Origin of the sequence: Streptomyces sp. DH24 (genome assembly GCF_029813775.1) — a bacterium.
GTDB lineage: Bacteria > Actinomycetota > Actinomycetes > Streptomycetales > Streptomycetaceae > Streptomyces.
The window spans coordinates 226,704-312,558 of the sequence record NZ_JARVKW010000003.1; the positions used below are offsets into that span (position 1 = coordinate 226,704).

The window sequence follows — 85,855 nt, forward strand, 5'->3', positions numbered from 1 at the left end:
CCGCGCCGTCTCCATGTCCCCGAGCGCGGTCACCGAACGGGTGCGCCGCATGGAGGAGGCGGGCGTCATCCAGGGGTACGCGGCCGTGGTCGACCCCGACCGGCTGGGTCTGCCAATCCTGGCGTTCGTGCGGCTGCGCTATCCGACCGGCAACTACAAGCCGTTCCACGACCTGGTCGAGGCGACGCCGGAGATCCTGGAGGCGCACCACGTCACCGGCGACGACTGCTTCGTCATCAAGGTCGCCGCCCGCTCCATGCGGCACCTGGAGGAGGTCTCGGGCCGTATCGGCGCCCTGGGTTCGGTGACCACGAGCATCGTGTACTCCTCCCCGCTGCCCCGGCGTCCGTTGGGCCGTTGAATCGCTGAACCGCTGGGCCGCTGGGCTGCTGGGCTGCTGGGCCCTTGGGCCGCTGGGGTCAGCGCACCCCGCGCCGGCGCAGCACCGAGCCGGACCTGCCCTTGACGACCTCCAGCTGCGCGTGGATGCGGCGCCGCAGGTCGGCGACGTGGCTGACGATGCCGACGCTGCGGTCCCGTTCGCGCAGCGAGTCGAGCACGTCGAGGACCTCGTCGAGGGTCTGGTCGTCGAGGCTGCCGAAGCCCTCGTCGATGAAGAGGGTGTCCAGGCGCACCCCGCCCGCCTCGTCGGTGACGACGTCCGCGAGGCCGAGGGCGAGCGCGAGGGACGCGAAGAACGTCTCGCCGCCGGACAGCGTCGCCGTGTCCCGCTCCCGGCCCGTCCAGGCGTCCACGACGTGCAGCCCGAGGCCGCTGCGGCCGCGGCCGGTGCGGTCGTCGGAGTGGACGAGGGTGTAGCGGCCGGACGACATGCGTTGCAGGCGTGCGGTCGCGGCGGCGGCGACCTGTTCCAGCCGGGCCGCCAGCACGTAGGACTCCAGGCGCATCCTCCGCTCATTGTCCGCGGACGTCCCGGCGGCGAGGCCCGCCATCCGGGCGATGCGGTCGTGCTCCTCGCGCAGCGGCCCGAGGCGCCGTACGGACGCCGCGGCCCGGGCGGAGAGCCGGTCGAGTTCGGCGCAGCGGCGGGCTGCGGCGTCCCGCGCGGACACGGCGTCGCGCAGTCGGCGGTCCGCCTCGGCCAGCGCCTGTTCGGCGGCCGTGACGTCGGCGGGCGGGGCCTGGGCGGCGGCCGCGGTGTCGGCCTCGGCGAGGACGGCGCGCACGGCGGCCTCCTCCGCCTGCCAGGCATCGAGCCGGTGCTGGAGTTCGCGGTGGGCGGCGTCGTCGAGCAGGGCCGCCGCGGCGTCCTGCGGGGTGTCGAAGCCGGCGCGGAACGCGGCGTCGGCGAGCCGGGAGTCGGCCTCTTTGAGCCGCTGGGCGGTGTCCTCGGCGGCACGGGCGCGGTCGGCGGCGTCGGTGAGCAGCGCGACCTGCCGCTCCAGCTGGGCGGCGCGGGCGGCGACGCTGTCCAGGGAACCGCGCGCCCGCGCCAACTCCTCTTCCAGGGAGGCCTTTTCGCGGTCCAGCCGCTCGCGGTGTCCCACCCTGGACGCGGCGCGGACGGCGGCCTCCTGCTGGACGGCGACGCGCCGCTCCCGCTCGTGCCCGGCCCGGCGCAGCTCCTCCTGCGCGGCGTGCAGCCCGGAGGCGGCCTCGCGGGCCCGCGTGTACTCCCGTTCCAGTTGGTCGGCCTCGGCGGCCAGGCGCGCGGTCGGCGCGTCACCGGCCTCGGCGGTCGCGGCGGCCAGCGCCTCCCGCACGACGCCGAGGCGGCGCTCGTCCTCGGCGCGGCGCTCCTCGGCCCGCTGGTGGGCGGCGAGGGCGCGTTCCTCGGCGTCCCGGTCGACGTGGCCCGCGACCTTGCGGGCGGGCGCGGGGTGTTCGGTGGCTCCGCAGACGGCGCAGGGTTCGCCGTCGGTGAGGTTCGCGGCGAGTTCGGCGGCGATGCCGGTCAGCCGCTGTTCCTTGAGGTCGAGCCAGTGCGCGCGCGCCTCGACGGCCCGTTCGGCCGAGGCGAGGGCCTGCCGCTGGGCGGCGTCGGTGTCCAGTGCGAGCCGGTCGCGCTGCCGGGCCGCGGTCAGCCGCCGCCGGGCCGGTTCGCGCTGCACTGCGAGTTGTTCGGCCCGGGTCGCGGCCTCCTGGGCGGCGTCGATGCGGGCCTGGAGCCCGGCGCGCAGCGCCTCCCAGTCGGCGAGCCAGGCCTCCGCCTCCTGCCGGACGTCCTCGTCGACGCGCTCCTGCCGGTCCAGGTCGGCGCGTTCCGCGACGAGCCCGGCCAGTCGCTGCTCGGCGCGGCGGGCCGCGTCCAGGCCGCCCAGTTCCTCGGCGGCGCGGCGTGCGGCGGCGGCCAGCCCGGCCGCGCCGGCGTCGGCGAGGCGGTCCGGCAGCAGGGCACGCGCGCGCACTTCCTCGGCGGTGGCCCGCCGGTGCTCGGCGTCGGCGGACTCCCTGAGGTCCAGGGCGGGCGCCACCGTCTCGGCCTTGCGGCCCCGCGCCATGCGCCGCTCGGTCTGCCGGTGGGCGTCGGCCCGCTCCTCCAGCCGCCGGGCACGCTCGCTCGCCTCCCCGAACCGGCGCTGCAACCGGGCGAGTTCGCGTACGTCGTGCAGCGCGCGGTCGGCCGCGGCGCGGGCGGACTCGGCGGCCGTGAGGCGGCTGTGCGCGACGGCGAGCTGTTCACGGGCGGTGCTGCGGGCGACGGCCGCGGCGCTCAGGACGGCGTCGGCCAGGCCGGGGTCGCCGGGGGCCAGCTCGGGCAGTTCCATGGCGTCGCCCGCGGCCTGTTGCATGCGGTGTGCGTCGGCGAGCAGTTCGGTGTCCCCGTCGCGCACCCGGGCCTCGGTGGCGCGGCGGCGTTCGGCGAGGCGCTTTTCCACCTCGGCGAACCGGCGCGTGTCGAAGAGGCGGCCGAGCAGCTTGCCGCGGGCCTCGGCGTCGGCGCGCAGGAACCGCGCGAAGTCGCCCTGGGGCAGCAGCACGACCTGGCAGAACTGCTCCCGGCTCATGCCGAGCAGCTGGGTGATCTCCTCGCCGATCTCCTGGTGGGAGCGGCTGAGGTCCTTCCAGGTCCCGGCGACGGCGTCGTACTCGCGCAGCCACGTCTGGGCCTTGTCGAGGGTGGTGCCCGAGCCGCGCTTCTTGGGGCGCTCCCAGGGTGGCTGCCGGGTGATCTCCAACCGGCGTCCGGCGACGGTCAGTTCGAGGGTGACCTCGCTGCGGGTGGCCGGCGCGGCGTGGTCGCTGCGCAGGTTCATGCCCTGTCCGGCGCTCTGCCGGGCGCCGGGCACCGAGCCGTAGAGCGCGTAGCAGACGGCGTCGAGGACGGACGTCTTGCCCGCGCCGGTGGGACCGTGCAGCAGGAAGAGGCCGGCCGCCGACAGCGCGTCGAAGTCGACGGTCTGGGTGCCGCCGAAGGGGCCGAAGGCGGTGATGTCCAGCCGGTGCAGTCTCACCGCGCGACCTCCCGTACCGCGTCGTCCGCGCGGGCCGCGTCGAGCGCGTCGCGCAGGACCGCCCGCTCGTGCTCGTCGGGGGCCGCGCCGCGCACGTGGGCGACGAAGTCCTCCGCGATCTGCTGGTCGTCGCGGCCCGCGAGGCGCCGGGCGTAGGACACGTCGGGGTCGTCGGGCCGGCGTTCGGGGTCGAAGGCGAGGGTGAGGGTGTGCGGGAAGCGCTCGGTGAGCCGGGCCATGGGATCTGCGGGGCGGACCGCGTCCGTCAGGGTGGCCTCGACCCACGCCTCCTCGTACCGGGCGAGGCCGGGGTCGGCGAGCAGGTCCTCCAGGGTGCCCCGGATGCGGGCGAGCGGGCGGGGCACCGGGCAGTCGACGCGCTCGGCGGTGACGGCCCCGTCGGCCGCCAGGTCGACGAGCCACATGCTCTTGCGGTGGTCGGCCTCGGAGAAGGAGTAGGGCAGCGGGGAGCCGGAGTAGCGGACGCGGTCGGTGATGGTCTGGCAGCCGTGCAGATGTCCGAGCGCCACGTAGTCGACGCCGTCGAAGACCCCGGCGGGCACGGCCGCGACCCCGCCGACGGTGATGTCCCGTTCGCTGTCGCTGCCCCGGCCGCCGGTGACGAAGGCGTGGGCGAGGACGACGGACCGGGTGCCGGGCGCGCGTGCGGCGAGGTCGGCGCGGACGCGGTCCATGGCGGCGGCGAGCACGGCCTCGTGGCCCGCCCTCTCGACGCGGAACTCGTCCTTGACCAGGGCGGGTTCGAGATACGGAAGCCCGTAGAAGGCCACGTCGCCGTGGGCGTCGGACAGCACCACCGGCGTGCCGCAGGCAGCCGGATCGGTGCGCAGGTGGATGCCGGCGCGGCCGATGAGCCCGGCGCCGACGCCGAGCCGCCGGGCCGAGTCGTGGTTGCCGGAGATCATCACCGTGGGCACGCCGAGGGCGGCGAGGCGGTGCAGCGCGTCGTCGAACAGCTCGACGGCGGCGAGCGGCGGCACCGCCCGGTCGTACACGTCCCCCGACACGACCACCACGTCGGCCTCGCGCTGCCGCACGGTGGTGACGAGGTGACCGATGAACTCGGCCTGCGCCCCGAGCATGTTCACCCGGTGGAACGCCCGGCCGAGATGCCAGTCGGAAGTGTGCAGAATTCTCAAGACACCGCTCCGACCTGCACGTGTCCCCCTACTCCGCTCTCGTGGTCAGCACCGGACCAACACAGCCCTCGTGGTCGGCACCGACCCGTCGGCGCCCCCGGCACCTGATCCGTCACGGACCTCAGTCTGCCATCAGCGTCCGGGGCGGATGACCACATATGGCTTGCTCCACCGGCGACGGCGCTGAGCGCGGAGAGGTGGCGCGGCGTGTGCGCGGTCCGCGGCTCGCCGCGCCGGCACCGGGACATCGCGCCACTCGCCCTCCTCGTGAGCCTCGGTGGCGCCGATTCGGCGACTTCCGCGTGAGGTGGGGCTGTTCCGCGGTGCTCGTCAGCGGCCGGCCCCGCCGCCCCGTGCCGCGAACCCTCCGCTGCTGATGCGCCGGCCCACTGGTGCGGAGGCGGCGAACGGCTTGTGGGACGCCACATGGCCGGCAGTCGGATACGCCGCCTGCGCCGCGCGCGCCAACGGCTCCTTCCCGCTGCCACCGAGGAGGTGAGAGCCGCGTCGGCGGACCCTCCTGCCCGGGGAGGGTCCGGTACGGCGGCCTCAGACCGGGAGGGTCACCAGGGCGATCGGGGCCGAGGTCGGCCGGGCGGAGCCTCCGGCGGGCTCCACGGTGATGCCCAGGCCCGACGCCTTCTCGACCGGGCCGCGCAGCAACACGGCCTGGCCGGGGCGGTCCGGGTCCATCAGGCCGGCGGAACGCATGGTGCCGTGGTCGTCCAGCCAGAGCTGGTACACCTTGCCGCTCGGTGGCCGCCCCATCCCCGCCGGGACGAAGACCCCCTGGTTGAGGCTGCGGGAGACGACGACCGTGGCACTGGCACCGTCGGCGAGGCGGGCTGTCGTGGTGCGCGCGTCGGGGGCGGCCAGCACCGCGGTGATGCCCTCGGCCCTCGCCTCCGCCCGCTCGGCCCGGGTGCGTGCCTGATCGGCCTGGTCCTGCTGCCACGCCGCGAGACCGCCGAAGGCGGCGACCGCGGCGACGCACGCGGCGAGTGCCCACTGGGAGGCCCGCCGAGCGCGCACCGCCACCGTCCACCGGGACCGCACCGGTTCGTCCGTACGCGGTGGCTCCTGCCGCACCCCGGAAATGCGCCGCAGCACCTGCTCGCGCGATGCGAGACGGGGCGCGTCCGACACCGCCAGGCCAAGCCGGGTCGCCGTGGCGGAGAACTCGGCGACCTCCTGTGCGCAGGGCGGGCAGTTCTTCATGTGCCGCTGGAAGGCGGCGCGCTCGTCCTCGCCGAGCGCGTGCAGCGCGTACGCTCCGGTCAGCGTGTGCAGATCCTCGGTGGTCCTCACGCCGTCACCCCCAGGCAGTCACGCAGCCGGATCAGTCCGTCCCGCAGACGTGTCTTCACCGTCCCCAGGGGCAATGCCAGGGCCTCCGCGACCTGCGGGTAGGTCAGCCCGCGGTAGTAGGCCATGGTCACAGCCTGCCGCTGCAGCTCGGTCAAGGTGCGCAGACAGCGCCGCACCTGCTCCCGCTCAAGACGGGTCTGGACCTGCTCGGTGACCTCGTCGTATTCCGGCAGCTGATCCAGCAGCGCCGCCTTGTGGTCGCGTGCGGCCGAGGCCTCCACGGAGCGGACGCGATCCACCGCCCGCCGGTGAGCCAGAGTGAGGATCCAGTTGATCGCGGTACCCCGGTCCGGCCGGTAGCGCGCGGCGGTACGCCACACCTCGGTCAGAACCTCCTGCATGACCTCCTCCGACTGTGCCCGATCCCGCAACACGCTGCGCACGACGCCCAGCACAGGGCCCGCCACCGCGTCGTACACGGCGGCGAAGGCCTCCTGATCACCGAGGGCCACGCTGCTGACCAGCTGTTGCAGGTCCGGTTCGGCGGAGGGTTTTCTGCCGATGTGGACCGGTTCTTTCACGAGGCTCCTCCCGCGGTGTGCACTGTCCCGGGTGGAATCCGAGGCTGCTCGGCCGGCGGATTGGTCCGACTACCCCTTTTCCGCGGCTGATCCCGCGCCATCGCAGTCACACCGACCAGCACGTTGGCACAGCGCCTGTCCGCACGTGCGCTCCGCGGCACGCGCGCCACACTCGCACGCCCGCAATCAGGTACCCGCGGCGACCCATCCGCAGGCGGGCGGGCGACGGATTACCCGGGAGAGCCCATGAGGGAGCGGCCATGAACGGTACCCACGACCAGGTGGGGCGGGCATCCCACCTGTCGGAGCTTCGAGCCGGCGTGCGGAGGCAACTGACCGAGTGGGGGGTGGACGAGCTGGCCGACGAGGCCGGCCTGGTCCTCAGCGAACTGGTGGCCAACGCCTACTGCCACGGCAGGCCGCCCGTCCGCATCGCCCTGACCCTGCAATGGACCCCTGGGCGAGCGAGGTCCGTGCGGATCGAGGTGTCCGACAGCGGCACGGTGATCGACGTCGACGCCGTCCGCGCCCGGTGGCGGCACCCGTCGTTCGCCCTGTCGGAGGGCGGCCGGGGGCTGTATGTCGTCGACGCCGTCTGCCGCGCCTGGGGAGACCGCCCGGCGAGCCGGGGACACACCGTGTGGGCGGAACTGCCCTGCCCGGGATGAGGCGAAGCGCCCGTAGCGTCGGCCGAACCATGGTCGGGTGCTCGTCCGGTGAACTCCACCGGACGAGCACCCGATTTCGTCTGTCCACCCCGTACATCCGTAGCCGGTGGGCGGTGGGACTGGTGCGGAAAAAAGACGCACCAGATCGGTGGAACGACCAATCCGCACGCTCATGGAAACCGGATTCCCGGTGTGAAGGACGACAAGAGGAATCCACGGCAGGCCGGCATCCGGCCTCGGCCGGTACGCGGCGCGCTGGGCGCGCTCAGTGGTGCTCTGGCCGGGTGTGCCGCGCTGGCGGTGGCCGAGCTGGTGTCCGCGTGGGTGCGTCCGCAGGCCGGGCCCGTCGTCGCTGTCGGGGGCGCGGCCATCGATCGCACACCGGCGGCGGTGAAGGACTGGGCCATCCGGCACTTCGGCACCAACGACAAGCTGGTGCTCCAGCTCGGCATCCTTGCCGTGCTGACGCTGTTCGCGCTGGCGCTCGGGGTGCTCGCGCTCCGGTACCGGCGCGCGGGTGCCGGGGGTGTCCTCGTCATCGGCGTCGTCGGTGCGATCGCCGCTGTCGGCAGGCCGGACTCTTCCGGGCCGGCTGATGCGGTGCCCTCCCTGGCGGGTGCTCTTGCCGGAGCGCTGCTGCTGTACTTCCTCATCGGACGCCTGCGGCCGTCGGCGGACCGTCCGGAAGCCACGGCCGGCCACGAATCGGCGGACCGTCCGGAAGCCACGGCCGGCACCGGACCCGATCCTGACGAGGCGGCCGGCTGGGACCGCCGTGGGTTCGTGATCGCGGCCACCGCCGCAGCCGCCGCATCGGCGGGGGCGGGCGCTCTGGGACGCGCCCTCGGCGCGGCAAGCGGCCGGGACGCTGCCGCGTCCCGCGAGGACGTCGTGCTGCCCGTCCCCGCCTCACCGGCCGCCCCGCTGCCCAAGGGCACCCAGGTGAGGGTCGCGGGCGTCAGCCCTTTCACGACCCCGAACAGCGCCTTCTACCGGGTGGACACCGCCTTGGTGGTGCCCAGGGTCGACGCGAACACCTGGCGTCTGCGCATCCACGGCACGGGAGTCACCCGCCCGGTCACCCTCTCCTTCGCGGACCTGCTCCGCCGCGAGGCGGTCGAACGGGACATCACCCTGACCTGCGTCTCCAACGAGGTGGGCGGCCCCTACGTCGGCAACGCCCGCTGGATCGGCGTGCGCCTTGCCGACCTGCTGGCCGAGTGCGGAGTGAAGCCGCCCTCCAGGGGTGGCCCGGCCGACCAGTTGGTGGCCCGCTCGGTGGACGGGATGACGATCGGCAGCCCCGTGGAGGACGTGATGGACGGCCGCGACGCGCTGCTCGCCCTCGGTATGAACGGCGCACCGCTGCCGTTCGAGCACGGCTTCCCCGTCCGGATGGTGGTGCCCGGCCTTTACGGTTACGTCTCCGCCTGCAAGTGGATCAAGGACATCGAACTGACCACGTTCGACGCCTACGACCCCTACTGGGTGAGACGCGGCTGGGCCCGCAAGGCTCCGGTCAAGACCCAGTCCCGCATCGACACCCCCAAGCCGTTCGCCCGGCCCGAGGCCGGCACCGTCATGGTCGCCGGCGTCGCCTGGGCCCAGCACCGCGGCATCGACAAGGTCGAGGTGCGCGTCGACGACGGCCCCTGGCAGGGGGCCACCCTGGCCGCCGAGGACACCCGCGACACCTGGCGCCAGTGGTCCTTCCCCTGGAAGGCCACCAAGGGGGGTCACACCCTCACCGTCCGCGCCACCGACCGCACCGGTGCGCTGCAGACCGAACGCCGCACGCGAACCGTCCCGGACGGCGCCAGCGGCCGGCACTCCGTCGTGGTCACCGTCGGCTGACCCCCAGAAACCACACCCCTGCCCCCGTCAACGTCGCGGCATCCGCCGCGTCAACCACAGGAGAAACACACCATGAACACCCGTATCCGCCGTATCCCCGTCGCCGTGGCCGCCGTCGCCATCCTGCCCATCGCGCTCAGCGCCTGCTCCGACAACGGAAGCGACTCCTCCGACTCCTCCGCCAAGGCGTCGTCCTCGGCCCCGGCGTCGACGTCCGCCTCCGACGACGACATGACCGGCTCCGGTGACGCGTCCACGGCCGACCAGCCCTTCGGCCCGGCCTGTTCGGCGGTGCCGGAGAACGGTGCGGGCTCCTTCGACGGCATGGCCAAGGACCCGGTGGCCACCGCCGCCTCCAACAACCCGGCGCTGTCCACCCTCGTCACCGCCGTCAAGAAGGCCGGACTGGTCGACACCCTGAACAGCGCGCAGAACATCACCGTCTTCGCCCCCACCAACGACGCCTTCGACAAGATCCCCAAGGCGACCCTGGACAAGGTCCTCAACGACAAGGCCCAGCTGACGAAGATCCTCACCTACCACGTCGTCGGCGAGAAGCTCACGCCGGGCGACCTGTCCAACGGCACCTTCGACACCCTGGAAAAGGGCAGGATCACGACCAGCGGCTCCGCCGAGTCGTACACCGTCAACGACTCCGCCGAGGTGGTCTGCGGCGGCGTCAAGACCGCCAATGCCAACGTGTACGTCATCGACGCCGTCCTGATGCCCGCCAACTGACGACCGGTCCGAGCCGGGCGCCCGTCAAGGCGCCCGGCGAGCCCTTGCCCGAGGCGGGCGACGGGCCCGTAGGCAGGCGACCCGGCAACCACGGACTGGCATGCTGACACTCAGGGCGGCGGGCCGCCACCGCCATCACGCCGTTCGTCCGCGCCGACCGGCGGCAGGGCTGAATCAGCTTCCCCGCGTAGGTCAGGCGGTCCTGCGTACCGCGTGGGCGGCCGGGTTTTCCCGGGTGGTGTCCGCCTTCCGCGCGGGGGCGTCCGCCTCGGACTTCGCGATCCACGCGTCCAGTTGCTGCTGGGTGGTGCCGGGGTCGGCGACCAGCACGCCCAGGTCGTCACCCGCCACGACGGTTGTCGCCAGGGCCGGGCACCGGCGGCAGCCGTCCACACCGATTTGTGCCCACCACTTGCAGTGAGCGCGCAGATGGCACCGCGGTACGCTCCGGCTCTCGTCCGCCGGCGTCACCGCCACCCGCTCCACCAGGGTGCAGTCATTGCCCCTGCGGTGCAGACAGTCGCTGACGCAGTGCGACGCGAAGCGCAGCACCCGGGTCGGCTCGACGTCCTTCGGGACGACCGGGAGGACGTCCCTGGCCGGCACGGGGTCGGCGAGGTACACGACCTCCGCGTTCTGCCCTGAGCGCACGCCGAGTACCACCGACTCCGGTGCGTCGGCCCTGCCGCTCGGACACCACAGTCCGTCTGTTCCGGAGCGTTCCGCGGTGCTCATCTCGACCTCCTCACGAATCCGGTGGGCCTGCTACACGATCTGACCGGCGCAGCCCGCGGGGCAGGCGGTGACCGTGCGCTCCAGCTCGACGGCCATGGTGAGGTGCGTCTGCAGCTGAGCCGACGCGATCCGCTGGGGCCCGGGCGACGGCTGTGCCGCGGACGCGGTGCCCGCTCCCCCGAGAACGAGCGCGGCAGCCGCGACGGTGGCCGCGGCACCCCCGGCGGTGGGACGAACGGTGTACTTCATGTCGAACCTCCTGAACTGGCCTACGACAAAAGTGCGTACGGGCACGCTAGGACGTGACCTGGGCCACCACCGGCAGTTCGAGCGGCTGTTCGCAGACGCTCCGGACCGCTTCCGGCAGTTCGGCCGGCTGGTGCGCGTCAGGGGGTGAGAGTGGGGCGGTCTTCGTCACGGAGGCGTTCAGTCGAGGTCGCCGACGATGCCGAGTACCTGGGCCAGTCGTCTTTTGGGTACCGAGCCGAACTTCCGGCGGACGTTCATGACGTAGTTGCGCGCGGTTCCGACCGTGATGCCCAGATGGCCTGCGATCTCCACCGCGGTGAACCCCTGCGCGGCGAGCACCGCGACGTCGCGCTCGCGGGGGGTGAGTCCGGCGTTCACCTGGTGGCGCTGGTTGTGCGGTACGTGGAGCAGGCCGCGGTGCAGGGAGCGGTCGCGGGCGAGCGTGGCCAGTGACCTGTCGGCTCCGGCCGCGGTGAGGAGCTCGGCGGCGCGGTCGCGGGCGTGGGCCAGTCCGGCCGGGGAGGGGGCGACTCTGGCGGCGGCGTGGTACGCACGGCCGGCGGTGATGGGTTCGCCCATGCCGGCGAGGGCGTCCGCGCCCTCGATGAGGGAGGCCCAGCCGCGCTTGCCGGCGAGGTGCCCCTCGACGACCGCGCGGATCGCGACGGCGCGCGGATGGGGCGACCAGAACCGCGACATGGCGGCGGCCTCGTCCCGGGCCGCGTCCGGTGCGATCTCGGTCAACGCGAGCAGGGCGTCCTCCCAGCCGAAGTGGTGTCCGGCATCGCGCGCCTTCCGCAGGAGCTGCGGCAGCCCGCGCGCCGGGCGCGGCTCGCGGCGGGCGTGCCGTATGTACGCGAGGGTCGCCGCCGCGCTCGCGCCGCACGGGGGCGAGGTGGCGTACGCCATCGTGACGACCGCTTCGAGGTTGTCGTGCCGCAGGCGGCGGGCCGTCTCGAACGTCACCGCGGCGGCGACGGCGCTGCCGAGTTCGCGGATGCCCGGTGCGGTGCCCGTCATCGCGACCTCGGCCTGCCGCCGCGCGGCGTCCAGGTCTCCCGTGCGGTGACGCACGAGCGCCTCGACCGCGGCGAACTTGTTGACCCAGGGCCCTCGGCCCACCACCCGGCCCCGGGCCACGGCCTCCAGGGCGGTCGGGTAGTCCCCGCAGTACGCACAGGTCAGCGCCCAGTTCAGGTAGTTCAATGAGGCGACCTCGCCGGTGACCGCGTCGAGGTCGGCCGACAGCAGCGAGGCGGCCCTGCGCCAGCGCTTGGGTGCGCGCTTGTGCCCCTGGTAGGTCTCGCACGCGGCGTGCATGCCGGCGACGAGGGCGATGATCCACGGCTCGCCGGAACGTTTCGCCAGGGCCAGCGCCCGGCGGGCGAGTTCCCACCGGTAGGAGGGGCTGAGGCCGGCGTCGGCGGGGAAGGACATGCGGCTCAGGGCGAGGGCCTGTCCCCCGATGTCGCCTGCCGCGGTGAACTCGAAGAGGGCACGGGTGCCGTACTCGGCCATCGCCTTGCCCCGCGCGGCCCGGGCCTGGGCGAGGAACACCGCGCCTCGTGCGCGGGGGCTGTGGCACGCGGCGGCCAACTCGTCGAGGAACGCCCAGGGAGCGGGGCCGGGCGCGCCCCACCGGGTGAGCATGGAGGTCATCTCGGCGAGGGCGATCCGGTCGTCGTCGGCGAGCCGCGTCACATCCGCAAGGGCGTTGCGCAGCGTTGCGAAACCGAGGTCGGACCGGCCCCGGAGCGCGGCCGACTCGGCTTCGCGGAGCTGTTCCCGGACGGCGGTGGACACGTTCTCGGCCAGGGACGCATGGGACGTTTCCGGTAGGAACGAGCGTGCCCCGGAAGCGGTTTCGTTCATGGTTCGAGCAAGAATAGGTGCAGTTCTTGGATTGTCCAGGGGGCCGGAACGGGGGCTTTCATTTCCGTGGACGGGCCACGGCCGTCGCCCTGTTTCCAGCCCGAGGACTGCCCATGAACGCATCCCGCAAGGTGGTCGTGTCCGCGCTCACCGCCGCGCCGACAGGGGCACCGACGGCCGCGAGTTCCGCGACCGGCGACGAACCGGCCGGCCCGGCGGTCGCCGTCGCCGGTGACGTCCCGCGGGAAGCCACCGCCGTACCGCACGGCCTGCCCACCCCGGCGCGCACCGAGGAGCAACTCGCGGCCGATGCGGCGCTGCTGAAGTCCGCACCGGAGGGTGCGTCGCCCAAAGCCCCCTGGAACACCGGATACGGGACCCCTCGGACGGTGCGGGCGCCCGGCGGACATCTGACCGGTCCGCAGGCCGGCGAGCCGCGCGCGACCGCGAGGAGCCGGCTCCGGGCGCACCGCGCGCTGTTCGGCCTGTCCGTCGCGGACGTCGAGGCGCTCGCGGTGCGGCGCGAGCACGAACTGCCGGGCACCGAGCCCTACCGTCCCGGCGCGACCGTGGCCTCCTGGCGGGCCGACTGCGGCACACCACCGGCCGCTCAGGGAACAGACGCGTGGACCACGAAGCCGCCGGCCGGCCGGGGCGACGGACGGCACGTCGCGTCGTACACCGGGCCGGAGAGCCGACTCGGTGACATGCGGACGTTCTTCCACGACTCGGCGTGCAGGCCGATCACCGGCGACTTCGTGACTCCTGGTCAGAAGGCCGTGATCGCCCCGGGCGCCGACTACGTCGGGCTGCTGTACCGGTACGGCGCCGACTACGAGTTCACCCTCACCGCGCGGCAGACCGGCTGACCATCGGTGCTCCCGTCCGTCACCCAGGAGAGGAACACATGTCCCACAACCGCAGATTCACTCTCGCCGCGTCGCTCCTCGGCGCCGCCGCACTGTTGAGCACCTCGGCCGGCCTCGCGCACGCAGGCACCGACGACCCGCTGCGCGGCGACCAGTGGGGCCTGGACCAGGTCCGCGCCGAACAGGCGTGGTCCGCCAGCACCGGCACGGGTGCCGTCGTGGCCGTGGTGGACACCGGGGTGGATCTGACCCACCCCGACCTCAAGGGCAACCTGGTGTCCGGCGCCACGTTCACCGGCTGCGGCAAGCAGGCCCAGCCGTGCGGGAACGGCGACTTCCGCGGCCCCGACGGCCAGAACAACGGCGACGAGCACGGCACCCATGTCGCGGGCATCGTGGCCGCCGTCGCGAACAACGGCACGGGGGTCGCCGGGGTCGCGCCGAACGCCAGGATCATGCCGGTCAAGGTGCTGGAGGAGGGCAGCGGCACCTTCGAGGACATAGCCGCCGGCATACGGTGGTCGGCCGACCACGGCGCCGATGTGATCAACATGAGTCTCGGCGGCCTTGCGGGAACGCAGGCCCTCACCATCACCGGCCTGGAGTCGTCGGTGACCGACGCGATCGCGTACGCCAACGCGAAGGGCACGGCGGTCGTCGCCGCCGCCGGCAACTCGGCCACCCCCGTGTGCAGCACCCCCGCGTGGGAGGCCGGCGCCATCTGCGTGGCGTCGACCGACCGCAACGAGCTGAAAAGCTGGTTCTCCGAGCTGCCGAACAAGCCCGACCTGAAGGCCGTCGCCGCTCCCGGCGGCGCGGGACTGATTTCGTGCAAGGACGACATCGTGTCCACCGTGCCGGCCGGCACCGGGTCCGCGTCCTGCGGCCAGAGGGACTACGACTACTACGCCGGCACGTCCATGGCCACGCCGCATGTCGCGGGTGTCGCCGCCCTGCTCTTCGCGCAGGGCCGGACGCTGGCCAACGTCGAGGACGCGCTGCTCGACACGGCCCGCCAGCCGGGCACCGGACTGAGGGGGGTCTACTCACCGGTCTACGGCTGGGGCATCGCGGACGCCGGCGCCGCCGTCCAGTACGCCGGGGCGGCCCCCGCCAAGGGCCGCAAGGGCGGTACGGACAAGCGCTGACCCGGTCGTCATCCACCGGTCGACGGGGTCGGCCACCTGGGCGTACCGGGTGGCCGGCCCCGTCCTGCGGACCACCTTCCGCGCCGAGGACGGAACATGCCGAAGACGGAACGTGCAGCTCCTTGACCGCCGCCGCTTGCTGTCCGCAACCGCTGCACGGTCGCCGGAGTCGCCTCCTCCCTTGACCGCCCTGCGCGCCGCCAAGGCCCCGAGTCCGACGGGGTCTTCCGCCACGGGGTGCCGTCGGCGCGCTTTGTCCGGCGTGTCAGGCGTCCCCGTAGGCCTCGCCGCCGAGTTCGAACCGGGCCGTGCCCGCCGTCACGTCGGCGAGCCACGCCTCGAAGGCGGTCACGTCCGCGTCGGGCAGTCCGATCTCGATCGTGACGGCCTCGCTGTAGCGCACGTCGCGCACCTCGCGCCCGGTGGAGCGCAGTTCGTTCTGCAGTTTGCCCGCGCGCTGGTGGTCGACGGTGACGGTGGCGAGCCGGAAGCGGCGCCGGGTGATCGTGCCGAGCGCGTCGAGTGCCTCGCCGACCGCGCCGCCGTACGCCCGGATCAGTCCGCCCGCGCCGAGCTTGACCCCGCCGAAGTAGCGGGTGACGACGGCGACGACGTACCGCATGTCGCGGCGCAGCAGCATCTGGAGCATCGGGACGCCGGCGGTGCCGCCGGGTTCGCCGTCGTCGCTCGCCTTCTGGATGCCGGCGTCGGCGCCGACGACGTAGGCCCAGCAGTTGTGGTTGGCGTCGGCGTGCCGCTTGCGGACCGCCGCGACGAATTCCTGCGCCTGCTGTTCGGTGGCCGCCGGGGCGAGCGCGCACAGGAAGCGGGAGCGGTTGACCTCGGTCTCGTGCACGCCCGCGTGGGCCACTGTGCGGTACTCGTCCTGCATCCGGCCAGCCTATGCGCCGGCCACGCCCGGCGGCCGACCGGCTACTTCTTGCCGCCGCGCGGCACTGTCACCGAGGTCAGGAGGGCGGTGCCGGGGGCCAGGGCCGACCAGGCGGTGCCGTGCCAGGCGAGGACGGCGACGGCGGAGGTCGGGAACTTCGTGCGGACCTGCTCCAGGGTGTCGCCGAGCCCGTCCCCGGCCAGGCCGAGAACCAGGTCCTCCAGGCCGGGGTTGTGTCCGACGAGCAGCAGGGTCGCGATCCCGGCGGGCACCTCGTGCACGACGGCCAGCAGTTCGTCGGCGCCGGCGGCGTACAGCCGGGGGTCGTGGCGCACGGGCGGCGGCGTGCCCCACTGCCCGGCGGCCAGCTCCCAGGTCTCGCGGGCGCGGACGGCGGTGGAGCACAGGGCGAGGTCCGGCAGCAGGTCGGCCTCGGCGAGGGCGTGTCCGGCGGCGGGGGCGTCGCGTCGGCCGCGCGGGGCGAGCGGGCGCTCGTGGTCGGGGGTGCCCTCGGGCCGGGCGGACTTGGCGTGCCGCAGGACGACGAGGCGGCGCAGCGGGCCCGCCCCGGAGCGCGCGATCACGCCGGGCTGCCGAGGTCGCGGGCGAGGTCGAGGCCGAGGATCCGGTCGGCGTGCACGTACGTCTCGAACCGGGCGCCGTCCGGCAGCTCCGGGTCGCTCCCGACGTCCCGCAGGACGCGGAGCACGCCGGGCAGGTCCAGGTCGTCCTCCCAGGCGGCACGCACGCGTGCGCGCACCTCGTCGGGGACGGGCCGCGAGGGCAGGCGCGCCCAGCCGGCGACCGCGCGGCGCCAGCGGACGAGGGTGTCGTGGGCGTCGTGCAGCGCGGCCGGGTCCAGGTGACAGGTCACGCTTCTCGGCCGGGTGAGCAGCGCGAGCCGCAGGGCGGCGGGGTCGGGCTCCTCCGCCGCGTCGGGCACCACCTGCTCGACGGGCGCGACGGCGACACGGATACCGCCGGCCACGGCGCCACCCCGCCCCGCGCCGCGACCGGCACGGGAAGCGGGACCGCCCTCGGAACCGCCCTCCCTTCCGTCCCCGCCCGGGACGTGGCCGCCACCGGGTGCGTGCCCCTCGCCCGCAACACCTTGGCCGCCACCGGGTGCGTGCCCCTCCCCCGCGACACCTTGGCCGCCGTCGGGGGCGGGACCGCCCTCGGCGCCGACCTGGCGGCCGTCGGATGCAGGTCTGACCTCGGCGATGATCCGGGCCCCGTCGGATGCGGGCCCCTCCTCGGCAACGGCCTCGGTCCCGTCGGTCCCAGGGCCCCTCTCGGCCGCGAGCCGCGTGCCCTCGGCGCCGGGGCTCCCCTCGGCCACGACATGGATGACCCGGGCCTCGCCGAGTCCTCCCGTGTCGTCCGTGCGCTCCTCGAAGGGGCGGATGCCGAGGGCGGCGGCCCCGGCCCGCAGCTCGGCACGTTCCCGCTCGCCGGACAGCAGCGCCCAGACGGGCGTGCCGCCGAGTTCCAGGGCGCGGACGAGGGTGTCCGCGACGAGCAGCACACGGAGGTTCGTGATGTCGAACCCCGAGGTGTGGGCCTCGACCCGGGTCAGGCCGCGGCGGGGCCGGGCGGCGTCGACGAGTTCGCCGCTACGGGCGTCGGTGATGCGCAACACGAGGCGAGCGTAGGCGCCCGGAGGGCAGAACGCAGTCCGGCGGGACACACCGCTGTGCGCACCCCGCGCCCGGCGTGCGCGCCCTCGCCGTCCGCCGTCACCCCGCCGTCCCCGGAAACCGCACTTCCGGGCGCCGGTCCGGCCGTCCGGCGTGATCTCCGCGCGGCCCGCGCAGGCGACGGCGAGCCGGTCGAAGCGGGCCTTGGTCGCCCGGGGAATCATCGGGCGCCGCGGCCCGTTGTGCCGGACGACAGCGACAGCCCACCCCAAGGAGGCCGTGTGTACGGCGACGACGCAACGGTCCGCAGGATCCTCACCGGCCTCGGCGACACCTGGGCCGTGGTGGGCCTGTCGAACAACCGCTCCCGTGCCGCGTACGGCGTCGCCGAGGTGCTGCGGCGCTTCGGCAAGCGCGTCGTGCCGGTGCACCCGAAGGCGGAGCCGGTGGACGGCGAGCAGGGCTACGCCTCCCTCGGGGACATTCCCTTCGACGTGGACGTGGTCGACGTGTTCGTCAACGGCGACCTGGCGGGCGCGGTCGCCGACGAGGCGGTCGCGAAGGGCGCCAAGGCGGTCTGGTTCCAGCTCGGTGTGGTCGACGAGGCTGCGTACGGGCGGACCCGGGAGGCGGGTCTGGAGATGGTGATGGACCGCTGCCCGGCGATCGAGATACCGCGCCTGGGATGAGCGGCGTCCGTCCGGGGCCTGGACGGCTACTCGGAGGCGAGTCTGCGCGGGTGTGGCAGTACCAGGAGTTCTCGCAGTGGCTGTCGGGCGTCTTCCACGGGGCGTCGTCCGGCGACCCGTTCCGCGCGGGCACCACGCCGGTCCGGCTGCGCCGCGTCCTCGGCTCCCCGTCGGCAGCGGCGGCCTTCGCCGAGATGTACGTCGGCAAGGACGCCGACCCCTGACCCGCGGGCGTGACGTGGGCCCGGCCCGCCCACCGGTGCCTCAGTCGTGCGACGGCCGGTCGCTGAGCCGGTGGTCCGCCACGTTCAGCGCCTCGTCGACCAGCCGACGCAGATGGCCGTCCCGCAGCGCGTAGACGACGCGCCGCCCCTCCTTGCGCGTCGAGACCAGCCCCGCGAGCCGCAGCCGCGCCAGATGCTGGCTGACCGCCGGGCGGGCCGCCCCGCACACCTCGGTGAGTGTCGTGACGTCGGCCTCTCCCCCGGTCAGCGCGTGCAGCAGGGTGAGGCGGGTGCGGTCGCCGAGCAGGGCGAGGAGTTCCGCGGCGAGGGCGAACTGTTCCTCGCCGGGGTTGCGCGGGTGCGCATCCTGCGCAGGTGACAGGTGCATGCGTGCGCTCATACGCACATAATGGCGTCGTGGGCGGCCCGCGTCCACCTCCGCGCACCGGAAGGGGAGCCTCGTGAGCCACCGTCACCAGGGAAATGCCGGGCACGCGCACGACCACCGGCACGACCACGACCACGCGCACGGCCATCAGCACCGGCACCACCCCTCCCCCACGGGCCTGCGCCGCCTGACGCACTTCCTCACCCCGCACTCCCACGAGACCGCCGGCAAGCTGGACTCCGCCCTGGAATCCTCGGCCCGTGGCATGCGCGCCCTGTGGGTGTCGCTCGCGGTGCTCGGCGTCACCGCGCTCGCGCAGGCGGTGGTGGTGGCCTTCTCCGGTTCGGTGGCGCTGCTCGGCGACACGGTGCACAACGCGGCGGACGCGCTGACGGCCGTACCGCTCGCCATCGCCTTCGTACTGGGCCGGCGTGCGGCGACGCGGCGGTTCACGTACGGCTACGGGCGCGCCGAGGACCTGGCGGGCATCGCGATCGTGCTGACGATCGCGGCGTCGGCGGCGTTCGCCGGGTGGACGGCGGTGGACCGGCTGCTGGACCCGCGCCCGGTCGCGCACGTGCCGGCGGTGGCGGTGGCGGCGCTCGTCGGTTTCGCGGGAAACGAGTGGGTGGCCCGGTACCGGATGAGGGTCGGGCGCGCGATCGGTTCGGCCGCGCTGGTCGCGGACGGGCTGCACGCCCGCACCGACGGCTTCACCTCCCTGGCCGTGCTGCTGGGCGCGGGCGGTTCCGCCCTGGGGCTGCAACTCGCCGACCCCGTCGTCGGGTTGGCGATCACGGCCGCGATCCTGCTGGTGCTGCGGGACGCGGCGCGCGAGGTGTTCCGGCGTGTGATGGACGCCGTGGACCCGGCGCTGGTGGACCGGGCGGAGCGGGCGCTCGAAGGGGTCGCGGGGGTGCGCGGCGTGGGCGAACTGCGGCTGCGCTGGATCGGACACCGGCTGCGCGCGGAGGTCGCGGTCGTCGTCCGCGGGGACGTGTCGGTGCGGGAGGCGCACCGCGTCGCCGTCCACGCCGAACACGCCCTGCTGCACGCGGTCCCGCGCCTCACGGCCGTCCTGGTGCACGCCGACCCCGAGCCCGTACCGGGCGAGACGGACCCGCACCTGCCGCTCGCGCACCACGCGACGGCATAGTCCTGTCCCGCCCGGACGCGGAAGTGCAGCGCCGCGGTCAGGCGACCCCGAGGCCTTCCAGGACCACCGCGCCCGGCAGGTCGGCGAACGCCTTGCCCGGGACCAGCAGCTTGCCGCGCCGGCGCCCGCTGCCGACCAGCACGTACGGCAGGTCGACGACCGCCGGGTCGACCAGCACCGGCCATCCGTCGGGCAGGCCGAGCGGGGTGATGCCGCCGTACTCCATGCCGGTCTCCCCGGTCGCGACGTCCATGGCGGCGAAGGACGCCTTGCGCACGCCGAGTTGGCGGCGCACGGCGCCGTTCACGTCGACCCGCGCGGTGGACAGCACGACGCACGCGGCGAGTGTGGTCTCCCCGGCGCGCCTGCCCGCGACGACGACGCAGTTGGCGGACTGTTCGAGCAGGTCCCGGCCGTAGTGCTCCACGAAGACGGCGGTGTCGGCCCACTGCGGGTCGGTGTCGACGTAGACGATCCGGTCGGCCGGGACGCCGCCGCTCCAGTGGCGTACGGCGTCGGCGACCGGGCGGGTCAGCTCGTCGAGGCAGTCGGGGGCGGGCCGGGCGTTGTCGAAGTGTCCGATCGGTGCGTGCATGAGCGCAGGCTACCGCCGCACCGGGGGCACCCGAGGGGGCGTCTCAGCGGACCGGCGGCACCGACACCGCGAGCACCATCTCGGTGGGTTCGTCGCCCCGGTTGCCGTACATGTGCGGGGTGTTGGCCTCGAAGGTGACGCTGGCGCCGGCCGGTACGAGGTGGTCGGCGCCGTCGACGGTGAGGGTGAGCTCGCCGGCGGTGACGTGGACGATCTCGACGGTGCCGGCCGGGTGCGGGTCGGAGTCGCTGCTGTCGCCGGGCATCAGGCGCCAGTCCCACATCTCCAGCGGGCCGGGTGCCTCGGCGCCCGCGAGCAGTCTGCTGTAGCTGCCCGCCTCGGTGTGCCACAGCCGCATGGCCTGGTCCGCCGGGACGATCCGGACCTTCGGCCCCTGCTCGTAGTCGAGCAGGGTGGTGATGCTGATGCCGAGCGCGTCACCGATCTTGACGACCGTGCCGAGGCTCGGGTTGGTGCGGGCCTGCTCGATCTGGATGAGCATGCCGCGGCTGACACCGGCACGGGCGGCGAGCACGTCGAGGGTGAAGCCGCGCTCGGTGCGCCAGCGCTTGACGTTGCGCGCCAGGGACTGGGTCAGCAGGTCGAGGTCCGACACGTTCCATCCACACTTCTTGACAATATTTTGCACGTTGCAGTGCAACACAGTGAACTATGCTGTGATGCACCCGATCGTTCACTGAACTGTACTGCGAGGCAACCGTCCCATGACAGCACTCTTCGCCCTCGCCACCAGCCTCCTGTGGGGACTGGCCGACTTCGGCGGCGGGCTGCTCACCCGGCGCACACCCGCGCTAACGGTGGTCGTCGTCTCGCAGTCCGTCGCGGTCGCCGTGCTCGGCGCGGTCGTCGCCGCCACGGGTGCCTGGAGCGAGGCGGGTCCGCGCCTGTGGTTCGCGGTGGCCGCCGGACTGGTGGGCCCGGTGGCGATGCTGGCCTTCTACAAGGCGCTCGCCCTCGGCCCGATGGGCGTCGTCTCCCCGCTCGGCTCGCTCGGCGTCGCCGTCCCGGTCACGGTGGGCCTGGTCCTGGGCGAGCGCCCGGGCCCGCTGCAACTCGCCGGCATCCTGGTCGCCGTCGCCGGGGTGTGCCTCGCGGGCGGCCCGCAGTTCCGCGGCGGCGCCCCGGTGCAGCGGCGGGCCGTCCTGCTCACGCTGCTCGCGGCGTTCGGGTTCGGCGCGGTGATGGCCCTGATCGCCGAGGCGTCGACCACGCTCACCGGACTCTTCCTCGCCCTGTTCGTGCAGCGCGTGACCAACGTGGCCGCGGGCGGCCTCGCCCTGTACGTCTCCGTGCGGCGCGGCGCGCCCGCGCTGTCCCCGGCCGGCTTCCCCTGGGGTTCGCTGCCCGCGCTGGCGTTCGTCGGTCTGGCGGACGTGGCCGCCAACGGCACCTACGCGATCGCCGCCCGGCACGGCCCGGTCACGGTCGCCGCCGTACTCGCCTCGCTCTACCCGGTGGTGACGGCGCTCGCCGCGCGGGGCGTGCTGCACGAGCGGCTGCGCGCCGTGCAGGCGGCGGGCGCGGGCCTCGCGCTGATGGGCACGGTGCTGCTGGCCGGCGGCTGAGCGCGGGGCCGGCCGGCCCGGGGTGTCAGGCGCCGGGCTCCCATTCGGCGAGCCGGGCCGCCGACGCCTCGTCCAGCTCCGACAGGGCGAGCAGCTGGTCCGGCGTGACCCCTTCGGGTATCGGCACGGGCGCCGGCGTCCGCAGCGGCGGCTGCCAGCCCTCGGCGGCCGTCCACCGCCGTACGACCCGGGCCGGGGCCCCCGCCACGACGGCGTGGTCGGGCACCGTGCCGCGCACCACGGCACCGGCCGCGACGACGACGTTCCGCCCGATGCGCGCGCCCGGCAGGATCACCGCTCCGGTGCCGATCCAGCAGCCCGGCCCGATCTCCACCGGCTCCATCCGGGGCCACTGCTTGCCGATGGGCTGGTGCGGATCGTCGTAGGAGTGGTTCGTGGACGTGACGTACACGTAGGGCCCGAAGTAGCAGTCGCTGCCGATGGTGACCGTCGTGTCGGCGATGACGTGGCTGCCGCGGCCGAGGACGACGCCGTCGCCGATCCGCAGGATGGGCTCCGGTCCGAGGTCGAGGTCGGGCATCAGGCCGGCGGTGAGGGTGACCTGCTCCCCGACGATGCAGTGGGAGCCCAGGTGGATCCACGGTTCGCCGAAGACCGTGCCGAGCGGGAAGGCCAGTCTGGTACCGGTTCCCATCGCCCCGAAGCGGAGCCGTCCGGGGTGCTCGGCGGTCACGGAGCCGGTCCGCTGCGCCCACGCCCAGGCCGCGTGGACGGCGCGCTGCCCGAGGCGGCGCCGCCACGACGAGAACGTGTTCTTGCGGTTGGGCACCCGCTCACCGTACTCAGCGGCCGGCCGCGCCGGACGCCGAAGGCCTGTGATCTTCACCCCAACCGGTGGCGTACGGTGCCGGAGAACACCTGAGCAGGGAGGCGATGATGACGCACAAGGCGCTGATCAAGGGCATCGGCGGCAAGGACCCGAAGGTGGCGCCGGAGGCGTTCGTGGCACCGACGTCCTCGGTGATCGGGGACGTGACGCTGCACACCGGCGCGAGCGTCTGGTACGGGGCGGTGCTGCGCGGCGACGTCGAGCGGATCACCGTCGGCGCGAACAGCAACGTCCAGGACAACTGCACGCTGCACGCCGACCCCGGCTTCCCGGTCACGGTGGGCGAGCGCGTGTCCGTCGGGCACAACGCCGTGGTGCACGGCGCGACCGTGGAGGACGACTGCCTGATCGGCATGGGCGCGACGGTGCTCAACGGGGCGGTGATCGGCACCGGTTCGCTGGTCGCCGCGCAGGCGCTGGTGCCGCAGGGGATGCGGGTTCCGCCGGGGTCGCTGGTGGCCGGCGTTCCCGCCAAGGTGAAGCGGGAGCTGACGGCGGAGGAGCGGGAGGGGATCGCCCTCAACGGCGACATGTACGCGGGGCTGGCGCGGTCCCACCGGGACGCGTACGAGGGCTGACGAGCGCACGCCGGATGCGGGTGGGGCGCGGGTGAGTGCCGGGCGCGCCCCCGCAGGGCGTCTCAGTCGCCGGTCGTGACCAGTTCCGGCTCCGGCGTCGCGGCCGGCCGGACCTTCTTCGCCTTGCGCTTCAGCACCAGCATCGACGTGACGCCGATCAGGACCGCCAGGACCAGGCCCACCCACGAGAAGCGCTTCAGCCAGGCCTCGGCGACGACGCCCACGTAGTAGATGACGGCCGTCGTGCCGCCCGCCCAGAGGATACCGCCGAGGACGTTGGCCGTCAGGAACTTCCAGTACGGCATGCGCAGGACGCCCGCGAGGGGGCCGGCGAAGATGCGGAGCAGGGCGACGAAGCGGCCGAAGAACACCGCCCACATGCCCCACTTCTCGAAGGACCGCTCGGCCGTCGCGATGTGCCCCTCGCTGAAGTGGCTCGGGAACTTCCTGCCGAGCCAGGCCAGCAGCGGACGGCCGCCGCGGCGTCCGATGGCGTAGCCGATGGAGTCGCCGACGACCGCGCCGACCGTGGCGCAGATGCCGAGGACGAGCGGGTCGACGCCGCCGTGCTGGGAGGACAGCAGGGCCGCCGAGACCAGGATGATCTCGCCGGGCAGCGGGATGCCGAGGCTCTCCAGACCGATGACGATGCCGACGACTGCGTAGACGGCCGCCGCGGGCACGGTGTCGAGCCATTCCTGGACGTGCAACGCCGGTTCCTCCCCGTCTCGGAATTTCCGCATTCCCGGACGTACGCCGCGATCACGGCGCACGTCCGGGAAGCCTACCGGGCCACCGGGACACCCCCCGCGTCCACGTGACGGCCCTCTCCCCCCTCGGTTCTCCGGGCGTGCCGAACCGTGACACGGTCACCGGGCCGTCCCCTCCTCGGCCCGGCCGTCCCCGGCATCCCGGAGCACACCCCGCCCGGACGCCGGCCCGCGACGCGAAGGCCCATACGCGGATCAGCCGTTGGGGCGCAGCGTCCAGACGACCGTCATCTCGCTCGTCACGGCGCCGTCCTCACGCTGGATGGCGACGCTCACCGGGAACTCGGGGCGCCGGCCCGCGTCGAGTTCGGCGACGACGTCGTCGATCGGGCGGCCCAGCGTCGCGGTGGCCCGGACCGGCCCCAGGGCGATCTTCTTGAACGCGATCTGCGCGGTGACGGGGAGCGGAACGGCACGCGAGAGCTGGTCCCCGAAGGCGGCCAGGACGATCGCGCCGCTGGCGGACTCGCCGAGCGTGAACATCGCGCCGGCGTGCGGCCCCCCGACGTGGTTGCGGTACTCGCTCTGGTCCGGCAGGGCCAGCACGGCCTGCTCCGGGGTGGTCTCCAGGTACTCCAGGTTCAGGGTCCGAACCATCGGCACCGTGGCGGCGAGGAGCTCGCCGATCGACATGTGGTCTGCGGTCATGTCCCGCAGGTTACCCACGAGTAGCCTTCGGTGGCCAGGGCCGTGGGGCCATCGCCGTTCCGGCGGGGCGCGCTTCCCCGCGCCGTCCGCGTCGCGAGTTGCTACGTGCCCGTCAAAGGGCGGTGACCCAATCGTGTCCTGGCCGCCGCTAGGGTGGCTGCCCATGTGGCCAGGACAGCAGCAGCCCGGGGGCGAGCAGAACCCGCAGGCGAACAATCCGTACCAGCAGCCGGGATACCAGCAGCCGAATCCGTATCAGCAGCCCGGTTACCAGCAGACCGGGCCCCAGGGCCAGCCGCAGTGGGGGCAGCCCACCATGCCGCTGACTCCGCAGCCGCCCGGCGGAGGGGGCGGCAACCGGACGAAGCTGGTCGCGATCGTGGCGGCCACGGCCGTCGTCGTGGCCGCGGGCGTCACCGGATTCCTGGTGCTCGGCGGCGACGAGGACGACACGGCGGACGGCGGCACCAAGGGCGGCGGCGCGACGGTGTCCGCGTCCCCCTCGAAGCCGGCCGAACCGACCGAGTCCGCCCCGGGCACCGACGACAACCCGCGCGGCACCGAGACCGAGAAGCCGACCGTTGACGGCTGGAAGGTCGTCATCAACCCGAAGTGGGGCACGGCCTTCGACGTCCCCGCCGACTGGGAGGTCGAGTCCCCCGGTCTGACCATCGGCTTCGAGGACGACAAGTCCGAGGACGGCAAGCCGCTCATCGTGATGTCGGCCCCGGCGATCTACAAGTCCAAGTGGTGCACGACCGACGAGAACAAGGACGGCCGCACCGAGGACACCTCGCTCGCCGCCACCGGCACGAAGGGGGCCAACGGCGCCAAGAGCACCGACGAGGTCGCCGTGAACACGGTCGCCTGGTGGGTGTACGGCGGCTACACGCAGCCCGACAAGAAGAGCATCGCCTTCGACAAGAAGGCCAAGGCCTACACGACCAAGGCCGGCATCAAGGGCAGCATCGCCACGGCCAAGTCGAACGGCACGCCGCAGAAGGGCAAGTGCGCGAGCGACGGCAAGGCGATCACGTTCGGCTTCAAGAACTCGGCCGGCGACTTCGTCTCGTGGAACTTCTACGGCGCCCGGGGCGTCAAGGACGAGGTGCCCGACGAGACCATCATGAAGATCCTGAGCACGGTGCGGACGCACGGGGAGCCGACGGGCGGCTGATCCGCGGGCACCGGACCGGAGTTCCCGCGGGCTCCGGACCGGTGTTCTCACCGACCCCGGACCGGAGTTGTCACGGACCCCGGACCGGTGTCCTCGCGGGCCCGGCCCCGGCATGTGACGTATCGGTTTGGCAAGTCGGGGCGGCTGCGGCGATAGTCGGCCGGTGACCTCCGCCGACTCCTCCCGCCGCGCCCGCATGCCCGCGTGGGCGGGCCGCAACTACTCGTTGCTGACCGCCGCCGCGTTCGTCACCAACCTCGGCAGCCACGGCGCGCTGGTCGCCGCCGCGTTCGCCGTCCTGGAAACGGGCGGCGACGGCGGCGACGTGGGCCTGGTGGCCGCCGCGCGCACCCTGCCGCTGGTGCTGTTCCTGCTGATCGGCGGAGCCGTCGCGGACCGCCTGCCGCGCCACCGCGTCATGGTCGCGGCCAACGCCCTCAACTGCCTGTCGCAGGGCGCCTTCGCGGTGCTCGTGCTGGCCGGGGAGCCGCTGCTGTGGCAGATGATGCTGCTGAGCGCCCTCGGCGGCACCGGCCAGGCGTTCTTCAGCCCGGCCGCCGAGGGCATGCTGCTGTCCTCGGTGCAGGGCGAGCAGGCCGGCCGGGCCTTCGCGGTGTTCCGGATGGCGATGCAGGGCGCGGCGGTCGGCGGTGCCGCGCTCGGCGGCGCGATGGTCGCCGCGATCGGGCCGGGCTGGGTGCTCGCCGCCGACGCCGCCGCGTTCGCGCTGGCCGGGGCGCTGCGCGGGCTCCTCGACGTGAGTCACATCCCGGCGCGCGCCCCCGGCGGCGGGATGCTCGCCGACCTCCGCGAGGGCTGGCGGGAGGTCGCGGGCCGGCCCTGGCTGTGGGGCATCGTCGTCCAGTTCTCCATCGCCAACGCGGTCGTCGCAGCAGCCGACGCGGTCTACGGGCCGCTCGTCGCCCGGGACCACCTGGGCGGCGCCGGGCCCTGGGGTCTCGCGCTCGGCTTCTTCGGCGCGGGCACGGTCGTCGGCGCCCTGCTGATGACCCGCTGGAAACCACGCCGTCTGCTGTTCGTCGGCACCCTGTGCGTCTTCCCGCTGGCCCTGCCGTCCGCGGCGCTCGCCGTGCCCGTGCCGGCCGGGGCGCTGTGCGGGGTGATGTTCGTGACCGGCGTGACCCTTGAGGTGTTCGGGGTCTCCTGGATGACCGCGCTGCACCAGGAGATACCCGAGGACAAGCTGTCCCGGGTCTCGGCGTACGACTGGTTCGGCTCGGTCGCGCTCGTGCCGCTCGCGACGGCGCTGGCGGGCCCCGCGGAGACGGCGTTCGGACGGCCGGCGGCGCTGTGGGGCTGCGCCGCGCTGGTCGTGGTGATGACCGCGGCGGTGCTGTGCCTGCCGGACGTGAGGAATCTGCGGCGGACCACCAGGAAGGTCACGGGAGCCGCCGAGGGCGGTCAGCCGACGCCGAACGACCCGTCGGGCGGCTCGGGCGACGGCACGGCGTCCGCGTCCCGGACGGGCTGAGCGCCGCCGGTGAAGTCCCGTAGCGCTCGCCCGTGTTCGACGCGTGCGGGGAACGCGTCGGCGGCCGTGCGCCGGGCCACGGCGGCGGTGTCGACGGGGTGGTGCGCGGCGACGAGCACCGCGTTGCCGAAGCGGCGCCCGCGCAGCACACCCGGCTCGGCGATCAGCGCCAGGTGCTCGAACACCGCGGCGAAGGTGGCGAGCTGGGAACGCAGGAACGCGAACGGCGCCCCGTCGGCGAGGTTCGCCAGGTAGACGCCGCCCTCCCGCAGCACCCGCGCCGCCTCCTCGGCGTAGCCGAGGGACGTGAGGTGCGCGGGCACGCGGGAGCCGCCGAAGACGTCGGCGACGAGGATGTCCGCCGAGTCCGCCGGCGCGGACGCCAGCCAGGCGCGCGCGTCCGCCGGGTGCAGCGTGACGCCCGCGCCGTCCGGCAGCGGCAGATGCTCGGCGACCAGTTCCAGCAGTCCCCGGTCGGCCTCCACGACGTCCTGCCGGGAGCCGGGCCGGGTCGCGGCCACGTACCGGGGCAGGGTGAGCGCGCCGCCGCCGAGATGCAGCACGTCCAGCGGGCGCCCCGGCTCCGCGACGACGTCCAGGACGTGCCCGAGCCGCCGGGCGTACTCGAACTCCAGGTGGGTCGGCGCGTCGAGGTCGACGTACGACTGCGGCGCCCCGTCCACGGTCAGCAGCCAGGCCCGTGCCCGGTCGACGTCCGGCATCAGCTTCGCGGTGCCGTGATCGACGACACGGGTCACGGGTATGGCTTCGTTCACGCCTCCATTCTCACGGAACGGCGGTCACGCCTCACTGAACGGCGGTCACGGTCCCCGCCCCCACGGTCCGTCCGCCCTCACGGATGGCGAACCCGAGCCCGGGCTCCAGCGGAACCTCCCGCCCCAGCTCGACCGTCATCGACACCGTGTCGCCGGGCCGCGCGACGGCCACCTCGCCGAGGTCGACGTCGCCGACCACGTCCGCGGTCCGGATGTAGAACTGCGGCCGGTACCCGGTGGCGACGGGCGTCGTACGCCCGCCCTCGCGCGCCGACAACACGTACACCCGCGCCGAGAACCGCCGTCGCGGCACGACACTGCCGGGCGCCGCCACCACGTGCCCGCGTCGCACGGCGTCCCGGGGCACGCCGCGCAGCAGCACCGCCACGTTGTCCCCGGCCTGCGCCTCCTCCATGGGCCTGCCGAAGGTCTCCAGACCGGTGACGACGGTGTCGACGCCGGCGCCGAGCACCTCCACCCGGTCGCCCGGGCGGAGCGTGCCGCGCTCGACGGCACCGGTGACGACCGTGCCCCGGCCGGTGATGGTGAGCACGTTCTCCACCGGCAGCAGGAACGGGGCGTCCAGATACCGCTCCGGCATCGGCACGTACGTGTCCACCGCGTCGAGCAGCGCCTCGATCGACGCCGTCCAGCGCGGGTCGCCCTCCAGCGCCCCGAGCCCGGAGACCCGTACGACGGGCACGGCGTCGCCGCCGTAGCCGTGCGCGGTGAGCAGGTCCCTGACCTCCAGCTCGACCAGGTCGGTGAGTTCCTCGTCGCCCGCGTCGGCCTTGTTGAGGGCGACGACGATGTGGTCGACGCCCACCTGCCGGGCGAGCAGCACGTGTTCGGCGGTCTGCGGCATGATCCCGTCCAGCGCGGAGACGACGAGGATCGCCCCGTCGAGCTGTGCGGCGCCGGTCACCATGTTCTTGACGTAGTCGGCGTGGCCGGGCATGTCGACGTGTGCGTAGTGCCGGGTGTCGGTCTCGTACTCGACGTGCGCGATGTTGATGGTGATGCCGCGCGCCGCCTCCTCCGGGGCCCGGTCGATGCGGTCGAAGGAAACGTACCGGGTGGTGCCGCCGGCGCCGCGCTCGGCGAGGACCTTGGTGATGGCGGCGGTCAGGGTGGTCTTGCCGTGGTCGACGTGACCCATCGTGCCGATGTTCAGATGCGGTTTCGTGCGGACGTACGCCGTCTTGGGCATGGCGACACCTCGAAGTCTCTCGGTGCAGAACGGTGACGGCCCCGGCGCGGCACTACGGGCACGCGGCCGGGACGGGGACCCCGGGGAACTCGCCGACCCTCCCCCTGCGGGGTCCGCCGGACGTTCCGGGGAGGGTCAGCTTCGGGCGCCGTCGACAGCGGCCGCGAGAACGGGAACGGCAGCCTTCGGGGCATCCGCGACGGCGGATGCTGCGAGGTGGAAGGCGTACCGGAACATGGCGTCGATCATCGCCGACGCCGTGACCCGCGTCGAATGGTTTTCGGTGCCCGGGAGTTCGGGCCGGGGGGTCGGCAGCGGCGGATCAGGAGGCGCCGGTGTTCTTCAGCGCCTCGCGCACCGACAGCGGCGCGAACCTGTCCCGTTCCCGCGCGAGGAAGTCCCGTACGGCGTCCGGGTCGGTCTTGGCGTACTCACGCAGGCACCAGCCGATCGCCTTGCGGACGAAGAAGTCCTCGTGCCCGGCCTGCCGCAGGCAGTAGCCGAAGAGGCGTGCGGTGTCGGTGCGTTCCCGGTACCGCAGCTGGTGGAGCAGGGCGGCGCGGGCGAGCCACAGGTTCTCGTCCTCGATCCAGGCGTCCATGTCCGCGGTGAGGTCCGGGTCGGCGGCGACGAGCCCGCCGACCACGTGCGCGGCGAGCAGGTCGACGGTGTCCCACCACGGGACGGTGGTGAGCAGGTGCCGGACGACGGGCAGGAAGGCGGAGGAGCAGCGCCCCACGTGGCGGCGGAGGTAGTCGACGGCGAAGTAGTGGTACTCGCGTTCCGGCAGCCGCCAGCAGCGCAGCGCGATCGCGGCGCAGTCGCTCTCGGCGGGCCGCGGCGTGCCCTCCAGGACGGTGTGGGACAGGGCGCGCCGGACGGGCGTGGTGAGGCCGAGGAAGGGGGCGGCGTCCTTCATGTACGCGCGCATGGCCGGGGCACGCCCGGGGTCGGCCGCGGCGCCGTAGGTGGCGGTGAGCCGCCCGAGCACGTCGTCGGCGAGCGCGCTGCTCGGGATCTTCGGCGCGGTCCCGGCTGCTTCGCCTGCTGTTTCTCCGGCTGTGACGCCCATGAGACAGACCATACGGCGATCACACACCTTCGTCGGTTAGTGTCGCCGGATGCCCGATGCCACCACCCGCTCTGGGGGCACCGTCACGGCCCCGCCCCGGGCCGCCACCACGGAGCTCGCCGCCGCCGTCCCCGCGGTCGCGCCCGTCCCGTCCGTCCCGCCAGTCGTCGCGGCGGGCTTCGCCGGGCGCTGTTCGAGAGCCCTGCGGTCGCCGTGGACGCGGCTCGCGCTGCTCGTCGTGCTGCTGGCGGCGGGGGCGTCCGCGGTGCTGCTGTTCGAGCCGCACAAGCTGCTCACGGACGGCTGGCCGCCGCAGCTCGGCGGTGCCGCCGCGGCCCTGGTGTTCGCGGTGGCGTACGGGCTGTGCACGGTGGCCTTCGTGCCCCGTCCGCTGCTGAACCTGGCGGCAGGGGCGCTGTTCGGCACCGCGGCGGGGCTCGGCGCGGCCCTCGCGGGCACGGTGCTGGGCGCCGGGATCGCGTTCTGTCTCGGCCGGCTGCTGGGCCAGGAGGCGCTGCGCCCGCTGCTGCGCGGCCGGGTGCTCCGGGCCGCCGACGGGCAGCTCAGCCGGCACGGCTTCCGCTCGATGCTGGCGGCCCGGCTGTTCCCGGGGGTGCCGTTCTGGGCGGCGAACTACTGCGCCGCCGTCTCCCGCATGGGCCTGCTGCCGTTCCTGCTCGCGACGGGGCTCGGCTCGATCCCGAACACCGCCGCGTACGTCGTCGCCGGCGCCCGCGCGTCGTCGCCGACGTCCCCCGTGTTCCTGATCGCGCTGGCCTGCATCGCCGTACCCGCCCTGGTGGGTGTGGTGGTGGCCTGGCGCAAGCGGCACCACCTGCGCGCGCGCTGACGCGCGGGCGGCGTCGTCACAGCGCTTCCAGGATCATCGCGTTGGCGAGTCCGCCCGCCTCGCACATCGTCTGGAGCCCGTAGCGGGCGCCGCGCTGCGCCATGGCGTGGACGAGGGTCGTCGTCAGGCGGGTGCCGCTGGCGCCGAGCGGGTGGCCGAGGGCGATGGCGCCGCCGTTGACGTTGACCTTGGCGAGGTCGGCGCCGGTCTCCTGCCGCCAGGCGAGGACGACGCTGGAGAAGGCCTCGTTGACCTCGAAGAGGTCGATGTCGTCCAGGGTCAGGCGGGCCCGGCGCAGGACCTTCTCGGTGGCCGGGACGACGCCGGTGAGCATCAGGAGCGGGTCGGAGCCGGTGACGGCGAAGCTGTGCAGCCGGGCGAGCGGGCGCAGGCCGAGGCGGGCCGCGGTGTCGCCGGAGGTGATCAGCACGGCGGAGGCGCCGTCGTTGACCGGGCTGGCGTTGCCCGCGGTGACGTTCCACTCGATCTGCGGGAAGCGCTCGGCGAAGGCCGGGTCGTAGTAGGCGGGTTTGAGGCCGGCGAGGATCTCGGGGGTGCTGCCGGGGCGTACGCACTCGTCGCGCGAGACGCCGTCGAGCGGCGCGACCTCCGCGTCGAACAGGCCGCTCGCCCAGGCTTCGGCGGCCCGCCGGTGCGAGGACACCGCGAAGGCGTCCATCTGCTCGCGCGTGATCGACCACTTCGCGGCGATCAGCTCGGCGCTGATGCCCTGCGGGACGAGGCCCTCCGGGTAGCGCTCGGCGATGCCGGGGCCGAAGGGGTCCTTGCCGGCCGGCACGTTCGACCACATCGGCACGCGGCTCATCGACTCCACACCGCAGGCCACGGCGATGTCGTAGGCGCCCGCCATGACGCCCTGCGCCGCGAAGTGCACGGCCTGCTGGGAGGAGCCGCACTGGCGGTCCACGGTGGTGGCGGGCACCGACTCCGGGAAGCCTGCCGACAGGGCGGCGTACCGGGTGGTGTTCATGGCCTGCTCGCCGACCTGGTCGACGGTGCCGCCGATGACGTCGTCGATCAGCGCCGGGTCGACGCCGGAGCGCTCGACGAGGGTGCGCAGGGTGTGGGCGAGGAGTGCGACGGGGTGGACGTCCGCGAGGGAGCCGTTCGGCTTGCCCCTGCCGATCGGGGTGCGTACGGCTTCGACGACGACTGCGTCACGCATGGTGCGGGCCTCCTGGGGCGGCTGGCGACTACCTGCGAGTAGGAAATTCAAACTCACCATAGCCTGGTAGGTTGGAAAAACAAACCCTCTATGGTGCCGGGCGCACCGCTCCCCGCGCGGCCCGAGCCGCCGCCCCGCCCTCACCTAAGCTGCTGCCATGCCCGCCACGCCCCCACGCCCCTGCTCCATCGCCGACACCCTGGCGCTCGTCGGCGAGAAGTACTCCCTGCTGGTGCTGCGGGAGGTGTGCCTCGGCAACGGCCGCTTCGACCAGCTGGTGCGCAACATCGGCGCCCCGCGCGACATCCTCGCCACCCGGCTGCGGCGCCTGGTCGACGCCGGCGTCCTCACCAAGCGCGCCTACAGCGAGCGCCCGCGGCGCTTCGAGTACCGGCCGACACAGGCGGGGCTCGAACTGGAGCCGGTCCTGATCACCCTGATGGAGTGGGGCGACCGCCACCTGCGCGGGGACGACGACCGCCCCATGGTCGTCGAGCACATCTGCGGCAACGAGCTGGTCCCGGTGGTCACCTGCCGGGCGTGCGGCGACGCCGTACGGCACGAGGACCTGACCGCCCACCCGCAGGCGCCCGGCTGGACCGTGGCGGGACCGGCCGCGCCCCGCGACGAGCGGCGTCCGACCCGCCCCTGACCGCGCACCCTGCCAAACCCCTGTGTCGGGAGCTTCACCGGGGGACGCTACGCTGCCCCTCGGCACGCACCTGATCCCTGATCACCCCTCCGGGCGGCTCGGTGTGCCCGTCGCCCTTTCCACGATCGGCACTTGGACTCCGTAACCTCATGTCTTGGTTTGAATCCCTCATCCTCGGACTCGTCCAGGGGCTGACCGAGTTCCTCCCCGTCTCCTCCAGCGCGCATCTGCGGCTGACGGCGGCCTTCTCCGGCTGGGAGGACCCGGGCGCGGCCTTCACCGCGATCACGCAGATCGGCACCGAGACCGCGGTCCTGATCTACTTCCGCAAGGACATCGGGCGGATCATCTCGGCGTGGGTGCGCTCGCTGGGCAACAAGGCGATGCGCGGCGACCAGGACGCGCGCATGGGCTGGCTGGTGATCGTCGGCTCGATCCCGATCGGCGTGCTCGGCGTGACGCTGAAGGACCAGATCGAGGGGCCGTTCCGTGATCTGCGCCTCACGGCGACCATGCTGATCGGGATGGGCATCGTCCTCGGCTTCGCGGACCGGCTCGCGGCGCGCGACGAGTCCGGCGGGCGGCACCGCGCCCCGATGCAGCGCAAGGGCCTGCAGGACCTCGGCGTGCGGGACGGCCTGATCTACGGCGTGTGCCAGGCGATGGCCCTGATCCCCGGCGTCTCCCGCTCCGGCGCGACGATCAGCGGCGGCCTGTTCATGGGCTACACGCGCGAGTCGGCGGCCCGCTACTCGTTCCTGCTCGCCATCCCGGCGGTGCTCGCGTCCGGCCTGTTCGAGCTCAAGGACGCGATGGAGAACGACCACGTCTCCTGGGGTCCGACGATCTTCGCGACGATCATCGCTTTCGTGGTGGGTTACGCCGTCATCGCCTGGTTCATGAAGTTCATCAGCACGAAGTCCTTCATGCCGTTCGTCTGGTACCGCATCGCCCTGGGCATCGTCATCATCGTGCTGGTCACGATGGGTGTGCTGAGCCCGCACGCGGCGGAGTCGGCGGGCTGACCGGACGGCGTGCGTAGCCGCTCGGTAGCGCAGCGTCAGTCCTTGCCCCTAGGCTTGGCGCATGTCCCCCGATTCCGTGACACCGGATTCGCCGACACCGGAGTCCGTGCGGTCCGCCGCCGAGGTGAACGAGCAGATCCGCGCCCTGTGGCTGCGCACCGGTGGGTCCCTGTCGGCCCAGGAGCGCGTGGAGTACGAGCAGTTGGTCGTCGAGTGGGCGGCCGCGATCCGCAGCACGGTCATCGAGGCCGCCTGACTCCGGTACGCCCGGGGGGGGCCGACTCCGGGTACGGCCGGGGGGCGTCGCGGGCCGGTGCCCCCCGTCCCTGTCCCCGTCCCCGTCCCCGGCAGGCGCCGGACCGCCTCAGCGTCCGCCCGCCACCCGCAGCACCGCCCCCGTCGTGTACGACGCGTCCGGTGACATCAGCCAGGACACGGCCGCCGCGATCTCCTCGACGCGGCCGGGCCGGCGCAGCGGGATCGCGGGCGCCAGCCGCCACGGACGGTCCGGGTCGCCCATCGCCGCGTGGATGTCGGTCTCCACGGTGCCCGGCGCCACCGCGTTGACGCGCACGCCGTCCGGGCCGAGTTCCTTGGCCAGGCCGACGGTCAGGGCGTCCACGGCGGCCTTCGTCGCCGCGTAGTGCACGTACTCGTCCGGGCTGCCGAGCGTCGCGGCGGCCGACGACACGTTCACGATCACGCCGCTGCCTCGCGGCACCATCAGCTGCGCCGCCCGCCGCGCACACAGCAGCGCCCCGAGCAGGTTGACGTCGACGACCCGGCGCAGGTCGGCGGGGTCCGCGTCCACGAGCCGCCCCAGCGTGCCGGCCACACCGGCGTTGTTCACCAGCCCCGTCACCGGCCCGAGTTGACGCTCGGCCGTGTCGAAGAGGCGCGCCACGTCGGCCTCGACCGACGTGTCCACCGGCACGGTCACACCGCGCGCCCCCGCCGCGCGCACCCCGTCCGCCACCGCCTCGGCGGCCTCGGCGTCCCGGACGTACCCCACGACCACGTCGTGACCGTCCGCCGCGAGCCGCAGGCAGACCGCGGCACCGATCCCCCGGCTGCCACCGGTCACCACCGTCACGGGACGGGACATGAGACACCTCCACGAACGCGAACGATCAAGAGCCCTCAGCCTCTCAGACGGGCGGGCGGGCCGTGCTCCGGGGAGCGCGAGAGGCGTCACCACCTCACCGCTCCGGCCCGTCGCGCCCGCGGTGGACGACGACCGGGGTCCGCGTGTGCCCCGTGGATGTGCGAGGGGCGCTCGCTGGATAGGGTCAACCGGCGCGTTCCCGTCGGCGACCGGCCGCCCTGGCGAACGCGGCATCAGGTGCCTCGACACGCAACACACCAATGCGCGGGCGCGCGAGGCCCGTTGGCCACCCAGAAAGGGCACCGTGTGCGGAAATCGCGGCCACCGCGAAACCTTCGCCGCGATCGCCCGGAATCCCGCCGCGCCGGCCGACGTGCTGAGGAGGCTGTTGTGCGAGGAGGCACGTGCGGCCTGGGACGCGGTCGCCTGGCGTGAGATGCCGCAGGAGGTGGTCGACGCCGTCGTCGCGCATCCCGACCGCCGGCTGCGGACGGCGTTCGCCGACAACGTCGCGGTGCCCGCGGAGCAGCGCGCCCGGCTCGTGGACGACCCCGATCCGCGCGTCCGGCAGGCACTGGCTCTCGGGCCGGACCGGTTCCGCGTGACCGCGCCCGCCGCTGGCCGTGCCGGTGCAGCAACGGCTGCTCGCCGACCCCGACGCCCGGGTGCCTGCGACGGCCGCCGCCCACCCCGCGCTGCCCGTCGAGCTCGTCCTGCGCGCCTGCGAGGACCCCGAGCTGTCCTCCCACGCCCTCGGCAACCCGAGTCTGCCCGCGCAGGCCATGCACCGGTACCTGGACGAGGCGGGCGTTCCCCGCTGAGCGGGCCGTCGGGAACGGCGGGCGGCCCGGTCGCGGCGCGGCTCTTGGCGTGGCACGCCCCGTGCCCAAGACTGTGGCGATGACGCAGCGCGTGGAACTCGCCACTGTCCGGGACCGGCTCGCCGTGGACGACGTGATCACCGACTACGCCGTGGCCGTCGGGGACGGCGACTGGACGGCGTACCGGTGCCTGTTCGCGCCGGGCGGCCGTGCCGACTACCGGTCGGCCGGCGGCATCGCGGGCGAGGCCGGGGAGGTCGCGGCGTGGCTCGCCGAGCGCCGGGGCGAGTTCCCGGTGCGGCAGCACCTGGTCGTCAACCGGCAGGTGCGCTTCGGCGTCTGGGACCAGGACACCGGCGACACGGTCCACGTCCGCGCCGACTACGTCAGCCCGGCGCTCCCGGCCGGCGACGACGCGCCCGTCCACGTGTCCGGGGGCCGGTACGCCTTCGCGCTGCTGCGCACGCCGGACGGCTGGCGGCTGAGCGACGTGGTCGCCGAGGAACTGTGGCGCCGCGCTCCCGGGCCGTCCGGCGCGCCTGTGATCAACTGAACCGGGGCCCTCTGTTCCGGATCTTCCGCGGGGCGCACACTGGAGGCACCGCGGGGTAGGAGGCGCGCATGAAGACGCTCGGCCACTGGCTCTCCTCCCCGTGGCGGCGCTCGACCGCCGCGGCACTGGCGGGCGCCCTGCCCGTCCTGGCCTTCCCCGCCCCGTCCCTGTGGTGGTTGGCCTACGTCGCCCTGGTGCCGTGGCTGCTGCTGGCCCGGGGTGCGCCGACCGGGCGGCGGGCGGCGTACGACGGCTGGTGGGGCGGGTTCGGCTTCATGCTGGCGATGCACCACTGGCTGCTGCCGAACCTGCACGTGTTCACGTTCGTCATCGCCGCGCTGCTCGGGGCGCTGTGGGCGCCCTGGGGCCTGCTGGTGCGCCGCCTGCTGGGCGGGACGCCGTCCCGGCGGCGGGTCGGCGCGGCCCTGCTCGTGCTGCCGTCGGGCTGGCTGCTGGCCGAACTGGTCCGTTCCTGGGAGGGTCTCGGCGGGCCCTGGGGCATGCTCGGTGCGAGCCAGTGGCAGGTCGAGCAGGCGCTGCGGCTGGCGTCGGTCGGCGGAGTGTGGCTGCTGAGCTTCCTGGTGGTCGCCGTGAACGTCGCGGTGGCCGTCCTCGTCGCGGTCCGGCGGGCCCGCGTGCCCGCCCTGGCGGGATTTGTCGCCACCGCCGCCGCCACCTCCGCCGCGTGGGTGTGGTCGCCCCGCCCCGACGTGGACGGCCTGGCCAGGATCGCCGTCGTGCAGCCCGGCGTCGTCGCCGGCGCGAACAGTCCCGACCGGCGCTTCGACCGCGAGGAGCAGCTCACCCGGCGGCTGGCCGGCCAGGACGTCGATCTGGTCGTGTGGGGCGAGAGCAGCGTCGGCTTCGACCTGCGCGACCGGCCGGACCTGACGGACCGTCTCGCGTCGATGTCCCGCGCCACGGGTGCCGAGATCCTGGTCAACGTGGACGCCCGGCGCTCCGACAAGCCCGGCATCTACAAGAGTTCGGTGCTCGTCGGCCCGGACGGCCCGACCGGCGACCGCTACGACAAGATGCGCCTGGTGCCGTTCGGCGAGTACGTCCCGGCCCGCTCCCTGCTCGGCTGGGCGACGTCCGTCGGCGAGGCGGCGGGCGAGGACCGCAGGCGCGGCAGCGGGCAGGTCGTGATGGACGCGGGCGACGGGCTGCGGGTCGGCCCCATGGTGTGCTTCGAGTCGGCGTTCCCCGACATGAGCCGGCACCTCGCCGAGGACGGCGCGGACGTGCTGATCGCCCAGTCGTCGACGTCGACGTTCCAGCAGAGCTGGGCCCCCGGGCAGCATGCCTCGCTCGCGGCGCTGCGGGCCGCCGAGACCGGCCGCCCGATGGTGCACGCGACCCTGACCGGCGTCTCCGCGGTGCACGGCCCGGACGGCGCCCGCGTCGGCCCCCGGCTCGGCACGGACACCGCCGGGGCGCGGGTGTACGACGTTCCGCTGGCGCACGGCAGCACGCCGTACGTCCGCCTCGGCGACTGGCCGGCGCACGCCGCGCTGCTGGTCCTGGCCGCCTGGTGCGTGGCGGAGGGCGCGCGGGCCGTGCGGCTCAGGCGGCCCGCTCCTGAACCGCCCGCACCACCCGCTCGCACAGTTCGTGAGTCTCCAGCGCGTCCCGGGCGCTGAGCACCTTTCCCGCGCGCACCGCGTCCAGGAAGGCGAGCACGGCCTGTTCGATGCCGCGCTGCCGGGCCACCGGCACCCAGTCGCCGCGCCGCCGCACGGTCGGCTGGCCCTTGTGGTCGATCACCTCGGCGAGGTTGACCACCTGGCGCTTGGTGTCCTGCCCGGAGACCTCCAGGATCTCCTCGGCGGAGCCGCTGAGCCGGTTCATCACGCCGAGCGCGGTGAAGCCGTCCCCGGCGAGCTGGAGCACGACGTGGTGCAGCAGGCCGTCCCGGACGCGGGCGCGCACGGTCACGTCGTCGACGGGGCCGGGCGCCAGGAAGCGGAGCGTGTCGACGACGTGGATGAAGTCGTCGAGGATCATCGTGCGGGGTTCCTCCGGCAGCCCGACCCGGTTCTTCTGCATGAGGATCAGCTCGCGCGGATGGCCGGCGCACTGCGCGTACCCGGGGGCGAAGCGCCGGTTGAACCCGACGGCGAGGCTCACCCCCCGCTCCTCGGCGAGCGTCACCAGCCGCGTGGAGTCGGCGAGCTCGTAGGCGAGCGGCTTGTCGACGTACGTCGGTACGCCCGCCGCCAGGAGCCGGGTCACGATCTGCGGGTGGACGGCGGTCGGCGCGTGCACGAACGCGGCGTCGAGTCCCGCCGCGAGGAGCGAGTCGAGGTCCGTGTGCCGCTGTCCGGGCGGCAGGTGGAGGCCGTCGGCGACCCGGACGAGCGTCGCGGGCGTGCGGGTCTGCAGGTGCAGTTCGACGCCGGGCAGGAAGGCGAGGACGGGAAGGTAGGCCTTCTGCGCGATGTCGCCGAGTCCGATGCAGCCGACCTTCACGGGGTGTTCTCCTCTGACGCTTGCCTGCCGGGGTGCTGCCGAAGCATAGGGCCTTCCTCGTTCCCGGCCGCGCTCGGTCCGGCGGCGTCGCCGGGTGGCCGCCAGTCGGCGATGCCGTCGAAGCCGCGCAGGAACAGCGCGGGTGCGGCGGCCGACAGCGCGGTCACGGCGGCGTCGCGGACGGCCATGACGGCGCGGCTGGTGGTCATGTTGAGCCGGGCGACCCTGACGGCCTGCGCGGCGACGCGGGTGGTGCGGGGCAGCCGGGCGGCCGTGTACGCGGTGAGGTCGTCCTGGTGGTGGGCGAGGACGATCGCGTCCTCGATGGCCTGGTTGCCGCCCTGTCCGAGGGTGGGCGGCATGGCGTGCGCGGCGTCGCCGACGAGGGCGGCCCGGCCGCGGTGGAAGGCGGGCAGCGGCCGGGCGAGGTGGTGGACGTCGTGCCGGAGCACATCCTCGGGGCGGGCGGCGGCGAGCACGGAGGGGACGGGTTCGTGCCAGTCGCCGAAGCGGCGCAGCAGTTCGGCCCTCTCGTCGTCGGGGGCGCGCCGCCCGGCGGGGCCGACGGCGGCGGCGTAGGCGTAGACCCGGCCGTCCTTGAGCGGATGCGTGCCCCAGATGCGGCCCCTGCCCCAGGTCTCGTGCGGGGCGAACTCCGGGCCGGGCACCGGAATCATGACGCGCCAGGTGGTGAAGCCGGCGTAGACGGCGCCGGGATGGTCCGGGAACAGGACGCGGCGCACGGCGGAGTGGACGCCGTCGGCGGCGACGACGAGGTCGGCCTCCAGTACGCCGCCGGGCACGCTCACGCGGGCCGGGCGGTCGGCGTCGCCCGGGTCGGCGAGGGTCGCGGCGGTGCCGGTGCGGACGGTGCCCGCCGGCAGCCGGGCGGCGAGCCGGTCGATGAGCGTGGCGCGGGGCAGCAGGACGAGAGGGCCGCCGAAGCGTTCCGTGACGGCGGTCGCGCTGATGCGGGAGAGCCGGCGCCCGCTCGGGGTGCGCAGTGCCCCGTCGCCCGGCCGGGCGTCGAGCGCCCGGATCTCGTCGCCGAGGCCGATGACGTCCAGCGCGCGCAGCGAGTTGGGGGCCAGGGAGATGGCGGCGCCGACCGGCTCCAGGGAGCGGGCCCGCTCCAGCACGGTGACCTGCCGGCCGCTGAGGTGCAGGGCCACCGCCGCGGTCAGGCCCCCGATCCCGCCGCCGATCACCACGGCCCGCCCGGACTGTGACATGGCTCCTCCTCGTGCCGCCCTGGAAGGCGCGACTACAGGTGTAGTGCGTCTCCCGCCGACGGTACTACACCTGTAGTCGGGCGGGTAGGTTGGGCTTCATGTCCGTACGCACCGCCGGCGCCCCACGCGCCGACCTAGTCGCCGACGCCGCCCTCGCCCTGCTCGCCGAGCGCGGCATGCGCGGGCTCACCCACCGGGCCGTCGACGAGGCGGCCGGACTCCCCCAGGGCGCCACGTCGAACGTGGCGCGCACCCGCCAGGCGCTGCTGGAACTGGCGGTGCGGCGTCTCGCCGAGCGGGAGGCGCGCGTGCTGGCGCTGGACGAGCTGCCCGACCCGCGGGCCGGACTCCCCGCCCTGGTGGACGCGCTGGCGCTGGCCGGGCACCGCGCTCTCACCCGCAACCGGGACCTGACCCTGGCCCGCTACGAACTTGCCCTGGAAGCCACGCGCCGCCCCGAACTGCGTGCCTACTACGACGCCACGGGCGCCCAGTTCCGCACGCGGCTGACGGCCCTGCTGACCGCGGCCGGTTCGGCCAGCCCGGAACGGCACGTGCTGTCCCTGGTGGCCTGGGCGGACGGGCTGATGTTCTCGTGCGTGGCCGGGTCGTTCAGCGGCGAGGTGCCGAGCGCTCAGGACGTACGGGCAAGTCTGCGGGAGTTGCTGTCCGGGATGCTCGGCGCCGGAAACCCGCTGGTGGCGCCGGACGCGCGTGAATGAACAGGCGGGCATGAGACCGATCCGGAGAGCGAGTTCCACCTCACCGGGGCGGACACCTGGCAGGAGGCCCGCGCCGCCTGGCAGGCGGAGATCGGCACCGCCCGGCGCAACGCGGCCGACTTCGGCCCGGACGACACGGGACGGGGCCGCAGCGGGCTCACGCGGAAGCCCATCAGCCTGCGCTGGATCTGCACCCACATGATCGAGGAGTACGCCCGCCACAACGGCCACGCCGACCTGCCGCGCGAGCGCATCGACGGCGTCACCGGCGACTGACGTCACCTCGCGCCGCCGCGCCGCCTCCGTACGGGGCGGGACATCACCCGTGCGGGGCATACCGCGCCGGTCTCACGCCCCGGGCGCCCGCCGACCCAGCAGAGTTGCGCCCGTGCATCGAACGACGACCACCGCAACGCTCCTGGTGACCGTGGCAGTCTCGGCCCTGACCGGCTGTGTGACGGTCCAGCGCCCGCCCTCACCGGGTCCGCCGACGGCTCCCGTCCACCCGCCGGTCCCCCGGACGGACGGGCGGGCGCAGCCGCGGATCGTGCAGGCCCCGGCCCGTGAGGCCCTGGAGCGCATCTCCCCCTCCCGCGAGGCGGCACCGGGCGTCCCGGCCACCCGCCGCCCGGCGGCACCGGTCCCGCGGCGGGCCGGGCAGCAGCCCGAGCGGTCCCGGCAGGCCCCGCGCACCCGGTCGCCGCACGCCGAGCCGCGCCCACCCCGCGCCGGCCTCCCCGCCCTGCCGGACCGGGTCCGCGAGGGCGTCCCCGGCGACACCGACGTGTGCGCGCTGGGCAGGACGTACGGCGGCTGGCGGCCGGACAGCCCCGAGGCGGCCATCTGCCGCCGGACGTACGGGAACTGAGGGCAGGACCGCCGCCGCGTCCCCTACGGCCGCTGCCGCGGAGGGCGCCACCCGGGGCCGTCTCCGGGGCCGCCCTCCCGCAAGCGGGTCTCCAGGCGTCCGATGGCCGCCCGTACGCCGTTGCCGTAGCCGTCGTCGGCGAGGGACTCGGACGCGGCGCGGGCGCGGCCGAGATGGGTGCGAGCCGCGTCGCGGTGGCCGAGCTTGACGTAGTCGGCGGCGAGATTGAGATGCAGGGAGGGGTACAGGGCGCGGACCGCGAGGGTGCCCTCGTGGGCGGCGAGGCGGTCGTCGGTGAGTTCCTCGGCGGCCGTCAGCGCCCTCAGGTCCCAGGCCAGTTCGTCCGCCGGGTCGTCCTGTGCGTCGGCCATGTAGTGCGCCAGCGTGCACCGGTGCAGCGGGTCGCCGTCCTCGCCGATCTCGGCCCACAGGCTCAGGAAGCGCTGCCGGGCCTCCTCGCGGTCCCCGGCGTGATGCAGCATCACGACCTGGCCGATCCGCGTCATCACCGCGTCCGGTGCCGCCTGCTCCTGTCGCTCCGCCACCGTGTCCTCCGCGTTCGCCGACTGGTCGGTCCCGACGCTAACGGCAGGCACGGACAATCCCGGTCAGGGCGCTCCGTGCGGCACTGGACCGGCCCGGTGACGGACCGGCCCGGTGCCCCGCGGTCAGCCGAGGTTCGGGATGCGCCAGTCGACCGCCTCATGGCCCTGCAGCGCGATCGCCTCGTTGATCTGCGTGAACGGGCGGGAGCCGAAGAACTTCTTCGCCGACAGCGGCGAGGGGTGCGCCCCCTTCACCACCACGTGCCGTGTGGCGTCGATCAGCGGCAGCTTCTTCTGCGCGTAGTTGCCCCACAGCACGAACACGGCCGGGTCGGGCCGCTCGGCCACCGCGCGGATCACCGCGTCGGTGAACCTCTCCCAGCCGCGGCCCTTGTGCGAGTTGGCCTCGCCGGCGCGGACCGTGAGCACCGCGTTGAGCAGCAGGACGCCCTGCTCGGCCCACGGCATCAGATAGCCGTTGTCCGGGATCGGCGTGCCCAGCTCCTCGTGCATCTCCTTGTAGATGTTCCGCAGGGACGGCGGGACGCGCACGCCGGGGCGGACCGAGAAGCACAGCCCGTGGCCCTGGCCCTCGCCGTGGTAGGGGTCCTGACCCAGGATCAGGACCTTCACCTTGTCGTACGGCGTGGCGTCCAGGGCCGCGAAGACCTCCTCGCGCGGCGGGTAGACGGCACCCTTCGCCCGCTCCTCCTCGACGAACTCGGTCAGCTCCTTGAAGTAGGGCTGCTGCAGCTCGTCGCCCAGAACCCCGCGCCAGGACTCGGGCAGCATGGCGATGTCGGTCACGTCAACGTCCTTACGGTGTGCGGTCGCTTCAGACCTCAGAACCTACCGGCGCCCACTGACAACGGGTCCGGCGGACCGCACGGTCCGTGCGTTACCAGCTGGTCTTGCGGTGCAGCTCCCACATCATCATGATCGTCGACGGGTCCATGGCCCGCTCCGCGCCCGAGATGTCGTTGCTCGCGCCCACGTACTGCCTGCCCTGCCACAGCGGCAGCAGGCGCGCGTCCTTCACGAGGATCTCCTGGGCCTCCTCGAACTGCTTCACCACGTTGCCGCGGTCGCTCTCCCGGCGCGAGCTGGGCAGCAGATCACTGGTGATCCTGGTCGCCGGGTAGGGCGTGCCGAGGGCGTTCTGCTCGCCGACGAAGGGGGCGATGAAGTTGTCGGGGTCCGGGAAGTCCGGGGACCAGCCACGGCCGAACACCGGGTACTCGCCCTTCTGGTAGCCCGCGACGTAGGTCTTCCAGGGGCGGCTCTTGAGGGTGATCTCGAAGAGGCCCGACTCCTCCAGCTGGCGCTTGAGCTCCTTGAACTCCAGGGCGGTCTCGGAGCCGTACCGGTCCGTGGTGTACCAGAAGGTGAGCGGGACGGGCGTGGTGATGCCGGCCTCGGCGAGGATCTTGCGCGCCTTGCCGACGTCCGGCTCGCCGAAGTCGTCGAAGAACGGGGTGGTGTGGCCGGTGAGGCCCTTGGGGACCATCGAGTACAGCGGGACAACGGTGTCCTTGTAGACCTTGTGCGCGATGGCGGCGCGATCGACGATCTGGGCGACGGCCTGCCGCACGGGCTTCTTGTTCGCCATCGGGTCGTTCGGGTTGAACACCAGGTAGTTGATGTCGGTCCCCGAGCCCTCGACGATCTGGATCTCCTCCTGGGAGTTCTTGCTCTGGAGGGCCACGATGTCACCGGCGGCGAGACCGCGGTAGGTGAGGTCGATGCGCTTGCTCCGCAGGGCCTTGACCATGCTGGCGGAGTCCGCGAAGTAGCGCACGGTCACGGCGCTGTTCTTGTGCTCCGCGAAGCCCTTGTAGCGGTCGTTCTTGACGAGTTCGGCCTTCTTGCCGTCCTCGTACGACTCGAGGTTGTAGGGCCCGGAGCCGAGGATCTCGCCGTCCTTGCGCAGCTCGTCGGCCGGGTACTCCTCGGGGCTGACGATCGACATGGCGGGCGTGGCCAGGACGAACGGGAAGGTGGCGTCCGCCTTGTTGAGGTGGAACACCACCTCGCGGTCGCTCGGCGCCTGCACCCGGTCGAGGCTGCTGAGGAGACCGGCGGGGCCGCCGTTGACCTCGATGGTCCTGATCCGGTCGATCGAGTGCTTCACGGCGGCAGCGTCGAGCGGGTCGCCGTTGGAGAAGGTGAGGCCCTCGCGCAGCTCGCAGCGGTAGACCTGGTTGGAGCTGTCGGTGAAGCCGCACTCCTCGGCCGCGTCCGGCTCGGGCGTGGTCGCGCCGTCGGGGTAGGCGAGCAGCGTCTGGTAGATGTTGCGGAACAGCTCCCACGAGCTGTCCCACGAGGCGGCGGGGTCCAGCGTGCTGGGGGCGCTGGTGGTACCCAGCACGATTGGTCCTTCGTCGTCCGGGGTATCGGAAGACAGAACACCGCACCCGGCCACCAGCGATGATATGGACGCGATGGCCGCCATCCGCCGCAGGCCTCGGTTCCGGTTGAACACGCGCACGCTCCTCGATCTGCCGTACCAAGGGTCGGCAGACGATACCGCAGCACCGCGCCGACGGGACCTCCCCGGACGCCGTGACCTTGAACGACGCGCCCTTGACTACGTTGTCACCCTCCGCCGCGGCACCGCCGTGCCGGGACGGGCGCCCGTCGTCCGTCGTACGGGCGCCCCTACCACCGCTGTACGGGTCAGGCCACGCCGGCGTTCAGGAAGATGCCGCCGTCGACGACGAGCGTCTGCCCGGTGACCCAGTCCGACTGCTCCGACGTGAGGAACGCGGCGGCGCCGCCGATGTCGGAGGGCACGCCGAGCCGGCCGAGCGGGTAGGCCGCGGCGGCCTCCGCCTCCCGGCCCTCGTACAGGGCCTGCGCGAACTTGGTCTTGACGACGGCCGGGGCGATCGCGTTGACCCGCACGCCGGGCGCGAACTCGTGCGCCAGCTGCACGGTCAGGTTGATCATCGCGGCCTTGCTGACGCCGTACGCGCCGATGAACGGCGAGGGCGCCAGGCCCGCCACGGAGGCGATGTTGACGATCGCGCCGCCGTTGTCCTTCTGCCAGGCGTGCCAGGTGCGCTGGGCGAAGCCGAGCGCCGAGACCACGTTGGTCTCGAAGACCTTGCGCGCGACGTTCAGGTCGAGGTCGGCGATCGGCCCGAACACCGGGTTCGTGCCGGCGTTGTTGACCAGGTAGTCGACGCGGCCGAAGGCCTCCATCGTGCGCTCGACGGCGACGGCCTGGTGGGCCTCGTCGTGCGCCTTGCCGGCGACACCGATGACCCGGTCGGCGCCGAGCTTGTCGACGGCCTCCTTCAGGGCGTCCTCGTTGCGGCCGGTGATGCAGACCCGGTCGCCGCGCGCGACGAGCGCCTCGGCGACGCCGTAGCCGATGCCGCGGCTGGCGCCGGTGACGAGGGCGACCTTGCCGGAGAGTTCCACGGAAGTCATGTGCGTGTTCCCTTAGTTGAGCGGTCCGCCGGCGACGTACAGCACCTGGCCGGAGACGAAGCCGGCCGCGTCGCCCGTGAAGAAGGCGATGGCGTTGGCGATGTCGTCCGGACGCCCGACGCGCTGCACCGGGATCTGCGAGGCGGCGGCGGCCTGGAACTCCTCGAAGCCCATGCCGACGCGTTCGGCGGTGGACTTGGTCATCTCGGTGACGATGAAGCCGGGCGCGACCGAGTTCGCGGTGACGCCGAACTTGCCGAGCTCCTTGGCGAGGGTCTTGGTGAAGCCCTGGAGGCCGGCCTTGGCGGCGGCGTAGTTGGCCTGGCCGCGGTTGCCGAGCGCGGAGGACGAGGACAGGTTGACGATGCGGCCGAAGCCGGCGTCGACCATGTGCTTCTGGCAGGCCTTGGACATCAGGAAGGCGCCGCGCAGGTGCACGTTCATGACCGTGTCCCAGTCGGAGGCGCTCATCTTGAACAGCAGGTTGTCGCGCAGCACGCCCGCGTTGTTGACGAGGATCGTCGGCGCGCCGAGCTCCTCGGCGATGCGCGCGACGGCCGCCTCGACCTGTGCCTCGTCGGAGACGTCGCAGCCGACGGCGATCGCCCGGCCGCCCGCGGCGGTGATCTTCTCGACGGTGTCCTTGCAGGCGGCCTCGTCGAGGTCGATCACGGCGACCGCGCGGCCCTCTTCGGCCAGTCGTACGGCGGTGGCGGCGCCGATACCGCGCGCGGCACCGGTGACGACCGCGACCCGCTGCTCAGTGGTGGACATTGCTGCTTCTCCTCGCCCTAGGGATGCGGCTCTCGTGCGGCGCGTCACGATGGGTGAGCGACCGCTTAGTACCTTCAGCAGACGTGACGCTAGAAGCCCTGGCACCCGGTGTCAACGGCACACCGTGCGCGTGTGATCCATTCCCCGTCCGTCCGGCCCCGGAGCGTTCCCCTCCCGGCCCGCGCCGGCCCCGCCGGGCCGGGCGAAAAGCACCCGATCGGCCCTCGGCCGCGCGCGCGGGCGCCGCGCTGTCCCTAGCGTCGACGCCCGAGCCACTCGTGGCCGGAAAGGAGGCGCATCATGCGCCGTCGCACCGGTGCCATAGGCACGCTGATCGCGCTCGCCGCGGCCGTTCCGCTGGCCCACCCCGCCCACGCCCAGGACCTGGACTGCCGCGACTTCACGTACCAGGAAGAGGCGCAGGCCGTGTTCGATCTGGATCGGAGCGATCCTCACCGCCTCGACGAGGACCAGGGCCCGGACGACGAGAGGGCCTGTGAGGCGCTCCCCCGGCGCGGCACCGGCCTCACGTCGTCCACCAGCTCGCCCAGGACCATGACTCCCACCACGGCGCCCACCGGGACCGCGACGCCCACCACCGCGCCGGTGACCCCGACCGCGGCGCCCACCACCGCGCCGGTGACCCCGACCGCGCCGGTGACCCCGACCGTGGCGCCGACCGCGACCGCGGTGCCCACCGTCCCCGCCACCACGCCGACCGGCACCGCCCCGGCGACCCGTGGCGTGCAGGGCGGTGTCGGCGGCTCGTCGGCGGGCGGGCCGACCGGCGGGGACATCGCGGTGGGCGCGGTGTTCGTGACGGTCGCCGCGCTGGCGACCGGCTACTGGGTGAGGCGCCGCCGGACCTGACGGCCGCGCCGCCGCGCACGCCCGGTCAGCGCCATGGCGATCGGACGGACAGCCGTGCCGCTGCGCACGCCGGGTTGGCCTCCGCCGTCCGTGCCCGTCCCCTCGCCGGGTCACCGCCATGGCGATCGGACCGACGGCCGTGCCGCCGCGCGCGCCGGGTCACCTTCGCCGCCCACACCGGTGCCCCGCCGGGGCGCCGCCACGGACACCGGACCTCACAGCCGGGCCGGCTGCCCGCGCCCGGTTACCTCCGCCGCCCGTGCCCGTGCCCCCGCAGGGTCACCGCACGAGCAGGTCGAGCAGGCGTTCCGCCTCGGCGGCCGGGTCGGTGGTGAGCCCGGTGTGCACGGGGCCGGGCTGGACGACCGTGGAGCGGGGCGCGACGAGCCAGCGGAAGCGCCGTCCGGCGTCGTCCCGCGCCGCCTGCCCGGCCGCCTCGCCGCCCGCGCACACGCCCTCGACGGCGCGCAGCGCGGCCCGGACGCCCGCCACGTCCGCGTCCGGGTCAAGGGCCAGCAGGCGGGCCTCGTCGAGGTGGGTGCGGGCGACGACGAAGGCCTTGGCGCGGCAGTACAGGAGCACACCGGCGTTGACGAACTCGCCGCGTTCCACGCGCGGTACGGCCCGCAGCACGGCGTACTCGAAGACGTCCCGGCCGCCGCCCTGACCCGCCCTGATGATGTGGCGCTCGGTCACTGTTCCCCCTCGATGCGCTGGTGGACGACGGCCGCGCGGGCGAGCAGGGGCCGCGCGTAGGCCCGGCGGAGGTCGTCCGGGGTGTCGAAGCCGGGCTCGCCGGTCAGCCAGACGTCCGGGATCTCCGCGGTGACCTCGGCGAGGAGGTCCTCGGTGACGAGCGGCGCGAGGTCGGCGGCGGCCGTGGCGACGTCCGGGCGGAAGGGCGCGAGGGCGTGTTCGGAGGCGTCGTAGGGGCGGGCCGCCGAGGCCTCGGCGCCGGGCCAGTTGTGGTGCCAGATCACGGTGGCGCCGTGGTCGATCAGCCACAACTCCCCCCGGTGCACGAGGAGGTTGGGGTTGCGCCAGGAGCGGTCGACGTTGTTGACGAGCGCGTCGAACCACACGATCCGCCCGGCCTCCTCGGGGCTCACCCGGAAGGCCAACGGGTCGAAGCCGAGCGCGCCGGACAGGAAGTCCATGCCGAGGTTGGTGCCGCCGCTGGACTTGAGGAGTTCCTGGACCTGCTGGTCGGGTTCGCCGAGCCCCAGCACCGGATCGACGTGGACCGTCACCAGGCGCGGCATCCGGAAGCCGAGCCGGCGGGCGAGTTCGCCGCAGAGGACCTCGGCGACCAGCGTCTTGCGGCCCTGCCCGGCGCCGGTGAACTTCAGGACGTACGTCCCGAAGTCGTCGGCCTCGACGAGTCCCGGCAGCGAACCGCCCTCCCGCAGGGGCGTGATGTAGCGGGTCGCGATGACTTCCTTGAGCATCGCCCCAGGTTACTGGGGCATCGGGGGCCGCAGGGGCACGCGGGGCGACGGCCGGCCGCGACGCGGGCGGATCTTCCGCGACGGGTGAACGAGTCGGGGCCGCGAGCCGTATGACTGGGTGGATCACGTGAGTCGGCAGCCGGAAGGAAACCCGCCATGACCAGCGCATCGTCTCAGCCCGCGGCCCACCGTCCCGCATCGGGACCCGCCCGTCGGACCGTCGTGGTGGCGGTGGGAGCGGCCGGGTTCGCCGCCGCGTTGACCGCGTGCGGCTCGGACGACGGATCGTCCTCGGTGTCCTCGGACGCCGGGGCGTCGTCGGGCGGGTCCGGCGCCGTGCTGGCGAGGACCACCGACATCCCGGAGGGCGGCGGGAAGATCTTCAAGGAACAGGGCGTGGTGGTCACGCAGCCGACCGCGGGCACCTTCAAGGCCTTCTCGGCGAAGTGCACGCATCAGGGCTGCGCGGTGTCGGGCGTCGCCGACGGTGTGATCATCTGCCCCTGCCACAACAGCACGTTCTCCGTCGCCGACGGCAGTGTGCAAAAGGGGCCCGCGACGAAACCGCTGCCCGCCGAGCAGATCACCGTGGAGGGCGACTCGATCTCGCTGGCCTGACCACCGGCCGGGCACATCCGCCCCGGGCGTTCGCGCCAGGTCCCCGTCCAGGTCGGTCGCCGGGGGCCTTCGCAGCGGCCCGGGTGCCTTCAGTCCAGTTGTTCCGCCGCCGTCCGCAGCGCCGCCACGGCCGCCCGGATCGACGGGCGGCGGTCGGCGTCCGCGCGCCAGACGACGTAGACGTGCCGCCGCACCCGCTGTCTGAGCGGGACCGTGACGACGCCGGGCGGGACGGGACGGCGGCCCAGCAGCGGTGCGATGCACACGCCGAGACCCGCGGCGACCAGCGCGAGCTGGGTGTGGGCCTCGGCTGCGCGGTGGCCGACGATCGGCTCGATGCCCTTGGAGCGGAGCGTGAACATCAGCCACTCGTGACAGAACTCGCCCTCGCCCCAGGTAATCCACTCGTCCTCGGCGAACTCGGCGAGGTCCACCTCGGCACGGTCCGCGAGCCGGTGCCCGGCCGGCATCGCCACGTCGGCCGGGTCGTCCAGGAGCTGTGCCTTGACCAGGCCGTCCGGCACCGGCATCGGCTTGTTGTACCAGTCGAGCACCACCGCCAGGTCGAGGTCACCGCGCACGACGCCGCGGATGCCGTACTCCGGTTCCAGCTCGCGGGAGCGCACCCGCAGGTCCGGATGCTCGGCGCGCAGGGCGGCTAGCGCCGACGGGAACAGGCCGCGCGCCGCCGTCGGGAACGCCGACAGCCGCAGCTCACCGGCGACCTGACCGCGGTGCGCCTCCAGGTCGGACTGCGCCAGCTCGACCTGGGACAGGATGCGGGCCGCGTGCTCGGCGAGCAGCCTGCCCGCGTCGGTGAGCCGGACGCCGCGCCCGTTCTTGGCGAGGAGCCGCTGCCCGACCTCGCGCTCCAGCTTCGACATCTGCTGGGAGACGGCCGACGTCGTGATGTGCAGCCCTTCGGCGGCACCGCTGACGGAGCCGTGCCGGGCGAGGGCGTCGAGGGTGCGCAGGCGCTCCAGGTTCAACATGTAAGTGATGCTACGAGATACCGCTTGCGAAATCTCGATTGTGCTACGAGATCCTGGGCGGCATCGTTGCCCGCATGAGCAGCGTCACCGCCTCCCCGGCCCCGGTCACCGCCCCGCCCCGCCGCGCCCTCGACTGGCGACTGCGTTTCGGCGTCCTGTCCCTGATCTGGGGATTCAGCTTCCTCCTGATCAAGGTGGGCACGGACGGCTACGCCCCGTTCCAGGTCACGCTCGGCCGTCTCGTGTTCGGTACGGCGGTGCTGGCCGCGGCGATGGCCGTGCAGCGGGAGCGGCTCCCGCGCGGGGCCCGCACCTGGGGTCATCTGGCGGTCGCCGGTTTCCTGCTCAACGCGCTGCCGTTCTCCCTCTTCGCCTACGCCGAACTGACCATCCCGTCCACTCTGGCCGGCATCTGCAACGCGACCTCGCCGCTGTGGGGCATGGCCCTGTCCCTGGTCGCGCTGTCGGAGGACCGGCCGACCCGGCTGCGGGTCGCGGGCCTCGGCATCGGTTTCCTCGGTGTGCTGACGGTGCTCGGAGCCTGGCAGGGCTTCGCGGGCCTGGACGCCTCGGGCACGGCGATGGCCCTGCTGGCCTCGCTGAGCTATCCGATCGGCTGGATCTACGTACGCCGCACGCTCGCCGGTTCCAGCCACTCCCACCTGTCCCTGACGGGCGCGCAGTTGATGCTGGCGACGGTCCAACTGGCGGTGGTCACCCCGCTGTTCACGGACGCTCCGGACCGCTTCCCGGTCGTGCCCCTGCTGGCGGTCGCCGCCCTGGGCACGCTGGGCACGGGCATCGCCGTGCTCCTCCAGTACGGCCTGGTCGCCGAGGTCGGCCCGACGACGGCCCAGATGGTCACGTACTTCATCCCGGTGATCGCCACCGCGGCGGGCGTCGCCGTCCTGGGCGAAGCCCTGACCTGGTCGACTCCGGTGGGCGCCCTGATCGTGCTGGCGGGGGCGGCCCTGACGCAGGGTCGGGGACCGGGGTCGCGCTCGGGGGCGGGACGGCGCCCGGAGGGTTCCGGGTCCGAGGGAGCGGCGAACCGCTCCGCGGATGCCGGTGCCGACGCCCATGCCGATGCCGATGCCCGGACCGGGGGTTCCCGGCCGGGCACGGACGCCCGCACGACCACGGCCCGGCCGAACACGGACGCCCGTATGGCCGGGGCCCGGCCGGACCTCGATGCCCGTACGTCCACCGCTCAACGGGACACCGGCACGCGCACGACCACGGCCGAGCCGGACACCGCCATCCGTACAACCACGGCCGAGCCGGACACCGCCACCCGTACGACCACGGGGCGACGGAGCACCGACACCGGCACCGGCACGCCCACGGCCCGGCCGGGCGCCGAAGCCCGTACGACCACCACGGCCCAGCCGGGCACCGACGCCCACGCAACCTCCGTCCGGCGAGACCCGGACGCCCGCAACGCCTGACCGCCCGCCACCCGGCCGCCCCACCGTCCCGCTGCCCCGCCACCCCTCACTGCCCCACTGCCCGGCCGCACGACGCCGCCGCCCGCCCCCTGCCGCGCCCCACCCTCCCGGCGAGGCCGACGACGGGGCCGGCGCTGGAGCCGGCGGCGGGGCCGGCGCTGGAGCCGGCGGCGGGGCCGGCCCTCCTACACGTAACCCCGCACCGGCGCAGGCCCCAACGCCGAGGCGATGGCGTCCGCCAGCTCCTCCATGTCGTCCTCCCGCAGCGTCGCGACGGTGACGCGGATGCCGGGTGGGGCGCTCATGCGGAAGCGGGCGCCGGGGGACACGGCCCAGCCGGCGTGCAGGAGGCGGGCGACGGCGCCGGTCTCGTCCGGCACGGGAATCCAGACGTTCAGGCCGCTGCGCCCGTGCGCCGTGATGCCGCGCCGGGCGAGCGCGTCGATCAGCGCGTCCCGGCGCCGCCCGTACGCCGCCGCCACGGCCCGCGCGTCCACCGCCCCGTCGGCCCACAGCCGCACGACGGCGCGTTGCAGCAGCCTGCTCACCCAGCCGGGCCCGAGCCGCTGCCGCCCCCGCAGCCGGTCGAGGGTGACGGCGTCGCCGGTGACCAGGGCGAGCCGCAGGTCGGGGCCGTAGGCCTTGGCGACCGAGCGCACGAAGGCCCAGTGCCGGGTGGTGCCGGCCAGGGGACGCAGCGGCAGATCCACGATGCCGTGGCCGTGGTCGTCCTCGATCAGCAGCGTTTCGGGGTGCTCGGCGAGGACGTCCCGCAGGGCACGCGCGCGTGGGGCACTCACGGCGGCGCCGGTCGGGTTCTGCGCCCGGTCGGTGACGATCAGGGCGCGCGCCCCGGCCGCGAGCGCGCTCCGCACGTCCTCGGCGCGCGGCCCTTCGTCGTCCACGCCGACCGGCACGGTGCGCAGCCCGAGGGCCGGGACTAGGTCGAGCGTGCGGCCCCAGCCGGGGTCCTCGACGGCGACGGTGTCGCCCGGCTTGAGGTGGGCGGCGAGGACCCGCTCGACGGCGTCTAGGGAGCCGGAGACGACGGCGAGCGGCCCGTCGGGCACGCCGTCGGCGGCGAGTTCGGCGCGTGCGATCCGCGCCAGCTCCGGCTCCACGGCGTCCTCTCCGTACAGCACGGGCGCCCGGTCGCCGTCGGCCGCCGCCGCCGCGAACGCCCGCTCCAGGTGCGGCAGCAGCGCGGGGTCCGGGTTGCCGCTCGACACGTCGCGCACGCCCTCGGGCACGTCCACCCGGATGTGGTCCCGCCCGGTGGTGGCCGGCGCGGGCCGCACCCTGCTGCCGCGCCGTCCGGCCGTCTCGATGACCCCTCGCTCGCGCAGCGTGCGGTACGCGGCCGCGACCGTGTTGGGGTTCACGCCCAGCTCCGCGGCCAACTCCCGCATGGGCGGCAGCAGTTGGCCGGGCCGCAGCTCACCCGCCCCCACCGCGCGCTCGATGCTCGCGGAAATGTCGGCTGCGCGCCGTCCGGTGATCCGATACTCTCCTAGCACAAACCCAATTATGCACTAGTACATTGGAGAGCGCCATGCAGGGGACCACGCGGACGCCGTCGCAGCCCGCCGCCTACTCGCCGACCGACCGCACCGTCCCCACCCGCTCCGCGGACCGGGCCAGGTACGACAAGGACTTGGTGCACGCGATACTCGACGAAGCGTACGTCTGCCATCTGGGCTTCGTCCGCGACGGCGCGCCGGTCGTGCTGCCCACGCTGTACGCCCGGGTCGGCGAGCGGCTGTACGTGCACGGCTCGACCGGCTCGCGCCCGCTGCGGGCGGCCGGCCAGGCCGACCCGGGGCTGCCGGTCTGTCTGACGGTCACGCACGTCGACGGGCTGGTCCTCGCCCGCTCGGCCTTCCACCACTCGATCAACTACCGCTCCGTGGTGGTCCACGGCGTCGCCCACGACGTGACGGACCCGGAGGAGAAGCGGCAGGCCCTGGACGCGCTGGTCGACCACGTCGTGCCGGGTCGCGCCGCCGACTCGCGGCCGGCCAACAAGAAGGAGCTGGCCGCCACCGCCGTGATCCGCCTCGACCTCGACGAGGTCTCCGCCAAGCTCCGCACCGGCGGCGTGAACGACGAGCCCGAGGACCTCTCCCTCCCGCACTGGGCGGGCATCGTCCCGCTCCGCAAGGGCTACGACACCCCCGTCGCCGACCCCGGCCTGGCGCCCGGCACCGACCTGCCCGACTATCTGGCGGCCTTGTGACGGCGCCGGGGCCGCGGAATCCGTACCGGTGCGGATTCCGCGGCCCCGGTCGTCATGCCGGCAGGGGCCGTTCGGCTCGCGTGCGGGCGTCCCTCGCCTCCGCCACCGCGAGCCCCATGACCGAGGCGAGCAGCAGGAGCGTCCCGGCCAGGGTGGCCGCCGTGAGGTGTTCGCCGAGCAGCACGACGGCCAGCACGGCCGCGCTCACCGGCTCCAGCAGCATGATCACGGACACGGTGGCCGACCGTACGACGGCCGCGCCCGCGAAGTAGAGGCCGTAGGCCAGTGCCGTGGGCACGGCGGCGATGTAGGCCAGCAGCCACACCAGCCGGGCGGGTTCGTCCGTGTGCGGGAACAGACCTTCGGCGAGGGCGAACGGCAGCAGGCACAGGCTCGTCACCGCGAAGGCACCGACGGAGGTGGCGGCGGCGTCCGCCCCGCCGTCGCGCCCCCACCGGCGCGTGACCAGCGTCATCGCGCTGTACCCGGCCGCCGACAGCAGCGCGAGCAGGACGCCCCACGGCCGGACGGTGGTGCCACCGCCGCCGAGCACGAGCACGGCCAGCCCGGCGAGCGCCCCGGCGACGGCGGCGAGCCCGCCGCGGCCGAGCCGCTCCCCCAGCGTCAGGCGCGCGCCGAGCGCGATGAGCACGGGGCCCGCGCCGAGCGTGACGACGGTGGCGACGGCGAGGCCGGTCGCCTCCACGGCCGCGAAGTAGGCCGTCTGGAACACGGCCAGCCCGACGCCCGTGATCCCGGCCCGGCGCGCCCTGCGGCCGAGCGTCCCGGCCGTGGCGGTGCGGGCGCGGCGGCGCGGCAGCCGGGCGGCGAGCAGCAGGACGAGTCCGGCGGCGCAGCGCCAGAACGACAGGGCGACGGGCCCCATGTCGCCGGTGCGGTAGACCAGCGAGGCGGCGGCGCCCGCGGTTCCCCAGGCGGCTCCGGCGACGATCAGGTACAGCAGGCCTCGCCCGACGGGCAGGCCGGAAACGGCATTCGACACGTTGTTCTCTCCGCAGATGCGCGCGACGCGCGGCAAGGCGCGTCGTCACGCGGAAGTGGGAAGGGACCACCGCCGAGCGGGGTCCGGTGACTTCGTCTGCGGGCAGCACCGTCCGGCCCGGCGGCTCGCCGGGCGCGGTGTCGGGAGGGCCCGCCTCAACCGGCCGGAGGCGGCAGGACGAGCGCGTTCGAATGCATGATCAGCACCTTAGGTGGCCGTTCCCCGGGCGGACAACTCCCTTTCGGCGCCGCCGCTCGCGACCGGCTCGCCGGAGCCCTTGGCGGGCGTCGAGGACTGCGCGATGAACGCGCCGACCAGCACGACCGCACCGCCCACGAGCTGCGGCGCCGACAGGTGCTCGCCGAGCAGCACCCAGGCCAGCACGGTCGCGATGACCGCCTCCAGGCAGGCGACGACGCCCGCGACCTGGGGCGAGAGCCGGCGCACGGAGACGACGCCGGTGACGTACGCGAGCACCGTGGCGACGAGGACGATCCAGGACAGCAGCAGCGCGGCCGCGACCGGCGTGCCGTCCATGGAGGCCGTGTCCGCGAGCACCGCCCAGTCCATGTTCCAGGGCCGGGCGACGACGGTCAGGACGGCGGCCCCGACGAGGAGGCCGTACGCGATGACACCGAGCGGGTCGGGCGCCTCGTCGCCGGCGTCGCTGCCCTGGTCGGACAGGACGAAGTAGCCGACCTGGCAGCAGGCCGCGCCGAGCGCGAGCAGCAGGCCGATGGCGTCGAAGCCGAGGCCCGCCCACACCTCGACGACGCAGGCGAGTCCGCCGACCGCGAGGACCACGCCGAGGGCGGCGGCGCGCGTCACCGGGCGGTGCTGCACGAACCGCACCCAGCCGAGCACGAGCGCGGGGGCCAGGTACTCGACGAGGAGGGCGACGCCGACCGGGATGCGGGATATCGCCGCGAAGTAGCAGGCCTGGACACCGGCCACGGCCAGCAGTCCGAACCCCGCGAGGAGTCCGGGGCGGCGGCGCAGCAGCGCGCGGTGGCGCACGGCGAGCGGCAGCATCACCAGGGCCGCGCCCGCGACCCGCAGCCACACCACGTGCAGCGGGTCCAGGCCCGCCTCGATCAGCGGCTTGGCCGCGACACCCGATCCCCCGAAGGCGACGGCGGACGCGAGCGCGAGGCCGAGCCCCATGCCCTTTCCGCCGCCCTGACTGCTCTCAGACGTATGCACCGGCACATGATGACAGGCGACGACAGGAGCGTCATCCCCTTAGACACCTGTCTCAGCGACTGGACGCGGCGCGCCGGTGCCGGGTGGCCGCCGAGCGCCCCGGGCACCGGCAGCGGGCGAGGGTTCAGCGGGCGGCTGTGTCGCCGCCCTTGGCGGGGTCCGCGGCGGGCCCGCCGACGTTCTGCGCGCCCTCGACGGGTCCCTCCGCGTACTTGTCGATCCGCGCGAACACCTGGACCGGGTCGATCCCGGCGCGCGCCAGCACCTCGACGGCCCGCGACTGCGGGTCCACGACGATCGCGGCGAGCAGGTCGACGCCGCGTGCGCGTGGGGCGCCCCGCTGAACGGCACGGTCCCGGGCGTAGTCCATGGCACCGGCCGCGAGCGGCGAGAGGCCCTCGGCGTCCGCGCCGCCGGGCACGGCGCCGGAGTCCTCGACGCCGCTCTGCCAGCGCAGGCCGTAGCCGATGCTGCGCTGCACGAGGTAGCCGAGGAGCCGCGCCATGTGCGGCCCGTCGCCGAAGACGGCCCGCACGTCGAAGTCGTACTCCAGGAGCGAGTGCAGCAGATGGGCCGTGTCGATCTGGCGGTCTCCGTCCCGGAGCGCCCTGCGGCGCGCGCCGCCGACCACCGCGGCCAGCTCGTCGCTGAGCTCGGCATCGTTGTCGGAAGGCGGCAGGCCCTGCTCGCGAGCGGGCTGCCTGGGGGTACCGGGTTGCACGTTCCCACCCCATCAGCCGACCCCGGCCCGGGGCATCCCCGGCGGGAAGCATCTTGGCGTCCCACGGGAAGTGGACACCCAGTGGCCGAATCTCCTCCCTGCGGAGGAGATCACGTCATTTTTCCCCAAGGGGGCGCGCGCCGCCTTGCGTCGCGCCCCGCAGGCAACTTTCGGCCCGCGTCGTTCGTCCAACACTGCGATGGACAGCTCTGGCTGGCTGGTGGCGTTACCGGCCGTCGACGGCAGGCAGTACGTGTACCGGGTGTACGCCCCGGAGGACGCACTGCTCGCCGACCTGTTCTGGGAGGCCTGGCACTGCCACGACGAGAGCCGGCTCCCGCGCGCGTGGGACGTCTTCGACGCGGCGGAGATACGCCGGGTCGGCTGAGCCAACCCGGCGCCCGTTCCCGCGCCCCCGGTGCGGCGCCTCCGCTCCCGCGGCCGTCAGTCCTCGTCGGCGAGGATCAGGTACAGCCTCTTGCGCGCGTCGTTGATGACGGCGAGCGCCTTGTCCCGCTGGTCCTTGCTGCCGGTCTTCCAGACCTGGCCGAAGGCCTCCATCAGACCGAAGCCGGCCTGGCGGATCTCGGTGAGGGCCTCCCAGTCGACGCCGCGCGAGGCCTCCTCCCAGGGCGCCTCGGGACCTTCTTCGGCCGCGGTGCGTCCCGCGTCGGTGAGCGCGAACAGCTTCTTGCCGCCGTCGCTCTCACTGGCGATCAGCCCCTCGTCCTCCAGCAACTGGAGGGTGGGGTACACCGATCCGGGGCTGGGCTTCCACGCCCCGCCGCTGCGCTCGGCGATCTCCTGGATCATCTCGTAGCCGTGCATCGGCCGCTCTTTGAGCAGGGCCAGGATCGACGCGCGTACGTCACCGCGCCGCGCCCTCCCCCTCGGCCCGCCGCGCCCTCGGCCGCCCCACGGCCCGGGACCGAAACCCGGCCCGAAGGGACCGAAGGCGGCACGCCGCCCGTCGAACCCACCGCGCCCGTGGTCGCCGTACCCGTGTCCACGCTCGAACCCGTGGCTGCGCATCGCCATCACTCCACTCCATCGTTGATCAGTCGCGATGCTTCAACGATATATCGGAACAGTTGGCACGGCAATGCCGGGACCGGACGGGAGGGCGTTCCCGCTCCCGGCGACCGGTACGAGCGTCAGACGACCGGTACGAGCGTCAGATACGCGATGCCGAGGACGTCGCGGTAGCCGTTCACCCAGGACGACCGCTGGCGGTCGACTCGTTCGCGGGTCTCGGCGGCGAGGGGGTGGTCCGGGTGGGCGGCGAGCCAGAGCTCTGTGTCATGGCGGTAGCCGGACTCGAACTCCTCCCACTCCTCACGGCTCGCCGACTCGATCCAGGCCGGCCGGAAGCCCGACTCGACAGCGAGGTCGACGAGCGGTCCGAGCCTCAGGTGGTCGCCCGCGTGCGCCCCGGGCCACATCGCCGCGAGTTCCGCGTCCGTCGGGGAACGCTCCCAGAAGCCCTCGCCGAGGACGACACGCCCGCCCGGGCGGACCAGCCTGCGCAGCTCGCGCAGGACGACACCGGGATCGTACGGCTGCCCGGGGTCGCACAGCGCCTGGCCGGCCCCCAGGCAGAGCACCGCGTCGACGGGTCCACGTGGCGTGCCGAGGGCCGACTCCTCGGCGAACTCGACCCGCCCGGCGAGTCCGCGCGCCTTCGCGAGGTCCCTGCCCCTGGCCAGGTCTTCGGCGTTGATGTCGAGGCCCACCCCGGTCGATCCCGGGACGGCCTCCAGGACGCGGAGCAGTAGTTCGCCCCAGCCGCAGCCGATGTCGAGGACGGTGGCGGGCGAGACACCGGCGAGCCGCGCGACGATGCGCCCGGCGCGGTCTTCGGAGAGCGGTCCGTGGAAGGTCAGACTGCCCAGAGGCGGGGGAAGATCGGAAACTCTCATGCGGCGGACGTTAGTTCGTCCCGTGTGAGGTGCCGAACGATTTGACCGCGGCTCGCCCGGCCCTGGCAGGGCGTCAATCGCGCTGCCCGATGTCCCACTGGATGTACGGCGGCACCGAGTGGCAGGACTGGGCCTCTCGGCGGTCCGCCCCCGGCCCGCCCCCGGCCCGCGCGGGGACGGGAAAGACCGGGCACCGGCGGCGGCCCCGCACGCGAAAACCGGGCCGGCGCTCCCGGATTGGCCTTGGCCCGCGGGTTCCCGCAGGCCCTAGCGTCGTGGCATGCGCATCCGAATCGTCGACGCCTTCACCGACCGTCCCTTCGCCGGCAACCCCGCCGGCGTCCTGCTGCTCGACGCCTTCCCCGCCGACGACTGGCTGCAGAAGGTGGCCCTGGAGGTCAACCACGCCGAGACGGCGTTCGCCCACCGCCTGCCGGCGGGCGGCGAGGCCGACTGGGCGCTGCGCTGGTTCACGCCCGCCACCGAGGTCGCGATGTGCGGGCACGCCACGCTCGCCACCGCCCACGTCCTGCACAGCACGGGCGCCCACGAGGGCCCGGTGCGGTTCGCCACCCGCAGCGGCGTCCTGGTCGCGACGCCCGCCGAGGACGGCTCGATCACCCTGGACTTCCCGACCGCCCCGCTCACCCCGGTCGACGTCCCGGCCGGCGTCGCCGAGGCCCTGGGCGCCGAGCCGCGCGCCGTCCTCGACACCGGCCCGAACGTCGGCGACCTGCTGATCGAGCTCGCCGACGAGAAGACGGTCCGCGGCCTGACCCCGGACCACCGGGCCCTCGGTGCCTTCTCCGAGCGCGGCGTCATCGCCACCGCCCGCGCGCAGGACCCGTCCCGGGGCTACGACTTCGTCTCCCGCTGCTTCTTCCCGAACGTCGGCATCGACGAGGACCCCGTCACCGGCAGCGCCCACACGGCCCTGGCCCCGTTCTGGTCGGAGCGCCTCGGCCGGCCCGCCCTCACCGGTCTCCAGGCCTCGCCCCGCGCCGGCCGCGTCCGCACGGAGCTGCGCGGCGACCGCACGCTGCTGACCGGGCACGCGGTCACGGTGATCGAGGGCGACCTGCTCGCGTAGGCCCCGCACCGCGTGTCGTGCCGCAGGGGGCGTACGGCGTCCGCGCGTCACGCCGCGGGGGGCGTACGACTCGCCGTACGCCCCCCGCTCGACGTCTCAGGCCGTCGGGAGCCAGTCCACCTTGCCCGCGAGCAGCGCGTAGCCGACGAACGCCCCGATGTCGAGCAGCGCGTGCGCCACCACCAGGGGACCCACGCGGCCCCAGCGCCGGTACAGGTACACGAAGACCAGGCCCATGACCAGGTTGCCGACGAAGCCGCCGATGCCCTGGTACAGGTGGTAGGAGCCGCGCAGCACGGAACTGGCCGCCAGCGCGGCGCCCGGCGTCCAGCCCAGCTGCCCGAGCCGGCGCAGCAGGTAGCCGACGACGATCACTTCCTCCAGGACCGAGTTCTGGATCGCGGACAGGATCAGGACCGGGTGCTTCCACCACACGTCGGGCAGCGCCTCGGGCACCACGGTGAGGTTGAAGCCGAGGCCGCGCGCGGCGAGGTAGAAGGCGATGCCGGTGCTGCCGACGACCGCCGCGACGGCGGCGCCGCGGCCCAGGTCGGGCCAGGGTCGGGTGCGGTCGAAGCCGATGACGCGCAGGCTGCGGTGCTCGCGCAGCAGGAAGTGCGCGACGAGCGCGACGGGCACCAGGGCGGTGGTGATGCCGAACAGCTGCCAGGCCAGGTCCAGCCAGGGGCGGCCCGGCGCGGCCGAGGCGTTCAGCGTGGCCGCCTGGTCCTTCAGCCCGCCCGGTTTGGTCGCCGACCCGACGAAGCTGATCAGCGCGGAGACCCCGCTGGCACCGAGCGAGAGAGCCAGCACGAGCAGTGTCTCGGAGCGGAGCGTCCGCCGGGACAGCTCCCCGGGATGTGATCCGGTCACCGGGTCGTCCTGCGCCTGCACGCCTGCCTCCACTCGACTGATCCGGCCCCGGCGCCGCCTCGACGTCGCAGGGGCACCGCGGCCCCGGGACGTCGCCGTCCTGGGACGTCCCAGCTTGCCGGATCAGTATGAAGCGGGCGCCGTCGGCCCTCGTGCCGCCGGCCGGCGCTCAGGCCGTCGGCACCGGCTCCGGCAGCCCCACGGGCCAGGTGTGCACGGGATCGCCGTGGTGCATCAGCTCGTAGTAGCGCCGCGTCGTGGCGGCCAGCGCGGCCTCCCTGGACAGGCCCGACGCCAGGGCCTTGTGGAAGGTGGCCGTCTGCCACGTCGCCCCGTTGACCCGGCGCCGGCAGCGCTCCTCGATCACGCCCAGGTACAGGTCGCGATCGGCGGGCTCGACGCCCCACGCCTCCAGGCCGGCCTCGGCGAGCGGCAGCAGTTCGTCGCGGACCAGGCTGACGGCGTCGACCTCCTGCGTACCGCCGTACCGGCCGCGCCGGGGCCAGGTCAGGCGCGCGTCGATGCCGTGCCGGCACGCGGCGTCGAAGTTGGCGGCGGCGGCCTCGAACGGCAGCCGGGTCCACACCGGCCGGGCGTCCTCGGCGAGGGCACGCACCAGGCCGTAGTAGAAGGCCGCGTTCGCGATGACGTCGGTGATGGTCGGGCCCGCGGGCAGGACGCGGTTCTCGACGCGCAGGTGCGGGACGCCGTCGGCGATGCCGTAGACCGGGCGGTTCCAGCGGTAGACGGTGCCGTTGTGCAGGACGAGCTCGGCGAGCCTGGGGACGCCGCCCGCGTCCAGGACCTCCAGCGGGTCCTCGTCGTCGCAGATCGGGAGCAGCGCCGGGAAGTAGCGCAGGTTCTCCTCGAAGAGTTCGTGGGCGGAGGAGATCCAGCGCTCCCCGAACCAGGTGCGCGGCCGGACTCCCTGGGCCTGGAGTTCGGGAGGCCGGGTGTCGGTGGACTGCTGGAACAGCGGCGGCCTGGACTCCCTCCACAGTTCGCGGCCGAAGAGGAAGGGCGAGTTGGCGCCGACGGCGATCTGGGCGGCGGCGACGGCCTGGGCCGCGTTCCACACATCGGCGAAACGGTTCGGCGTGACCTGAAGGTGCAGCTGCACGGAGGTGCAGGCGGCCTCGGGCGCGATGGACCGCGAGGTGCAGTTGAGATGCTCGACCCCGGATATGTCCAGCGTGAAGTCCTCGCCGCGGGCGGCCACGATCTGGTCGTTCAGCAGGGCGTAGCGGTCCACGTCCGAAAGGTTGGAGGACACCAGGTCGTCGCGGTCGAGCGTGGGCAGGATGCCGATCATCACGATTCCCGCGTCCACCTCCCCGGCCTTTCGGTGGGCATATGCCAGCGACGTGCGGAGTTCCTCGGCGAGCCGGTCGAATACGCGGCCGCCGAGCCGGTGCGGCGCGATGTTGACTTCCAGGTTGAACATGGCGAGTTCTGTTTGGAAATCGCGGCTCGCGATGCGCTCCAGGACTTGCGCATTCAACATTTTCGGCATGCCGTCGGCGCCCACGAGATTCAGCTCGATCTCCAGCCCCATGAGGTTCTTGGGGCGGTCGAACCGCTTCTCCTCCAGCAACCGCTCCAGGCCCGTCAGACACTGCCGGAGCTTGTCGCGGTAGCGCTGGCGATCGGACAGGTCGAACTGGCCTGCCGCGACCTTCTCCCCCATCGAACCGTCCTTCCTCGGATGGGCGGGCCGACGATCGGCCGCCGGCGTCCCGGGTCACGTGGGATGATGCCCAGACGACGCGATCGATAACGTCCCGCGCGGACCCGGCGACCGCTACTCTGGTCGACGATGGCCTGCGGCACATTCACGGGGCATGAAGGCCGTACACTTTCGGCACAGCGCGAACTCGTGAAAAACGCCGACGACAATTGGCCGACCGCTCGACGGTCATTCCCCGAGGTCATCGTCGAACGACCACCCGGGAATCGGGATCTTTTTCGCGTATCGTCGTCCGAATGTACCCTTGTTCAGAGGGCTCAAAACGGCTAGGCGAAACACTGGCTGAACAGGCGTCGTATAAACTCCGCGCACAAGGCAGAAGGTTGGCGCCCACGGTCGCGGGATCCTGCCGCCGAGGTGATGTGCGGCAGGCCTCACCCACCACCCCACGCACAGACCCGGCCCCTGCCTCTCTGGCTTCCTTGTGCTGACAGCGTCGTCCGCCCCCGCCCTCGCGCCACCGTGCCTTCTCATGAGAGGCGACCCATCATGCCGCTGCATGTGTCCCCGGCTCCCGCGCCCGCCCTGCGCACCGTCCTCACCGCGCTCGGTTCGCCCACCGCGCTCCGTGAGGCCCGCACCCCGTCCCTGCGCAACGCCCAGGGCCCGGCCACCCCCGAGCTGCCACTGCCGGTGCACGTCCTCGACCGGATCACCGCCGAGGGCGTCTCCGCCACCAGGCTGACCGGGTGGCGCTTCCTCATCCGCTGCGGCGACCATGCCGTGGCCGCCGCGGAGACCATGCTGACCCCCGACGGCTGGGCCTTCTCGCACTTCTTCGAGGGCCCCTACGTCACCTCGACCGAGCGGGCGCTGCGGCAGGCCGAGTCCGTGCCGCAGCCCTACCAGCCGCGCCTGCTGTCCCTGCCGAGCCTGTACATGCTCACGCTGTGGCTGCACGGCGACTGCACCGCGGACGCGGGCACCGGTCATCCGGCCCCGGGCGACCTGCTCGTCCCGCTGGCGCCCGCGCCGCCCGGCATCGCCGCCCACCGCCCGCACCGGGTCGCCGACCTGATCCCGGTGCTGACCAACCGCGCCACCCCGTCGCGGCTGCTCCGCCCGACGGCCTGACCGCCACGAGGGTTCCGGCCGCCGGCCGCCGACCGTCGGACCGTGTGACGCGGCAGGCACCGCGTACCCCGTCGCCGAAATCCGGGCGGCGGGGTACGTTTCTGTTTTCGGCGGGTTGCCGAGTCCGTTTCTCCGGCAGCCGCACGGCGCTCCGCCGAGCGCGTCATCACTCATGCGAGCACTTTTCCGCTCGCGCGAGCATCGCCTTGCACGTACGAGCGGTTTGAGGTCCGCCGTCCGACTGGACTAGCCCCAACCGACCACGGCGAACCACCCGAAGTGACAGGCCAGTTGGACTGAACCGTCCGGGCGGGTGATGCGTCATCAACCTGTGAGAAGCGGTGCCGCGAAATCCCTGCGGAATGGCGTCCGTGGGGCAACACTGGGATCCGACCGACTTGTCACAACGGGGGGCGGCCATGAACGAGTCTTCACGCCGCAGGACAGCGACAACAGCACACTCAACCGACACACGACGAGAGAACCCACCCATGTGCCAGCACCAGCCACCGTGTCCCTCAGCCCACTCCGCCGACCGGGAGTCCGCCCGTCTCGTGGCGCACCACCCGGAACAGGGATGGAGCCTGCTGTGCAACGGCGTCGTGCTCTTCGAGGACACCGGTGAGCTCCTGCCCGACGGCCGGATCATCGCCCCGCACCGTCCCGACGTCCGCCGGGTCGCGACCGCCGTCTGAGCGCACCACGGGCGGCGCGCGACACCGTCCGCAGACACGAGGGGCCGGTCCGCGATCTCACGGCGAACCGGCCCTGACGTATGTCCGGGCCCGGTCACCGACCGTAGCGCCCCGTGCGGAATCCGCGCCCGGCCGTCGGAGACGCCGACGCGGACGGTCGCCGGACACGCCTGTCACACACGAGCGTTGCGCCAGGCCGAACGCCTCCAGGAGCCGGAGTGCTCCTTCCACGGGCGCCCGTCTTCCGGAAGACTCCTGGAAGTTTCGCAGCCCCGCCGCACGGCGAGCGGCGGCCGCGGCACCCGTCGACGGAGGTGGGAAGTGGCAGCAGGCGAGGCCGGCGCCGAGGAGGCCGCGGAGGACCGTGGGAAGGTCACCATCACGGAGATCGCCCGCCGCGCCGGGGTCTCCGTCCCGACCGTCTCCCGGGTCGTCAACGGCCGGTCCGACGTGTCGCCGGGGACCCGCGCCCGGGTCGAGGACCTGCTCCGCAGGCACGGCTACCGCAGACGCCCCGCCACCTCGGCCACCCGCGCCACCCTGCTCGACCTGGTCTTCCACGACCTCGGCAGCCCCTGGGCCGTGGAGATCCTGCGCGGCGTGGAGGAGGCCGCCCACGCGTCCGGCGCCGGCACCGTCGTGTCGGCCATGAACGGCCGCTCCGGCGCCGCCCGCGAATGGCTGCGCAATCTGCGCGCCCGCGCCTGCGACGGCGTCGTCCTCGTCACCTCCGCGCTGGAGCCGGGCCTGCACGACGAACTTCGGGTGCTCGGCGTCCCGCTGGTGGTCGTCGACCCGGCGGGCTCCCCCGCCCTGGACGTGCCGACCATCGGCGCCGCCAACTGGTCCGGCGGCCTGGCCGCCACCACCCACCTGCTCTCCCTGGGCCACCGCAGGATCGGCCTCGTCGCCGGACCGCCCCGGCTGCTGTGCTCCCGCGCCCGGCTCGACGGCTACCGGGCCGCGCTGGAGGGCGCGGGCATCGCCGTCGACGACTCCCTGATCGTGCCCGGCGACTTCCGGCCCGAGTCCGGCTTCACCGGCTGCGCGGCCCTGCTGGACCTTCCCGAGCCGCCCACCGCCCTCTTCGCGGCCGGCGACCAGATGGCGCTCGGCGCGATCGAGGCCCTGCGCAGACGGGGACTGCGGGTGCCGGAGGACATGAGCGTGGTCGGTTTCGACGACCTTCCGGAGGTCCGCTGGTCGGCTCCGCCGCTGACCACGGTGCGCCAGCCCCTCGCCGACATGGGCAAGCTCGCCGTCCGTACGGTGCTGGGCCTGGCCCGCGGCGAACAGCCCGACGCACCACGCGTCGAACTGGGCACCGACCTGGTCGTCCGGGCCAGCACGGCACCCCCGGCCGACGCGCGACCGGACCGGCCGGCCCCTCTATCGTGACCGCATGCAGTCCTACACGATCGGCCAGGCGGCACGGCTGCTCGGCGTCAGCCCCGACACCGCGCGCCGCTGGGCGGACGCCGGCCGGATGGCCACCCACCGCGACGACAGCGGGCGACGGCTCATCGACGGACGGGACCTGGCCGCGTTCTCGGTCGAACTCGCCAAGGCGGGCGGCGCCGAGGAGGACACCCCGTACACCTCCGTCCGCAACGCCTTCCCCGGCATCGTCACCGCGATCAAGCTCGGCGACGTCGCCGCCCAGGTCGAGATCCAGGCCGGCCCGCACCGGCTGGTCTCCCTGCTCACCCGCGAGGCCGTCGAGGAACTCGGCCTGGAGGTCGGCATGGAGGCCACGGCCCGCGTGAAGTCGACGAACGTCCACATCGACCGCGCCTGACCGGTACGTCCGCACCGGACCGCTCCCGCCCGCTCCTGTAGAAACGCACATGCGCACGCGCACCGCATCCAGCCTTGGCTCATGCGATACGACTACAGACTCCTGCCTCGCATCTGCGGAACTATCATCGTGACGACGGAGTGGCGCTCCCCGGCGACCTGCGGCGCCTCCCCGCGACCAGAGGTACGAGAGGTACCAGAGGGAGTTGACCCGTGACGACCCGATCCGCGCACCGGACCCGTCGAGCCCTGCGGACGGGCGGCGCGGGAGCCGCCGCGCTGCTGGCCCTCGGCGCCTGCTCCCCCGCCGCGTCGCCGGACTCCGGCGCGTCCGGCGGCGAGGTCTCCGGGACGGTCACGGTCTTCGCGGCCGCCTCGCTGAAGGAGAGCTTCACGACGCTGGGCGAGCGGTTCGAGAAGGACCACCCCGGCACGAACGTCACGTTCAGCTTCGGCGGCAGCGACTCGCTGGCCGCCGGCATCACCGGCGGCGCCCCCGTGGACGTCTTCGCCGCCGCCAGCACCCACACCATGGAGATCGTCGCGGACCACGGGGACGTGGCGGGCACCCCCGCCACCTTCGTCCGCAACCAGCTCGAAATCGCCACGCTGCCCGGCAACCCGGACCGGATCTCCTCCCTCAGGGACCTCACGCGGCCCGGCCTCAAGGTCGTCCTGTGCGACACGTCCGTGCCGTGCGGCGCCGCCGCGCAGACCGCCCTGGACGCCGGCGGCCTGAAGCTCGAACCGGTGTCGTACGAGCAGGACGTCAAGAGCGCCCTGACGAAGGTCGAGCTGAAGGAGGCGGACGCCGCCGTCGTGTACAAGACGGACGTGCGGGCCGCGGGTGACAAGGTGGACGGCGTGGAGTTCCCGGAATCCGCCGAGGCCGTCAACGACTGTCCGATCGCCCTGCTCCGGAACGCGCCCAACCCCGGGGCGGCGAAGGCCTTCATCGCCCTCGTCAAGTCCGCCGAGGGACAGAAGGTGCTGACCGACGCCGGGTTCCACCGGCCGTGACCCGCGCCCACAAGACCCCACGGGACCGCACCGGTCGTACCGGCGCTCGCAGGCCGGTGCGGCGCGGGGTGCCGCTCCCCATCCTGGTCCCGGCGCTCGCGGGCCTGGCGTTTCTGCTGCTGCCGCTGATCGCCCTCCTGGTACGCACCCCCTGGCGCAGTCTCCCGGACCAGCTGACCAGCGCCGCGGTCTGGGAGGCGCTGCGCCTGTCGCTGGTGTGCGCCACGGCGGCGACCGTGCTCAGCCTGGTCGTCGGGGTGCCGCTGGCCTGGCTGCTGGCCCGCACCGACTTCCCCGGCCGCGGTCTCGTGCGGGCCCTGGTGACACTGCCGCTGGTGCTGCCCCCGGTGGTGGGCGGCGTGGCCCTGCTGCTCGCCCTCGGTCGCAACGGCGTCGTCGGGCAGTGGCTGGACGCGTGGTTCGGCATCACGCTGCCGTTCACCACGGCCGGCGTCGTCGTCGCGGAGACGTTCGTGGCCCTGCCGTTCCTCGTCATCAGCGTGGAGGGCACCCTGCGGGCGGCAGACCCGCGCTACGAGGAGGCGGCCACCACGCTCGGCGCGTCCCGGTTCACGGCGTTCCGCCGGGTCACGCTGCCGCTGATCGCGCCGGGCATCGCCGCGGGCGCCGTCCTGGCGTGGGCCCGGGCCCTGGGCGAGTTCGGGGCGACGATCACCTTCGCCGGCAACTTCCCCGGCCGCACCCAGACCATGCCGCTCGCGGTGTACCTGGCCCTGCAGAACGACCCGGCGGCGGCCATCGCCCTCAGCCTGGTCCTGCTGGCGGTCTCGATCGCGGTCCTGGCGGGCCTGCGCGACCGATGGATGACGCCGTCATGACCGACACCGCGGCCGCCCCCGCACAAGGGCTCGACGCCCGCCTCGTGGTCGACCGAGGCGCCTTCCGGCTCGACGTGACGCTGACGGTGGCCCCCGGTGACGTCGTCGCCCTGCTCGGCCCGAACGGCGCCGGCAAGTCCACCGCCCTGCGCGCACTCGCCGGTCTCGCCCCGCTCAGCGACGGTCATCTGCGTCTGGACGGCACCGACCTGGACCGTACGCCTCCGGAGTCCCGCCCGGTCGGCGTCGTCTTCCAGGACTACCTGCTCTTCCCGCACCTCACCGCCCTGGACAACGTGGCCTTCGGCCCGCGCTGCCGGGGGGCGAGCCGGGCCGAGGCCCGCGCGCAGGCCGCCCGGTGGCTGGACCGCATGGGCCTCGCCGAGCACGCCGGCGCCAAACCCCGCCGACTGTCCGGCGGCCAGGCCCAGCGCGTCGCGCTGGCCCGCGCCCTGGCCACCCGGCCCCGGCTGCTGCTGCTCGACGAGCCGCTGGCGGCCCTGGACGCGCGGACCCGCCTGGAGGTGCGCGCCCAGCTGCGCCGTCACCTGGCCGAGTTCGAGGCGGTCGCCCTCCTCGTCACGCACGACCCGCTGGACGCCATGGTGCTGGCCGACCGGCTCGTCGTGGTCGAGGACGGCCGCGTCGTCCAGGAGGGCACACCGGCCGACATCGCGCGGCATCCCCGTACCGACTACATCGCCCAGCTGGTCGGCCTGAACCTGTACCGCGGGCAGGCCGACGGCCACACCGTGCGGCTGGAGGCGGGCCCGTCCATCACCACGACGGAGGACCTGTCGGGCCCGGTCTTCGTGGCGTTCCCGCCGGGCGCCGTGACCCTGCACCGGGAGCGGCCCACCGGCTCCAGCGCCCGCAACGTGTGGGCCTGCGAGGTCGTGGGCCTGGACACCCACGGCGACCAGATCCGGGCGGGCCTCACCGGCGAACTGCCCCTCGCCGCCGACCTCACGACGGTCGCGGCGGCCGAGCTTGACCTGCGCCCGGGCGCACCGGTGTGGGCCACGGTGAAGGCGACGCAGACGCACGCCTACCCGGCGTGACACAGACGAAGGGGCGCCACCCGGCCGGGCGGCGCCCCTCACTCGTCGGTGCGTCGGGGAGGTCAGTCCTCGTACGCGTCCAGCGGCGGGCAGGAGCAGACCAGGTTCCGGTCACCGAAGGCCTGGTCGATGCGGCGCACCGGCGGCCAGTACTTGTCCGCGGCCCTCACGTCGCCCGGGAAGACGGCCACTTCGCGGCTGTAGGCGTGGTCCCACTCCCCGCCGAGCGCGGCGGCGGTGTGCGGGGCGCCCCGCAGCGGGTTGTCCTCGGCGGGCCACTCGCCGGAGCCGACCTTCTCGATCTCCGCGCGGATGGCGATCATCGCCTCGCAGAACCGGTCCAGCTCGGTGAGGTCCTCGGACTCGGTCGGCTCGATCATGAGCGTCCCGGCGACCGGGAAGGACATCGTCGGCGCGTGGAAGCCGTAGTCGATGAGCCGCTTGGCGACGTCGTCGACGCTGACGCCGGTCGCCTTGGTCAGCGGACGCAGGTCGATGATGCACTCGTGCGCGACCAGCCCGCCCGGGCCCGTGTACAGCACCGGGTAGTGCGGTTCGAGGCGCTTGGCGATGTAGTTGGCGGAGAGCACGGCCACCTGCGTGGCCCGCTCGAGGCCCTCGCCGCCCATGAGCCGGACGTACGCCCACGAGATCGGCAGGATGCCCGCGGAGCCCCAGGGCGCCGCCGAGATCGGGCCCACGCCCGTCTCCGGACCGGCCTCGGGCTGCAGCGGGTGGTTCGGCAGGTACGGCGCGAGGTGCGAACGCACGGCGACCGGGCCGACGCCGGGGCCGCCGCCGCCGTGCGGGATGCAGAACGTCTTGTGCAGGTTCAGGTGGGAGACGTCGCCGCCGAAGTGGCCGGGCTTGGCCACGCCCACCAGGGCGTTGAGGTTGGCGCCGTCCACGTACACCTGGCCACCGGCGTCGTGCACCTGGGCGCAGATGTCGGCGACGTGCTCCTCGAAGACGCCGTGCGTCGACGGGTAGGTGATCATCAGCACGGAGAGCTCGTCGCGGTACTGCTCGATCTTGACCCGCAGGTCCTCGACGTCGATCTCCCCGTCCTCGGCGGTCTTGACGACGACGACCTTCATGCCGGCCATGACGGCGCTGGCGGCGTTGGTGCCGTGCGCCGAGGAGGGGATGAGGCAGACCGTGCGCTGCTCGTCGCCGTTGGCACGGTGGTAGCCGCGGACCGCGAGCAGACCGGCCAGTTCGCCCTGGGAGCCGGCGTTCGGCTGGAGGGAGACCTTGTCGTAGCCGGTGACCTCGGCGAGGCGTTCCTCCAGCTCGTGGATGAGCGTGAGGTAGCCCTGCGCCTGCTCGGCGGGCGCGAAGGGGTGCAGCTGGCCGAACTCCGGCCAGGTGACCGGCTCCATCTCCGTGGTCGCGTTGAGCTTCATGGTGCAGGAGCCCAGCGGGATCATGCCGCGGTCGAGCGCGTAGTCGCGGTCGGCGAGCCGGCGCAGGTAGCGCAGCATCGCGGTCTCGGAGCGGTGCTGGTGGAAGACCGGGTGCGTGAGGTAGTCGTCGGTGCGCAGCAGCGCCTCGGGCAGCGTGTCCTCGGCGGTCGCGTCGAGCGCCTCGACGTCGCCGTCGACGCCGAACGCGGCCCACACGGCGGCGATCTGCGCGCGCGTGGTGGTCTCGTCGCAGGCCATGGAGACGTGGTCGGCGTCGACGAGGCGCAGGTTCACGCCGTTGTCGCGCGCGGCGGCGACGACCTGGGCGGCCCGGCCCTGGACGCGCACGGTCACCGTGTCGAAGTAGCCGCCGTGCACGATCTCGGCGCCGCCCGCCGCGAGCCCCGCGGCGAGGATCGTCGCGTACCGGTGGGTGCGCCGGGCGATGGCCTTCAGGCCCTCGGGGCCGTGGTAGACGGCGTACATGCCGGCCATGACGGCGAGCAGGACCTGCGCGGTGCAGATGTTGCTGGTGGCCTTCTCGCGGCGGATGTGCTGCTCGCGGGTCTGCAGCGCGAGGCGGTAGGCCTTGTTGCCGTCGGCGTCGACGGACACGCCGACGAGGCGGCCGGGCAGGCTGCGCGCCATCTTCTCCTGCACCGCCATGTAGCCGGCGTGCGGTCCGCCGAAGCCCATGGGCACGCCGAAGCGCTGTGTGGTGCCGACCGCGATGTCCGCGCCGAGCTCGCCCGGGGACTTCAGCAGGGTCAGGGCGAGCAGGTCGGCGGCGACCGTGACGAGCGCGCCGAGCTCGTGGGCCTGGTCGATGACGGGCTTGATGTCCCGTACGGCGCCGGACGCGCCCGGGTACTGGATCAGCACGCCGTTGATCTCACGCTCGGCGATCCCGGCCGGGATGCCGTCGCTGAGGTCGGCGACGACGACCTCGACGCCGGTCGGTTCGGCGCGGGTCCGGATGACGGCAACGGTCTGCGGCAGGGCGTCCGCGTCGACCAGGAACAGACCCTTCTTGTTCTTGCCCATGCGCCGCGACAGCGCCATCGCCTCGGCGGCGGCGGTGCCCTCGTCGAGCAGCGAGGCGCCGGAGGTCGGCAGGCCGGTGAGGTCGGCGACCACGGTCTGGAAGTTCAGCAGGGCTTCGAGGCGGCCCTGCGAGATCTCCGGCTGGTAGGGCGTGTACGCCGTGTACCAAGCCGGGTTCTCCATCACGTTCCGCAGGATGACGGGCGGCGTGAACGTGCCGTAGTAGCCGAGCCCGATCATGGAGCCGAGGACCTGGTTGCGGTCGGCCAGGGTGCGCAGCTCGGCCAGCACCTCGGCCTCGGAGCGGGCGTCCGGCAGGTCCAGCGCGTCGGCGTTCTTGATCACATCGGGGACCGCGGCGGCCGTCAGCTCGTCGAGGGAGCCGTAGCCGACCTGCGCGAGCATCTTGGCCCGCGCCTCGTGGTCGGGGCCGATGTGGCGCTGCTCGAAGGGGATTGCCTGTTCGAGCTCGGAGAGCGGAATGCGATGGGCGGTCATTGCGGAGGCCTCCTGGTCTGACGCGACCTTCGAGGGGCACCACGGCGCGGGTACCCGGACGGCCTCCCCCTCTGTCATCTCAACCTGAGAGCTTCACCGGGCCGCCCGCGGGCACCCGGCTTTCACCGTCGGTGAGAGCGGAAGCCGTCGACACCCGCCCTGCTTTCCAGAGTGACCTCGTCCGTGCGGTACGTGGGCCTGAGAGATTCCGGGGAGGATTTGCTCCTTCGGCGCCTCCGGTGGAGTTCGGAGGACTCTCCCGCACGGGGTCAGCAGCCGTTGCCAGCCTACCAGCGAGGTCAACGGACGGGCCTTCGAGTGGCCGCTGACCCGAATGTGCTCTTTTGTAGTGCTTACGGAGGAGTTGCGACCAAGTGGAGGGCCCGTGCAGACCGACATCGATCCGCGCAACCTGATCGGCCGCAAGGCGTTCGACCGCAACGGCACCAAGATCGGCACGGTGGACGAGATCTACCTCGACGACGCGACCGGTGAACCCGAGTGGGCGGCGATACGCACGGGCCTGTTCGGCAGAGACGCCTTCGTCCCCCTGGAGCCCAGCGAGCTGGTCGAGGGCACCCTGCGCGTGCCCTTCGACCGGGCGCTGATCAGGGACGCCCCGGACTTCGGCGTCGGCCGCCACCTGTCACCCGAGCAGGAACTCCAGCTCTACCACCACTACGGTCTCGACGCGGCCGCCCCTCCGCCGGTCCCGGACCGCGACTTCGGCAAGCTGGCCGGCACCGACGACAGCTGAGCGGCCCTGACCGGGCCCCGTCTCAGCCTGTCGCCCCGGTGTCGCCACCGGCCCTGGTGCCCCCGTCGGCGTCGCCGGGTCTTCGCGCGACCAGCGGCAGCGGCTCGGCCGGCTCCAGAGCGGGATCGTCCGTCCGGAAGGTGCGCACCCGCCCGGGCCCGGAGCAGGGCGTCTCGAACCGCACGGTGACCCGCCCGAGACCGCTGCCCTGCACCCACCCGTGCCCGTATTCGGCGTGCCGTACGTCGTGCCCGGCCGGCCAGCGCCGCTCGGCCGGCAGCTGCTGCTCGGCGGGCCCGTCGTCCTCGCGCTCCTCGTCGAGTTCCTCGGCGTGCTCGCCCGCCGTCTGCGCGAACAGGTCCTCCTGCGTGTAGTCGGCGAGGCCGCTGACCCCGACCCCGAGCAGCCTGACGCCGCCCGTGGTGTCCACGGACTCCAGCAGCCGGGCAGCCGCCTCCCGCACCACGGCGGGATCGTCGGTGGGCCCGCGCAACGTCTCGGAGCGGGTCAGCGTCGAGAAGTCGTACCGCCGCACCTTCAGCACGATCGTCCGCCCCGACAGCCCGGCCCCGCGCAGCCTGCGCACGCACCGGTCGGCCAGCCGCTGCACCTCCAGGCCGACCCGCGTCCGGTCGTGGATGTCGACGTCGTAGGTGTCCTCGACCGACACGGACTTGGTCTCCCGCTCGGCCACCACCGGCCGCTCGTCGTGCGCCAGGGCCATCGCGTGGAGCGCGTGCCCGTGGGCCTTGCCGAGCAGCCGTACGAGCTCGTCCTCGCCCGCCTCGGCGAGCTCGTCCACCGTGTGGATGCCGGCGCGCCGCAGATGGTCGCCGGTCGCCGGCCCGACACCCGGCAGCGTCCGTACCGACAGGGGCGCGAGCAGGGCACGCTCGGTGCCCGGCTCGATCAGCACGAGACCGTCGGGTTTGGCCTGCTCGGAGGCGATCTTCGCGAGCATCTTGGAGGCGGCCAGCCCCACCGACCCGGTGAGACCGGTGACGGCCCGGATGTCCGCCCGCAGCCGGGTGCCGACCAGGCGCGCCGACTGCTCGTCCCAGGCCGCTCCCCCGGCCTCCAGGTCCACGAACGCCTCGTCCAGGCTGAGCGGCTCCACCAGCGGCGACAGGGCCCGCAGCAGCTCCATGACCTGCTCGCTGATCGTCCGGTAGAACCCGAAGCGCGGCACGAGATACGCGGCGTTCGGCGCGAGCCGCCGGGCCTGCGCCATGGGCATCGCCGAGTGGACTCCGAAGACCCGCGCCTCGTAGGAGCAGGTGGCGACCACTCCGCGCGGGCCGAGCCCGCCCACGATCACGGCCTTCCCGCGCAGGCTCGGCTTGGACGCCTGCTCCACCGAGGCGAAGAAGGCATCCATGTCGAGGTGCAGGATCGTGGGCGCGGCTCTCACACGTCCGATGCTGCCCTACGCCACTGACAACACCCCGCTCAGCGGGGCGCGCGTCTCACACGGCCCGGTTGCGCCGCCGGGCCAGCTCGTCCGCCGGGTTGTGCCCGACGAGTGTCTCCCCGGTGTCGACGCGCTCCCCGTGCAGCTGCGACAGCGCGCTCTCCACGTCCCGCCACACCACGCCGACGGCGATGCCGAAGACGCCCTGACCGCCCTGGAGCAGGGCGTGCACCTCGTCGGGCGAGGTGCACTCGTACACGGTGGCGCCGTCGCTCATGAGCGTCATGCGCTCCAGGTCGCGAAAGCCGCGCTCCCGCAGGTGGTGGACAGTGGTGCGGATGTTCTGCAGGGAGACGCCGGTGTCCAGGAACCGCTTGACGATCTTCAGGACGACGACGTCCCGGAAGCTGTACAGCCGTTGGGTTCCCGACCCGTGGGCGGGCCGGACGCTCGGCTCGACCAGGCCGGTACGGGCCCAGTAGTCGAGCTGCCGGTACGTGATGCCGGCAGCCGCGCATGCCGTCGGGCCCCGGTAGCCGATCTGCTCGGACGTCATGGACGTCGCCCCTCCGCTGCTCGGCACGGCCGTCGGTCGCTGCGGAGCGTGCTCGGCGGCGTTGCTGTGATGGGGATACCCCCTGCTCGCGAGAAGCCGAGAGCTCGGGGGAGGGTACGGACCGCCGGCCCCGGGACCGCGTCCGGGGGCGCCCCCAACCGTACCGTCGCCGCTGCTTCTCACGCCGACCTCCGTCCTTGAACTGCCTTCTCGACGGTAGGCAGTCACCAGGGGTGCGTCAACGATCGCCACACTCGGCACGCCGAGTGATAATCACCCTAAGAGTGGTTTCCCGTGTCCCACCGCGGGGAAAGGCTAGCCGAATGCGCTCAGAACGAGGCGCAGGACGCCCTCCCCGGCCACCGGCACATGCCACGCCACCTCACTGGTTGCTGGTGCCGAAGTCCTCCGGAGAGATCTGGTCGAGGAACTCGCGGAACTTCTCCACCTCGTCCTCCTGCTCGTCCGGGATCGCGATGCCCGCGTCGTCCAGCACCGTGTCACTGCCGTAGATCGGCGTCCCGGTGCGCAGCGCCAGCGCTATGGCGTCGGACGGACGTGCACTGACCTCGACGCCGCTGGCGAACACCAGCTCCGCGTAGAAGACGCCCTCGCGCAGATCCGTGATGCGTACTTCGGTGAGCTCCTGGCCGACGGCTTCCAGCACGTCCTTGAACAGGTCGTGGGTCAGCGGCCGGGCGGGAGCCATGCCCTGCTGGGCGAAGGCGATCGCCGTCGCCTCTCCCGGACCGATCCAGATGGGGAGGTAACGGTCGCCTCCCACTTCACGCAGCAGCACGATCGGTTGGTTGGAGGGCATCTCGACCCGGACACCTACGACATCGAGCTCGTTCACACAGCAACCCTAGGCCGTGCCCGGGATGTTTGGGTAGTCGGGCCGGGAACGGTTGGCCGATCCGGGGCCCGTCGCGCACTCAGGGCAGCCGCACTCCGAGCGCCGTCTGCACCAGCGCGGAATGCAGCCGCACCGTCAGCCCCGCCAGCTCCTTCGCCCGGGCCTCGGCATGCGCTCTGGTCTGCGGATTGCGGTGCCGTCTGAGCGGCGCGACCACCTGGTCCACCAGCCCGGCCTCCCGGTCGGCGGCGGCCTTCATCGCCCGCAGATGGCGCGGCTCGATCCCGAACCGCCCGAGCTCCACGACCAGCGCGGCGACGGTCACCGACTCCGCGTCGTACGCCCCGTCCGCCAGCGGTGTCACGAGCCCGTACGACTCCCACTCCGCCAGCTCCTGCTCGCCGACCCCGGCGGCGGCGAGCAGCTCCTCCCGCCCGATACGGGCCGTGGTGGGCGCGTGGCCCGCGAAGGGCTCCGGCTCGGCCTCGCCCTCACGCTGGCGCCCCACGGCCGGCAGCTCCACGGCCTCACCGCGCTCCATGGCGTCCAGGTGCTCACGGATCACCTTGAGCGGCAGATAGTGGTCCCGCTGCATCCTCAGGACATGCCCGAGGCGCTCGACGTCACCGGCGCTGAACTTGCGGTACCCCGAAGGCGTCCGCCGCGGTTCGACGAGCCCTTCCGACTCCAGGAAACGGATCTTGGAGATCGTCACTTCGGGAAACTCGTCACGCAGCACGTTCAGCACCGTGCCGATGCTCATCAGCCCACTGTCCGCGGCGGCGGCGCCGTGCCCGGCGCCACCGCTCCGTGTTTGACGCATGGACCTTCCCTGGGGGTCCCCCGGACCGGGGTCCGGGGCGGGTCAGTAGCCCCGCTGGCTCGCGTAGAACACCAGCCGGTACTTGCCGATCTGCACCTCGTCACCGTTCGACAGAGCGACCTGGTCGATCCGCTCGCGGTTGACGTACGTGCCGTTCAGACTGCCGACGTCCGCGACCGTGAACGAGCCGTCCGGACCGCGGCGGAACTCCACATGGCGACGGGAGACCGTGACGTCGTCCAGGAAGATGTCGCTCTGCGGGTGACGGCCGGCCGTGGTCAGGTCGCTGTCCAGCAGGAAGCGGCTGCCCGAGTTCGGACCGCGGCGCACCACCAGCAGGGCGGAACCCTGCGGCAGCGCGTCGACGGCCGCCTGGGCCTCGGGGGAGAGCGCCGGCATGGCCGTCTGGCCGGTGGCCTCGGAGTCGTAGGCCTCAAGACCGGAGATGGAGATCGTGGACGTGGTCTCCGACGAACGCTCCGGAGCCGCCCCGGGCCGCAGCGGGGCGCCGCAGTTGGAGCAGAAGCGGCTGTTCTCCGCGTTGCGGTTACCGCACCTCGTACACACCAGGGCCGACATGGACGGATCCTCCTGCCGCGGCTGCCCCTGGGGGGCATGGGACGCGTACGGGTCTCCGGAAAACTCTCCACCCGTACTTGAGGTTGACGGTTGTCCGAAACCTATGCCGCCGGACTGCGCAGGGTCAACAGACGGCGCGCCCTGACCACCGGAAAGGCCACCGCCCGGACCAGCCACCTGGTCCCGGAACAGCGGACGCTGCCCTTCCGCGTCAGGCTGTGCGCGATGACGAGCGGTGGCGTTCTCGCCGCCCTCTCGCGCGCTCTTGCCGAACAACTTCGCAAACAACTTCACGGGCGATTCCCCTTGACCGAAACAGACCCGCCCGTGGGGCAGGACGAACCCTGATTGCATACACCGGCCGACCCGGACACCTTCACAACGTCCGTATCCACCAAACAGTTTCCACCACGCACCACCCGTTCGGTGCGCCGACCCCCCGCAACCTCATGCCCCCACCGGACGGTCGCCATGCACCCCCGGTTCACTGGGAGGACGACCGAGCGTAGTCAGGCCGCTTCGCCGCTCGCAAGGCGTCCACGACGATCTTGCTGGACCGCTCGACCGTCACGGTGGCCTGTTCCTTCTCCAGTGTCTGCACCACGCCTCCAGGGATGTTGAGCGCCGGTTCGAGGTCCTGCGGCTTGCCGATGACCTTGAAACGATACGGCGCGTTGATCTTGTTCCCGTCGACGCTCACTCCGTTCCCGGAATCCGTCAGAAAAGTCCCGGCCACCACACGCACGTCGTTCACCTGGATCGCCTCGGCACCGGCCGCGCGCAGCTCCTGGACCGCGTCGAGCAGCATGTTCGCCTCGACCATCCCCTTCGTGTCCTCGATGGTCATCGTGATCCCGGGGCCCTGCGCGGCCACCGTGCCCGCGAGCACACCGAGTTGCCGTTCCTTCTCGATCGTCTGCCGACGGGCCTCCTCGGCCTGGTCGGAGCTGTTCTCCAGCTCGTCGCGCTGCTTCTCGAGTCCCTGCTTCTCGTCCTCAAGACGCTGTGTTCGGTCGTCGAGTTCATCGAGGATGCGCACAAGATCCGCCTGGCGTGCGCCGCGCAGCGCGCCGTCGCCCTCGCTGTTCGAAGCCACCTGCACCGCCAGACCGAAGCCGAGGCCGAACAGCAGCAGGGCAACGATGAGTTGCGCCCGGGAGGCGCGCGGCGGCCACAGGCTGCCGACCAGCCGCTGCCGCCCGGTCAGCGCGGGCTTTCCCCCGGCGCTCTCCCCGGGCGTGTCCGCGCCCTGGGGCCCGCCGGCCGCGGGCACCTCCTGCGGAAGTTCCTTGCGGAGCCTGTTCTCGTTCGTCTCGTCCTTGTCGCTCATCGGCCTCACGCCCGGAAGACGTGCCGGCGGATCGCCGCGGCGTTGGAGAAGATCCGGATGCCGAGGACGACCACGACACCCGTGGACAGCTGGGCGCCCACGCCCAACTTGTCGCCCAGGAACACGATCAGCGCGGCCACGACCACGTTCGACAGGAACGACACCACGAAGACCTTGTCGTCGAAGATGCCGTCGAGCATGGCCCGCAGACCGCCGAAGACGGCGTCGAGCGCCGCGACGACAGCGATCGGCAGATAAGGCTCGACGACCGCCGGAACCTCGGGCCGGACCAACAGTCCGGCCACGACTCCCAGGACGAGGCCCAGTACGGCGATCACGATGTGCCCTTCCCAGTTATCGGCTGTGCTGTACGTACGATCACTCTCGGTGCGGCCGGCAGCCGGAGGTCGTCCTCCACGGAGATGGCGGTCCGGATGCCGTAGTTCTCCTGCAGGGCGTGCAGGTACAACCCGTCGGCGCTGTCCTGGAACCGCGTGCTGAGCCGCTTGCCGTCCCCCACCGCGAGCACCGTGTACGGCGGCACCAGCGGCCGGTTGTCGACCAGTATGGCGTCACCCGCCGCCCTGATCGCCGACAGTGCCGTGAGCCGCTGCCCGTTGATGGAGACGGCCTCCGCACCGGACTCCCACAGCCCGTTGACCACGCGCTGCATGTCCCGGTCGCGCACCCGGCCGGTGTCGGAGAAGCCGGTCGTGTTCCGCGGGTCGCCGTCACCGCCCGCGGAGGTGTCCTTCGCGTCGTTCACGACGAGTTTCACGCCGGGGCCGTGCACCGCGACGGCGCCCGACAGGATGCCGACCAGCTCGGACTGGTCGCCGCCGCTGTTGCGCAACGCCTCGCGCTGGCGCGCACCGACCTCGTCGCGCAGCTCGTCGATGTTCTCCTCGAGCTTGTCGGCCGTCGCCGTCTCCCGGTCGATGCGGTCGATCAGCTCCTCGCGCTCCTTCGCCGCCGCGGGCGCCGCCACGCGCGCCTGCGCGGCTCCCACGGTCACGACGAGCGCCGCGAGCACCAGGCCCGCCGCGAGCCCGAGCTTCGCCCTCAGGGTCTTCGGCATGCCTGCGTCGCCGGCGGCCTTCTTCCGCGCCGCGGCCTCGGCGTATCCGTCGTCGAGGCTGTGGTCCATGACGTTGGTGAGCAACGACATGGACGCGTCCGGGCGCGGGGGCCGCGTGGGGGTGCTCCGAACGGGGGGTTGCTGCGGCATGCCGCACATCGTCGCACGCGTCGGCCACTACCTCCGAACGGCCCCACCGGCGTGCCGGACAGGCCCCCTTGGGGACGCTTGTCCGGCACGCACACGTGCAGGTTGTTTTACCGCCCCGCGCTGTCCACGACGGCCGACCACTCGTCGAGCAGAGCCTGCGCGGAGGCGTCGTCGGGGCCCTCGGCCCACAGGTGCGTGACCGCCTCCGCCGGGTCCGGCAGCACCATGACCCAGCGCCCGTCGGTCTCCACGACGCGCACACCGTCCGTGGTGTCCACGAACCGCTCCCCGGCCGCCTCGACGACCCGGCGCATCACCAGGCCCTTGACGGCCCACGGAGTCGCCAGGTCCCGCTTCAGGACGTGCGCCCGCGGGATACGCGCGTCGATCTGGCTGAGCGTGAGCTGCGTCCTGGCCACCAGGCCGATGAGCCGTACGAAGGCCGCCGTGCCGTCGTAGACGCCGCTGAACTCGGGGACGATGAAGCCGCCCTTGCCGTCACCGCCGAAGATGGTCCCTTCCTCGCGTCCGACGCGCGTGAGGTCGTCGGGCGAGGTCGTGGTCCACTCGACCTGCGTGCCGTGGTACGCGGCCACCTGTTCCGCGATCCTGGTCGTGGTCACGGGCAGGGCCACCCGGCCGCTGCGCCGCTCGGCGGCGATCAGATCCAGCATCACCAGCAGGGCCCGGTCGTCCTCGATGATCCGGCCCTTCTCGTCCACGAGCGACAGCCGCTCGCCGACCGGGTCGAACCGCACGCCGAAGGCCGCGCGGGAGGACGCCACTATCTCGCCGAGCCGCACGAGCCCCGACCGGCGCATGTCGGCCGACTCGGTGGGCCTGGCCTCGTCGAGACCCGGGTTGATCGTCAGCGAGTCCACGCCCAGCTTGCCGAGGAGGCTGGGCAGCACGAGCCCGGCACTGCCGTTGGACGCGTCCACGACGACCTTCAGCCCGGACTCCGCGATCCCGCTGGTGTCCACGTTCCGCAGCAGCGACCCGGTGTACGAGTCGAAGACACTCGCCGGGAAGTGCAGATCTCCGATCTCGCCCGGGAACGCACGCCGGTACTCCTGACGCGCGAACACCCGGTCCAGCTTGCGCTGGCTGCCCTGCGACAGGTCCGCGCCCTGCCCGTCGAAGAACATGATGTCCACGGAGTCCGGCACACCGGGCGTCGTCCGGATCATGATGCCGCCGGCACTGCCCCGCGCGGTCTGCTGCCGCGCCACGGGCAGCGGTACGTTCTCCAGGTCGCGTACGTCGATGGCGCTGGCCTGCAGGGCGGAGATCACGGCGCGCTTCAGCGCACGGGCACCACGGGAGTGGTCGCGCGCGGTCGTGACCGTGGAGCCCTTCTTGAGGGTCGTCGCGTAGGCCCCGGCCAGGCGGACGGCCAGCTCCGGCGTGATCTCGACGTTCAGGATGCCGGAGACGCCCCGGGCACCGAAGAGGTGCGCCTGTCCCCTGGACTCCCAGATCACCGATGTGTTGACGAAGGCACCGGCCTCGATCGTCTTGAACGGATAGACCCGCACATTGCCCTGAACGATCGATTCTTCACCGATCAGGCACTCGTCACCGATGACCGCGCCGTCCTCGATGCGGGCCGCGCGCATGATGTCGGTGTTCTTGCCGACGACGCAGCCCCGCAGGTTGCTGTGCGGCCCGACGTACACGTTGTCGTGCACGACGGCCTTGTGGAGGAAGGCGCCGCTCTTCACGACGACGTTGGATCCGACGACGGTGTGCTCCCGGATCTCGGCGCCGGCCTCCACCTTGGCGTAGTCGCCGATGTAGAGCGGGCCGCGGAGCACCGCATCGGGATGCACCTCGGCGCCTTCCGCCACCCACACGCCGGGGGAGATCTCGAAGCCGTCGATGTCGACGTCGACCTTGCCCTCGAGAACGTCGGCCTGCGCCTTGACGTAACTCTCGTGGGTGCCGACGTCCTCCCAGTAGCCCTCGGCGACATAGCCGTAGATCGGCTTGCCTTCCTTCATCAACTGCGGGAAGACGTCACCGGACCAGTCGACGGGCACGTCGGGGTCGACGTAGTCGAAGACCTCGGGCTCCATGACGTAGATGCCGGTGTTCACCGTGTCCGAGAAGACCTGGCCCCAGGTCGGCTTCTCGAGGAAGCGCTCGACCTTGCCTTCGTCGTCCACGATGGTGATGCCGAATTCCAGCGGATTGGGAACACGCGTCAGGCAGACCGTGACGAGCGCGCCCTTTTCCTTGTGGAAATTGACGAGGTCCGTGAGGTCGAAGTCGGTCAGGGCATCGCCGGAGATGACGAGGAAGGCATCGTCCTTCAACGCCTCTTCGGCGTTCTTGACGCTTCCGGCGGTACCGAGAGGCTTCTCCTCGTTGGCATAGCTGAGCTCCATACCGAGCTCTTCACCGTCACCGAAGTAGTTCTTGACCAATGAGGCCAAGAACTGGACGGTGACGACGGTTTCATTGAGACCATGCCTTTTGAGCAGCCGCAGAACGTGCTCCATGATTGGCCGGTTTGCCACCGGCAGGAGCGGCTTGGGCATGCTTGAGGTCATGGGACGAAGGCGCGTGCCTTCGCCTCCGGCCATCACGACGGCCTTCATGTCGGAAGCGTCCTCCTCGAAGAGACGACGGTCTGGCCGACTTCACCCGTCCAAAGTGTCCCGCACTTTTCATCCGCGGGCCATCCGGCCGTAACGGCCTCACCAATGAACGGGTTCAATCGGCCACGGCGTCCGCCCGGACCAGCCGGCGGACTTGTACCACGTAGAGAACTCCTGCCCACCAATACAGGGTTGTACCCCATCCTGCGAACGCCCATCCGAAAATGGCAGCGAGTGACGCGATCCATCCACTTCCGTCACTGAGCAGCAGCAGCGGGAAGGCGTACATCAGGTTGAACGTCGCGGCCTTCCCCAAGAAGTTCACCTGCGGCGGCGGATAACCGTGCCGCCGGAGGATGCCCACCATCACCAGCAGAACGAGCTCTCGCGCCAGCAGTATGGCGGTCAGCCAGAGCGGCAGAATCTCGCGCCAGGTGAGACCGACCAATGTCGAGAGAATGTAGAGCCGGTCGGCGGCCGGATCCAGGAGTCGGCCGAGGCTGCTGATCTGGTTCCAGCGCCGTGCGAGCTTGCCGTCCAGGTAGTCACTGATCCCGCTCAGCATGAGCACCAGAAGCGCCCAGCCGTCACTCTTCGGACCGCCGAACTCGGGCCTGAGGATCAGCCACAGGAAGAGCGGTACGCCGACGAGCCTCGCCATGCTGAGGATGTTCGGGATGGTGAGCACCCGGTCTGTCTGGACGCGGGTCTCCTGGACCTCCACCCGGGGGCCTCCTGTGGGAAACGTGCCAACGATGCCCCCTGACCTTACCGCAACGCAAAAAAGCTCTGGCTCTCGGGCCAGATACCCAAGAGCCAGAGCTCAACAATTGTTCGGCGGTGTCCTACTCTCCCACAGGGTCCCCCCTGCAGTACCATCGGCGCTGTAAGGCTTAGCTTCCGGGTTCGGAATGTAACCGGGCGTTTCCCCTACGCTATGACCACCGAAACACTATGAAACAATCAACAACCGCACCACACACACAACACATGCGGGGTTGTTCGTGGTTTCAGAACCAACACAGTGGACGCGAGCAACTGAGGACAAGCCCTCGGCCTATTAGTACCGGTCAACTCCACCCATTACTGGGCTTCCATATCCGGCCTATCAACCCAGTCGTCTACTGGGAGCCTTACCCTCTCTAGGAGGTGGGAGTCCTCATCTCGAAGCAGGCTTCCCGCTTAGATGCTTTCAGCGGTTATCCCTCCCGAACGTAGCCAACCAGCCATGCCCTTGGCAGGACAACTGGCACACCAGAGGTTCGTCCGTCCCGGTCCTCTCGTACTAGGGACAGCCCTTCTCAAGACTCCTACGCGCACAGCGGATAGGGACCGAACTGTCTCACGACGTTCTAAACCCAGCTCGCGTACCGCTTTAATGGGCGAACAGCCCAACCCTTGGGACCGACTCCAGCCCCAGGATGCGACGAGCCGACATCGAGGTGCCAAACCATCCCGTCGATATGGACTCTTGGGGAAGATCAGCCTGTTATCCCCGGGGTACCTTTTATCCGTTGAGCGACGGCGCTTCCACAAGCCACCGCCGGATCACTAGTCCCGACTTTCGTCCCTGCTCGACCCGTCGGTCTCACAGTCAAGCTCCCTTGTGCACTTACACTCAACACCTGATTACCAACCAGGCTGAGGGAACCTTTGGGCGCCTCCGTTACCCTTTAGGAGGCAACCGCCCCAGTTAAACTACCCATCAGACACTGTCCCTGATCCGGATCACGGACCCAGGTTAGACATCCAGCACGACCAGACTGGTATTTCAACGACGACTCCACCTGAACTGGCGTCCAAGCTTCACAGTCTCCCAGCTATCCTACACAAGCCGAACCGAACACCAATATCAAACTGTAGTAAAGGTCCCGGGGTCTTTCCGTCCTGCTGCGCGAAACGAGCATCTTTACTCGTAGTGCAATTTCACCGGGCCTATGGTTGAGACAGTCGAGAAGTCGTTACGCCATTCGTGCAGGTCGGAACTTACCCGACAAGGAATTTCGCTACCTTAGGATGGTTATAGTTACCACCGCCGTTTACTGGCGCTTAAGTTCTCAGCTTCGCCACCCCGAAGAGTGACTAACCGGTCCCCTTAACGTTCCAGCACCGGGCAGGCGTCAGTCCGTATACATCGCCTTACGGCTTCGCACGGACCTGTGTTTTTAGTAAACAGTCGCTTCTCGCTGGTCTCTGCGGCCACCCCCAGCTCACCGTGTAAAACGGATCACCAGTGATGGCCCCCCTTCTCCCGAAGTTACGGGGGCATTTTGCCGAGTTCCTTAACCATAGTTCACCCGAACGCCTCGGTATTCTCTACCTGACCACCTGAGTCGGTTTAGGGTACGGGCCGCCATGAAACTCGCTAGAGGCTTTTCTCGACAGCATAGGATCATCCACTTCACCACAATCGGCTCGGCATCAGGTCTCAGACTACTGCCAGGCGGATTTACCTACCTGACGTCCTACACCCTTACCCCGGGACAACCACCGCCCGGGATGGACTACCTTCCTGCGTCACCCCATCACTCACCTACTAACCGCTTGGTCCGGCGGCTCCACCACTCCCCATCACTCCGAAGAGATCAAGGGCGGCTTCACGGCCTTAGCATCACGATGCTCGATGTTTGACGCTTCACAGCGGGTACCGGAATATCAACCGGTTATCCATCGACTACGCCTGTCGGCCTCGCCTTAGGTCCCGACTTACCCTGGGCAGATCAGCTTGACCCAGGAACCCTTAGTCAATCGGCGCAAACGTTTCTCACGTTTGTATCGCTACTCATGCCTGCATTCTCACTCGTGAACCGTCCACAACTCGCTTCCGCGGCTGCTTCACCCGGCACACGACGCTCCCCTACCCATCACAGCGGGCGTTGGCCCTCATGCTGCAATGACACGACTTCGGCGGTACGCTTGAGCCCCGCTACATTGTCGGCGCGGAATCACTTGACCAGTGAGCTATTACGCACTCTTTCAAGGGTGGCTGCTTCTAAGCCAACCTCCTGGTTGTCTCTGCGACTCCACATCCTTTCCCACTTAGCGTACGCTTAGGGGCCTTAGTCGATGCTCTGGGCTGTTTCCCTCTCGACCATGGAGCTTATCCCCCACAGTCTCACTGCCGCGCTCTCACTTACCGGCATTCGGAGTTTGGCTAAGGTCAGTAACCCGGTAGGGCCCATCGCCTATCCAGTGCTCTACCTCCGGCAAGAAACACACGACGCTGCACCTAAATGCATTTCGGGGAGAACCAGCTATCACGGAGTTTGATTGGCCTTTCACCCCTAACCACAGGTCATCCCCCAGGTTTTCAACCCTGGTGGGTTCGGTCCTCCACGAAGTCTTACCTCCGCTTCAACCTGCCCATGGCTAGATCACTCCGCTTCGGGTCTTGAGCGTGCTACTGAATCGCCCTGTTCGGACTCGCTTTCGCTACGGCTACCCCACCCGGGTTAACCTCGCAACACACCGCAAACTCGCAGGCTCATTCTTCAAAAGGCACGCAGTCACGAGAACAAGGCAAGCCTTG

83 protein-coding genes, 2 rRNA genes, 5 pseudogenes and 1 riboswitch (1 of these 91 running past the window's edge) are annotated in these 85,855 nt (G+C 72.7%); of the genes and pseudogenes, 37 read left to right on the forward strand and 53 right to left on the reverse strand.

What is annotated here, in order from left to right:
- Nucleotides 1-361: the 3' portion of an Lrp/AsnC family transcriptional regulator gene (locus QC282_RS03605; RefSeq protein WP_279547697.1), read on the forward strand. 86 nt of this gene lie to the left of the window's left edge; the window shows 361 of its 447 coding nt (coding positions 87-447); its start codon lies off the left edge, out of view; the stop codon is at nucleotides 359-361.
- 58 nt (nucleotides 362-419) lie between these two features.
- Here QC282_RS03605 and QC282_RS03610 read toward each other — a convergent pair whose 3' ends face one another.
- From QC282_RS03610 to QC282_RS03625, 4 genes are all read right to left on the reverse strand, one after another.
- Nucleotides 420-3,416 (reverse strand): SMC family ATPase, encoded by a 2,997-nt coding sequence (locus QC282_RS03610; RefSeq protein ID WP_279547698.1) that lies wholly within the window; start codon nucleotides 3,414-3,416, stop codon nucleotides 420-422.
- On the reverse strand, nucleotides 3,413-4,576 hold the full coding sequence (locus QC282_RS03615; RefSeq protein WP_279547699.1) for an exonuclease SbcCD subunit D: 1,164 nt from the start codon (nucleotides 4,574-4,576) through the stop codon (nucleotides 3,413-3,415). Before QC282_RS03615 ends, QC282_RS03610 begins: the two co-directional genes overlap by 4 nt.
- A 549-nt stretch (nucleotides 4,577-5,125) precedes the next feature.
- On the reverse strand, nucleotides 5,126-5,884 hold the full coding sequence (locus tag QC282_RS03620) for an anti-sigma factor (RefSeq protein ID WP_279547700.1): 759 nt from the start codon (nucleotides 5,882-5,884) through the stop codon (nucleotides 5,126-5,128).
- Nucleotides 5,881-6,465, reverse strand: a complete 585-nt coding sequence (locus QC282_RS03625; protein ID WP_279547701.1) for a sigma-70 family RNA polymerase sigma factor — start codon at nucleotides 6,463-6,465, stop codon at nucleotides 5,881-5,883. The genes QC282_RS03620 and QC282_RS03625 overlap by 4 nt, the downstream gene beginning before the upstream one ends.
- A 260-nt stretch (nucleotides 6,466-6,725) precedes the next feature.
- Here QC282_RS03625 and QC282_RS03630 point away from each other — a divergent pair, with 260 nt between their 5' ends.
- From QC282_RS03630 to QC282_RS03640, 3 genes are all read left to right on the forward strand, one after another.
- Nucleotides 6,726-7,133 carry an ATP-binding protein gene (locus QC282_RS03630; RefSeq protein WP_279547702.1) on the forward strand — a complete coding sequence of 136 codons (408 nt, stop codon included), beginning with the start codon at nucleotides 6,726-6,728 and terminating at the stop codon, nucleotides 7,131-7,133.
- Nucleotides 7,134-7,361: 228 nt separating this feature from the next.
- Nucleotides 7,362-8,987: a molybdopterin-dependent oxidoreductase gene (locus tag QC282_RS03635; protein ID WP_279547774.1), complete on the forward strand. Its 1,626-nt coding sequence runs from the start codon at nucleotides 7,362-7,364 to the stop codon at nucleotides 8,985-8,987.
- 72 nt (nucleotides 8,988-9,059) lie between these two features.
- Nucleotides 9,060-9,725 (forward strand): fasciclin domain-containing protein, encoded by a 666-nt coding sequence (locus tag QC282_RS03640; RefSeq protein WP_279547703.1) that lies wholly within the window; start codon nucleotides 9,060-9,062, stop codon nucleotides 9,723-9,725.
- A 192-nt stretch (nucleotides 9,726-9,917) separates the two neighbouring features.
- Here QC282_RS03640 and QC282_RS03645 read toward each other — a convergent pair whose 3' ends face one another.
- The 3 genes from QC282_RS03645 to QC282_RS03655 all read right to left on the reverse strand — a co-directional run bounded on the left by QC282_RS03645 (nucleotide 9,918) and on the right by QC282_RS03655 (nucleotide 12,581).
- Nucleotides 9,918-10,460, reverse strand: a complete 543-nt coding sequence (locus QC282_RS03645) for a hypothetical protein (RefSeq protein ID WP_279547704.1) — start codon at nucleotides 10,458-10,460, stop codon at nucleotides 9,918-9,920.
- 30 nt (nucleotides 10,461-10,490) lie between these two features.
- The gene (locus tag QC282_RS03650; protein ID WP_279547705.1) at nucleotides 10,491-10,709 is read right to left on the reverse strand and encodes a hypothetical protein; all 219 of its coding nucleotides are present in this window, start codon (nucleotides 10,707-10,709) and stop codon (nucleotides 10,491-10,493) included.
- Between the two features lie 177 nt (nucleotides 10,710-10,886).
- Nucleotides 10,887-12,581, reverse strand: a complete 1,695-nt coding sequence (locus tag QC282_RS03655; protein ID WP_279547706.1) for a helix-turn-helix transcriptional regulator — start codon at nucleotides 12,579-12,581, stop codon at nucleotides 10,887-10,889.
- Nucleotides 12,582-12,694: 113 nt separating this feature from the next.
- Between QC282_RS03655 and QC282_RS03660 the strand changes: the two genes are divergently transcribed.
- Both QC282_RS03660 and QC282_RS03665 read left to right on the forward strand, forming a co-directional pair.
- Entirely contained in the window at nucleotides 12,695-13,450 is a 756-nt protein-coding gene (locus QC282_RS03660) for a hypothetical protein (RefSeq protein WP_279547707.1), read from the forward strand.
- A 38-nt stretch (nucleotides 13,451-13,488) separates the two neighbouring features.
- Nucleotides 13,489-14,598, forward strand: coding sequence for a S8 family peptidase (locus QC282_RS03665; protein ID WP_279547708.1), 1,110 nt, complete (start codon nucleotides 13,489-13,491; stop codon nucleotides 14,596-14,598).
- Nucleotides 14,599-14,863: 265 nt separating this feature from the next.
- Here the strand turns inward: QC282_RS03665 and QC282_RS03670 are convergent, their stop codons facing one another.
- The 4 genes and pseudogenes from QC282_RS03670 to QC282_RS03685 all read right to left on the reverse strand — a co-directional run.
- Complete coding sequence (locus QC282_RS03670) at nucleotides 14,864-15,490, reverse strand: YigZ family protein (RefSeq protein WP_279547709.1); 627 nt, start codon at nucleotides 15,488-15,490, stop codon at nucleotides 14,864-14,866.
- Nucleotides 15,491-15,531: 41 nt separating this feature from the next.
- Nucleotides 15,532-16,074, reverse strand: coding sequence for a histidine phosphatase family protein (locus QC282_RS03675; RefSeq protein WP_279547710.1), 543 nt, complete (start codon nucleotides 16,072-16,074; stop codon nucleotides 15,532-15,534).
- Nucleotides 16,071-16,487 (reverse strand): annotated as a pseudogene (locus QC282_RS03680) (hypothetical protein); the annotation flags it as partial. The gene QC282_RS03675 and the pseudogene QC282_RS03680, both read right to left, overlap by 4 nt.
- 333 nt (nucleotides 16,488-16,820) lie before the next feature.
- Nucleotides 16,821-17,132: pseudogene (locus tag QC282_RS03685) on the reverse strand (hypothetical protein); the annotation flags it as partial.
- Nucleotides 17,133-17,411: 279 nt separating this feature from the next.
- Here QC282_RS03685 and QC282_RS03690 point away from each other — a divergent pair.
- Together QC282_RS03690 and QC282_RS03695 are read left to right on the forward strand one after the other, a co-directional pair.
- A complete protein-coding gene (locus QC282_RS03690; protein ID WP_279547711.1) occupies nucleotides 17,412-17,819 on the forward strand; it encodes a CoA-binding protein in 408 nt (135 codons plus the stop codon).
- Between the two features lie 47 nt (nucleotides 17,820-17,866).
- Nucleotides 17,867-18,043: pseudogene (locus tag QC282_RS03695) on the forward strand (4-hydroxybenzoate 3-monooxygenase); the annotation flags it as partial.
- A 40-nt stretch (nucleotides 18,044-18,083) separates the two neighbouring features.
- On the opposite strand, the gene QC282_RS03700 reads toward QC282_RS03695, so the two are convergent.
- Complete coding sequence (locus QC282_RS03700) at nucleotides 18,084-18,443, reverse strand: metalloregulator ArsR/SmtB family transcription factor (RefSeq protein ID WP_279547712.1); 360 nt, start codon at nucleotides 18,441-18,443, stop codon at nucleotides 18,084-18,086.
- Between the two features lie 61 nt (nucleotides 18,444-18,504).
- Here QC282_RS03700 and QC282_RS03705 point away from each other — a divergent pair, with 61 nt between their 5' ends.
- Nucleotides 18,505-19,587, forward strand: a complete 1,083-nt coding sequence (locus QC282_RS03705; RefSeq protein WP_279547713.1) for a cation diffusion facilitator family transporter — start codon at nucleotides 18,505-18,507, stop codon at nucleotides 19,585-19,587.
- 37 nt (nucleotides 19,588-19,624) lie between these two features.
- On the opposite strand, the gene QC282_RS03710 is transcribed toward QC282_RS03705, so the two are convergent.
- Both QC282_RS03710 and QC282_RS03715 read right to left on the reverse strand, forming a co-directional pair.
- A complete protein-coding gene (locus QC282_RS03710) occupies nucleotides 19,625-20,182 on the reverse strand; it encodes a YbaK/EbsC family protein (protein ID WP_279547714.1) in 558 nt (185 codons plus the stop codon).
- Nucleotides 20,183-20,225: 43 nt separating this feature from the next.
- Nucleotides 20,226-20,798: an XRE family transcriptional regulator gene (locus tag QC282_RS03715; protein WP_279547715.1), complete on the reverse strand. Its 573-nt coding sequence runs from the start codon at nucleotides 20,796-20,798 to the stop codon at nucleotides 20,226-20,228.
- A 109-nt stretch (nucleotides 20,799-20,907) separates the two neighbouring features.
- Between QC282_RS03715 and QC282_RS03720 the strand changes: the two genes are divergently transcribed.
- Entirely contained in the window at nucleotides 20,908-21,768 is an 861-nt protein-coding gene (locus QC282_RS03720; RefSeq protein ID WP_279547716.1) for a DMT family transporter, read from the forward strand.
- Nucleotides 21,769-21,793: 25 nt separating this feature from the next.
- Here QC282_RS03720 and QC282_RS03725 read toward each other — a convergent pair whose 3' ends face one another.
- A complete protein-coding gene (locus tag QC282_RS03725; RefSeq protein WP_279547717.1) occupies nucleotides 21,794-22,558 on the reverse strand; it encodes an acyltransferase in 765 nt (254 codons plus the stop codon).
- 107 nt (nucleotides 22,559-22,665) lie between these two features.
- Between QC282_RS03725 and QC282_RS03730 the strand changes: the two genes are divergently transcribed.
- Nucleotides 22,666-23,196, forward strand: a complete 531-nt coding sequence (locus QC282_RS03730; RefSeq protein ID WP_279547775.1) for a gamma carbonic anhydrase family protein — start codon at nucleotides 22,666-22,668, stop codon at nucleotides 23,194-23,196.
- A 62-nt stretch (nucleotides 23,197-23,258) separates the two neighbouring features.
- Here QC282_RS03730 and QC282_RS03735 read toward each other — a convergent pair whose 3' ends face one another.
- Both QC282_RS03735 and QC282_RS03740 read right to left on the reverse strand, forming a co-directional pair.
- Nucleotides 23,259-23,906, reverse strand: coding sequence for a DedA family protein (locus QC282_RS03735; protein ID WP_279547718.1), 648 nt, complete (start codon nucleotides 23,904-23,906; stop codon nucleotides 23,259-23,261).
- Nucleotides 23,907-24,161: 255 nt separating this feature from the next.
- Entirely contained in the window at nucleotides 24,162-24,599 is a 438-nt protein-coding gene (locus tag QC282_RS03740; protein ID WP_279547776.1) for a DUF4442 domain-containing protein, read from the reverse strand.
- 178 nt (nucleotides 24,600-24,777) lie between these two features.
- Between QC282_RS03740 and QC282_RS03745 the strand changes: the two genes are divergently transcribed.
- On the forward strand, nucleotides 24,778-25,791 hold the full coding sequence (locus QC282_RS03745; protein WP_279547719.1) for a hypothetical protein: 1,014 nt from the start codon (nucleotides 24,778-24,780) through the stop codon (nucleotides 25,789-25,791).
- A gap of 196 nt (nucleotides 25,792-25,987) precedes the next feature.
- Nucleotides 25,988-27,283 (forward strand): MFS transporter, encoded by a 1,296-nt coding sequence (locus QC282_RS03750; protein WP_279547777.1) that lies wholly within the window; start codon nucleotides 25,988-25,990, stop codon nucleotides 27,281-27,283.
- Here QC282_RS03750 and QC282_RS03755 read toward each other — a convergent pair.
- The 3 genes from QC282_RS03755 to QC282_RS03765 all read right to left on the reverse strand — a co-directional run bounded on the left by QC282_RS03755 (nucleotide 27,214) and on the right by QC282_RS03765 (nucleotide 30,341).
- A complete protein-coding gene (locus QC282_RS03755) occupies nucleotides 27,214-28,059 on the reverse strand; it encodes a fused MFS/spermidine synthase (protein ID WP_279547720.1) in 846 nt (281 codons plus the stop codon). The genes QC282_RS03750 and QC282_RS03755 overlap by 70 nt on opposite strands.
- Nucleotides 28,060-28,090: 31 nt before the next feature.
- Nucleotides 28,091-29,269: an elongation factor Tu gene (tuf, locus tag QC282_RS03760; RefSeq protein WP_279547721.1), complete on the reverse strand. Its 1,179-nt coding sequence runs from the start codon at nucleotides 29,267-29,269 to the stop codon at nucleotides 28,091-28,093.
- Nucleotides 29,270-29,591: 322 nt separating this feature from the next.
- The gene (locus tag QC282_RS03765) at nucleotides 29,592-30,341 is read right to left on the reverse strand and encodes a DNA alkylation repair protein (protein ID WP_279547722.1); all 750 of its coding nucleotides are present in this window, start codon (nucleotides 30,339-30,341) and stop codon (nucleotides 29,592-29,594) included.
- A gap of 49 nt (nucleotides 30,342-30,390) precedes the next feature.
- Here QC282_RS03765 and QC282_RS03770 point away from each other — a divergent pair, with 49 nt between their 5' ends.
- Nucleotides 30,391-31,191: a TVP38/TMEM64 family protein gene (locus QC282_RS03770; RefSeq protein ID WP_279547723.1), complete on the forward strand. Its 801-nt coding sequence runs from the start codon at nucleotides 30,391-30,393 to the stop codon at nucleotides 31,189-31,191.
- Between the two features lie 16 nt (nucleotides 31,192-31,207).
- On the opposite strand, the gene QC282_RS03775 is transcribed toward QC282_RS03770, so the two are convergent.
- Nucleotides 31,208-32,377 carry a thiolase family protein gene (locus QC282_RS03775; RefSeq protein WP_279547724.1) on the reverse strand — a complete coding sequence of 390 codons (1,170 nt, stop codon included), beginning with the start codon at nucleotides 32,375-32,377 and terminating at the stop codon, nucleotides 31,208-31,210.
- Between the two features lie 157 nt (nucleotides 32,378-32,534).
- Here QC282_RS03775 and QC282_RS03780 point away from each other — a divergent pair, with 157 nt between their 5' ends.
- The 3 genes from QC282_RS03780 (at nucleotide 32,535) to QC282_RS03790 (ending at nucleotide 34,310) form a co-directional block, all read left to right on the forward strand.
- Nucleotides 32,535-33,029 carry a helix-turn-helix domain-containing protein gene (locus QC282_RS03780; RefSeq protein WP_279547725.1) on the forward strand — a complete coding sequence of 165 codons (495 nt, stop codon included), beginning with the start codon at nucleotides 32,535-32,537 and terminating at the stop codon, nucleotides 33,027-33,029.
- Nucleotides 33,030-33,178: 149 nt separating this feature from the next.
- A complete protein-coding gene (locus QC282_RS03785; protein ID WP_279547726.1) occupies nucleotides 33,179-34,054 on the forward strand; it encodes an undecaprenyl-diphosphate phosphatase in 876 nt (291 codons plus the stop codon).
- 76 nt (nucleotides 34,055-34,130) lie between these two features.
- Nucleotides 34,131-34,310, forward strand: a complete 180-nt coding sequence (locus QC282_RS03790; RefSeq protein ID WP_279547778.1) for a hypothetical protein — start codon at nucleotides 34,131-34,133, stop codon at nucleotides 34,308-34,310.
- A gap of 108 nt (nucleotides 34,311-34,418) precedes the next feature.
- On the opposite strand, the gene QC282_RS03795 is transcribed toward QC282_RS03790, so the two are convergent.
- Nucleotides 34,419-35,159, reverse strand: a complete 741-nt coding sequence (locus tag QC282_RS03795; RefSeq protein ID WP_279547727.1) for an SDR family NAD(P)-dependent oxidoreductase — start codon at nucleotides 35,157-35,159, stop codon at nucleotides 34,419-34,421.
- Between the two features lie 623 nt (nucleotides 35,160-35,782).
- Here QC282_RS03795 and QC282_RS03800 point away from each other — a divergent pair.
- The 3 genes from QC282_RS03800 to lnt all read left to right on the forward strand — a co-directional run bounded on the left by QC282_RS03800 (nucleotide 35,783) and on the right by lnt (nucleotide 38,176).
- Nucleotides 35,783-35,980: a hypothetical protein gene (locus tag QC282_RS03800; protein ID WP_279547728.1), complete on the forward strand. Its 198-nt coding sequence runs from the start codon at nucleotides 35,783-35,785 to the stop codon at nucleotides 35,978-35,980.
- A gap of 79 nt (nucleotides 35,981-36,059) precedes the next feature.
- The gene (locus QC282_RS03805) at nucleotides 36,060-36,533 is read left to right on the forward strand and encodes a nuclear transport factor 2 family protein (RefSeq protein ID WP_279547729.1); all 474 of its coding nucleotides are present in this window, start codon (nucleotides 36,060-36,062) and stop codon (nucleotides 36,531-36,533) included.
- 68 nt (nucleotides 36,534-36,601) lie between these two features.
- Nucleotides 36,602-38,176 (forward strand): apolipoprotein N-acyltransferase, encoded by a 1,575-nt coding sequence (gene lnt / locus QC282_RS03810; RefSeq protein ID WP_279547730.1) that lies wholly within the window; start codon nucleotides 36,602-36,604, stop codon nucleotides 38,174-38,176.
- Here lnt and QC282_RS03815 read toward each other — a convergent pair.
- Both QC282_RS03815 and QC282_RS03820 read right to left on the reverse strand, forming a co-directional pair.
- Nucleotides 38,100-39,005, reverse strand: coding sequence for a Gfo/Idh/MocA family oxidoreductase (locus QC282_RS03815; RefSeq protein ID WP_279547731.1), 906 nt, complete (start codon nucleotides 39,003-39,005; stop codon nucleotides 38,100-38,102). The genes lnt and QC282_RS03815 overlap by 77 nt on opposite strands.
- Nucleotides 39,002-40,237 (reverse strand): FAD-dependent monooxygenase, encoded by a 1,236-nt coding sequence (locus QC282_RS03820; protein WP_279547732.1) that lies wholly within the window; start codon nucleotides 40,235-40,237, stop codon nucleotides 39,002-39,004. Before QC282_RS03820 ends, QC282_RS03815 begins: the two co-directional genes overlap by 4 nt.
- Nucleotides 40,238-40,335: 98 nt before the next feature.
- Here QC282_RS03820 and QC282_RS03825 point away from each other — a divergent pair, with 98 nt between their 5' ends.
- From QC282_RS03825 to QC282_RS03835, 3 genes and pseudogenes are all read left to right on the forward strand, one after another.
- Entirely contained in the window at nucleotides 40,336-40,959 is a 624-nt protein-coding gene (locus QC282_RS03825; RefSeq protein WP_279547733.1) for a TetR/AcrR family transcriptional regulator, read from the forward strand.
- A 12-nt stretch (nucleotides 40,960-40,971) separates the two neighbouring features.
- A pseudogene (locus tag QC282_RS03830) lies at nucleotides 40,972-41,235 on the forward strand (DUF664 domain-containing protein); the annotation flags it as partial.
- Nucleotides 41,236-41,386: 151 nt separating this feature from the next.
- The gene (locus QC282_RS03835; RefSeq protein WP_279547734.1) at nucleotides 41,387-41,827 is read left to right on the forward strand and encodes a hypothetical protein; all 441 of its coding nucleotides are present in this window, start codon (nucleotides 41,387-41,389) and stop codon (nucleotides 41,825-41,827) included.
- Between the two features lie 23 nt (nucleotides 41,828-41,850).
- On the opposite strand, the gene QC282_RS03840 is transcribed toward QC282_RS03835, so the two are convergent.
- The 5 genes from QC282_RS03840 to fabG all read right to left on the reverse strand — a co-directional run bounded on the left by QC282_RS03840 (nucleotide 41,851) and on the right by fabG (nucleotide 46,581).
- Nucleotides 41,851-42,372, reverse strand: coding sequence for a hypothetical protein (locus QC282_RS03840; protein WP_279547779.1), 522 nt, complete (start codon nucleotides 42,370-42,372; stop codon nucleotides 41,851-41,853).
- Nucleotides 42,373-42,495: 123 nt separating this feature from the next.
- Nucleotides 42,496-43,179, reverse strand: coding sequence for a uracil-DNA glycosylase (gene ung / locus QC282_RS03845; RefSeq protein WP_279547735.1), 684 nt, complete (start codon nucleotides 43,177-43,179; stop codon nucleotides 42,496-42,498).
- A 91-nt stretch (nucleotides 43,180-43,270) separates the two neighbouring features.
- Nucleotides 43,271-44,854: an ABC transporter substrate-binding protein gene (locus tag QC282_RS03850; RefSeq protein WP_279547736.1), complete on the reverse strand. Its 1,584-nt coding sequence runs from the start codon at nucleotides 44,852-44,854 to the stop codon at nucleotides 43,271-43,273.
- Nucleotides 44,855-45,048: 194 nt separating this feature from the next.
- Nucleotides 45,049-45,807 (reverse strand): SDR family oxidoreductase, encoded by a 759-nt coding sequence (locus tag QC282_RS03855; protein ID WP_279547737.1) that lies wholly within the window; start codon nucleotides 45,805-45,807, stop codon nucleotides 45,049-45,051.
- A 12-nt stretch (nucleotides 45,808-45,819) separates the two neighbouring features.
- Nucleotides 45,820-46,581, reverse strand: coding sequence for a 3-oxoacyl-ACP reductase FabG (gene fabG, locus QC282_RS03860; protein ID WP_279547738.1), 762 nt, complete (start codon nucleotides 46,579-46,581; stop codon nucleotides 45,820-45,822).
- A gap of 300 nt (nucleotides 46,582-46,881) precedes the next feature.
- Between fabG and QC282_RS03865 the strand changes: the two genes are divergently transcribed.
- Complete coding sequence (locus QC282_RS03865; protein WP_279547739.1) at nucleotides 46,882-47,451, forward strand: excalibur calcium-binding protein; 570 nt, start codon at nucleotides 46,882-46,884, stop codon at nucleotides 47,449-47,451.
- Nucleotides 47,452-47,730: 279 nt separating this feature from the next.
- On the opposite strand, the gene QC282_RS03870 is transcribed toward QC282_RS03865, so the two are convergent.
- Nucleotides 47,731-48,147, reverse strand: a complete 417-nt coding sequence (locus QC282_RS03870; protein WP_279547740.1) for a DUF3037 domain-containing protein — start codon at nucleotides 48,145-48,147, stop codon at nucleotides 47,731-47,733.
- On the reverse strand, nucleotides 48,144-48,899 hold the full coding sequence (locus tag QC282_RS03875; protein ID WP_279547741.1) for a HipA family kinase: 756 nt from the start codon (nucleotides 48,897-48,899) through the stop codon (nucleotides 48,144-48,146). The genes QC282_RS03870 and QC282_RS03875 overlap by 4 nt, the downstream gene beginning before the upstream one ends.
- Before the next feature lie 156 nt (nucleotides 48,900-49,055).
- Here QC282_RS03875 and QC282_RS03880 point away from each other — a divergent pair, with 156 nt between their 5' ends.
- Entirely contained in the window at nucleotides 49,056-49,517 is a 462-nt protein-coding gene (locus QC282_RS03880; protein WP_279547742.1) for a Rieske (2Fe-2S) protein, read from the forward strand.
- An 89-nt stretch (nucleotides 49,518-49,606) separates the two neighbouring features.
- On the opposite strand, the gene QC282_RS03885 is transcribed toward QC282_RS03880, so the two are convergent.
- Nucleotides 49,607-50,509: a LysR family transcriptional regulator gene (locus QC282_RS03885; protein WP_279547743.1), complete on the reverse strand. Its 903-nt coding sequence runs from the start codon at nucleotides 50,507-50,509 to the stop codon at nucleotides 49,607-49,609.
- A gap of 74 nt (nucleotides 50,510-50,583) precedes the next feature.
- On the opposite strand from QC282_RS03885, the pseudogene QC282_RS03890 reads away from it, so the two are divergent.
- A pseudogene (locus QC282_RS03890) lies at nucleotides 50,584-51,489 on the forward strand (DMT family transporter); the annotation flags it as partial.
- A 653-nt stretch (nucleotides 51,490-52,142) separates the two neighbouring features.
- On the opposite strand, the gene QC282_RS03895 reads toward QC282_RS03890, so the two are convergent.
- Nucleotides 52,143-53,474: an aminotransferase class I/II-fold pyridoxal phosphate-dependent enzyme gene (locus QC282_RS03895; RefSeq protein WP_279547744.1), complete on the reverse strand. Its 1,332-nt coding sequence runs from the start codon at nucleotides 53,472-53,474 to the stop codon at nucleotides 52,143-52,145.
- Between the two features lie 35 nt (nucleotides 53,475-53,509).
- Here QC282_RS03895 and QC282_RS03900 point away from each other — a divergent pair, with 35 nt between their 5' ends.
- Nucleotides 53,510-54,193 carry a pyridoxamine 5'-phosphate oxidase family protein gene (locus tag QC282_RS03900; RefSeq protein WP_279547745.1) on the forward strand — a complete coding sequence of 228 codons (684 nt, stop codon included), beginning with the start codon at nucleotides 53,510-53,512 and terminating at the stop codon, nucleotides 54,191-54,193.
- A 52-nt stretch (nucleotides 54,194-54,245) separates the two neighbouring features.
- On the opposite strand, the gene QC282_RS03905 is transcribed toward QC282_RS03900, so the two are convergent.
- From QC282_RS03905 to QC282_RS03915, 3 genes are all read right to left on the reverse strand, one after another.
- Nucleotides 54,246-55,196: a DMT family transporter gene (locus QC282_RS03905; RefSeq protein ID WP_279547746.1), complete on the reverse strand. Its 951-nt coding sequence runs from the start codon at nucleotides 55,194-55,196 to the stop codon at nucleotides 54,246-54,248.
- Nucleotides 55,197-55,403: 207 nt separating this feature from the next.
- Complete coding sequence (locus QC282_RS03910; protein ID WP_279547747.1) at nucleotides 55,404-56,405, reverse strand: DMT family transporter; 1,002 nt, start codon at nucleotides 56,403-56,405, stop codon at nucleotides 55,404-55,406.
- A 118-nt stretch (nucleotides 56,406-56,523) separates the two neighbouring features.
- Nucleotides 56,524-57,120, reverse strand: a complete 597-nt coding sequence (locus QC282_RS03915; protein WP_279547748.1) for a Clp protease N-terminal domain-containing protein — start codon at nucleotides 57,118-57,120, stop codon at nucleotides 56,524-56,526.
- Nucleotides 57,121-57,319: 199 nt separating this feature from the next.
- Here QC282_RS03915 and QC282_RS03920 point away from each other — a divergent pair, with 199 nt between their 5' ends.
- Nucleotides 57,320-57,508, forward strand: a complete 189-nt coding sequence (locus tag QC282_RS03920) for a hypothetical protein (RefSeq protein WP_279547782.1) — start codon at nucleotides 57,320-57,322, stop codon at nucleotides 57,506-57,508.
- Between the two features lie 56 nt (nucleotides 57,509-57,564).
- Here the strand turns inward: QC282_RS03920 and QC282_RS03925 are convergent, their stop codons facing one another.
- Together QC282_RS03925 and QC282_RS03930 are read right to left on the reverse strand one after the other, a co-directional pair.
- Entirely contained in the window at nucleotides 57,565-58,152 is a 588-nt protein-coding gene (locus tag QC282_RS03925) for a PadR family transcriptional regulator (protein WP_279547780.1), read from the reverse strand.
- A 122-nt stretch (nucleotides 58,153-58,274) separates the two neighbouring features.
- Nucleotides 58,275-59,039, reverse strand: a complete 765-nt coding sequence (locus tag QC282_RS03930; protein WP_279547749.1) for a class I SAM-dependent methyltransferase — start codon at nucleotides 59,037-59,039, stop codon at nucleotides 58,275-58,277.
- A gap of 280 nt (nucleotides 59,040-59,319) precedes the next feature.
- On the opposite strand from QC282_RS03930, the gene QC282_RS03935 reads away from it, so the two are divergent.
- The gene (locus tag QC282_RS03935) at nucleotides 59,320-60,129 is read left to right on the forward strand and encodes a PhzF family phenazine biosynthesis protein (protein ID WP_279547750.1); all 810 of its coding nucleotides are present in this window, start codon (nucleotides 59,320-59,322) and stop codon (nucleotides 60,127-60,129) included.
- A gap of 96 nt (nucleotides 60,130-60,225) precedes the next feature.
- On the opposite strand, the gene QC282_RS03940 is transcribed toward QC282_RS03935, so the two are convergent.
- Complete coding sequence (locus tag QC282_RS03940; RefSeq protein ID WP_279547751.1) at nucleotides 60,226-61,023, reverse strand: type II CAAX endopeptidase family protein; 798 nt, start codon at nucleotides 61,021-61,023, stop codon at nucleotides 60,226-60,228.
- 148 nt (nucleotides 61,024-61,171) lie between these two features.
- Nucleotides 61,172-62,689 (reverse strand): glutamate-cysteine ligase family protein, encoded by a 1,518-nt coding sequence (locus tag QC282_RS03945; protein ID WP_279547752.1) that lies wholly within the window; start codon nucleotides 62,687-62,689, stop codon nucleotides 61,172-61,174.
- A 549-nt stretch (nucleotides 62,690-63,238) separates the two neighbouring features.
- On the opposite strand from QC282_RS03945, the gene QC282_RS03950 reads away from it, so the two are divergent.
- The 7 genes from QC282_RS03950 (at nucleotide 63,239) to QC282_RS03980 (ending at nucleotide 69,235) form a co-directional block, all read left to right on the forward strand.
- Entirely contained in the window at nucleotides 63,239-63,823 is a 585-nt protein-coding gene (locus tag QC282_RS03950; RefSeq protein WP_279547753.1) for a hypothetical protein, read from the forward strand.
- A gap of 491 nt (nucleotides 63,824-64,314) precedes the next feature.
- Nucleotides 64,315-64,518 carry a DUF5999 family protein gene (locus QC282_RS03955; protein WP_279547754.1) on the forward strand — a complete coding sequence of 68 codons (204 nt, stop codon included), beginning with the start codon at nucleotides 64,315-64,317 and terminating at the stop codon, nucleotides 64,516-64,518.
- Nucleotides 64,519-64,839: 321 nt separating this feature from the next.
- Nucleotides 64,840-65,916 (forward strand): LacI family DNA-binding transcriptional regulator, encoded by a 1,077-nt coding sequence (locus QC282_RS03960; RefSeq protein ID WP_279547755.1) that lies wholly within the window; start codon nucleotides 64,840-64,842, stop codon nucleotides 65,914-65,916.
- Between the two features lie 4 nt (nucleotides 65,917-65,920).
- Nucleotides 65,921-66,316, forward strand: coding sequence for a helix-turn-helix transcriptional regulator (locus QC282_RS03965; protein WP_279547756.1), 396 nt, complete (start codon nucleotides 65,921-65,923; stop codon nucleotides 66,314-66,316).
- Nucleotides 66,317-66,528: 212 nt separating this feature from the next.
- Complete coding sequence (gene modA, locus QC282_RS03970) at nucleotides 66,529-67,335, forward strand: molybdate ABC transporter substrate-binding protein (RefSeq protein ID WP_279547757.1); 807 nt, start codon at nucleotides 66,529-66,531, stop codon at nucleotides 67,333-67,335.
- Between the two features lie 56 nt (nucleotides 67,336-67,391).
- The gene (locus QC282_RS03975; RefSeq protein ID WP_279547781.1) at nucleotides 67,392-68,174 is read left to right on the forward strand and encodes an ABC transporter permease; all 783 of its coding nucleotides are present in this window, start codon (nucleotides 67,392-67,394) and stop codon (nucleotides 68,172-68,174) included.
- A complete protein-coding gene (locus QC282_RS03980) occupies nucleotides 68,171-69,235 on the forward strand; it encodes an ABC transporter ATP-binding protein (RefSeq protein ID WP_279547758.1) in 1,065 nt (354 codons plus the stop codon). Before QC282_RS03975 ends, QC282_RS03980 begins: the two co-directional genes overlap by 4 nt.
- Nucleotides 69,236-69,297: 62 nt before the next feature.
- Here the strand turns inward: QC282_RS03980 and gcvP are convergent, their stop codons facing one another.
- A complete protein-coding gene (gcvP, locus tag QC282_RS03985; protein ID WP_279547759.1) occupies nucleotides 69,298-72,183 on the reverse strand; it encodes an aminomethyl-transferring glycine dehydrogenase in 2,886 nt (961 codons plus the stop codon).
- A 176-nt stretch (nucleotides 72,184-72,359) separates the two neighbouring features.
- Nucleotides 72,360-72,455, reverse strand: a riboswitch (glycine riboswitch).
- A 113-nt stretch (nucleotides 72,456-72,568) separates the two neighbouring features.
- Here gcvP and QC282_RS03990 point away from each other — a divergent pair.
- On the forward strand, nucleotides 72,569-72,940 hold the full coding sequence (locus QC282_RS03990) for a PRC-barrel domain-containing protein (RefSeq protein ID WP_279547760.1): 372 nt from the start codon (nucleotides 72,569-72,571) through the stop codon (nucleotides 72,938-72,940).
- Nucleotides 72,941-72,962: 22 nt separating this feature from the next.
- Here the strand turns inward: QC282_RS03990 and QC282_RS03995 are convergent, their stop codons facing one another.
- From QC282_RS03995 to QC282_RS04050, 12 genes are all read right to left on the reverse strand, one after another.
- Entirely contained in the window at nucleotides 72,963-74,351 is a 1,389-nt protein-coding gene (locus tag QC282_RS03995) for a DNA polymerase IV (RefSeq protein ID WP_279547761.1), read from the reverse strand.
- A gap of 55 nt (nucleotides 74,352-74,406) precedes the next feature.
- Nucleotides 74,407-75,090, reverse strand: coding sequence for a MerR family transcriptional regulator (locus QC282_RS04000; protein WP_279547762.1), 684 nt, complete (start codon nucleotides 75,088-75,090; stop codon nucleotides 74,407-74,409).
- Nucleotides 75,091-75,289: 199 nt separating this feature from the next.
- Nucleotides 75,290-75,763: a bifunctional nuclease family protein gene (locus QC282_RS04005; RefSeq protein WP_004934251.1), complete on the reverse strand. Its 474-nt coding sequence runs from the start codon at nucleotides 75,761-75,763 to the stop codon at nucleotides 75,290-75,292.
- A 79-nt stretch (nucleotides 75,764-75,842) separates the two neighbouring features.
- The gene (locus QC282_RS04010) at nucleotides 75,843-76,586 is read right to left on the reverse strand and encodes a MerR family transcriptional regulator (RefSeq protein WP_279547763.1); all 744 of its coding nucleotides are present in this window, start codon (nucleotides 76,584-76,586) and stop codon (nucleotides 75,843-75,845) included.
- Between the two features lie 42 nt (nucleotides 76,587-76,628).
- Complete coding sequence (locus tag QC282_RS04015) at nucleotides 76,629-77,519, reverse strand: FHA domain-containing protein (protein WP_279547764.1); 891 nt, start codon at nucleotides 77,517-77,519, stop codon at nucleotides 76,629-76,631.
- A 130-nt stretch (nucleotides 77,520-77,649) separates the two neighbouring features.
- Nucleotides 77,650-78,495 carry a DUF881 domain-containing protein gene (locus QC282_RS04020; protein WP_279547765.1) on the reverse strand — a complete coding sequence of 282 codons (846 nt, stop codon included), beginning with the start codon at nucleotides 78,493-78,495 and terminating at the stop codon, nucleotides 77,650-77,652.
- Nucleotides 78,496-78,500: 5 nt separating this feature from the next.
- Nucleotides 78,501-78,833 carry a small basic family protein gene (locus QC282_RS04025; RefSeq protein ID WP_009343209.1) on the reverse strand — a complete coding sequence of 111 codons (333 nt, stop codon included), beginning with the start codon at nucleotides 78,831-78,833 and terminating at the stop codon, nucleotides 78,501-78,503.
- The gene (locus QC282_RS04030; protein ID WP_279547766.1) at nucleotides 78,830-79,732 is read right to left on the reverse strand and encodes a DUF881 domain-containing protein; all 903 of its coding nucleotides are present in this window, start codon (nucleotides 79,730-79,732) and stop codon (nucleotides 78,830-78,832) included. Before QC282_RS04030 ends, QC282_RS04025 begins: the two co-directional genes overlap by 4 nt.
- A gap of 98 nt (nucleotides 79,733-79,830) precedes the next feature.
- Nucleotides 79,831-82,326, reverse strand: a complete 2,496-nt coding sequence (locus QC282_RS04035) for a mannose-1-phosphate guanyltransferase (RefSeq protein ID WP_279547767.1) — start codon at nucleotides 82,324-82,326, stop codon at nucleotides 79,831-79,833.
- A 115-nt stretch (nucleotides 82,327-82,441) separates the two neighbouring features.
- Nucleotides 82,442-83,050, reverse strand: coding sequence for a CDP-alcohol phosphatidyltransferase family protein (locus QC282_RS04040; protein WP_279547768.1), 609 nt, complete (start codon nucleotides 83,048-83,050; stop codon nucleotides 82,442-82,444).
- A gap of 108 nt (nucleotides 83,051-83,158) precedes the next feature.
- Nucleotides 83,159-83,275 (reverse strand): 5S ribosomal RNA (gene rrf / locus QC282_RS04045).
- A gap of 91 nt (nucleotides 83,276-83,366) precedes the next feature.
- Nucleotides 83,367-85,855, reverse strand: a 23S ribosomal RNA gene (locus QC282_RS04050); the annotation flags it as partial.

Bases quoted from the DNA above. Each gene is read 5' to 3' on its own strand.
- QC282_RS03630 (WP_279547702.1), top strand. From the start codon at position 6,726: ATGAACGGTACCCACGACCAGGTGGGGCGGGCATCCCACCTGTCGGAG.
- QC282_RS03640 (WP_279547703.1), top strand. From the start codon at position 9,060: ATGAACACCCGTATCCGCCGTATCCCCGTCGCCGTGGCCGCCGTCGCC.
- QC282_RS03645 (WP_279547704.1), bottom strand. From the start codon at position 10,460: ATGAGCACCGCGGAACGCTCCGGAACAGACGGACTGTGGTGTCCGAGC.
- QC282_RS03650 (WP_279547705.1), bottom strand. From the start codon at position 10,709: ATGAAGTACACCGTTCGTCCCACCGCCGGGGGTGCCGCGGCCACCGTC.
- QC282_RS03655 (WP_279547706.1), bottom strand. From the start codon at position 12,581: ATGAACGAAACCGCTTCCGGGGCACGCTCGTTCCTACCGGAAACGTCC.
- QC282_RS03660 (WP_279547707.1), top strand. From the start codon at position 12,695: ATGAACGCATCCCGCAAGGTGGTCGTGTCCGCGCTCACCGCCGCGCCG.
- QC282_RS03665 (WP_279547708.1), top strand. From the start codon at position 13,489: ATGTCCCACAACCGCAGATTCACTCTCGCCGCGTCGCTCCTCGGCGCC.
- QC282_RS03670 (WP_279547709.1), bottom strand. From the start codon at position 15,490: ATGCAGGACGAGTACCGCACAGTGGCCCACGCGGGCGTGCACGAGACC.
- QC282_RS03700 (WP_279547712.1), bottom strand. From the start codon at position 18,443: ATGAGCGCACGCATGCACCTGTCACCTGCGCAGGATGCGCACCCGCGC.
- QC282_RS03710 (WP_279547714.1), bottom strand. From the start codon at position 20,182: ATGCACGCACCGATCGGACACTTCGACAACGCCCGGCCCGCCCCCGAC.
- QC282_RS03720 (WP_279547716.1), top strand. From the start codon at position 20,908: ATGACAGCACTCTTCGCCCTCGCCACCAGCCTCCTGTGGGGACTGGCC.
- QC282_RS03730 (WP_279547775.1), top strand. From the start codon at position 22,666: ATGACGCACAAGGCGCTGATCAAGGGCATCGGCGGCAAGGACCCGAAG.
- QC282_RS03740 (WP_279547776.1), bottom strand. From the start codon at position 24,599: ATGTCGATCGGCGAGCTCCTCGCCGCCACGGTGCCGATGGTTCGGACC.
- QC282_RS03745 (WP_279547719.1), top strand. From the start codon at position 24,778: ATGTGGCCAGGACAGCAGCAGCCCGGGGGCGAGCAGAACCCGCAGGCG.
- QC282_RS03750 (WP_279547777.1), top strand. From the start codon at position 25,988: ATGCCCGCGTGGGCGGGCCGCAACTACTCGTTGCTGACCGCCGCCGCG.
- tuf (WP_279547721.1), bottom strand. From the start codon at position 29,269: ATGCCCAAGACGGCGTACGTCCGCACGAAACCGCATCTGAACATCGGC.
- QC282_RS03765 (WP_279547722.1), bottom strand. From the start codon at position 30,341: ATGGGCGTCACAGCCGGAGAAACAGCAGGCGAAGCAGCCGGGACCGCG.
- QC282_RS03770 (WP_279547723.1), top strand. From the start codon at position 30,391: ATGCCCGATGCCACCACCCGCTCTGGGGGCACCGTCACGGCCCCGCCC.
- QC282_RS03775 (WP_279547724.1), bottom strand. From the start codon at position 32,377: ATGCGTGACGCAGTCGTCGTCGAAGCCGTACGCACCCCGATCGGCAGG.
- QC282_RS03780 (WP_279547725.1), top strand. From the start codon at position 32,535: ATGCCCGCCACGCCCCCACGCCCCTGCTCCATCGCCGACACCCTGGCG.
- QC282_RS03785 (WP_279547726.1), top strand. From the start codon at position 33,179: ATGTCTTGGTTTGAATCCCTCATCCTCGGACTCGTCCAGGGGCTGACC.
- QC282_RS03795 (WP_279547727.1), bottom strand. From the start codon at position 35,159: ATGTCCCGTCCCGTGACGGTGGTGACCGGTGGCAGCCGGGGGATCGGT.
- QC282_RS03805 (WP_279547729.1), top strand. From the start codon at position 36,060: ATGACGCAGCGCGTGGAACTCGCCACTGTCCGGGACCGGCTCGCCGTG.
- lnt (WP_279547730.1), top strand. From the start codon at position 36,602: ATGAAGACGCTCGGCCACTGGCTCTCCTCCCCGTGGCGGCGCTCGACC.
- QC282_RS03820 (WP_279547732.1), bottom strand. From the start codon at position 40,237: ATGTCACAGTCCGGGCGGGCCGTGGTGATCGGCGGCGGGATCGGGGGC.
- QC282_RS03825 (WP_279547733.1), top strand. From the start codon at position 40,336: ATGTCCGTACGCACCGCCGGCGCCCCACGCGCCGACCTAGTCGCCGAC.
- QC282_RS03855 (WP_279547737.1), bottom strand. From the start codon at position 45,807: ATGACTTCCGTGGAACTCTCCGGCAAGGTCGCCCTCGTCACCGGCGCC.
- fabG (WP_279547738.1), bottom strand. From the start codon at position 46,581: ATGTCCACCACTGAGCAGCGGGTCGCGGTCGTCACCGGTGCCGCGCGC.
- QC282_RS03865 (WP_279547739.1), top strand. From the start codon at position 46,882: ATGCGCCGTCGCACCGGTGCCATAGGCACGCTGATCGCGCTCGCCGCG.
- QC282_RS03875 (WP_279547741.1), bottom strand. From the start codon at position 48,899: ATGCTCAAGGAAGTCATCGCGACCCGCTACATCACGCCCCTGCGGGAG.
- QC282_RS03880 (WP_279547742.1), top strand. From the start codon at position 49,056: ATGACCAGCGCATCGTCTCAGCCCGCGGCCCACCGTCCCGCATCGGGA.
- QC282_RS03885 (WP_279547743.1), bottom strand. From the start codon at position 50,509: ATGTTGAACCTGGAGCGCCTGCGCACCCTCGACGCCCTCGCCCGGCAC.
- QC282_RS03900 (WP_279547745.1), top strand. From the start codon at position 53,510: ATGCAGGGGACCACGCGGACGCCGTCGCAGCCCGCCGCCTACTCGCCG.
- QC282_RS03920 (WP_279547782.1), top strand. From the start codon at position 57,320: ATGGACAGCTCTGGCTGGCTGGTGGCGTTACCGGCCGTCGACGGCAGG.
- QC282_RS03925 (WP_279547780.1), bottom strand. From the start codon at position 58,152: ATGCGCAGCCACGGGTTCGAGCGTGGACACGGGTACGGCGACCACGGG.
- QC282_RS03930 (WP_279547749.1), bottom strand. From the start codon at position 59,039: ATGAGAGTTTCCGATCTTCCCCCGCCTCTGGGCAGTCTGACCTTCCAC.
- QC282_RS03935 (WP_279547750.1), top strand. From the start codon at position 59,320: ATGCGCATCCGAATCGTCGACGCCTTCACCGACCGTCCCTTCGCCGGC.
- QC282_RS03945 (WP_279547752.1), bottom strand. From the start codon at position 62,689: ATGGGGGAGAAGGTCGCGGCAGGCCAGTTCGACCTGTCCGATCGCCAG.
- QC282_RS03950 (WP_279547753.1), top strand. From the start codon at position 63,239: ATGCCGCTGCATGTGTCCCCGGCTCCCGCGCCCGCCCTGCGCACCGTC.
- QC282_RS03955 (WP_279547754.1), top strand. From the start codon at position 64,315: ATGTGCCAGCACCAGCCACCGTGTCCCTCAGCCCACTCCGCCGACCGG.
- QC282_RS03965 (WP_279547756.1), top strand. From the start codon at position 65,921: ATGCAGTCCTACACGATCGGCCAGGCGGCACGGCTGCTCGGCGTCAGC.
- QC282_RS03980 (WP_279547758.1), top strand. From the start codon at position 68,171: ATGACCGACACCGCGGCCGCCCCCGCACAAGGGCTCGACGCCCGCCTC.
- gcvP (WP_279547759.1), bottom strand. From the start codon at position 72,183: ATGACCGCCCATCGCATTCCGCTCTCCGAGCTCGAACAGGCAATCCCC.
- QC282_RS04010 (WP_279547763.1), bottom strand. From the start codon at position 76,586: ATGCGTCAAACACGGAGCGGTGGCGCCGGGCACGGCGCCGCCGCCGCG.
- QC282_RS04015 (WP_279547764.1), bottom strand. From the start codon at position 77,519: ATGCAATCAGGGTTCGTCCTGCCCCACGGGCGGGTCTGTTTCGGTCAA.
- QC282_RS04020 (WP_279547765.1), bottom strand. From the start codon at position 78,495: ATGAGCGACAAGGACGAGACGAACGAGAACAGGCTCCGCAAGGAACTT.
- QC282_RS04030 (WP_279547766.1), bottom strand. From the start codon at position 79,732: ATGTGCGGCATGCCGCAGCAACCCCCCGTTCGGAGCACCCCCACGCGG.
- QC282_RS04035 (WP_279547767.1), bottom strand. From the start codon at position 82,326: ATGAAGGCCGTCGTGATGGCCGGAGGCGAAGGCACGCGCCTTCGTCCC.